Raw genomic sequence first — 113087 nt, 5'->3', positions numbered from 1 at the left:
CGTCGTAGCCCCACTCGCCCGCGAGCCTCGCGACCTCCTCGAAGGGCAGGTCGGCCCACTGGCCGGTGAAGAGGGTGATCGGTCGCGCCATTGCTTCCTCCAGGTGTCGTGGTGTGGTGTGTGTCGTCAGCCTTGGTCTTCGGTGCGCGTCCAGGCGCTGCCGTTTGTCGCGCTCGCCTCGACGGCCGCGAGCACGCGCTGCACGTGCAGCCCGTCGTCGAACGAGGGGCTCGGCTCGGTGCGCGAAGCGATCGCCTCGACGAAGTCGCGCGCCTGGTGCGTGAATCCGTGCTCGTAGCCGATCCCGTGTCCGGCGGGCCACCAGGCCGACATGTAGGGATGCTCGGGCTGAGTGACCTGGATCGTGCGAAAACCCTGCTCGCCCGCGGCATCCGTCGCGTCGTAGAACTCGAGCTCGTTCATGCGCTCGAAGTCGAAGGCGAGGGCGCCGGTCGAGCCGCTGATCTCGATGCGGAAGGCGTTCTTGCGGCCCGTGGCGAATCGCGTCGCCTCGAAGGCCCCGAGCGCACCGTTCGAGAGCCGCGCCGTGAAGAGCGCCGCGTCGTCGACCGTGACGCGTCCACGCTCGGAGCTCGCCGTTCCGCTCAGTCCGATCGACTCTCCGAGCAGCGGACGCTCGGTCACGAACGTCTCCATCGTGCCGCTCACGCTCGCGAGGGTCGCCCCCGTGATGAACTCGACGGCGTCGATCGCGTGGGCGCCGATGTCGCCGAGCGACCCCGACCCGGCCTTGGCCTTGTCGAGCCGCCACGTCATCGGGCCCTCGGGGTCGGACAACCAGTCCTGCAGGTACTGCGCGCGCACCTGGCGGATGTCGCCGAGCCTCCCCGAGGCGACGATGTCGCGCGCGAGCGAGAGGGCGGGTGTGCGGCGGTAGCTGAAGCCCACCATCGAGAAGACGCCTCGAGCGCTCGCCTGCCGGGCGGCGGCGGCCATCTGCTCGGCTTCGCCGACCGAGTTCGCGAGGGGCTTCTCGCACAGCACGTGCTTTCCGGCGGCGAGCGCGGCGAGCGCGATCTCGGCGTGGGTGTCGCCGGGGGTGCAGATGTCGACGATGTCGATGTCGTCGCGCTCGACGACCGAGCGCCACTCGGTCGCGCTCTCGGCCCAACCGAACTTCTCCGCCGCCGCCGCGGCGCGGTCATCGTCTCGCCCGACGAGCACGGCCATCCGCGGGGCGGCCGAGAGGTCGAAGAAGCGCGGGGCGGTGCGCCACGCGTGCGAGTGCGCGGCTCCCATGAAGCCACCGCCGATCATCGCGACGTTGAGGGTCGGGGTGGCGTCGTTCATGTCCGGGTCTCCATCGATCGGCTTTCACGCTGCCGCGACCGCTTATGTTCGCGAGGGCAACATTCTCTTCACTCTGTCACGTTCGACCGCGCGTCGCCACCGATCCGCGGTCGGCTGCGCAGTCGGCTCCGCAGTCGGCCGCGGTCGCGACATCCGGGTCGCTCATTGCGCTCCCGAGATCGCGCGCTAATATGTTTGCATCAGCAACAAATCCACGATGAGAAAGACAGTGCAGTCATGACCCTCACTCCCACACGCGACGACAAGTTCTCGTTCGGCCTCTGGACCGTCGGATACAACGGGGCAGACCCGTTCGGCGGCCCCACCCGCCCCGCCCTCGATGTCGTCGAGGCCGTCACGCGCCTCGCCGAGCTCGGCGCCTACGGCCTGACCTTCCACGACGACGACCTCTTCGCGTTCGGCTCCGACGACGCCGCCCGCCAGACCGAGATCGACCGCCTCAAGGGCGCGCTGTCCGACACGGGACTCATCGTCCCCATGGTCACGACCAACCTGTTCTCGGCACCCGTCTTCAAAGACGGCGGATTCACGTCGAACGACCGCGCGGTGCGTCGCTTCGCCCTCCGCAAGGTGCTGCGCAACATCGACCTCGCCGCCGAGCTCGGCGCCAAGACCTTCGTGATGTGGGGCGGCCGCGAGGGTGCGGAATACGACTCCGCGAAAGACATCCGCCAGGCACTCGAGCGCTACCGCGAAGCGGTCAACCTGCTCGGCGACTACGTCACCGACAAGGGCTACGACATCCGCTTCGCGATCGAGCCCAAGCCCAACGAGCCCCGCGGAGACATCCTCCTCCCGACCCTCGGTCACGCCCTCGCGTTCATCGAGACGCTCGAGCGCCCCGAGCTCGTCGGCGTCAACCCCGAGACCGGTCACGAGCAGATGGCGGGCCTCAACTTCGCGGCCGGAATCGCCCAGGCGCTCTACCAGGGCAAGCTCTACCACATCGATCTCAACGGCCAGCGGGGCATCAAGTACGACCAGGACCTCGTCTTCGGTCACGGTGACCTCCACAACGCCTTCGCGCTCGTCGACCTCCTCGAGAACGGCGGCCCCGACGGCGGCCCTTCGTACGACGGCCCGCGCCACTTCGACTACAAGCCCTCGCGCACCGAAGACATCACGGGCGTGTGGGATTCGGCGTCGGCCAACATGCAGACCTACCTGCTGCTCAAGGAGCGCGCCGCGGCGTTCCGCGCCGACCCCGAGGTGCAGGAGGCGCTCGCCGCAGCCCGCGTGCTCGAGCTCGCGCAGCCGACGCTGTCGAGCGGCGAGAGCTACGACGACCTGATCGCCGACCGCAGCGCCTACGAGGACTTCGACTCCGACGCCTACTTCGGTGGCAAGGGCTTCGGCTTCGTGCGTCTGCAGCAGCTCGCCACCGAGCACCTCCTCGGAGCGCGCTGACCTCTCGCACCACAGGGCCGGTGCCCCGCGCGATCCTCGGGTCGCGCGGGGCACCGGCCTTTTCGCTGCCGCTCGGTCACGGGCTCGACCCCTTGAGGCGATAGGTGTGATTGAATTGCCTGATGATCGACATAAGTCGCGCGCCGGCACTCGGAGCTTCGGCCGTGAGCGACCTGTTCCAGATCCTCCGCGACGGCAGACCGCGCACGCGCACCGAACTCGCCTCGATCACCGGCCTCGCGAGGTCGACCGTGGCCATCCGCATCGACGCCCTCATGCGGCTCGGGCTCGTCGCCCCGACGTCGGATGCGACATCCACGGGGGGACGCCCCTCCTCGCAGTTCACCCTCAACGCCACAGGCAAGACGGTGCTCGCGGTCGACGTCGGCGCGTCCCACGTGCACATCGCCGTGAGCGACCTTCTGGGCTCCCCTATCGCCGAGCACGCGATGACGATCGACATCGCCGAGGGCCCCGAACCCGTGATCGACGCGATCATCTCCTCGAGCCGATCCCTCGTCGACACGGCGGGCAGGTCGATGTCGGATGTGCTCGCCATCGGCATCGGGCTCCCCGGCCCCGTCGAACACAGCAGCGGCCGCCCCATCAATCCCCCGATCATGCCGGGCTGGGATCGCTTCGACGTGCCCGGCCGCATGCGCGCCGCCCTCGGCATCCCCGTGCTCGTCGACAACGACGTCAACATCATGGCTCTCGGCGAGCGCGACCTCGCGTGGCCCGACGCCGACCACCTCATCTTCGTCAAGGTCGCCACGGGCATCGGCTCGGGGGTGATCTCCGACGGGTATCTCCAGCGCGGGGCCCAGGGAATCGCGGGTGACATCGGACACGTGCACGTGCCGAGGGGCTCCGATGTCGCATGCCACTGCGGCAACCGCGGTTGCCTGGAAGCCCTCGCGTCGGGGCCGGCGATCGCCACGGCGCTGCGCGAGCGGGGGCTCGCGGCCTCGAGCAGTCTCGACGTCGTGCAGCTCGTGAAGCGCGGCAACATCGACGCCATCCAAGCGGTGCGTCAGGCGGGGCGCGACATGGGCGAAGTGCTCTCGGCGTGCGTGAGCCTCATCAACCCGTCGGTCATCGTGATCGGGGGTGCGATGGCCGCGGCCGGCGAGCACCTCATCGCGGGGGTGCGCGAGATCGTCTACACGCGCTCGATGCCTCTCGCGACGCAGCACCTGCAGATCGTGCAGTCGAAGGCGGCAGAGAACGCGGCGGTGCTCGGCGCGAGCATCCTCGCCATCCACTTCGCGCTCTCCCCCGAGCGCGTCGAAGCGATGGTCGCGGCTCTCGGAGAGAGGGCGACGGCGGTCTAGCTGCCGCCGCACGTCGCCACCCTCGGCTTCGACCCTCAGTCGCGACGTTCCGCGGGGGTCCACACGCTCTCGGCGAGCGCACTCGCCTCGACGGCCGCGAGCACCTCTTGCACGTGCAGTCCGTCGGCGAACGACGGCGTCGGCTGGGTGGCCGAGACGATGGCCTCGACGAAGTCCTTGACCTGGTGCGAGAAGCCGTGCTCGTAGCCGAGCATGTGGCCGGCGGGCCACCACGCGGAGACGTACGGATGCTCGGGTTCGGTCACGAGGATCTTCGTGAACCCCTGCCGCTCGGGCGGTGCGGTCGCGTCGAAGAATCCGAGGGAGTTGAGGTCTTCGAGGTCGAAGGAGAGCGCGCCCGCGGCTCCCGCGACCTCGACTCGCAAGGCGTTCTTGCGCCCCGTGCTGAAGCGCGTCGCCTCGAACGACCCCACGGCTCCGCTCTCGAACCTCCCGCTGAAGAGGGCGAGGTCGTCGACGGTCACCTCGCCGTATTCGGTCGCGGAGGCCTCGGCCGTGAGCCCGCGAGACGCGGTCCCGAGCGGGCGACGAGACACGAAGGTCTCGAGGGTTCCGCTCACACTCGCGATTCGGTCACCCGTGATGAACTCGGCGAGGTCGACGGCGTGCGCACCGATGTCGCCGAGCGCCCCCGACCCCGCGGAGTCCTTCGCGAGCCTCCACGTCATCGGCGACGACTCGTCGACGAGCCAGTCCTGGAGGTACGACGCGCGCACCTGGCGAACCGTGCCGACCGCCCCCGCGGCCACGAGGTCGCGCGCGAACGCCGCGGCGGGCACTCGGCGGTAGGTGAAACCCACCATCGCGAATATGCCGCGCGCGGCCGCGCGGTGCGCGGCATCCGCCATCGCGCGCGCCTCGTCCACGGTGTTGGCGAGAGGCTTCTCGCACAGCACGTGTTTGCCGGCGTCGAGGGCCGCGATCGCGATCTCGGCGTGCGACGAGCCCGGGGTCACGATGTCGACGACATCGATGTCGTCACGCTCGATCGCGGCCCTCCAGTCGGTCGAACTCCGCGCCCACCCGAGACCCTCTGCTGCTCGCGCCGCCGACTCGCCGTCCCTGCCGACGACGAGCGCCATGTCGCACACGGCGGGGAGGTCGAAGAACCGGGGAGCGGTGCGCCAGCCCTGCGAGTGGGCGGCCCCCATGAATCCGTGTCCGATCATCGCGATGCGGAGGGGGCGTGCAGTCATCGTCGTTTCACTCTCTCGTCGCAGGTGCAGGAGTCGTCGCGGGTGTCGGGGATGGCGCGGGCAGGCGAGGGAGAGGGTGCGTCGCTCCCGTGCGCGACGCACCCTCTCTCACGCGGGTCAGGACTCGAACGCGGTCGGCAGATACTCGTCGACGTTGTCGCCCGTGACGACCGGGGCGTTGAGCACGATGCGGCTCGGAACCTCGATCTCGACGAGATCACTCATCGCCTTGTCTTGCGCGATGAGGCGCGCGAGCCTGATTCCGTCGGCCGCTTGCGTGGACGGGTAGATGACCGTCGCCTGCAGCACGCTGTCGCCCGACTCGATCTCGCGCATGGCGTTGGCCGAACCCGCGCCGCCGACCATGAAGAACTCGTCGCGACCCGCGGCGTCGATCGCCGCGAGCACTCCGATGCCCTGGTCGTCGTCATGGTTCCAGATGGCGTCGATCTCGGGAGCCGCCGAGAGCAGCTGCGATGTCGCCGCTTCTCCCCCCTGCACGGTGAAGTCCGCTGCGACACGGTTGCTGACCTCGAGGCCGCAGTCCCCCAGGGCGTCCTCGAAGCCCTGACTGCGGTCTTGCGTGAGCGGTAGCGAATCGATGCCCGCGATCTCGGCGATGACGGCATCCGAGTCGTCGCCGAGCTCCTCGCAGATGTACGTACCGGCACTCACTCCCATGCCGTAGTTGTCGCCGAGGATCGTCGTGCGCGCGGCGAAGGTGCTCGAGAACTCGCGGTCGACGTTGATGACGGGGATGCCCGCCTCCATGGCCTGGGTCGCGACACCCGTGAGCGCGGCACCGTCCGTCGGCAGCAACACGATCGCGTCGACCCCGTCGTTGATGAACCCCTCGACCTGGCTGATCTGGAGGTTAGCGTCGTTGGTGCCCTCGGCGACCCTCAAGTCGATGTCGTCGTACTTCTCCGCTTCGGCGAGCGCGGCGGAGTTGATGGCACCGAGCCAGCCGTGGTCGGCGGCGGGGCCAGAGAACCCGATGACGACGGTGTCGCCCGACTCCTCGTTGCCCTCGACCGTCGCGTTGTCGGGTTGAGCGTCGTCTCCCGTGGTGTCTCCGGGCGTGCAGCCGGCGACGAGACCGACGACGGCGAGCGATGCGCCGGCGGCGACCAGGAGTCTGCGCCTCATCGTGTGGACAGCGAGCATGTGATTTCTCCCTAGGTAACGTGATCGGACTTTCACGCCAGCGAGGAGAAGAGCACGGTGAGCCGTGCCGAATGGAGCCTCTTTCTTGTCAACGCTGACGAGGCTCACCGTAGCAGAATGACACAGCTTGTGAACAGCTTATGTTTGTCATTCGTCATAAGCCCGGATCACTCGTGGCGCCCGGCAGCGTCAGCATTCCCACGCACACGCGACGCCATCGAGCGCGGATCACATCCGCTCGAGGCCCTGTCGGGCGCGGGTTGCGGTGTGTTATGTTTCCGCCATGATCGAAGGCGACCATGAGAAGTCATTACTCGACGTGCGCGGCATCCGAAAGGCATTCGCCGGAGTTCAGGCTCTCGACGGTGTCGACCTGAGCGTGCGGGCGGGCGAGGTGCACTGCGTTCTCGGCCAGAACGGTGCGGGAAAATCCACCCTCATCAAGACACTCTCGGGGGTGCACCAGCCCGATGCCGGCGAGATCTCGTGGCAGGGTGGCGCGGTCTCTATAACCGACCCCGACGCGGCCCTCGACCTCGGCATCGCGACGATGTACCAGGAGTTGGATGTCGTCGACGGACTCTCCGTCGCCGAGAACATCTTCCTCGGCCACGAGCACTCGACCGCGGGGGTCTTGAGGGTCGGTCACGCCAATCGTCTGGCGAGAGCACTCATGGACCGGCTCGGCCACGGCGGCATCTCGCCGTCGACCGAAGTCGGCACCCTCTCGGCGGCCAACAAGCAGATCGTGAGCATGGCGAGGGCCCTCTCGCGCGACGCGAAACTCATCATCATGGACGAACCGAGCGCCGTGCTCGACTCGGCCGAGGTCGGCAACCTCTTCAGGGTCATCGACGAGCTCACGTCGCAAGGGGTCGCCGTGGTCTACATCTCGCACCGCCTCGAAGAGATCCGACGCATCGGCGACCGCATCACGGTCATCAAAGACGGTCGCAGCATGGCGACGGGCCTGAGCGCGTCGCAGACCCCCACCCCCGACCTCATCAAGCTCATGACCGGGCGAGAGGTCAGCAACGTGTTCCCTGCGGGCACGCCGGTCGCGGCATCCGCCCCCGTGCTTCTCGACGTCGACTCCCTCGCGGTCGACGGTCTGTTCTCGGACGTCAGTTTCCACGTGCGCGCGGGCGAGGTCGTGGGCCTCGCCGGGCTCGTCGGGTCGGGGAGGTCGGAGATCCTCGAGACGATCTACGGCGCGCGCAAAGCCAGCAGCGGCACCGTGACGGTCGACGGATCCGTCGTCTCGGCCGGCTCGGTGCCCCGAGCGGTCGCCGCGGGCATCGGGCTGTCTCCCGAGGAGCGCAAGAGTCAGGGACTCATCCTCGACGAGCCCGTCTACCGCAACGTGACCCTCTCGACGTTCTCACGCTTCGCTCGCGCGGGCATGCTCGACGAGAACGCGGAGCGCGCGGCGGCGCGCGAGAAGCTCGAGGCCCTCGAACTGCGCCCCGCCGACCCCGACCGCCCCGCCCGCACACTCTCCGGCGGAAACCAGCAGAAGATCCTGCTCGCCCGCTGGCTCGTGCACGGAACCAAGGTGCTCCTGCTCGACGAACCGACGCGCGGAGTTGACGTCGGCGCACGCGCGGAGATCTACGCCCTCATCCGCCGCCTCGCCGACGCGGGCACCGCCATCGTCGTGGTCTCGAGCGAGATCGAAGAGGTGCTCGGCCTCGCCGACCGCGTGCTCATCATCGCCGAGGGTGACGTGTTGGCCACGACGGCGACGACAGACATCGACGAGCACGGCGTGCTCGACACCATCATGAGAGGAACCGCAGCGTGAGCGAACAGCGCACGACAGCCACGACCCCGTCCGACCCGACCCCGGCGTCGCCGCGAAGCGAGAACCCGGGCGCAGCCAAGAAACTCCTGTCGGGTTCGGTGGGGCGCAACCTCGGGCTCGTCATCGCCCTCGCGCTCCTCGTGGTCGTCGGAACGGTGACCGCGGGCGACCGCTTCCTCTCCGTCGACAACATGCTCACGGTCGTGCGCTACGCCTCGATCATCGGCGTCATCAGCGTGGGGATGACCTTCGTGATCACGGCGGGCGGAATCGACCTCTCGGTCGGCTCGGTCATGGGACTCGCGAGCGTCGTGACGACCCTCGCGGCCGTGCAGCTCGCGGCGACCCAGTCGACGTGGCTGCTCATGGTCGTCGTCGCCCTCGGTGTCGGGGCCTCGGCGGGGTTCATCAACGGAATCGTGATCGCCTACGGCAAAGTCGTCGCGTTCATCGCGACTCTCGCGATGCTCGTGGGTGCCCGCGGTCTCGCAGAACTCGTCTCCGACCGCCGGACCCTCATCGTGAACAACACCGACTTCCTCGCCTTCACTCGCGGAGACCTCCTCGGCATCCCCGTGCTCATCTGGCTCTTCGCCGTCGTTGCGGCGGGCGGGTGGTTTCTACTGAACCGCACGACCTTCGGTCGCCGCACCGTCGCCATCGGAGGCAACCGCGAGGCGGCTCGCCTCGCGGGCATCAAGGTCGAGCGCCACACCGTGTACCTCTACATGCTCGCCGGGACGACCGCGGGCATCGCCGCCGTCATGATGCTCGGGCGCACGATGTCGGGAACCTCGACGCACGGAACGCTCTACGAGCTCGATGCGATCGCTGCGGTCGTCGTCGGCGGGACGCTGCTCGCGGGAGGTCGCGGCACGATCGTCGGAACCGTGCTCGGGGTGCTGATCTTCTCCATCCTCACCAACATCTTCACCCAGAACAACCTCGACACCTCGGTCCAAGCGATCGCGAGAGGTCTCATCATCGTCGTCGCCGTGCTCCTGCAGCAGCGCTTCGCGAGTCGGAAACCGAAGAGCACCTAGGCGAGGGCGCTGCGGAGGGCGAGCGTGCGACCCGCGGCGCGGATCCACTCGAGGGTGTGATCCATCGCCGCGGGCCCCGATCCGGCGAGCTCGGCGAGCGACACGGCACCGTCGAACCCCGACGCGTCGGCGTCGATGCTCCCCGCGACGAGGAGGATGCGCGCCCCCTCCGCACGGGCGAGCTCGGCGACGACAGAAGGCACCTTGCCGTCGGCGCTCTGGCCGTCGAAGCGCCCCTCCCCCGTAACGACGACGTCGGCCGATCGGATGGCGCCCGCGAGCCCGATCGCGTCGGCGACCGCCCGCGCACCGGGAGTCATCGTCGCCCCCCACGCGATCAAGCCGAACCCCGTGCCGCCCGCGGCGCCCGCCCCCGGAGTCGACGGGTCGGCAAAACCGAGATGGCCCGCGAGCCGAGCGAGGCCCGCGTCGAGGTGCGCGATGTCGCGCGCATCCGCCCCCTTCTGCGGCCCGAACACCGCGGCGGCGCCGTGGACACCGAGGAGAGGGTTGGTCACATCCCCGAGGATGGCCGCGCCCCCGGCTGGCGGGGGCACGAGATCGCGGATGTCGACGCTCGCGAGATCCGCCAGACCGCGACCACCCGGCGCGATCGGCAGCCCGTCGTCTCGCGTCAATCGAGCACCGAGGGCGGAGAGCATCCCCGCACCCCCGTCGGTGCTCGCGCTGCCGCCGATCGCGAGAAGCACGCGATGCGCACCCGAGTCGAGTGCCGCGCGGATGACCTGCCCGAACCCGCGCGTGTGCGCGTCGAGGGGGGCGAGCTCGGGGAGCAGGGTGATGCCGCTCGACTCGGCGAGTTCGACGACCGCGATCGAGCCGGCACCGCCGCCACCCTCGTGTGTGTCTCCGGGGAGTTCGAGCCACCGCGCCTCGAGGGGGCGGCCGGGTGCGGGGTCTACGGGACCGTCGACCGGTCCGTCGACCGTGACCGCGTGCATCCGCCCCCTCGGCACCGCCGCGGCGAGGGTGTCGATGGTGCCCTCACCCCCGTCGGCCATGGGCGCGAGCACGAGGGAGTCGTGCGGCCGCGCCGACCGCCACCCCGACGCGAACGAGCTTGCGGCCTCGGCCGCCGTCGCGGTGCCCTTGAACGAGTCGGGTGCGACGACGACCTCGAGGGCCTTCGCGGTCGACGTCATTCGGTGCGCGAGAAGAGCGCCGCCAACCATCTCGTCTTGGCGAGGTGGTGGAACTCCTGCCCGCCCTCGTGGTCGTTGAAGGGATAGACGTCGATGCTCTTCGCCCCGGCCCAGCGGTTGTAGGCCGCGAAGACCGTCGAGGGCGCGCAGGTCTGGTCCATGAGAGCGACCGAGAAGAGTGTGGGGGCGGTCGCCCGCGAGGCGAGAGCGGCCCCGTCGACATAACTGAGGGTGCGGTAGACGCGTTCCACGTGATCGCGATGGCGCCGCAGATACTGCACGACCTCGTTGTAGGGGTTCGAGTCGGTGAGGGTCACCGCTCGTTCGAAATGGCAGAGGAACGGGACATCCACGAGGGCACCCGCGACGTCGTCACCGAGGGCCGCCGCCGCGATGGCGAGACCGCCACCCTGACTCGTGCCCGCGACGACGACGAGCGACGGGTCGACGAGCGACGACGCCCGAGCGGCGTCGATCGCCCGCACGGCATCGGTGTAGAGCCTGCGGTAGTAGTAGGTGCTCTCGTCGAGGATGCCGCGCGTCATCACCCCGGGGATGCCGCCCAGCCCGGCGTCGGCGGTCGGGTCGGGGGTGTGACCCGTCGTCCACCCCCAGCCCTGACCGCGGGTGTCCATGACGAGGTGGGCATAGCCGGAGAGGGCGAACGACATGCGCTCGTGGGCGAGCCCGCGGCCACCGCTGTATCCGAGGAATTCGACGACGACCGGCAACGGACCGACGGTTCCCGCGGGCACGTGCAACCAGCCCTTGATCCTGTGGCCCCCGAACCCCGAGAAGGTCACGTCGTACGTGTCGACGAGGGTGACGCCGCTCTCGACCCTCTCGAAGACCGCGTCGAGGTCGAAACCGCGAGCCTCAGCGAGGGTGTCGGCCCAGAAGGCGTCGAGGTTCTCCGGCTCCGCGATGACGGGGCGGTAGTCCCGCAGCTCGGCGAGGGGCAGATCGAACAGGGCCACGGTGCTCTCCAGACGACGACGGGCGACGGCCACGCGATGCGGCGTGACAGGCACGCCCACTGTACGCAAAATCCGCGAGGGTGCGCCGGAACCGGCACACCCTCGCGGAAACGACGTACTGGGGAGGGGCTACTTGCGCGAGTTCGCGGCGCGACGCTTGTTGAAGACGTCGAATGCGACCGCGAGCAGGAGCACGAGACCCTTGATGAACTGCTGGTAGTCGGTGTTGACACCGAGGAGCGACATGCCGTTGTTGAGCACACCCATGATGAGACCACCGGTGATGGCGCCGATGACCGTTCCGATTCCGCCGGTGACGGCGGCTCCACCGATGAAGGATGCCGCGATCGCGTCGAGCTCGAAGAGGTTTCCGGCGCCGGGTCCCGCGGAGTTCAGTCGACCCGTGAACACGAGACCGGCGAGAGCGGCGAGGGTGCCCATGTTGACGAAGAGGTAGAAGTCGACCCACTTCGTCTTGATGCCCGAGAGCTGCGCGGCGTGGAGGTTTCCTCCACGGGCGTAGACGTGGCGACCGAAGACGCTGCGGTTCATGACCGTCGTGTAGACGAGGATGAGCACGGCGAGCACGACGAGCACGATCGGCGTTCCGCGCGAACCGGGGGCCACACCCAGGAGGTACGTGATGCCGATGATGAGCGCCGAGATGAAGACGAGCTTGGTGATGAACCACGCGTTGGGCTCGGTCTCGAGTCCCGCCTTGACGCGCGTGAGGCGACCACGGAACTGCTGGACGAGGAAGAACACCAGGGCGAGCGCACCCAGTCCGACCGTGATCCACTCCGCCGGCGACGTCGCGGCCGGGAACAGGCCGGGGAACACGAAGCCTCCGCCGAGCTGACGGTACTCGTTCGGGAACGGCGTGATCTGCCGGTTACCGAGCACGATCTGCGTGAGACCGCGGAAGATGAGCATGCCCGCGAGGGTCACGATGAAGGCGGGGATGCCGACGAAGGCGACCCAGAAGCCCTGCCACGCGCCGACGATCGCGCCGATGAGGAGCGACGCGATGATCGCGATCCACCACTCGAACCCCCACGAGGTGATCATGACGCCAGACATGGCACCGACGAACGCCGCGACCGATCCGACCGAGAGGTCGATGTGGCCCGCGATGATGACCATGACCATGCCGATCGCGAGGATCAGGATGTAGCTGTTCTGAACGATGATGTTCGAGACGTTGCCCGCGGTGAGCAGGGCACCGTTGGTGAGGATCTGGAACAGCACCACGATCGCGATGAGCGCGAGGAAGATTCCGATCTGTCGCAGCCGAGAGGCCAGGAAGTCGATCGAGTCTTTGATGACCGCCATAGTCAGCTTTCCTTTTCTTGAGTCATGAATTGCATGAGGAGTTCGGGGGTGGCGTTCTCGATGGGAACCTCACCGGTGATGTGGCCTTCCGAGAGCGCGTAGATGCGGTCGCAGATGCCGAGGAGTTCGGGCAGCTCGGAGGAGATGACGATGATCGCCTTGCCCGCTGCGGCGAGCTGGTTGATGATCGTGTAGATCTCGTACTTGGCACCGACGTCGATGCCGCGCGTCGGCTCGTCGAGGATGAGAACGTCGGGGTCGGAGAACATCCACTTCGACAGAACGACCTTCTGCTGGTTGCCGCCGGACAGCTTGCCCGTGACCGAGACGACCGAGGGCGCCTTGATGTTCATGCTCTTGCGGTAGTCCTCGGCGATCGTGTATTCGCGGTCGCCGTCGACCCAGCCGTACTTGGCCAACTTGTCGAGAGCTGCGCCCGAGACGTTGCGCTTGATGTCGTCGATGAGGTTGAGACCGTACTTCTTGCGATCCTCGGTCGCGTAGGCGATGCCGTTCTTGATCGCTTCGGAGACCGTGCGCGCCTGCACCTCTTTGCCGTGCATGAAGAGGCGTCCGCTCACTCCCGTGCCGTAGGAGCGCCCGAAGACGCTCATCGCGAGCTCGGTGCGCCCGGCGCCCATGAGTCCCGCGATGCCGACGACCTCGCCGGCGCGCACCGTGAGGTTGGCGCCGTGGATGACGACACGATTGGACTCGGTCGGGTGGTGCACGGTCCAGTCCTCGATGCGCATGACCTCGTCGCCGACACTGGGGGTGCGGTCGGGGTAGCGGTGCTCGAGGTCACGACCGACCATGCCCTTGATGATGCGGTTCTCCGAGATCTCGTCTTTCGCGAGGTCGAGGGTCTCGATCGTGCGACCGTCACGGATGATGGTGACCTTGTCGGCGATCGCCTTGATCTCGTTGAGCTTGTGGCTGATGATGATCGACGTGATGCCCTCGTCTTTGAGGCCGGCGATCAGTCCGAGGAGGTGGGCGGAGTCTTCGTCGTTGAGCGCGGCGGTCGGCTCGTCGAGGATGAGGAGCTTGACCTTCTTCGAGAGCGCTTTCGCGATCTCGACGAGCTGCTGCTTTCCGACACCGATCTCGCTCACGGGGGTGACGGGGTTGTCTTTGAGACCGACGCGCGCGAGCAGCTTGGCCGCCTCGGCATTCGTCTTGGTCCAGTCGATGAACCCGTTCTTGCTCTGCTCGTTGCCGAGGAAGATGTTCTCGGCGATCGAGAGGAACGGGCTCAGTGCGAGCTCCTGGTGGATGATGACGACGCCACTGTCTTCGCTGTCGCGGATGTCCTTGAACTCCACGGTCTTGCCCTCGAAGACGATCTCGCCCTCGTAGCTGCCGTAGGGGTAGACGCCCGAGAGCACCTTCATGAGGGTGGACTTGCCTGCGCCGTTCTCGCCGCAGATCGCGTGCACCTCACCCGCCGCCACCTCGAGGGTGACGTTCTGCAGCGCCTTGACGCCGGGAAACGTCTTGGTGATGTCGCGCATCTCGAGAATGCTCTCGGTCATTCGTTACTCGCTTTGCCTTGTCGGGTCGTTCGGGTGGTGGGGTGACGACGGGGAAGAGGCCCGACGCGCGGTGTGCGCGTCGGGCCTCGACCTCGATTACTCCAGGTCTTCGGCGGTGTAGTAGTCCGCGCCGATGAGAACCTCTTCGTAGTTGTCGACGGTCACGATCTCCGACTCGAGGAGGAAGGACGGAACGACCTTCTCACCGTTGTCGTACGTCTCGGTGTCGTTGACCTCGGGCTCTTCGTCGTTGAGCACGGCGTCGACCATGGCGACGGCCTGCTCACCGAGCAGACGCGTGTCCTTGAAGATCGTCGAGTACTGCTCGCCCGCGATGATGGAGCGGACCGAGCCGACCTCGGCGTCTTGACCCGTGATGATGGGCAGGTCGCTCGCCGAGTATCCACCGCTCGTGAGAGCGGAGATGATGCCGATCGAGAGGCCGTCGTAGGGCGACAGCACGCCGTCGATCTGCTCGTCACCGATGATCGTGAGGATGTTCTCCATGCGCTCCTGCGCGGTCTCGGGCAACCAGCGGAGGATCGCGGCCTGCTCGAAGTTCAACTGGCCACTGGGCACGTTGAGCACCTCGGAGTCGAGGTAGGGCTGGAGGGTGTCGATAGCGCCATCCCAGAAGAAGTTGGCGTTGTTGTCGTCGGGGCTACCGGCGAACAGCTCGACGTTGAAGGGACCCTCTTCACCGGTCTCTTCGCCGTTCTCGTCGAGAACACCGAGACCCGTGAGGAGCGACGTGGCCTGCTGCACGCCGACCTCGTAGTTGTCGAAGGTCGTGTAGTAGTCGACGTTCTCGGTTCCGTTGATGAGACGGTCGTAGGCGATGACCGGGATGCCCTGGTCTGCGGCCTGCTGGAGAACGCTCGTGAGGGTCGTGCCGTCGATCGAGGCGACGATGAGTGCTCCGACGCCGGTCGAGATCATGTTCTCGATCTGAGAGACCTGGGTGGGGATGTCGTCGTTGGCGAACTGGAGGTCGACCGAGTAGCCGAGCTCTTCGAGTGCGGCCTCGACGTTGTCGCCGTCGGCGATCCACCGCTCCGACTGCTGCGTCGGCATGGCGACTCCGACGGTGATGTCTTCGGCGCTTGCGCCCTCGCCACCCCCGCCTCCGGTGCGGTCGCCGCTGCATCCGGCGAGTGTCATGGTGAGAATTCCCGCGGCGGCGATGCCGGTGAGGAGTTGCTTCTTCTTCACTGTGTTCCTTTCGTTGTTTCTCGTGGTCTCAAGAGAGAGGGGACCGATCGACGGCACCGAGTGCGGCCGACCGGAGTGGTGGGGGCGGTGTCAGCGGGCGCTCGGAGTGAGCGCGAGCGCAGAGTGCGCGGCTCGGGCCGGGCGCACGGAGGAGGACCGGAGCGGGAGAGCTCCGCCCGACGCGACGATGTCGCGCGACACGGGGCCGAGGGAATGGGTGTTCATGCTTGACCTCTTCGTCATGCGGTACAGGTGCGGGGTGCTGGTGCGGGTGCGGGTGCTGCGAGCCAATGTGAACGGTCACATGGACGACCTCATGCTAGCCCTAAAACGATCGCGCCTGTCAACTCCGTGATTCACGGTTCGATAACGGGGTTCGCGCATCGGCCCGGCGAGGGGCGGCCGTCGACCCGCGCACGATGAGTCGCGTCGCAGAATCGCTCGGGGGCGGCGCCTGATCCCCCTCGAGCGCGGCGAGGACCGCGGCCATGAGACGCGACCCGAGGTCGGTGAAGTCCTGCCGAACCGTCGTGAGGGCGGGGCGCAGGAATCTCGACTCGGGGATGTCGTCGAACCCGACGATGCTCACATCCCGGGGTATCTGCACCCCCGCGTCCGAGAGCGCCCTGATGAGCCCGACCGTCATCTGGTCGTTGGCACAGAAGATCGCCGAGGGCCTGCCCCCGGCGGCGAGGGCGTCTGTCGCCACGAGCTCCTGCCCGATCGCGAACCCGCTCGCGGGGCTCCAGTCCCCGACGATGGGTGAGCGCGTCGGCAGTGCGCGGGAGACCATCTCGTCGCGCCATCCGCGTTCCCGCTCCGCCGCGTCGACGGACCACCGGGGGCCCGCCACGTGCACGACGCGGTCGTGGCCGAGGTCGAGCAGATGGGCGGTCGCCGCTCTCGCGCCCGAGTACTGGTCGATCGCGACGCTGTGGAAGCCCGACCGATGGCTGCTCTCGGCCGTCACGAGCGGCACCGAGATGTCGAGCCCCGCGATCGCGTCGAAGACGACCTCGTCGGCGACGACGAGAACGAGCGCCTCGACCTCTTGCGCGAGCAGGAAGTCGACGGCGTCGATCATCGACTGCCTGTCGATCGTCGACATCGTCGCGATCGACACGTGGTAGCCGGCGAGGCGGGCACTCTCGTCGAACGCGAGCATGGTGCTGCTCGGTCCGAAGAGAGGCCCGCCCGTCATGATGAGGCCGATCGTGCGGGTCTTGCGTGTCGCGAGTGCGCGCGCCGCCGCGCTCGGGCGATAGCGCAGCTCGCTGATGGCGCGCTCGACGCGCTCGCGCGTGGCCGGCCGCACGTTCACTCCGTCGTTGAGCACGCGAGAGACCGTCTGGTGCGACACCCCCGCGAGCTTCGCGACGTCCGTGATCGTGGCCGCCACGCGCGCTCTAGAGCCCCCGGGCGAGGCGGTAGTACGCCTGGTTCCACTTGAGCTCGCGCGCGAACGAGCGCAGCGTCGTCGACGAGTCGATGACGACGAGTTCGTTGCGCGCGATCTCGGCGAAGTCCTCGAAGACCTCGATGCCCACGGCCGTGCTCATGACGGTGTGGTGCGCGGCCCCCGCGGTCAGCCAGGCTGCCGCGCTCGTCGCGAAGTCGGGCTCGGGCTTCCACAGCGCCCGGGCGACCGGGAGCTTGGGCAGCGGGTGCGGGAGGTCGACGACCTCGACGACGTTCGCGACGAGACGGAACCTGTCGCGCATGTCGGAGAGGGCCACGACGACGGCGGGGCCGGCATCCGTGTCGAAGACGAGGCGAACGGGGTCTTCGCGCCCGCCGATGCCGAGCGGGTGGATCTCGAGGCGGGGCTTCGAGGTGGTGAGCGACGGGCAGACCTCGAGCATGTGGGCGCCGAGGATGAGCTCCTCGCCCGCCGTCATGTCGTAGGTGTAGTCCTCCATGAGCGAGGCGCCACCGGCGAGACCCGAGCCCATGACCTTCGCGGCACGCACGAGCACGGCCGTCTTCCAGTCGCCCTCCGCGCCGAAGCCGTAGCCGTCGGCCATGAGGCGCTGAACGGCGAGCCCGGGAAGCTGGCGGAGCCCACCGAGGTCTTCGAAACTCGTCGTGAACGCGCTGAACCCGCCGGCCTCGAGGAACGAGCGCAGGCCGAGCTCGATGCGTGCGCCGTAGCGCAGCGACTCGTGGCGGTCGCCTCCGGAGCGCAGCTCGGGAACGACGTCGTAGAGCTCCTCGTATTCGGCGACGAGAGCGTCGACATCCGTCTCGCTCGCCGCGTCGACCGTCTCGACGAGATCGTTGACACCCCAGGTGTTGACCTGCACGCCGAACTGCAGTTCGGCCTCGGTCTTGTCGCCCTCGGTCACGGCGACGAAGCGCATGTTGTCGCCGAAGCGCGCGAGCTTGAGCTCGTGGGTCGCGGCCCACCCTGCGGCGGCGCGGCTCCAGGTGCCGACCTGCGCGACCACGGCGGGGTTCGACACGTGACCGACGACGGTCTTGCGGGCGACACCGAGGCGGGTCTGGATGTATCCGAACTCCCGGTCGCCGTGGGCGGCCTGGTTGAGGTTCATGAAGTCCATGTCGATCTCCGACCAGGGGAGTTCGACGTTCGCCTGGGTGTGGAGGTGCAACAGCGGCTTGCGCAGCAGGTCGAGACCCGTGATCCACATCTTGGCTGGGCTGAACGTGTGCATCCACGCGATCACACCGATGACCCGGTCGTCGGCGTTGGCGTCGAGAGCGAGCCTCTTGATCGAGTCGGAGTCCTTGAGCACGGGCTTCCACGTGACCGCGACCGGGATGCCCGTCGCGTTCTGGAGGGCAGTCGCGATCTCCTGCGACTGCTCGGCCACTTGCTTGAGCGTCTCGTCTCCGTAGAGGTTCTGGCTGCCGGTGACGAACCAGACCTCGTAGTCGGAGAGCTCGGGGATGATGCTGCGGGTCATGATGTCGCCTTCTGTCCATAGACGTTCTGATAGCGATCGAAGAGGGAATCGATCTTGTCCTGCGGGATGGGGATGGTGTCGCCGAGCTGCTTGGCGATGTGCACGGTGCGCGCGACATCCTCCGCCATCACGGCGGCCTTGACGGCGTCGCGCGGGTTCGAGCCGATCGTGAACACCCCGTGGTTCTGCATGAGCACGGCCCTCGAGCGGTGGCCCGTGAGGGTCTCGACGATGCCTTCGCCGATCGATTCGTCGCCGATGATCGCGAACGGCCCGACCGGGATCTCGCCGCCGAACTCGTCGGCCTGGCCCGTGATCACACACGGCACGGCTTCACCGCGCGCCGCCCACGCCGTGGCATAGGTCGAGTGCGTGTGCACGACTCCCCCGACCTCGGGCATGTTGCGGTAGACGTAGGCGTGAGCCGCCGTGTCGCTCGAGGGGCTGCGCTCGCTTCCCTCCGAGCCCTCGACGACGGTGCCGTCGAGGTGGCAGAGGATCATGTTCGACGGCGCGAGGTCGTCGTACTCCACACCGCTCGGCTTGATCACGAAGAGGTCGGCGCCGGGCACGCGCCCGGAGATGTTGCCACCCGTCCAGATCACGAGGTTGTAGCGCGTGAGCTGCTCGTGCAGTTTCGAGGCGTCGTCGCGGACCTTCTGGATGGCGATCTGGATGTCTGGGCTGAATGTCATACGTCTGCCTCCCTTTCGGCGGCGTCGCTGACACCGCTCTCGTCTTTCGGGGTGCCGTAGGCATCCCGCTTCATGGCCTTGAGCCTGTGCATGACGTCGTTGCTGCCGCGACCGAAGTAGTCGTGGAGCAGGGCGTACTCGTCGAACAGGAGGTCGTAGGCATCCGCCCTCGCTTCGTCGGGCGTGTAGACGGCCCGGTCGACCTTGCCCATGACCTCGCCAGCCGCACGCACGTCGGGGTAGGCCCCGGCGGCGACGGCCGCGTGGATCGCCGACCCGAGCGCGGGTCCCTGGTCGCTCGCGATGATCGAGATCGGCATGCGCAGGATGTCGCTGTAGGTCTGCATGAGGAAGCTGTTGCGCAGCAGTCCGCCCGCGACGATGAACTCGGTCACGGGGACACCGCTCTCGGCGAAAGCCTCGACGATGACCCTCGTGCCGAAGGCCGTCGCCTCGAAGAGCGCGCGGTAGACCTCTTCGGGGCGCGTCGTGAGCGTCATGCCCACGACGGTGCCGCTCAACTGGTGGTCGACGAGAACGGAGCGGTTGCCGCTGTGCCAGTCGAGTGCGACGAGTCCGTGGCCGCCGACGGGCTGGTCGCGCACGAGTTCGGTGAGGTGCTCGTGGATGCTCAAGCCTGCTTCGGCCGCGGCCGCGGTGTAGCGCTCGGGCACCTGGTTCTTGACGAACCACGCGAAGATGTCGCCGACACCCGACTGGCCCGCCTCGTAGCCGTAGAGCCCGTCGACGATTCCGCCGTCGACCACGCCGCACATTCCGGGGACGTCGCGCAGCTGGTCGGAGTTCATGACGTGGCACGTCGAGGTGCCCATGATCGCGAGCATCTGGCCGGGCTCGACGGCCCCCGCGGCCGGGGCCGTCACGTGAGCGTCGACGTTGCCGACCGCGACGGCGATGCCCTCGGGGAGGCCGGTCCACTCGGCGGCCTGCGCGGAGAGGGTGCCAGCGGCATCCCCGAGACGGCCGATCTCGTGTGCGACCTTGTCGTCGGCGAACCCGGCGAAGTCGGGGTTGAGCGCCGCGAGGAAGTCGCGGCTCGGGTAGGCGCCGTCTTGCAGGATGCCCTTGTAGCCCGCGGTGCACGCGTTGCGCACGTAGGTGCCGGTGAGCTGCCAGACGATCCAGTCGGCCGCTTCGACCCAGTGGTCCATGCGCTCGTAGAGCTCGGGGTCTTCTTCGAGAAGCTGGAGCCCTTTCGCGAACTCCCACTCGCTCGAGATGAGCCCGCCGTAGCGGGGCAGCCACGACTCGTCGCGGTCGGCGGCGAGGGCGTTGATGCGGTCGGCCTGTCCCCCGGCGGCGTGGTGCTTCCACAGTTTGACGTAGGCGTGCGGGCGGTCGGCGAACTCGGGGAGCTCGTTGAGGGGTGTTCCGTCGCTCAGCACGGGCAGCGGGGTGCTCGCGGTGAAGTCGGTGCCGACGCCGATGACTTTCGCGGGGTCGATGCCCGTCGCCCGGATCGCGGCGGGGACCGCGGTCTTGAGCACGTCGACGTAGTCCGACGGCACCTGCAGAGCCCACTCGGGCGGCAACGGTGCGCCCGTCGCCGCGAGGGTCGTGTCCATGACCGCGTGGCTGTACTCGTGGGTGGCCGAACCGAGCTCGGCACCGTCGGATACCCGCACGACGAGCGCGCGGCCCGAGAGCGTGCCGTAGTCGATGCCGATCACGAACTGATCGTCGGGCGAATGGACCGGTGGCGCAGTGCTCACGGGCGACTCCTTCGTCTGGGGATGGGGTTCACTGGTGGGGTTCAGTGGCGCGGCGCTTCGGAATGTGAGCGCTCACATTTGCCCCGAGCCTACCGCCGGGGCGCCCACTTGTCGATGCGGGGCGGAGGTGCGGCCGACGACTCCCGCACCACGAGCTCGGGCAGGATCTGATCGTGGTTGAGCCCAGTCTCCCCCTCGATCTCGCCGACGAGGAGGGCGACGGAGCGCCGACCCAGCTCGGCGAAATCCTGTCGGACCGTCGTGAGGGTCGGCCAGAAGTGCCGCGCCTCGGGGATGTCGTCGAAGCCGACCACGCTCACATCTCCCGGCACGTCGAGCCCCGCATCACGGAACGCGTGCATGAGACCGAGAGCCATCTGATCGTTCGCGGCGAACACGGCCGTGAAGTCACGGAACTGCACGACCTCCTCCCCCACGTGATATCCGAAGTCGGCTGTCCAGTCGCCGAGGATGGGAGGGAAGAGCCGCAAATCGGCACGGTCGATCTCGTCGAGGAAGCCGCGCATCCGCGCTTCGGCCTCGATCCAGTCCTGGGGTCCGGCGAGGTGCAGGATGTCGGCGTGCCCGAGATCGATGAGGTGCCGCGTGACGAGACGTGCGCCCGCGATCTGGTCGACGGAGAGGCTGCGCGGGGCGTCGCGCCCCGTCGAGTCGAGGGTGACGAGCGGGATCGTGAGCTCGAGTGCTTTGAACGCGTCGAACACCCGCACCTGCGGGGCGATGACGACGAGCCCCTCGATGGCTTGCGCCATGAGGTGCTCGAGGCCGCCGGTGATCGAGGCGTAGTCGCTCGTCGCGAGACTCATCGTGCTCACGAGGTATCCGGCCTCACGCGCGGCATCCTCGATGGCGCGCAGGCTCGTGTTCGGGCCGTAGTGCGCGGTCTGTGCGGTGAGCACCCCGAGAGTCCTCGACTTGCTCGTGACGAGGGCCCGCGCGGCCTGATTGGGGCGGTACCCGATCTCACCGATGATCTCGAGAACGCGCTCTTTGGTGCTCGGCTTGATGTTCTCGGAGTTGTTGAGCACTCGAGACACCGTCTGGTACGACACTCCGGCGAGGCGAGCGACGTCCCGGATGTTGGGAGCTCTGCCCTTCGGTGGTTCCATGATGATGTCGAACCCGGCTTCATTGACGATGTGTACGTTCACATTTCGTGAACCGGTCCAGTATGGCGCATCGAGCGTGAGCGCCAGCCGCCGCGTCTGAGCGGGCTCGGTGGCGTTTCTAACACCCGCTCACCGATTCACGCTTCTCCCGACCTCAGTTCCCGCAGGGCCGCGAGAGCCCCGCCGACGAAGGTGTCGCCGAGGCCAATCGTGGTCGGTGAATCGACCGGGATGAGGAAAGCCGGCCTGGCCGAGATGGGGGGTCCCGCGATCGAGGCCAGCTCCTCGACGAATCGGACAGCGTCAGGCTGCCGGGGCCACTGAGCGAGAGTGTCGAGACGGGAACGGTCGACGTGGTCGCCGAAGGCGTAGCGCGCGCTCGCGCTCGCGATCCCGCCGTCGAGGGCCGCGAGCTGCACAGCGGAATCCCCGCCGACAGCCAGTGCCCAGTGCCGGGAATGCACGACGACCGTCGGCGATCCGACATCGGCGTGCAGTCGACGAACGGCCTCGACCACCGCTTTCGGGTCGAGCAGGTCGATCCGATGCCCGAGGTGCACCGCGAGCTCATCCTCGTTGCAGCTCCAGATGTCGACCGTCTGGCCCAGTGCCATCCGGACCCGATCCGAGAAGCCGGACACGTGGAATCCGCTGTGCTCGTACCATGCGATCGCCGAGGGGTTGCGGCGGGCGAGATGTCGAGTGACGTCCGAGAGACGCCTCTCGAGAAGCTCGACGTTTCGCATCGAATTGAATCCCGACACCATGATGACGCGGGCTTTTTCGACGGCGTCTCCCAGCTCTTCACTGATGACCATCAGCTGGTTCGGCAGATCGTTCGAGAGGATCACGCGGTTCGGATGAGGGGTGACGAAGTCGTGAGAGCCGACGCGGACTGTGGCTCCGGCAGGGAACTGCACGATCACGTGAGGGTCGAACGAATCGTGATCGGCACTGGAGATGATCTCGACCGTCGGCGGCATCAGGCGCCGCACCGTGTCGTCGACGCTCACGAGGTGCACCGTGGAGGGCATTCCGATGCGGTCCATAGCTATGGCGGCGCGCACCGGTGTGCCGCCCAAGGTCCGGACACTCGCGAATCGATCGGTGAACGAGCCGAGCGCGTCGGGTTCGTCGACGAAGTACTCGCCGCCGGTCCCCTCGGGCACGTGCGAGAGAACAGCACAGAGAACGTCGCGCTCCGTCTTCAGTGCACGGGGCGCGACCAGATCTGCGGGGGTGAGACAGTACTCGGCGGCGAGCATCGACAGCGTGTCTGCATCCCATCCCACTTCGAGGTCGACCGTGCCGCCGAGTCCGAGAACGACCTCGGCGGCACAGGAGTCGGACCTAGTAGTGGCGTGCACGACCAGCCGCATCGAAGAGGTCGATCTTCTGCGCTGCGGTGACCTTCATCGCCGCGATGGCGGGAGGTTGGATTGTGTTCGGCTCCCGCACGGTCGCATCCGCCAGGATCTCGCGCACCTTTCGGTGGTAGGCCACCTTGATGTCACTCGAGATGTTGATCTTGTTGACACCGAGCTTGACCGCCTGGCCGATCTCGTCGTCCGGGTTGTCTGATCCGCCGTGAAGAACCAGGGGGATCGACACGGCGGCCTTGATCTCCTTGAGCAGATCGAGTCTCAGCTCGGCCTTGAGGTGCGACGGGTAGATCCCGTGGCGGGTCCCGATGGCTATCGCGAGACTGTCGACGCCGGTGAGTTCGACGAAGCGGACCGCCTCCGCGGGCTCGGTGTAGATGATGTCGGCGGTGCCGGCCTCGGCCTCGTCATCGGTCTTGCCGATGGTTCCGAGTTCCCCCTCGACCGACAGTCCGACCGAGTGCGCCGCTTCGACGATCTTCGCTGTCAGTGTGGCGTTGTCGTCGAACGGCAGCATCGAACCGTCGATCATCACCGAGGTGAATCCGTGCTGGATCGCCGTGAGCACTTGCTGATAGGTCGCGCCGTGGTCGAGGTGGATCGTGACCGGGATGCTCGCATTGCGGGCGCGGGCGACGACACCAGGCATCATGTCGACGCCGATGTGGCTGAGCTCATCGGGGTGGATCGCGAGGATCACCGGGGACTTCTTCTCCTCGCTCACGGCGATCACACCGTTGAGCATGGCCCAGTCACTGATGTTGAAGGCGGGGATCGCGAAGCTGTTCTCATTCGCGACGTCGAGCAGGTCTTTTCCCGAAAGCAGCATGGGTGATGGTTCTCCTTTTTCGTAGGTGGTGCGGTGTCGTGCGGGTCAGCTCTTCACCGCACCGGAGGTCAGCCCCCCGATGAAGTGACGCTGAAAGAACAGAAAGAGGATCAGAACCGGGAGCATCCCGAGCAGGCTCATCGACATGAGCTGGGCCCACTCCTGATTGGCCTGGCCGAGGAGGAGCTGGATGCCGATCGGCAGAGTGCGCATCTCTTCTGTGCGCGTGAGGGTGAGGGCGAAGAGGTACTCGTTCCACGCGATCATGAACGTGTACACCCCCACCGACACGATGCCCGGCATGGCGACAGGCACGATCACACGGAACAGTGCCGTGAGGGGCCCCGCTCCGTCGACCTTGACTGCCTCGTCGAGTTCGCGCGGAATGGTGTTGAAGTAGCCCGTCATCATGATCACCGCATAGGGGACGGTGAACACCATGTAGGTGAGGATGAGCCCTGCGTAGCTGTCGTAGAGACGCAGCGCGACGATGAGAGTGAAGTACGGGATGAGCAGAGTGATCGGCGGGACGGCCTGGACACCGATGATGATGATGCTCAGTAGCCCCTTCATCTTGAAGTCGTATCGACTGAAGGCGTATGCGGCGAGGATGGCGACGAGAAGAGTCAGCAGCGTCACCGCGATCGCCACGACGTAGCTGTTCACGAAGAATCTCAACTTCGTGGGGTCGGTGAACACGGCCGTGTACGCATCCAGCGAGAAGTTCTCGGTTATGAGGGTCGGGGGAGACTCGAAAACCTCGGAGTTGGTTTTGAACGAGCTGACCACCATCCAGAAGATCGGGAAGCCCGCGAGCACCGCTGCTCCGAGCAATGCCGCGATCGTGCCGGTTCTCGTCACCCTGAGTCGGGTCGCACGCGTCATCGTCATCGATCTGCCGCCTTCCGCTGCTGGCGCACGTAGAAGATCGCCACGACGAGAGAGAACAACAACACGAGCACGGCGCTGGCTGACGCCTGACTCAGTTCGAAGTCGCCGAAGGCGAGTTTGTAGGTGAACGTACTGAGCATCTCGGTGACGTTCAGCGGTCCGCCCCCGGTCGTCAGCCAGATGAGCGCGAACTGCTGGGTCGTCCAGAGGAGGTCGAGGATCGCCATGCTGACGACGATCGGCATCAGTTGCGGGAGAGTCACCCAGAAGAAGCGCTGCACCGCGTTCGCGCCGTCCACGGTGGCCGCTTCACTGAGTTCTCCGGGGATGCCCTGCAGACCGGCGAGCAAGCTGATCATGAAGAACGGGTAGCCCGCCCAGATGTTCATCACCGTGACGGCGAAGAGGGCGGTCGCCGGGTCACCGAACCATTCCTGACCCTCCTCGAGGATTCCGCCGGTGATGAGGAAGAAGTTGATGACGCCGTTCGGGGCGAGGATGAGTCGCCAGAGCACGGCGATGACGGCCGCCGTGAACAGCCACGGGAGAATCAGGATCGTGCGGAAGACCCCTTTCGAGAATCTGCCGAGCACCGGACTGTTGAGAAGCAGCGCGAAAGCGAGACCGATCACCAGGTGGGCTGCGACGCTCGACCCCGAGAAGATCGCCGTGTTCAGGGTCGCCGGCCAGAAGTTCGGCTCAGCGAGGACGGCGACGTAGTTGTCGAGTCCGACGAACTCAGACCCGGGTCGCGTTATGACATCCGAGAGCACCGAGTTCGCGATCACGATCACGACCGGAACGATCATGAGGACGAGCAGGAGGATCACCGTCGGGGTGATGAACCAGTAGGGGGCGGCGCTTCCGCGCTTGACTCGCGGGCGAGGGCTTGTGGGCGTTGGTGGACGCGCACGAAGCGTACTCGGTGTGATGACTACCATTCGGTGACTCCTTTGTCGGGGTGGTGCACCACAGCCGGAGCCGTGGTGCACCACCCGTGCTGCGATGGATCAGAACTCGCTGAGCCACTCCGTTTGGGAAGTCTCGAGCGCTTCCTCGACACTCTGGTCGCCGGTCAACACTCGCTGGAACTGCTCATCGAACGTCCGCATCAGGGAGTCGGCAGTGGGCAGTCCGACGAATTCGTTCGCCGGGTACCCGCTCTGGTAGATCTCGAAGGCGTCCTCGTATAGCGGGTCGGCGTCCGAGAAGTCGGGGGTCGAGGCGGTGTTGCCCGGGAACGCGTTCGCCAGCGTCGAGAGCTCGGAGTTGACGCTCTCGCTCATGAGGTACGACACGAGCGCCCACGACTCCTCGGGGTTCTCCGACTGCGCTGAGACACCGAGACCCCACGAGGCGTAGGGGATGCCCCGTTCGCCCTCGTAGCCGTCTTCGGCGGGGATGGCGGAGATGCTGAAGTTGAGATCGGGCGATGCCTCCTTGATCGTGTCGATGCGCGACAGCGAGTCGATCATCATTCCCACCCGCCCGTTGATGAACTCGGTCACCTTGTCGGGCTCCTGCAGCGTGAGAGCACCCGGGGTGACATCGTCGGCCTCGTAGAGGTCCTTGACGAAGGTGGTCGCGCTCGTCACCGCCGCGTTCGTGAGGTCTGGCTGCCCCTCGTCGTCGAGCATGCTTCCACCGGACGCCCAGACCCACGACATGAGGTCGTTCTGAATGCCGTTCGGATTCTCGGTCGAGAGCGGGATGACCCATCCCTTGGTCGTGGAATCGATGTCGCTGATCGCGGCGGCGGCGTCCGCGAACTCACTGCGGGTCTGCGGGATCGACGAGACGCCGGCCTCAGCGAGCAGGTCGTCGTTCGTGAACATCGGGTAGATGAAGTTGACGACCGGAATCATGTAGGTGCCACCGTCCACCTGCACCTGACTCGCGAGTTGGCTGTCGTCGTAGTCGGCGTCAGCCATCAGATCGGTCATGTTCGCAAGCGCGCCCTGCTTCTGCAGGTCGTTGACCCAGGCGCCGTCGAGTCCGACGACGTCCGCCATGGTGTTCGACGCCGCGGCGGTGAAGGTCTGGTCCTGCACAGACGCGTATGGACCGCTCAACATCTCGACGGTCACGCCCGGGTTCTCGTCTTCGAACCCGTCGATGAGTTCTTGCAGTGCACCCTCCGGAAGTTCGGGCGCCCACCACTGCGAGAACTCGATGGTGACGTCACCACCGTCCCCGCTCGATGCACCACCTGAACTGCAACCGGTCATGGTCATTCCAGCGATGGATACTGTGGCCCCGATCAACAGGATCCGCCGCCGAGCAACGTTGCTCATGTCTCTCCTCATTGAGATCTTCTCCGCGTTCGCAGTTATTTGCGTTTATCTGCGGTTTCTTTCTGTCACGATAAGGAGAAAACGGCATCTCGTCAATATGTCCGTGCATCTTGTGGCCCGAAATGGCTAATAATCGAAGGGTGACTACAGAAGATTCGGGCAGGCGCCTCCCCGCGGGCAGAAAAGCGGAGCTCGCTTCCTTCGTGGCCGAGTCCGGAGAGGTGACGGTGGCCAGACTCGCGGAGCGATTCGAGGTGTCGGTCGACACCATCCGGCGGGACCTCGACCAACTCGACGCTGACGGCCATGTCATCCGCACGCACGGTGGCGCGGTGAGCCTGTCGGCCGTGCCGCGCCCCGAGTTCGGTCTCGACGTGCGGATCCGGATGCAACCGGCGGCGAAAGAGGCGATCGGCATCATCGGCGCCGGCCTGGTGCGCGACGGAATGGTTCTCATGATCAACGCCGGCAGCACAGCCTTGGCTGTGGCCCGCAATCTCCGAGATCGCCGGGAATTGACGATCGCCACCAACAGCTTGCGATTGCCTGACGAAATCGCCCCCGAGGCCATTCGTGACCTCTATGTGTTCGGCGGGTCAGTGAGGTTCACGGCGCAGGCGACAGTCGGGCCCGTCGGAATCCCCATCGTCGGTTCGCACCTCGGCGACGGCAGCGAGGCCGACATCCAGAGCGATCTCGCGTTGATCGGAGTCGGAGCGGTCTCCGCACACGGGGGTTACTGGACGAGCAACCTGGCCGAAGCTCAAATGCTCCGGGGGATGATGCATCGCGCGGCGAAGGTCGCGATCCTCGCCGATTCGTCGAAGCTCGATCGGCGCTTGTTCGCGCAGATCGCCGAACTCGCGGAGGCCGACTACTTGATCACGGATGTCCCTCCGCCCGCCGAACTGGCGCGAGCGCTCGAGAAAGCCGGCGTCGAGGTTCTGACCCCGCCCTGACCGGCGCTACCGCTCGAGTGCCTGAAGGATGTCGCCGACGAGGTCGTCGACGCCCTCGATGCCGACCGAGAGGCGCACGATGTCGTCGGGCACCTCGAGCGCCGTGCCGCGCACCGACGCGTGGGTCATCTCCGACGGGTAACTGATGAGCGACTCGACCCCGCCGAGCGATTCGGCGAGCAGGAAGACCTCCGTCGATTCGACGAGGCGACGGGCAGCGGATGCCCCGCCCGCGACCTTGAGCGAGAGCATGCCACCGAAGGCACGCATCTGCCGTGCCGCGATCTCGTGTCCGGGGTGGTCGGCGAGTCCCGGGTAGTACACGCGCTCGATCCGGGGATGCCCGACGAGCGCTTCGGCGAGCGCGAGCGCGTTCGTGGAGTGCTTCTCGACGCGCACCGCGAGGGTCTTGATGCCGCGCGTGGTGAGCCACGCATCCATCGGTCCGCCCACGGCGCCCGCGGCGAACTGCACGAACTGCACCTTCTCGGCGAGCTCGTCGTCGTTGGTGACGACGGCGCCGCCGAGCACGTCGGAGTGACCGCCGAGGTATTTGGTGGTCGAGTGCACGACGACGTCGGCACCGAACGCGAGCGGGTTCTGGAGGTAGGGCGAGGCGAACGTGTTGTCGACGACCACGGTCGCACCGACCGCGTGGCCGATGTCGGCGAGCGCCGCGATGTCGCTCACCTTCATGAGCGGGTTGCTCGGGGTCTCGACCCAGAGCACCGTCGTGCCGGGCGTCACGGCAGCGCGCACGGCGTCGAGGTCGGTCATCTCGACGGTCTGCAGTTCGACGCCCCACGGCACGAAGAGCCTGTTGACGAGGCGGTGGGTTCCGCCGTAGACGTCGTTGCCCATGACGATGCGCGATCCCGGCGCGAGGCGCGCGCGGAGGAGTGCGTCTTCACCGGCGAGGCCCGACGAGAACGACAGTCCGTGCTTCGCCCCCTCGAGGTCGGCGAGGAGGGTTTCGAGCGAGGTGCGCGTGGGGTTGCCGCCGCGGGCGTACTCGTAACCGTTGCGGAAACCCCCGATGCCGTCTTGCACGAAGGTGGAGGTCTGGTAGATCGGCGGGATGACGGCGCCCGTGGTGGGGTCGGGGGTCTGGCCGGAGTGGATGGCGCGCGTCGCGAAGTCACGAGCAGCGGAGTCGCGAGAAGCAGAGTCGGAGGTCATGTCGTCTTTCAGCAAGCGTTCGCAGGGGTGGGGAGTGGCCGGCTCACGCCGAGAGGTAGCTCAGCAGATCGTGGCGCGTGAGCACCGCGGCGGGCTTGCCCTCGTCGGTCACGAGCAGGGCGTCGGCCGTGCCGAGGGCGGTGCGGGCGGCCGCGACCGATTCGCCGGCCCCGATGAGGCCGAGGGGCGGCTGAATGAAAGCCCCGACGGCATCCGTCATCTGTGCCTCGCCGCTGAAGACGAGCTCGAGGAGCCCGCGCTCGTCGACGGCACCGACGATCTCGCCCATCACGACGGGCGGTTCGGCGGTGAGCACGGGCAATTGCGAGATGCCGTATTCGGTCATGATCTGGATGGCGTCGCGCACCGTGTCCGACGGGTGCACGTGCACGAGGTCGGGCAGGGCTCCGGTCTTGCCGCCGACGATCGACGCGACGGTCGCCCCGTCTGGCGCCGTCGAGAAGCCGTAGGAGCGCATCCAGGTGTCGTTGAAGATCTTGCCGAGGTAGCCGCGGCCGCCGTCGGGCAGCAGCACGACGACGACGTCGTCGGGCCCGAGCTCGCGAGCGACCTCGAGCGCCGCCGCGACGGCGAGCCCGCACGATCCGCCCACGAGCAGGCCCTCCTCGCGAGCGAGCCTGCGGGTCAACGCGAACGAGGTGGCGTCGGATGCCGCGATCACGCGATCGACGACACTCGGGTCGTAGGCGCTCGGCCAGAAGTCTTCGCCGACCCCTTCGACGAGGTACGGCCGCCCCGTTCCTCCGGAGTACACCGAGCCTTCGGGGTCGGCGCCGATGATCTGCACGGCGCCGTCGGACACCTCTTTGAGGTAGCGCCCGACACCGCTGATCGTTCCGCCCGTGCCGACGCCCGCGACGAAGTGGGTCACTTTGCCCTCGGTGTCCCGCCAGATCTCGGGACCGGTCGTCTCGTAGTGGCTGAGCGGTCCGTTGAGGTTCGAGTACTGGTCGGGCTTGAACGCGCCGGGGATCTCGCGCGCGAGGCGGTCGGAGACCGAGTAGTACGACTCGGGGCTGTCGGGCGCGACCGCGGTCGGCGTCACGACGATCTCGGCGCCGTAGGCCGTGAGCACGTTGCGCTTGTCTTCGCCGACCTTGTCGGGCAGCACGAAGACGCAGCGGTATCCGCGCTGCTGGGCGACGAGCGCGAGCCCCACACCCGTGTTGCCCGAGGTGGGTTCGACGATGGTGCCGCCGGGCTTGAGCAGCCCGTCGCGCTCGGCGGCGTCGATGATGCGCGTCGCGATGCGGTCTTTCGCCGACCCGCCGGGGTTGAGGTACTCCACTTTCGCGAGCACGGTCGCGCTGATGCCCTCGGTCACCTTGGTGAGCTTGACGAGGGGTGTGTTGCCGATCAGGTCGACGACGGATTCGGCGTATTTCACAGGGGACCTCGGTCGGACTCAGGAGCGGGGATGTCGGGTCGGTGACCCGGCTGCCGAGTCTACCGAGCGGCCCCCGAGTGTTACGGGGCGGGCGCGGGCCGGGCGGGGCAGGGCCGCGGTAGTCCGCCGTCATAGCGGATTCATCAGCTCGTCTTGCCCGCTGCATAGACGCCGTTTCTACCTTCGCTGCAACGACCGACCATTGTTCCGCCTCCGCAGTAGCACCCCGAACAGGAGCCCCACCATGACCATTCGAGAACGGATGCGCCAGTCGCGTCGACGAACCCGGGTCATCGCGGCCGCGAGCCTCGCGATCCTCCTCGCAGCGGGGTGCGTCTACTGGTTCGGCGTGGCCGTTCCCGCATCCACGGCCGAAAGTCGCGCGACCCCCGTCACGGCGACCGCGAGCCTCGAGACCCTCGACAGGACCGTCGAGACGTCGGGCACGGTGAGCTCCGCAGTCGACGAGTCGGTGGGGTTCGAGGCATCCGGAACCGTCACCGTGGTCGAGGCGACCGAGGGAAGCGTCGTCGCGAAGGGCGACGTTCTCGCGAGCCTCGACACGCTCACGATGGAGTCGGCGCTGCTCGACGCCCGAGCGAGCCTCGCCGAGGCTCGAGCGACTCTCGCCTCGAGCACGAGTTCGAGCGACGGCGGCACGGCGGCCCTCGCCCGGATCGCCGCCGACGAGGCAGCGGTGAGTGTGGCTGAGGAGTCCGTCTCCGACGCCGAGGACGCGCTCGGGGCCACGACCCTCGTCGCCCCGGTCGCCGGCGTCGTCACCTCGGTCGGGGTCGCGGTGGGCGACTCGATCACGGCGACCGCGTCGGGGTCGACCGACGGTGTCGGCGCGGCCGATTCGGCCGATTCGGTGAGCGGCTCGGCGGCGTCACCGGCCGCGACGTCGACCGCGACGTCGGACACCGCGACATCTTCAGCCGCCTTCACGATCGTCGGAACCGATTCCTGGACCGTCGCGGCGACCATCGGCGAGACCGATGTGCCGCTCGTCGACGCAGACGACCAGGTCGAGCTCACCCTCGCCGACGGAAGCACCTTCTTCGGTACCGTCGCCGAGGTCGGCCTCCTTCCCGCAACCGATTCCGGAGCGGCCGCCTACCCCGTGACGATCGCCGTTACGGGCGACGCCGAGGGGCTCCACGACGGCGTGACCGCCGACGCCTCGATCGTCTACGAGCGTCGCACCGACGTTCTCGCGGTGCCGTCGGCGGCCGTGACCACCGACGGCGACTTCTCGACGGTCACTCTCGTCGACGCTGACGGGGTCGAGAGCGAGGCTCCCGTGACGGTCGGCGACACGGTCGGTGACCTCGTCGAGATCGTCGACGGCCTCGTCGAGGGCGACGAGGTGGTCGTGACCGTCTTCACCCCTGCGGGGAGCGAGCCGGGTGTCGAGTCGGGCGAGCGCGGAACCGGCGACTTCCCCGGGGGCGGCATGACCCCGCCGGACGGCGTCGAGCTTCCGAGCGGCGGGTTCCCCGGCGGGGATCTCCCGACGGGCGGCTTCGGACCGGGAACGGAGGGCTGACGGATGGCGCAGCACACGCAATCGCCCGCCGCCACCGCCCGCGATTCCGGCCGCTCCCTCGCACGCGACGTCGCACGGGAGGCTCGAGACACGGTCATCGAGCTCGCCGGTGCGCGAAAGACATACCGGTCGGGTTCTCTCGAGTTCGAAGCCCTCAAGGGCATCGATCTCGCGATCGCCGAGGGCGAATACGTGGCCATCATGGGCCCGTCAGGGTCGGGGAAGTCCACGATCATGAACGTGCTCGGGTGTCTCGACACCCTCACGACCGGCAGCTACCGCCTCGGTGGGGCAGATGTGAGCGAGCTCGACGAGATCGATCTCGCACAGATCCGCAATCGTCGCATCGGGTTCGTGTTCCAGCAGTTCAACCTGCTCCCCTCTCTCCCCGCGTGGCGCAACGTCGAGTTGCCTCTCCTCTACGGCCGCGTCGCGCGCGACGAGCGTCGCGAGCGCGCGATCGATGCTCTCGAGAGGGTCGGGCTCGCGTCTCGTCTCGAGAACCGACCGGGCGAACTCTCGGGTGGCCAGCAGCAGAGGGTCGCGATCGCGCGCGCCCTCGTCGGGGAGCCGACGATGATCCTCGCCGACGAGCCGACCGGAAACCTCGACTCGGTGTCGACGAACGACGTGCTCGATCTCTTCGACGAGCTGCACGAGCTCGGCCGCACGATCGTTCTCATCACGCACGAACTCGAGGTCGCTCGACGCGCCAGGCGCATCGTCTGGGTGCGCGACGGCGAGATCCTGCGAGACGAGCCCGTCGTCGACACCGCGGTCGCCGGCCGCGGGGCGGTCGACTCGTGAACTGGTGCGAATCCCTCCGCATGAGCTGGGGGGCGATCCGGTCGCACGCGCTGCGGTCGCTGCTCACGGTGCTCGGCATCCTCATCGGGATCGCGGCGGTCATCCTCACGGTCGGGCTCGGCCTCGGAACGCAGAAGGATGTGAGCGAGCAGATCAGTTCGCTCGGAAGCGACCTGCTCATCGTCACGCCGGGCTCGAGCACTGACAGTGCCGGCCTGCGCGGCGGTTTCGGCACGGCGACGACTCTCACGATCGCGGATGCCGAGGCTCTCGATTCGGATGTCAGCACCCCCGACATCACCGGGGTCGCCCCCGAATCGACTTCCCAGCTCTCCCTCGAGTCGGGCGACACCAACTGGAGCACCTCGGTCACGGGCACGACGACGTCGTGGCTCGACGTGCGCGATCGCGACCTCGTCTCGGGGGAGTTCTTCGACGAGGAGCAGTACACCGCGTCCGACGCGGTCGTCGTGATCGGGTCGACGACCGCCGACGAGTTGTTCGGCCGGGTGAACGTCGTCGGTCAGTCCGTCACGATCGACAGCACCGCGTTCGAGATCGTCGGCGTGCTCGCGTCTGCCGGATCCGACTCGTCGACCGACCTCGACGACGTCGCCGTCGTGCCGCACACCACGAACGCGGCCCTGCTCGTCGGGGGCTCGTCGACCACGAGCGTTTCGACCATCTACCTGCAGGCGGCGTCATCCGACCAACTGTCGGCGGCGTACCAGGAGGCCGAAGCGGTTCTTCTCAGCAGGCACGGCATCACCGATGCGGCGAGCGCCGACTTCACGATCAGCAGCCAAGACGCGCTCGTCAGCACGGCGACGGCGGTCTACGAGACGCTCACGATCCTGCTCACGGGCGTCGCGGGGCTCTCTCTCCTCGTCGGCGGCATCGGGGTCATGAACATCATGCTCGTCTCGGTGACCGAGCGCACGCGCGAGATCGGGCTTCGCAAGGCGCTCGGCGCCCCGCCGTGGGCGATCCGCCGCCAGTTCCTCGTCGAGGCCGCGATCCTCGGTCTGTCGGGAGGTCTTCTCGGTGCGGCGCTCGGGATCGCGGCCGCCCTCCTCCTCCCCCCGGTCATCAACAGTTCGATCGTCGTCTCCGGCCCCGCCGTCGCCCTGTCGATCGTCGTCGCTGTCGCGATCGGCCTCGTGTTCGGGGTCTACCCCGCCACGAGGGCGGCGCGGCTCGCGCCGATCGACGCCCTCAGAAGCGAATGACCACCCTCACCCCTTTCACCAGGAGCACACCATGACCCTCAGCCTCACCTCGAATACCCTTCGTCACCGCACGCGACGGCGTTCCGTCGCGATCACGCTCGCGGTCGCAGGCATGCTCGCGCTCTCGTCGTGCGCGGCAGCCGCGACATCCCCCGACGGCGCAGACACCTCGCCCGAGACGCTCCCCGACTCGAGCGACCGGGGAGGCATCTCGGGCGAGATCGCGGCGGCATCCGACGGTGTCCTTCAGGTGCAAGACACCGAGTCGCAGACGGCCGTGGCCTACACCGACGACACCGACATCACGGCGACGACCGACGGGTCGCTCGACGATGTCACCGTCGGGTCGTGCGTGACGGCCCTCCCTGCCGGGGAGCCCGGAGCCGAGAGGTCGGGCGACGACGGAGCGGATGACGGCGACACGGCCGCTGCCGACACCGCCGCGTTCGGCACGATCGCGATCACCGCCGCGACCGACGGCGAGTGCGGCTTCGGCGCGGGTGGGTTCGGCGGCGGGTTCGGTGGCGACGCCCCCGAAGGCCAAGAACCTCCGGAGGGCCAGGAGAGCCCCCCGGGCGCTTCCGGCGTGGGCGGCCCCACGTCGGGGCTCGTCACGGCGACCGAAGCGGGACTCATCACCGTCGAGACGACGGACGCCGACGGCGGAGTCGCCTCGGCGCGCATCGGCGTCGACGACAGCACGGCGTTCACCGTCACCGTGTCGACAGATGCCTCGGCCCTCGTCGTGGGCCAGTGCGTGGCCGCGCAAGGCGAGTCCGACGACTCCGGCGGTCTCGCGGCGGTGAGCATGACGGTGTCGGACCCGACGGAGAACGGATGCTCACTGGGCACCGGTCGCGCCCCGATGGGCGGCACCCCGGGAGACATGCCCGGTGCACCCGGCTTCAGCGAGAACGGCTCGAGCGAGAACGAGGCGGGCGATGAGTGACGCGACCCCCGTCGGTGGCGACGAGACCTCTCCCCCGCCCGCTGCACCTCTCGAACCGCGGTCAGCGAGGCAGCGGGCCACCGCCGGGCGGACGCGTTCCCGCATCGTCGCGATCGCGACCGTGACCGGAGTGCTGCTCGCCGCGGGCGGTGGCGTGGCCCTCGCCCTCGGTTCCGACTCGGCGGGCAACTACCGCACCGCCGACGCCGCCATCGGATCGGTCAGCGAGTCGCTCGCTCTCATGGGAACCGTCGCCTCGGCCGACCTGGCCGATGAGTCGTTCGGCGTCGACGGCACCGTCGCGAGTGTCGACGTCGCGGTCGGAGACACCGTGGCTGCCGGAGACACCCTCGCGACGATCGACCCCGAGGGTCTCGACGCCGCGGTCGCCAGCGCGGAGTCCGCTCTCGCGGCCGCGGAGCAGACCCTCGCCGACGACCTCGCGTCGCAGACCGGAACGGTGTCGAACACCTCGAGCGGCGACACGGGCACGACCGGCCAGGCGAGCTCCAGCACCCCGGCCGACCCGAGCACCCCCGCCAGCCCTGAACCCGAGCAACCGGAGGAGTCAGAGCCTCAGCAACCCGAGGCCTCGGATACGTCTGCCGAACCCTCCGCGGTAGTGACCGAGGCGACCGCCGCCGTCACCGCGGCGCAGGATGCCCTCCTCGCTGCGGTCGACGAGGCCGCAACAGCACTCGCGACGACGGAGCAGACGATCGTCTCGAGCGATTCGACGTGCTCCGCCTTTCTCGACGCGACCCTCGAGCCGGAAGAAGACGCCGGCGACGACACGGGCGACGGGGCCGAAGGGGGTGGGGCCGCAGACGAGGCGCCCGGCGACGACGGCGCCGATGCAGCCCTCATCGCCGCGCAAGGCGCCCTCGCCGAGTGTCAGTCCGCCATCGAACTCGTGCTCGCGGGTCAACACGAGGTCGACGATGCCCAGAACGCGATCCCCGACCTCGCGGCCTCCCTCGACGACGCGGTGACCGCGCTCCTCGCGGCCTACGCCGACGAGGCGATGGGCGCGAGCGGGGGTCTCGATGCAACGTCCGCTAGCGCGACTGCCACCACCACGAACACCACCGCCACCGCGACCCTCGCGACATCCGTCGTCACCCTCGACGACCCCGGCACGGAGTCGAACGACGCCACAACCGGCGGCTCGACGACTGGCGGCTCGACGACGGCCGCATCGGCGGAGACGATCCTCGCCGACCGCGCCGCCGTCGACGCTCTCGAAGCGGAACTGGCCCTCGCGACCGCGGACCTCGCGCTCGCGACCCTCACGAGCCCGATCGCGGGAACGGTCGCCGCGGTTTCCCTCGCCGAGGGGGATTCCGTGAGCGCGGGTTCGACCGACGCGGTCGTCAAGATCCTCGGCGACACCGGATACGTTGTCGAGTCGACCGTCACGCTCGCGAACATCGACCGCCTCGAGGTCGGCCAGACCGCGGATGTCTCGCTCGCGAGTTCCGGAACCGACCTCCCCGGCACGGTCTCTGCGATCGGTCTCTCCGATGTCTCGACGGATGCGAGCACCACGAGCTACGAGGTGACCCTCGCCCTCGAGCCTGCCGACGCGGGCACCCTCCTGAACGGCGCGAGCGCATCCGCCGTCGTCGCGGTCGAGACCGTGGATGACGCCGTGACGGTCCCGACATCCGCGGTGCACACCTCGGGGTCGTCGACCACGGTCGACGTCTTCGACGGCGACGTCGTCGAATCCGTCGAGGTCGAAACGGGGGCCGAGGGCACCGACACCGTCGAGATCGTCGACGGCATCGCCGCGGGCGACACCGTCGTGCTCGCCGACCTCGACGCCCCGATCGAGTCGGGAGAGGCGAGCGACGGCGACGCGGGTTCCTTCTCCGGCCTCGGGGGCACAGGCACAGGAGGCACGGGCGCGGGCCGGGCGGGCACGGGCGGCGGCACTCCCGCGGGGTGACCGCTCAGAACGGCCTCAGCCGAATAGGGCAGTATGGCAACCGAATTCTTTCCGTCTTTCGAACAGGACCTCTCTCCGTGGCTTCTCGCGATAACGATTCAACGCCCGTCCCGCCGTCTGCCCGCAAAGACCTCACCGTCAAGCAGCAACGCGAAGCACGGCGGGCCGAGAAGGTCGCCGCGCTCAAGAAGCAGCAGGCCAAAGAGAAGCGCAACCGCACGATCGGCATCACGGTCGGTGCCGTCGCGGCGGTCGCCGTGCTCGGCCTCGTGATCACCTCCGTCGTCACGAGCGGGCGTCCCGACGAACCGATCGCGGGCGTGCAGACGTTCGACGACCTCACCGCCACCCACGTCGACGGCACGGTCGACTACGCCCAGACCCCTCCGGCCGGCGGTGACCACAACGCCGCGTGGCTCAACTGCGGCATCTACGAGCAGCCGGTTCCGAACGAGAACGCCGTGCACTCCCTCGAGCACGGTGCCGTGTGGGTCACCTACGATGCGGATGCCCTCAGCACCGGCGACATCGAGGCCCTCCGCGAGGCGGTCCCCGAGACCTACTCCGTGCTCTCGCCGTTCGACGGCCTCCCCTCCCCCGTGGTCATCTCGGCGTGGGGTGCGCAACTCGAACTCGACGGTGTCGACGACCCGCGCATGGACGACTTCATCGACGAGTTCTGGCAGTCGCCCGACGCCCCCGAGCCCGGTGCGGCGTGTGTCCAGGGCGTCGACGCGCCCGGTCGGATCGCGTGACCGACCCGACAGCTCCCGTCGCGGTCGACCCCGGACCCGCCGACGACACCCGCCCGGCCGCGTCGTCGGGCCGCGGTCGCCGCGTTCTCGCCGCCGTCATCGCCGGCTCTCTCCTGCTCGCGGGCGGTCTCGCGATCGGTCGCCTGACCGCGGGTGGCGCCGCGACCCCCACGACGACGAGTGCCGAAGCCGGCTTCGCGCGCGACATGCAGACCCACCACCAGCAGGCCGTCGAGATGGCGATGATCATCCGCGAGGAGAGCGACGACCCCGCTGTGCTCTCACTCTCGTACGACATCGCCACCTCGCAAGCGCAGCAGGCGGGGCAGATGTTCGGCTGGTTGGCGTCGTGGGATCTGCCGCAGGCATCCCCCGAACCGTCGATGACCTGGATGACGCGACCCGCCCTCGACGGCGACGCCCACGATCACGGCGCCGACGACGCCGAGCACGTTCCGGGCGAACCGATGCCGGGGCTCGCGACGCGAGACCAGATCGTCGAGCTCTCCGAAGCTGAGGGAGACGAGGCGGACACCCTCTTTCTCGAGCTCATGATCGCGCACCACGAGGGCGGTATCGAGATGGCCAACGCCGTGCTCGATCGCTCGACCAACCCCGTCGTGCTGCCCCTCGCCCGCGGCATCGTGTTCGTGCAGCAGGGCGAGCTCGACTACATGACCGAGCTTCTCGAGCGGAACCCGGGCGACACCGGCGACTGAGCCGACGACTGACCCGACGAGCCCGCCTCCCGCGCCAGCGCGCCCGGCAATCGCAGCTCGACGGTCTCGCTCCTCACCTCAGCCTTCCGACGCGCTCGGCGCGCTCGGCGCGCTCGGCGCGCTCGGCACCTGCTGGCGGTACAACCCCGCGTAGACGCCGCCGAGCCTCACGAGTTCGTCGTGCGTTCCGCGCTCGACGATGCGGCCGCCGTCGACAACGAAGATCACGTCGGCCTCGACGATCGTCGAGAGCCTGTGGGCGATCGCGATCGTCGTGCGCCCCCGCGCCGCAGTGTCGAGAGCCTGCTGCACGATGCGCTCCGAGTTGGAGTCGAGGGCGCTCGTCGCCTCGTCGAGGATGAGCACGGCGGGGTCTTTGAGCAGCACGCGCGCGATCGCGATGCGCTGCTTCTCCCCGCCAGACAGCCGGTAGCCGCGCTCGCCCACGACCGTGTCGTAGCCGTCGGGAAACGACGCGATGGTCGCGTGGATGTTCGCGGCTCGCGTGGCGGCCTCGAGCTCGGCGTCGGTCGCATCCGGCTTCGCGTATCGCAGGTTCTCGCCGATCGACGCGTGGAACAGGTAGGTCTCCTGACTCACGATCCCGATCGTCGACACGAGGGAGTTCTGCGTGAGGTCGCGCACGTCGTCGCCCGCATAGAGGATGCGACCGCCCGACACCTCGTGCAGTCGAGGGATGAGGTAGGAGACCGTCGTCTTGCCCGCGCCCGACGGCCCGACGAAGGCCGCGTACTGTCCGGGCTCGATGTCGAAGCTCAGGCCTTTGAGCGTCGGCGGCGTGTCGTCGCCCGAGTCGGGGTAGGTGAACACGACGTCGTCGAAGACCACACGGCCGAGCTGCGACTCGTCGACGTCGCGCGCACCGGGCCGGTCGACGATCGCGGGCCGCAAGTCGAGGTACTCGAAGATGCGCGCGAAGAGAGCCGACGACGTCTGCAGGTCGAGCGCCACGCGCATGAGGCCGAGAAGCGGCCACATGAGTCTCGCTTGCACCGTCGTGAATGCGACGATCGTGCCGGCCGTGATGGGCACGTCGCCGAGGAGCAGGAACGCCGAGACGAGGTAGACGATCGCCGGGATCACGGCGAGGAAGATCTGCACGAGGGCGAAGAACCACTGGCCGCTCATCTGCAGCCGCACCTGCAGGCCCACCTGGGTGTCGTTCTCGCCGCTGTAGCGCGCGATCTCGGCGCGCTGCTGCGTGAAGCTCTTGGCGAGCAGGATGCCGGAGACCGAGAGCGTCTCCTGGGTGATCGCGGTCATGTCGCTGAGCGACTCTTGCGTCTTCGTCGCGATGCGAGCGCGCACCTGACCGACGCGACGCTGCGCGATCACGAGCACGGGCATGAGCACGACGGCCACGAGCGTGAGCTGCCACGAGAGCACGAGCATCGAGATGAACGCCGCGATCACGGTCACGGTGTTGCCGAGCACGCTCGAGACGGTGTTGGTGAGCACGCCCGCGACACCGCCGACGTCGTTCTGCAGTCGGGACTGGATGACGCCCGTCTTCGTCTTGGTGAAGAACGCGAGCTCCATGCGCTGCAAGTGGCTGAACAGTTTGACCCTGAGCGACCCCATCACGGCGTTGCCGACGGTCGCCGTGAGCCAGGTCTGCCACACACCGAGGGCGGCGCTCGCGATGTAGATCGCGATCATGAGCCCGACGAGTTCGGCGAGCAGCGGCACGTCGGGCCCGCCGGCCGGAAACAGCCCCTCGTCGAAGGCGCGCTGCGTGAGCAGCGGGGGTAGCACCGTGAGTCCCGCACCGACGATCACGAGGGTGATCGTGAGGGCGAGCGCCCGCTTGTGCGGCGCGAAGAGGGTCCCGATGCGGCGCAGCAGGTGTGGGATGCGGGGCGCACTCGCGTTCTCTTCACGCTGCGCCGCGGCATCCCCGCCGCTCACCCGACCCCCGCGGCTACCGCCTCGCATTCCACTCACTCCGTCACCCTATGCGGGCGGCGCCGCACGCTCACCGAGAGCGCGCCCCGCTCGTCGCGTTGCGCGCCCGCCCCCGTCGTGCTGCGCGCCCCACCCACATCCGCCGCCCCCATCGGCACCCGCCGCCCACATTGAGGCAGCGAATGCCAAAACGACCAGCGGATGCGCGCGGCTACCCCCCGAGCGACCACCCGCGCCGCATCCGTCCACGCCGAACCGCCCGCCCGTCGCCTTGCGCGCCCCGCCCGACATCCGCCGCCCTTATCGGCACCCGCCGCCCACATTTGCGCGGCGGGTGCCGAAACAACGAGCGCATGCGCCGGCTACCCGCCGAGCGACCACCCGCGCCGCATCCGTCCACGCCGGACGACCCGCCCGTCGCGTTACGAGCCCCGCCCGACATCCGCCGCCCCTATCCGCACCCGCCGCCCACATTTGCGCGGCGGGTGCCGAAATGACCAGCGGATGCGCGCGGCGACCGCGCGGCGCCGCCCCGCGATCAGCCCTTCGTCGACCCCGCGAGGAGTCCGCGCACGAAGTACCGCTGCAGCGCGAAGAACACGATGAGCGGCACGAGGATCGAGATGAATGCTCCCGCGGTGAGGAGGTTCCAGTCCTGACCCCGGCTTCCCGTGATCTCGGCGAGCAGTTTGGTCATCGGAGCGACCGCGCCGTCGGCGAAGATGAGCGCCACGAGCAAGTCGTTCCACACCCACAGGAACTGGAAGATCGCGAACGACGCGATAGCGGGCATGCTCAGCGGGAGCACGATACGGAAGAAGATCTGTCCGTGGCTCGCGCCGTCGACCCTCGCCGCCTCGATGACCTCGCCCGGGATCTCCGAGACGAAGTTGTGGAGAAGGAAGATCGCGAGGGGGAGCGCGAAGATCGTGTGGGCGATCCACACTTGCGCGTATCCGCCGCTCGCCCCGAGCCCCGCGAAGATCTGGAAGTCGCCGACGCTCAAGCCCCGCGAGAACAGGCTCAGCAACGGGATGAGTGCCATCTGCAGCGGCACGATCTGCAGAGCGAAGACCCCGATGAAGATCCAGTTCTTGCCTTTGAAGTCGATCCACGCGAATGCGTAGGCCGCGAGCGTCGCGATGATGAGCGGAAAGATCGTCGCCGGGATGGTGATCGCGAGCGAGTTGATGAACGCCCCCGCGAGGTTGAGCTGGCTGTTGCCCGCCGCGAGAACCGCCGTGTAGTTGTCGAACGTGAACCCGGGGTTCTGGAAGATCGTCCACCACCCCGTCGAGTTCACGAGACCGGCGGGACGGAACGAGGAGACGAACAGACCGAACGTCGGGAGCGTCCAGAGCAGCGCGATGATGAGCGCGGCGATCGTGGCGCCCCGGCTCGTGAGCCGCTTCTTGGTGCGCCCGCTCGCGGTGGCGGTGTCGGCCTTGACACCGCGCTCGAGCCGACGCTTGGTCTGCGCGTCGACGGGAATGGTGACGGGTGTCGCGGCGCTCATCGGATCTCCCTCTGCAGCTTCAGTTGACGTGCGTTGTAGACGACGATCGGCAGCACGAGCAGGAACAGCACCACGGCGAACGCCGATGCCCTGCCGTATTCGAAGGTCGTGAATTGGGTGTACATCTCGTTGGCGATCACGCTCGTGTCATTGGCACCCGCGGTCATCGTGCGCACGATGTCGAAGACTTTGAGCGAGGCGATCGAGATCGTCGTGAGAACGACCACGAGAGACGATCGGATGCCGGGCACCGTCACGTTGCGGAAGCGCTGCCACGCGTTCGTGCCGTCGAGCTCGGCCGCTTCGAGCTGCTCGACCGGCACGCCCTTGATCGCCGCCGAGAGGATGACCATCGCGAACCCGGTCTGCACCCAGATGAGCACGACGATGAGAAAGAACGTGTTCCACGGAGCTTCGGAGAGGAACGCGATGGGCTGGCCACCGAAGAGCACGACGATCTGGTTGAGCAGACCGATCTGCTCTTGACCCTCCGGCCTCGCGGTGTAGACGAAACGCCAGATGATCGACGCCCCGACGAACGAGATCGCCATGGGCATGAAGACGAGGATCTTGAAGTATTTCTCGCCGCGCGACTTGTCGATGAAGACGGCGTAGGCGAGGCCGAAGATCGTCGACGCGAGCGGCGCGACGAGAACCCACACGATCGTGTTGAGCACGGTGCGGATGCCCGACGGCTGCGTGAAGATCCAGATGAAGTTGTCGAGGCCGACGAAGTTGCCGCGACTCGAGAAGAACGAGTCGATCGTCGTCTTGACGGTGGGGTAGATGAGCCCGATCGCCAGCAGCAGGATGGCGGGGGCGAGGAAGCCGACGAGCTGGAAGAGGTAACCCGACCCCTTCTTCGACCGGTAGTCGAGCCAGAAGAACACGGCTCCGAGTACCGCGGCGACGGCTGCGGCGAGCACGATCGACCCGAGCACGAGAAACAGCACGGCGGGGGCGAGCACGCACACCGCGAGGCGGATGCCCGTGTAGAGCTTCCCGGACCGCGGCGCGATGTCGATGAGGAAGACGAGGAGTGAGATGACCGCGAGGAACGCGATCACCACGACGGGGATCTGGGCGAGTGACGGGAGCCCGGTCACCCACTGGAGGAAATCTGACATGAAAAGCCTTTCGAGCACGACGCTGGACTCTGATGGTGGGGTGGTCGCCCACCTCCGATGGTGGCACCACTCCGGTTCGAGAGTCGGGAGCCGGGGGAACTCGCGTTCCCCCGGCCCCGGATCACTCGTTTAGGCGACTGCTCTCGCTACTCGCCCGAGGGCCACGCGGCGTCGATGGCCGAGAGCACCTCGTCGCTCGACGCACCGTTGATCCAGTCGACCATTCCCGTGAAGAACGCGGCCGAACCGACAGCACCGGGCATGAGGTCCGATGCATCGAATCGGAAGGTCGTCTCGGGGTCCTGCAGGATGCCGATGGCCTCCTGGAGGATGGGGCTCGACGCGCTCTCCGGGTCGAGTCCCGTGTTGGCGCTGATCACTCCGCCGAGCGAGACGCGGCTGTTGGCCCACTCGGGGCTCGACAGGTACTCCTGCACGGCGATGGTGTCTTCGTCGTTCGAGAACGCCGCGACGATCTCGCCGCCACCGGTCACCGCGTTGCTGCCCTCTTCGACGGCCGGGGTGATGAAGGCCCAGATGTCTTCGTCGGGTCCGACGGTCGCGTTGCCGTTGTCGGGGTCCTGGATGAAGCCGTCGAAGAACGACGCCTGGTGGTGGAGAGCGCACTCGCCGGTGCCGAGCACGCGGGCGGCGTCACCGAACGGGGTCGTGTTGATGGAGCGCACGTCGCCGAGGCCCGCGTTCACGTAATCCGGGTTGAGGAGGATCTCGCCGACCGTGTCGAGTGCTTCCTTGATCTGCGGGTCGCTGAACTCGACGTCGTGGCTCACCCAGTCGTCGTAGACATCCGGGCCCGCCTGACGCAGGACCATGTCTTCGACCCAGTCGGTTCCCGGCCATCCGGTCGCGGCGTCGGAACCGAACCCTGCACACCACGGCGGGGCGCCGAGGTCGGACTCCGCTTGCTCGGTGAGCTCGAGGAGTCCGTCGAGGGTCGTCGGCACCTCCCAGCCGTTCTCTTCGAACTGCGAGGGGGAGTACCAGATGAAGCCTTTGATGCTCGCCATGAGCGGCGCTCCGTAGAGGGTGTCGCCCACGGTGCCGTAGCTCGCCCAGTCTTCGGACCAGAACTCGTCGACGTTCGCCGCCACACCTTCGGGCGCGGGCTGAACGAGGTCGCGGCTCGCGAGGTCGCCGAGGAGCCCGGGCTGGGGGAAGATCGCGAGGTCGGGCGGGTTGCCGCCCTGGGTGCGGATGCCGATCTGAGCTTCGAACTCCTGGCTTCCCTCGTACTGGATCTCGATGTCGTTCTCGGCCTCCCAGTCGGCCCACGACTCCTCGAGCAGTTCGGCCTCGGTGTCGATGATGGTGCCGTAGACGGTGACGACACCGTCGGCGTCTCCGAAGTCTCCGGGGCCGGATGACGCGCCACCGCCTTCGCTCGAACAACCGGCGAGCGCGAGCCCTCCGACGACGGCGATGGCCAGTGGGGCTGTGAAACGGCGGTGCAGGGGTGAACGCATTGCTCCTCCTCATTGAGGTTTGTGACCCGTCACGGGTCCGGGTGGTCGATCGGTCGCGGTCCGCCGGCGTCGAGCACTCGACGCTGGAACCGGTTCCACCGCTCAAGCTACGGCACGGCCGATCGGTCGGCAAGCACTCTCGGGGCGTCGGCGCCTAACGTTTGCGTCACGTCGCCCGATCCTTATGGGATCGGTTCCATCCGCTTCGGTCACGGCCTAGGCTGACGGTTCAGGACACGAACCAATGGAGGTCGAGACCCTGTGAGCGCTATCGCCGACGTCGCCAGACTCGCTGGAGTCTCGAAGTCGACGGCATCCCGCGCACTCAGCGGGCGCGGTGCGGTGTCGCCAGAAACCCGTTCGCGCGTCGAGTCGGCGGCTTCGCAAATCGGCTATGTCGTCTCCTCGAACGCCGCGAGCCTCGTCACCGGCCGCACGCGCAACGTCGGTGTCGTCGTGCCCTACGTCAACCGCTGGTTCTTCGGCGACGTTCTCGAAGGCATCGAAGCGGCCCTCATCGGCGCGGGCTACGACCTCACGCTCTACCGCCTCACGAGCGACGACGAGCAGCGTCGACGCATCTTCGACTACTTCCTCGTGCGCAAACGGGTCGATGCCGTCATCGCGATCGGCATCGAGCTCTCGAGCGACGAGGTGCGCATGCTCAGGCTGCTGCGCAAACCGCTCGTGGGCATCGGCGGTGACATCCCCGGCGTCGCGACGCTGAGCATCGACGACGTCGCGGCATCCCGCTTCGTCACCGATCATCTCATCGGGCTCGGGCACTCGCGCATCCTGCACCTGGGCGGGGAGCACATCGAGCAGATGGATGTGCGCGTGCACGAGCAGCGCCTCGCCGGGTTCCGCTCCGCGATGGCCAGTGCCGGGCTCGGACCCCACGCCTCGGTCGCTTTCGTCCCGTTCTCGATCGAGGGCGGGTACCGCGGCGCCCTCACCGCTCTCGCCGACCCCGCAACGCGTCCGACCGCGATCGTCGCGGCGTGCGACGAGATCGCGATCGGCGTCATCGTCGCCGCGCGCGAACTCGGCATCAGCGTGCCGTCGAGACTCTCGGTCGTGGGCATCGACGGGCATCCCCTCGCCGAGATGTTCGCCCTCACGACCCTCGAGCAGAAGCCCGCGGCGCACGGTCTCCTCGCCGTCGAGCACGTGCTCGACCGGCTCGCGGGCGGTGAACCGGGCGACACGGCCCGCAGGGTCATGCCCGCGACCCTCGCGATGCGCGGGTCGACCACGGCGCCGCCGATCGAGACGGGCAGCGGCGCGGGTGTCGCCCCGACAGTGAGGCCCCTGACCGGCGGTCCGTCACCAGAGAGTGCGTCCGCCGGTCAAGCAACCCGATCCGGTGCGGTTCTCTCCGGCTAGCCAGAGGGTAAGGCTGTCTAGACGCGCACTACAGGGGTACACGCAGTCGGGGCCGCGGTACGGAGAACAGGGGTTCGAGGTGGGGGGTGTCCTCATTATGGTGGACTCCTCGCCCGCGACGCAATACTCTGATATTCGCGATCCCCGCCTGCAGATGTCCACTCGAGCTCACCCCCGGAGCGATCGAGGCGGAAGTTCGCGAAAGCCGTATTCCCGACATCCCCCGGTGCCGGGAGCAACCCGATACGGCAGTCAGGCCTGCCGTGCATCGCTCCCCCTACCCCGAACCCGACCCTTTCGAGAGGTCGCCTGAACAGCTCGTGCGCGCGGGCGAAGTCGCCACCGCCGCCGAACTCATCGCGTCGCGGTGGACCTCGGTGTCGACCACGCAGGGCGCGCGGGTGCGCTCGATCATCAGCGAGCTCCCCGAGTCGCTGTGGGCAGACGACCCGCGGATGCTCGCGGCCATGGGGGCGAGCTATCGCTCCGTGGGCTCACCGAGCCGGTCGGCCGCCCTCCCCTGGTTCCGCGCGGCCGAAGCGAAGGCGCGCGAGCGCGGGGCGCCCTCGGTCGACACCGCTGACATCCTCACGCACCACGCGGCGGCGTTGCGTTCCCTCGGCCGGGTGGACGCCGCCGCGCGCACCGCCCAATCCGCCCTCGACATCCTCGAGGGTGACGACGGCGTGCCCCCGCGCCGCATCCGTGCGCACGCCTCGGCGGCCGTGCAGATCGGGCTCGCGCGCGTGCACGAGGGGCGCTGGGCCGACGCCGTCGAGGTCTTGCGGCTCGCCCTCGGTCTCGCCGACACGGCACTCACGCGGTCGGAAGTCGTCGAATGCCTGTCGGGCTTGAGCGTCGCGGCGTTCTTCGCGGGCGACCTCGACGCCGCATCGACCTACGTCGATCGCGCGCGGTCGACGGCGGAGGGCTCCGGACTGCTCGACAGCCAGTTCGGCGCGGGCGCGCTCGCCGTCGAGACTCTCGTCGCCGTCGAGCGCAACGAGTTCGCTGTCGCCCGCGAACTCGCTCCGCGCGCACTCGACGCCGCCTTCGACACCGACTGGAACCCCCTCGCGCACTACGCGTCGGCGTGTCTCGCCGTGATCGGGGGCGGGCACCTCGAGGGGCTCGACCAGGTGCGTCGCACCCTCGAGGCCCTCTCCTCGTGGGCGGGCGCACCCTTCCTCGCCACGCACGCCCGCGTGCTCCGCGGCGAGCTACTCATGAGGCTCGGCGAATTCCGGGCCGCGCTCGCGACCCTCGACACGGTGACCCCGAGCGCCCTCCACGCGGTGTGCCCCGCGCGGTTCGTCGCGGGCATCCGCTACAAAGCGGGGGACTACGAGGGGTGCCTCGCCGCCCTCGCCGCGTGCCTCGACCTCGGCGACGCCCACTCGGCGACGACGGTCGTCGACGTGCACGTGCTCGCCGCCGCCGCACACCTCGACCTCGGCGACACGGTCGCGAGCGACCTCGCGTTCGACCGCGCTCTCCTCTCCGCCGCGGGAACGAGCATCCGCACCGGGTTCCTCCTCGTGTCGACCGCGACCCTCGGTCGACTGCTCTCGCGGGCGGCCGATCGCAATCAGCCCGTGAGGGTCCACGCGGTCCTCGACGCCGTGAGCGCGGATGCCGGCACCACACCTCACGGTGCGCTCGAGCCCCTGAGCGACCGCGAGCTCGATATCGCCGCCCAGTTGCTCCACGACAAGACGGTGAGCCAGATCGCGGGGGCTCTGTTCATCTCGACGAACACCGTCAAGACCCACGTGCGGAGCATCTACCGCAAGCTCGCGGCATCCAATCGCAAGGAGGCCGTGCGGAGAGTGCGCGAACTCGGGCTCGCGAAAGGCACCGACGAGCCTGCACGCGAGGATCCGCCGCGCACCGAGCTCCCGGTCGACGAGGTCACACGCGACCACCCCGCGCTCGAGGTGCGCAAGATCACCCCCGACTAACCCCGGCCCGGCCTTTACGCACTCGGCACGACAGTGCTGTACTGACAGCGAGGGTTCATCCCCGCGAGCGGCCACCAGGCCGACCGGAATCCTCGACAGGATCAGTCACACCGTGCCCACCCGGCAGCACGCGTTTACCCGAGCGCAGCCGCGGCCGAGCACAGCGTCGGCGGCATGCCCCCGCATCCGTCGACGCAACACCTTCCCCCCGACCCGGGGTGGTTTCCGTCGCCGGACCACCTCGTAGAACGACCGAGATGCTCGTCCCTGATCCCGAGCCCTCCCGGTCGAGGCGATACAGGCGCGGGGTGTGACGAGTGGTTACGTCACCCCCCGCGCCACCCCCGGCCCCACACATCCGCACAGCCGCCCGAAGCGTCGCCGGGTGAGGGCCGGCAAGCGCTGCGACACCTAGCCAAAGCAGCGCACGACAAAGCCCCCGACCATGAGGCCGGGGGCTTTGTTGGTGACGCTACTGTGCCCCGTGGGGGCGCAGACTACTTGAGGGTGACGGTCGCGCCGGCAGCCTCGAGCTGAGCCTTGGCCTTCTCGGCCGTCTCCTTGTTGGCGCCCTCGAGAACGGTGCTGGGCGCGCCGTCGACGACTGCCTTGGCCTCGCCGAGTCCGAGGCTCGTGAGCGTGCGGACCTCCTTGATGACCTGGATCTTCTTGTCTCCGGCGGCCTCGAGCACGACGTCGAACGAGTCCTTCTCCTCGACCTCTTCGGCGGGAGCAGCAGCTCCGCCAGCAGCGGCGACGGCGACGGGGGCCGCGGCGGTGACCTCGAAGGTCTCCTCGAACTTCTTGACGAAGTCGCTGAGCTCGATGAGCGTGAGCTCCTTGAATGCGTCGAGCAGTTCGTCAGTGGTGAGCTTTGCCATGGTGTTTTCTCCTTGTGTTCCTGTAATCGATTAACCGCGCGTCTGAACCCTGTCGGGTTGTCAGCTCGCGGACTCCTGCTTCTCGCGCAACGCGTCGACCGTGCGAACGGCTTTCGACAGCGGTGCGTTGAAGAGATATGCCGCGCCGAACAGCGACTGCTTGAAGGCACCGGCGAGCTTGGCCAGCAGCACCTCCCGGCTTTCGAGATCGGCGAGCTTGCCCACCTCTGCTGCGGTGAGGGGGTTACCGTCGAAGTAACCTCCCTTGATCACGAGCAGAGGGTTCGCCTTGGCGAAGTCACGCAGAGCTTTCGCCACGGCGACAGTGTCTCCGTGAACGAAAGCGATTGCGGAGGGACCAGCGAGTTCGTCGTCGAACGACGTGATCCCCGCGTTGTTGGCCGCAATCTTGGTGAGCGTGTTCTTCACCACGGCGTATGTTGCGTGCTCACTGATCGACGTCCGCAGCTGCTTGAGCTGGGCGACGGTGAGTCCGCGATACTCGGTGAGCATGACAGCGTTCGAGCTCTGGAATTTCTCCGTGAGCTCGGCGACTGACGCTTCCTTGTTCGCCATGGCACTCCTTGATGATCGTTGTGCCGGTAGCCCCTGGTTCGCGAATGAAAAAAGCTCCGGCGCAAGCGCACGGAGCGAACCCAGAGAGGGACTACTTCACACACCTGCGCTGGTCTTCACTCTCGTGAACCTTCGACTGGCACCTCATCTCGCGATGGCGTGCCGGTAACCGGCGGTCTTTGGCTTCTGCAAGACTACGGCACGGCACGGCCCCCTGCAAACCCACCCCAAAGTACGCAATTTCCGCGAGGGAATGCCGGATCAGGCATCCCCTCGCGGAAACTGCGTTCACTCGGGGCCGGGGCGGGCATGGTCGCGCCAGCTGTGCTCGGGTTCGTACCCGAGCATCCGCCTGGCCTTGTCGATCGACAGGAGTGTCTCGTGCTCGCCCAGTTCGCGACGCACCTCGACCCCGGGAAACACCGCGTCGACGAGCGACGCGCTCGACCGGCTCATGACCGTGTCGGCGTTCGCGATGACGTAGGCCTCGAATCCGGGGATGCGTGCCTCGAGCGCTCGGACGACCGCCTGGGCGCCGTCCCGCGCGTCGATGTACCCCCAGAGGTTCCAGCGGCGGGATGCGAGGTCGGCGTCGTAGGAGGGGAACGCCGCGTAGTCGCTCACGTGCATGACGTTCGAAAACCGCAGCGCACTGACACTGAGCTCCGGATCCCAGCGCACGAGCTTCTTCGCGAGCTCCTCCTCGAGGTGCTTGACGACGGAGTACATGCTCTCGGGGCGCGTGTCGTACTCCTCGTCGAGAGGGATGTATGGCGGTGGCGTCTCGAAGGGGATGCCGAGCACGGTCTCGCTCGAGGCGTAGACGATCGTGGAGATCCCTGAGCGGCGGGCGGCTTGGAAGACGTTGAAGGTCGCGGCGATGTTGTGATGGAAGGTCGCGGAGTCGGGCATGATCCCGCCCGCGGGCGAGGCGGCGAGGTGCACCACGGCGTCGAGACCGTCGTGTCTGTCGTCGATGCTCGAGAAGGCGTCGACAACCTGGCCGTAGTCGGTGAGGTCGATGCGCGTGAAGCCCGCGCCGCGTTCGCCCGTCGTGTCGAGGGCGATGACGGAGTGGCCGTCGTCGCGCAATCGGGCGGTCACAACGCTTCCGAGCTTTCCGCTCGCTCCGGTCACAGCAATTCTCATGTCACGTCCTTGTTCGAGAGAGTCCAGTCTCACACTTCGGCGGCCGAGCCGGGTGCCGTGGCGGCGACCGGTCGCGCGAGGGGAAGGCGCACGACGAACCTCGTCGCGCCCGGTGCGCTCTCGACGCCGACCTCGCCCTCGTGGCCCGCGACGATCGCCGAGACGATCGCGAGCCCGAGACCCGTGCTGCCGGCCACCCGAGACCGCGAGACATCCCCGCGGGCGAATCGCTCGAAGAGCACGGGCGCGACCTCGGCGGGGATGCCCGGGCCGTCGTCGGTGATCGCGAGGATCGCCTCGCCGTCGCTCTCGGAGAGCTCGAGGGTCACGAGAGTGCCCGGCGGTGTGTGCACTCTCGCATTGGCGAGGATGTTGCCGACGACTTGCCGCAATCGCGAATCGTCGCCGTGCACTTCGACGGGTTCTTCGGGGACGTCGACCTGGAACCGGTGGTCGGGGGCGGCGGCGTGCGCGTCGCTCGCACTGTCGACGACGATGCGCGAGAGGTCGACGGCTCGACGGTCGAGCTCCGTACCCTCGTCGAGTCGAGCGAGCAGCAGCAGGTCTTCGACGAGGCTCGTCATACGTTTCGCCTCGGACTCGACTCGCGCCATCGAGCGCACGACGTCGTCGGGCAGGTCGTGTCCGCTGCGACGCGTGAGTTCGGCGTAGCCCCGGATGGATGCGAGCGGCGTGCGCAGTTCGTGGCTCGCATCGGCGACGAACTGACGCACCTTCCGCTCGCTCGATTCGCGAGCCGTGAGCGCCGACGCGACGTGGCCGAGCAGCCTGTTGAGGGCGGCCCCCACCTTGCCGACTTCGGTGCGCTCGTCGGTGTCGACTTCGGGAACCCGGTCGGCGAGGGTCACTTCGCCACGATCGAGGGGGAGCTCGGAGACGCGCGTCGCCGTCGAGACGACGCGGCCGAGCGGTCGCAGTGCGAGTCGCACGACGAGGGTGCCGACCCCCGCGGTCGCGACGAGGGCGACGGCCGTGACGATCGCGATGATCACGAGCAACTGGTTGGTCGTCGCGTGCACTTCGGCGAGGGGCAGTCCCACGAGGAGCCTGTCGTCGCCGCGGGTCTGCGCGACGACGCGGTAGTCGCCGAGTTCGCCGCCGACCGCGACATCCGTCGGGCGCTCGTCGACCTCGAGGCCGAGCACACGCTTCTGCTGGTCGGCATCGAGCGCCACTGCTCCCTCGGCCGAGAGGTAGGCCGCGGTCGTCACGTCGCCGCCGCTCACGAACACGACGAGGGCACCCTGACGCAACGCGTCGTCGGGTGACGGACGGTATCCGCTCGCCGGATAGCCGGGCGTGTTGGGGCCGGCGATCGAGGTGAAGGCCGCGACGACCTGTTCGTCGAGTCTCGCGGTGAGCGCACGACCGAGGGCCGCGGTACTCACGCTCCCGATGATCACCGCGACGAGTGCGAGCAACGCGACGATGCCCGCGACGAGCCGCACCTGCAGCGACCACGGGCGGCGCCCCCCGGCACTCACGACGCGGGCTTGATCGTGTATCCGAACCCTCGCACCGTGTGGATGAGCGGTTCTCCGACGCTGTCGATCTTCTTGCGCAGGTAGGAGATGTAGAGCTCGACGATGCTCGATTTGCCGCCGAAGTCGTAGCTCCAGACCCGGTCGAGAATCTGAGCCCGGCTGAGGACCCTGCGCGGGTTGCGCATGAGGTAGCGCAGCAGCTCGAACTCGGTCGCGGTGAGCTCGATGCGGGTTCCCGCCCGGTGCACCTCGTAGCTCTCCTCGTCGAGGCTCAGGTCGCCCACGCGCAGCACGGGATCGACGGATGCCTGCAGCACCGTCGAACTGCGCCGGATGAGCCCGCGCAACCGCGCCACGACCTCCTCGAGACTGAACGGTTTGGTCACGTAGTCGTCTCCGCCCGCCGTGAGCCCGACGACCCTGTCGTCGACGGAGTCTTTCGCGGTGAGGAAGAGCACGGGAACGTCGCGCCCGCCAGCGCGCAATCGCTTGAGCACTTCGAGCCCGTCGATTCCGGGCATCATGATGTCGAGCACGACGACGTCGGGTTCGAAGCTGCGGGCGATCGTGAGGGCGGTGTGCCCGTTGTCCGCCGTCTCCACCTCCCACCCCTCGTAGCGCAGCGCCATCTGCAGGAGGTCGCCGAGGGCCGCCTCGTCGTCGACCACGAGGGCGCGCACGGGGCTCCCGTCGGCGTGGGCGATGGTGGGCTGCGACGCGCTCGAAGGATTGGCCATGCTCCGATTCTCGCCAGTTTTCTATGGATCCGCCCTGTGGCGCCGATGAACCAGCCGTGTGCGGCTCGAACGCCGTTCGCCGACCGACGCGCGCGGGCTCGGCTCGCTCGCGCGCGCCCGGGCGGTTTGACGGCGCTATCGACGACAATGGTGTCGTGACCTTCGTGCAGCCCATGCTCTCCCTGTGGGATGAGCCTGAGCCGACCCCGCGCAGGCACCTCGACCGCATCGTCGCCGACTCCACCAACAGGTTCGCGTGGCTCAAAGCGCGCGCGATGGGCGTGACCGCCACAGATGTCGCCCGCCTGTCGAGCACGAAGGCCGCGGATGCCGTCGCCCTCGAGAAGATCGTCGGGTCGCGGTTCGGCGGCAACGCCTACACCGATCACGGTCGGGTTCGCGAGCCCGAGATCGCGCGCTGGGCTCGCGGGGTCTACGGCATGGAACCGAGCACGGCCCTCTTCCACGCCGAGGGCAACCGCACCCACCTCGCGACCCCCGACGGGATCCGGTCGAAGGGAACGGCGCTCGAGCTGTGCGAGATCAAGACCACGATGTCGGTGTGGCGCAGCATCCCGCGGTCCTATCTCCGGCAGGTCTGGTGGCAGCAGTACGTGCTCGGCGCCGAGCGCACGCTCGTGGTGTGGGAGCAGCACGCCGACTTCGTTCCCCTGCACGCCGAACCGCAGTGCCGCTGGGTCGACCGCGACGACAACGAGATCCACGTGCTCATCGGTCTCGCCGACCGTGTGCTCGAGCTCATGAGTCGGGCCTAGACCTTTTTCCTCAGAGAGACACCCTCGAAACACCGTCGACTCATGCGCGGGATTGACTGTCTGCACAGGGGCGGGGAGGCCACAGCCATGACGACGATGCGAGCCATGACGATCGACACCACGGGCGCACCCGACGTGCTCGTCGAGACCGAACTCGAGCGCCCCGTGCGCGTCAACTCCGAGGTTCTCGTGAGGGTCGTCGCTGCGGGGGTCAACCCGATCGACTCGAAGACGCGGTCGGGGCGCGGGGTGTCGAGCGCCATCACCGCGTGGCCCGCCGTGCTCGGCTACGACTTCAGCGGGGTCGTGGTCGAAGCCCCGTACGAGGCTCACCCCCTCCAACCCGGCACCGAGGTGTTCGGCATGACGTCGGTGCCGCGGTCGGGTGGGAGCTACGCCGAGTTCGTGGCCGTGTCGACCCTCAGCGTCGCGCGCAAACCGCGCACGATCTCGCACGTCGAGGCCGCGGGCATCCCGCTCGCGGCACTCACCGCGTGGGGCCTCGTCGTCGACGTGGCGAAAGCCCACGAGGGCCAGCGGATACTCGTGCACGCCGGTGCCGGTGGCGTCGGGCACTTCGCGGTGCAGCTCGCGAGCTACTTCGGCGCGAGGGTGACCGCGACGGGCTCGGCGTCGAGCCTCGACTTTCTGCGCTCGCTCGGTGCCGCCGAGGCGGTCGACTACTCCGCCGTGAGGTTCGAAGATGTCGTCGGCACGATGGACGCCGTCATCGATCTCATCGGCAACGTGCACGACGACACCGGAACCCGCTCGCTCGGCGTGCTTCGACCAGACGGCCTCATCGTCAACGGTCCGACCGGCAGCTGGCCGACGTTCGCCGAGGATGCCGCGGCCGCGGGGGTGCGCGCCACGACATACAAGGTCGCTCCCGATGCCTCGACCCTCAGCGTGATCGCGCGACTCATCGATTCGGGCGACGTGCGCGTGACCGTCGACTCGGTATTCGACCTGTGCGACGCCGCGAAGGCGCACACCGCGATCGACGAGGGCCACACCCGGGGCAAGATCGTGCTGAGGGTCAGCGAGAGCTGACGCGCCCGGCTCTAAGCCGGGGGCGCGTAGCCCGGGATGAGCCTCTCGTCGCGGTAGCGCTGGATGAGCCCGGCGAACGAATCGGCCGTGCGATGGTGAGTCGTGAACCCCGCGAGCCTGCTCTTGGAGATGTCGGTCACGACCTCCATCGTGCGCCCGAGATCCGCGTCGGTGTGCCACCACGAGGCGAGTTTCGTCACGTCACGCTCGACGAGGTCGTGCTCGATCGCGAGTCGCTCCCACGCGGCATCGACCCCCGCCATCTGCTCCTCGAGGGGTTGCGGCGTGGCGTTCGGCCCGACCGGCTCCACACCGAAGTGTGCGGCGAGTGTCGGCCACATGGTGCGCCACCGGAAGATGTCGCCGTTGACGACGTTGAACGCCTCGTTCGCACCGTTCTCGTGCGTCGCGGCCCACACCATCTGGTCGGCGAGGATCGTGGAGTCGGTGACATCGGTGAGGCCGTTCCACTGCGCTTCGCTCCCGGGGAAGACGAACGGCGCGTCGAGGGCGCGGCACAGTGAGGCGTAGACCGAGAGGGTCAGCCCCATGTTCATGAGGTTGCCGACGGCGTGACCGAGCACGGTGTGCGATCGGTGGATCGACCACGTGAAGCCCTGGGTCTTCGCCGCCGCGTAGATCTCGTCTTCTTGCGCGTAGTAGAAGTTGGGCACGTCGAGCCGCGGGGCGTCTTCACGGAACGGGGTGTCGGGCATGTCCCCTTCGCCGTACGACTCGAACGGGCCGAGGTAGTGCTTGAGTCCGGTGACGAGCGCGACGTGCTCGAGCGGAGCCGTTGTGAGCACACCGAGGAGGTTGCGCACCATCGCGCTGTTGACGTCGATGTTCTCCTGCTCGGTCGCGCGCCGCTGCCACGCCGTGAAGAACACGTGTGTCGGCCGCTCGCCCTCGAGGGCTCGCTCGAGGTCGGCGGGCGACTGAAGGTCGGCGGAGATCCATCGCACGCCGTGCCGGGCGACGCCGGGTCGGCGGGAGAGCGCGAGCACGCTCCATCCGTCGGCGAGGAGCTGGTCGGTGAGCGCAGAACCGCTGATGCCGCTCGCCCCCACGACGAGCGCGGTGCGCGACGGCACGGGCGAGGCCGCGGTCGGCTGGGCGGACGGTGTCGGCTGGGCAGGCTGTGCGGGCTGGGCTGCAGTGGAAGAAGTCATCCCTGCCCCGAACCTCGCTCGGTGCCCCGCTATTCCCCGGGGGCCTCGAGAACCCGCGCCCGCACGTAGTCGTCTTCGAGTCGTGCGCCGACGACGAAGTGCTTCGTGCCGACCCTCTCGAACTGGCTCTTCGCGTAGAACGCGTTGGCTCTGCCGTTCTGCTGGTTCACGCCGAGCCACACGACGGCGGCCCCCCGCGACCGCGCGTCGTCGAGTGAGGCGTCCACGAGTCTGCGCGCGAGTCCCGCGCCGTGGAGGTCGGGGCGCACATAGAGCTTGCTGAGCTCGACCGCGGGCCGCGGCACGACCGCGCGCCGCACGTCGGCGTCGGTCGGCTCCCCCTCGACCGTCATCGCCCAGCCGACCGCCCGGGGCCCGTCGATCGCGAGGAGCACGGTTCGCGCGAGGTCGGCGACGTAGTCGCGCATCCGCTCCTCCGAGAGGGTGTCGCGGATGAACGCGGCGATGTCTTCGGGGGTCGACTCGGGCGGGCACGCGAGCGGAAAGGTCGCGGCGGCGAGTTCGTGCAAGACCGCGGCATCCGCCATCGTCGCCTCTCGGATCTCGATCACGGTGCTCCTCTCGGTTTCGCAAAACAGGAGAGGCCCGCCGAAGCGGGCCTCTCCCTTGCTGCTGGTGGTGCTGGTGCTGGTGCTGCTGCTGCTGCTGCTGCTTACAGACCGTTCACATCGAGCGGGATGCCGGGGCCGAACGTGGTCGACACCGTGCCCTTCTGGATGTAGCGACCCTTTGAGCTCGAGGGCTTGGCCCGCGAGATCTCGTCGAGCGCGGCCTTGATGTTCTCTTCGAGCTGGGTCTGGTCGAAACCGGACTTGCCGACGATGAAGTGCACGTTGCTGTGCTTGTCGACGCGGAACTCGATCTTTCCGCCCTTGATCTCCGTCACGGCCTTGGCCGGGTCGGGGGTCACGGTGCCGGTCTTCGGGTTCGGCATGAGGCCGCGGGGTCCGAGGACCTTTCCGAGACGACCGACCTTGCCCATGAGCTCGGGGGTCGAGACGGCGGAGTCGAACGACGTGTAACCGCCGGCGACCTTCTCGATGAGCTCGTCTCCACCGACCTCGTCGGCGCCCGCGGCGAGAGCGGCTTCGGCAGCCGGTCCCGTGGCGAAGACGATGACACGGGCGGTCTTACCGGTTCCGTGGGGCAGGTTGACGGTGCCACGCACCATCTGGTCTGCCTTGCGGGGGTCGACACCGAGCTTGAGCGCGACCTCGACGGTCGAGTTGAACTTCTTGGAGCCAGTCTCGCGCGCGACGGCGACAGCCTCGGAGGGAGTGTAGAAACGACCCTCTTCGAGCTTCTCGGCCGCTTCGCGGTATGCCTTGGATTTCGTAGCCATTATGCGTCCACCGTGATTCCCATGGAGCGAGCGGTGCCCGCGATGATCTTGGATGCGGCCTCGATGTCGTTCGCGTTGAGGTCGCTCATCTTGGTCTCGGCGATCTGGCGCACCTGCTCTTGCGTGAGCTTCGCGACCTTGACGGTGTGGGGGGTTCCCGAACCCTTCGCGACGCCGGCGGCCTTCTTGATGAGCTCTGCGGCGGGCGGGGTCTTGAGCACGAACGTGAACGAGCGGTCCTCGTAGACGGTGATCTCCACGGGGATGACGTTGCCGCGCTGAGCCTCGGTGGCCGCGTTGTACGCCTTGCAGAACTCCATGATGTTGACGCCGTGCTGTCCGAGCGCCGGCCCGATGGGCGGTGCGGGGTTGGCGGCGCCGGCTTGGATCTGAAGCTTGATCAGACCCGTCACCTTCTTCTTCGGTGCCATGTTTCTTCCTTTTCTGTCGTGTTCTCGAGAGAACGCTCCCGTCATCCGGACGGGGACTGTTCGGCGAACAGGGCCCGGATGCGGTGATTGCAGCAGAGAACTGCCGCGAGCAACTTCCCTACTTTACGCCACATTGTGCGCGTTGGCGAGTGGCGATCGCACGAAGGGCCCCGCCGGACGATGCCGACGGGGCCCTCTCGCATGGTGGAACCTAGAGCTTGGTGACCTGGTCGAAGCTGAGCTCGACGGGGGTCTCGCGCTCGAAGAGGGAGACGAGCACGGTGAGCTTGCCGCTCTCGGGCTTGATCTCGCTGATCGAACCGGGAAGGCCCGCGAACGAACCCTCCTTGATGGTGATGGTCTCGCCGACCTCGAAGTCGACCTCTTGCGGAATCGAGCGGGCGGTCGTCTTGCTGCCCTTGGCGCCGGCCTTGACCGGGGCTTCGACGATCTGCACGAGGCTCTTGAGCATCGAGAAGGCCTCCTCGAAACGCAGCGGCGTCGGGTTGTGCGAGTTGCCGACGAACCCGGTCACGCCGGGGGTGTGGCGCACGACAGACCAGCTGTCTTCGTTGAGGTCCATGCGCACGAGCACGTATCCGGGGATGCGCACGCGGTTGACGAGCTTGCGCTGGCCGTTCTTGATCTCGACGACGTCTTCCATCGGCACCTCGACCTGGTAGACGTAGTCCTCCATCGACATCGACACCTTGCGGTTCTCGATGTTCTGCTTCACGCGCTTCTCGAAGCCGGCGTAGGAGTGGATGACGTACCACTTGCCCGGCTTGGCGCGCAGCTCCGAGCGGAACGCGTCGTAGGGGTCGACCTCGACCTCGTCGGCCGCCTCGGCGTCGAGCGCCTCGTCGATGTCTACGGGAGCGTCAGCGTCAGCCTCGTTGTCGGCACCGAGCTCGGGGCCGTCGTAGGGAGCGACCTCGGGCTCCTCCTCGGATTCGACCTCGGCCTCGATGTCTGCTTCGTCGTCGGTCGCGGCGACCGAGGCATCCGCCTCATCGGGGGAGTCGATGTCGAGGGCGTCTTCGACGATCTCGTCGGCTTCGGGGTCGGATGCGACCTCGAGGGCGTCGAGCGCTGCGGTCAGGTCTGCCTCGACGTCGCCGTCGGACTCGACGTGAACGGCCGCGTGCTCGGCGGGCTCCATCGACGAGGTGGCCTCGTCGAGCGTGTTGCCCTCCTGAACCTCTTCCACCTCCGAGGACTGCTCGGCGGCAGTCGAGAGGTCGATATCGTCGCGTTGTGTGTCAGACACTGGATTCCATTTCCGTTTCTTAGATTGCTCCGGCGCTCACCTCGCGGCGAGGGTTCCGGTCACGTTCGGGGCGATCAGCTCACAGCCGAGCCCGGTGACGTACGGCTGCGAGAGCCGGTCGGCGAATTACTCGGGGTCACCGAAGACGTAGCCGACACCGAGGCCGAACACGAAGTCGAGACCCGACACGATCGCCATCATGATGACGACGAAGGCGAGGACCACTCCGGTGTAGCTGAAGAGCTCCTTGCGGGTCGGGGTGACGACCTTCTTGAGCTCGTTGATGACCTGTCGGATGAACAGCGCGATACGGGCGAAGGGACTGCGCCGACCGGCACGGTCTTTCTTCGCGTTTTCGACGATGTCCTCGCTGGGCTCGTCGGTCACGTTTCTCGCCACTGTTCTACCTTCCGATACCGGCCGACGTGCCCGGGGGGCCGTCGGCTCGTGCTGCTTCGCACAGGGACTGTGCGAATCGAGCTGCAGGGCGGACAGGACTCGAACCTGCAACCTGCGGTTTTGGAGACCGCTGCTCTACCAATTGAGCCACCGCCCTTCGCAGAGAAATAACCACGCGTTCTGAGCGATTCGAGCGACGGATGTCGGCCACAAAAGGGCACACAAAAGCATGGCAGATTTCTACTACCGGCCCCAGTGTAGGTCACCGTTCGCGGGGGTGCAAAGCTGAGCGACGCCGCGCTTCACGAGGGGCGGATGCCGCTTCGATACTCTTGCACGGTGACTACTGAGCTTCCGCGCATCTCCCGCCGCATTTCCTCCATCGCCGAGTCCGCGACTCTCAAGGTCGACTCCAAGGCGAAGACCCTGCAGGCCGCGGGGCGTCCTGTGATCAGTTTCGCCGCGGGCGAGCCGGACTTCGCGACCCCCGCGCACATCGTGGAGGCCGCGTCGGCCGCCGTCATCGACCCCAAGAACCACCGCTACACGCCCGCCGCCGGACTCCCCGACCTGCGCTCGGCTATCGTCGAGAAGACCGCTCGCGACAGCGGCTGGGCCGTCGACCCCGGCCAGGTCGTCGTGACCAACGGGGGCAAGCAAGCGGTCTATCAGGCGTTCGCGACGATCGTCGACCCCGGCGACGAGGTCATCGTGCCCGCGCCGTATTGGACCACCTACCCCGAGGCGATCCGGCTCGCGGGCGGCGTGCCCGTCGAGGTCTTCGCGGGGGCCGACCAGGGTTACCTCGTCACGGTCGACCAGCTCGAGGCCGCGCGCACCGAGAACACGAAGGTGCTCTTGTTCGTCTCGCCCTCCAACCCGACGGGCGCGGTCTACTCCCCCGAGCAGACCCGCGCGATCGGCGAGTGGGCGCTCGAGCACGGCGTCTGGGTCGTCGCCGACGAGATCTACCAGAACCTCGTCTACCCCTCGATCGATGCCGAGCCGGGCTCGGAGGCCCCGCGCGCGATCTCGATCGTCGAAGCCGTTCCCGCCCTCGCCGACACGACCATCCTCGTCAACGGCGTCGCGAAGACCTACGCGATGACCGGATGGCGGCTCGGCTGGATGGTCGCTCCCGTCGACGCCGCGAAGGCGGCCGCGAACCTGCAGTCGCACCTCTCGTCCAACGTCTCCAACATCTCGCAGCGCGCCGCGATCGCCGCCCTCACCGGGCCGCACGACGCGGTCGACGAGATGCGTCGGGCCTTCGACCGCCGGCGCCGCACGATCGTGCGCGAACTCAACGCGATCGAGGGCGTCGTGTGCCCGATGCCCGAGGGGGCCTTCTACGTGTACCCGGATGTCTCGGGGCTGCTCGGTCGCGAGTGGGGCGGTGTCACGCCCACGACGTCGCTCGAGCTCGCCGACCTCATCCTCGAGCGCGCGGAGGTCGCCGTCGTTCCCGGTGAGGCGTTCGGCCCGAGCGGATACCTGCGCCTCTCCTACGCACTCGGCGACGACGCCCTCCTCGAGGGTGTGCAGCGGCTGCAGCGCCTCTTCGCCTGATCGCGTCGGCGGCGTCCAGCCAGATTGCACGAGCCACTCACGCGCGGTTGGTGTCAGCATGGAGCCATGACCCCGAGTGACCCTGTCGTGCGCGTGCGAGACCTCCGCAAGACCTACGGCACGTCCACGGCGCTCGACGGCGTGAGTTTCGACATCGAGTCGGGCGAGACCTTCGCTCTCCTCGGCCCCAACGGTGCCGGAAAATCGACGACGATCGAGATCCTCGAGGGATACCGCTCCCGTTCGGGCGGCGAGGTCGAGGTTCTCGGCGTCGACCCCCAGAACGGCGGGGTGGCCTGGAAGGCCGAACTCGGAATCGTGCTGCAGAGCACGGGCGAGAGCGGTGCGGTCACAGTGCGCGAGCAGCTCAGCCACTTCGCCTCGTTCTACCCCCACCCGCGAGACGTCGACGAGGTGCTGCACAGCGTCGGTCTCGAGGAGCACGCGGGTCGACTCATCCGCACCCTCTCGGGCGGTCAACGCCGCAGGGTGGATGTCGCGCTCGGCATCGTCGGTCGCCCCCGGTTGCTCTTCCTCGACGAACCGACGACGGGGTTCGACCCCGAGGCGAGGCGGAGTTTCTGGGAGCTCATCCACTCCCTCAAGCGCGAGGGCACGACGATCCTGCTCACCACCCACTATCTCGACGAGGCGGAGCAGTTGAGCGACCGCGTCGGGATCATCGCGCGCGGCACCCTCATCGACATCGGAACGGTCGACGAGGTGGGTGGGGCGGATGCCCGCATCCCGATCGTCCGATGGCGTGACGGCTCTCGCGTGCACGAGATCCGCACCGCCGAGCCTGCTCTCGAGGTCGCGCGTCTCGTCGCCGAGGCGGGCGGGGTCGAGCCGCGCGGGATCGAGATCATCCGTCCGAGTCTCGAAGACGTCTATCTGCGGCTCGTGGGTGCCGAGTGAGCACCGCGACGGCACCGGGCGCCCGACTCGCTCGGGGCCGCACCGTGCGTCTCGGGCTCAGCCGCGTGTCATACGAGGTGCGCGCGTATTTCCGCCAGGGCGACTCGGTGTTCTTCACCTTTCTCTTTCCGCTCGTGTTCCTCACGATCTTCTCGGTCGCGTTCAGCGAGACCTCGTTCGGCCCCGACGGGTCGGGCGGTGAGATCGGCGCGGCGGAGTTCTATCTGCCCGCGATGCTCGCGGCGGGAGTGCTCTTGAGCGGCCTGCAGAATCTCGCTGTCGACATCGCGGTGGAGAAGAGCGACGGCACCCTCAAGCGCCTCGCGGGTTCGCCGCTCCCCGTCGTGAGCTATTTCATGGGCAAGATCGGGCAGGTGCTCGTGACGGGCCTCGCTCAAGCCGTCCTCCTGCTCGTCGTCGCCGCGACGGTGTTCGGCGTCGAGCTTCCGACCGAGCCGGAGAGGTGGGTCACGTTCGCGTGGGTGTTCCTTCTCGGGGTCAGCACGTGCGCCATTCTCGGCATCGCGCTGAGCAGTTTTCCGCGATCGGGCAAGAGTGCGACGGCCGTCATCATCCCGATCACCCTCGTTCTGCAGTTCATCTCCGGGGTCTACCTGGCGTTCGATCAGTTGCCCGAGTGGTTGCAGAACACGGCGAGCGTGTTTCCACTCAAGTGGCTCGCGCAGGGCATGCGCGCGGTGTTCCTGCCCGACACGCTCGAGGTGCTCGAGCAGGGGGAGAGCTGGAACCTGCCCGGTGTGGCGATCGCGACGGCGCTGTGGCTCGTCATCGGTCTCATCCTCGCGAGGGTGACGTTCCGCTGGATCCGCCGAGACTCCTGAGCAGCGCGGTTCCACGCCCGGGAGCCAATTTGTTGCGGTCGGCACCATATGATGGTGCCGACACTCGACGAAGGAGACGGTATGTCATTGGTCGCAGGAATCGACTCGTCCACCCAGAGCTGCAAGGTCGTGATCCGCGACTCGGAGACCGGCGCTCTCGTGCGCGAGGGGCGCGCGAGCCACCTCGACGGTACCGAGATCGACCCGGGGGTGTGGGTCACGGCGATGTTCGCCGCGATCGCCGACGCCGGCGGGTTCGACGATGTCGCCGCCGTCTCGATCGCCGGCCAGCAGCACGGTCTCGTGTGCCTCGCCGACGACGGCACCGTCGTGCGCGACGCGCTCCTGTGGAACGACACGCGATCGGCCTCCTCCGCCGCCGACCTCGTCGCCGAGCTCGGGGCGTCGACGTGGGCCGAGGCGACGGGCGCGGTCCCCGTCGCGTCGTTCACCGCGACCAAGCTCCGCTGGGTGCGCGACAACGAGCCCGAGACGGTCGCCGCGACGGTCGCGGTCGCCCTCCCCCACGACTACCTCACGTGGCGACTGCTCGGCTACGGCCCCGGTCGCGCCGACCTGAGCGCCCTCACGACGGACCGATCGGATGCGAGCGGCACGTCGTACTGGTCGCCCGCGAGTGACGACTACCGCACCGACCTGCTCGAGCACGCCTTCGGAAAGACCGTGACCCTCCCGCGGGTGCTCGGCCCCGCCGAATCCGCGGGCACCACCGACGGCTCGGTCGAGGGCATCCCCGCGGGGATCGTCGTCGGCGCGGGCGCGGGCGACAACGCGGGTGCGGCCCTCGGGCTCGGCGCCGGTGCGGGCGACGTGGTCGTCTCGATCGGCACGTCGGGCACGGTTTTCGCCGTGACCGACGACCCCGTGTCCGACGCGAGCGGCACCGTCGCGGGTTTCGCCGACGCGACCGGGCGCTTCCTGCCGCTCGTCGCGACGCTCAACGCCGCGCGCGTCATGACGGCGGCCACCCGCATCCTCGGGGTCGACAACGACGAGCTGTCGCGACTCGCGCTCGCCGCCCCCGCCGGGAGCGCGGGCGTCGTGCACTTGCCCTACCTCGAGGGCGAGCGCACCCCGAACCTCCCGGACGCGACAGGGTCGCTCGTGGGCCTCACCCTCGCGAACTCCCTCCCGGAGAACGTCGCGCGCGCGATGATCGAGGGGTTGCTGTGCGGCCTCGCCGACGGGCTCGCCGCGATCACCGACCAGGGCGTCGAGGTCAGGCGCGTGCTGCTCATCGGCGGCGGGGCCAAGAACGCCGCGGTGCGGGCGATCGCCCCCCAGGTCTTCGGAGTGGATGTCACGACACCCCCCGAGAGCGAATACGTCGCCGACGGCGCCGCGCGCGGTGCCGCGTGGGCGCTCACGGGGGTGTATCCCGAGTGGACCGTCGGTGACCCCGACGTCGAGAGCTCGCCCGAGCAACCGATCATCCGCGAGCAGTACGCCGCCGCTCAGCGCGCGGCGGGAATCAGCACCGCGCGCTGAACCGTCGCGCTCGGGCGAGGCGCCCGGGACAGGGCGCACGACAGGGCGGGCCCTCGAACCTCCCGCGAGGATCCGTGTCATGCCGATACGCTGGGAGAAAGCCGAAAGGGGCCGCACATGCCGGAAGGCTCGGTGATCGAGTTCGCCAACGTGACCAAGACCTTCGGGTCGGTCAACGCCGTCAATGACCTCTCGTTCACCGTCGAACCGGGTCGTGTCACCGGGTTCCTCGGGCCGAACGGTGCGGGCAAGACCACGACCCTGCGCATCGCGCTCGGTCTCGTGGCAGCCACGAGCGGCACCGCGACGATCGGCGGAACGCGCTATCGCGAACTCTCCCGCCCGCTCGAGAAGGTCGGTTCCGCCCTCGAGGCCGCGAGTTTCCACCCCGGCCGCAGCGCCCGCAACCACCTCGGTGTCTACGCGACCGCCACGGGCATCCCGCGCGAGCGCGTCGGCATCGTGCTCGAGAAGGTCGGCTTGCTCGACTACGCGGACCGCCGCGTCGGGGGCTACTCCCTCGGCATGCGCCAGCGGCTCGGCCTCGCGTTCGCGCTGCTCGGCGACCCCGGCGTTCTCATCCTCGACGAACCGATCAACGGTCTCGACCCCGAGGGCATCAAATGGATTCGCGGGTTCCTCAGCAGCCTCGCCGCCGAGGGTCGCACCGTGCTCGTGAGCTCGCACTTGCTCTCAGAGGTGCAGCAGAGCGTCGACGAGGTGGTGATCATCGCGAAAGGCACCCTCGTGCATCGCGGAACCCTCGCGAGCCTCGACACGGATGTCGCACCGCAAGTGGTCGTCGACTCGCCCGACCGCGAGGCGCTCGGCGCCGCCCTCACGGCGAACGGCCTCACCTTCGCCCCGGGCCGAACGGGGCTCCTCGTCGCCTCGGCCGATCCCGCCGCGATCGGCCACCTCGCTTTCACGGCCGGTGTCGAACTTAGCGTTCTGCACCGCCAGAAGTCGGGGCTCGAAGATTCGTTCCTGTCACTCGTCGGAGAGGGGGGATCGCTGTGACCTCGTTCGCCCGCGCCATCGCCGCAGAATTCGCCAAGATCTTCAGCACGCGCGGATGGTGGATTCTCGCGATCGTGCTCTTCCTCTACATCGCCGCCCTCGCCGCAGGACTCGGTGCTCTCATCGGGAGCGTCGACGGCGCCTCCGATGCCTTCGGCACCGGAGGTGCGGAGGGCGGAACGGGCCTCGCGCCCCTCATCTACAGCTTCGCCTCGTCGGTCGGCTACGTCTTCCCGGTGCTTCTCGGCGCCCTCGCCGCCACGGGCGAGTTCCGGCACCAGACACTCACCCCCACTTTTCTCACCAATCCGCGACGCGGAGACGTGCTCGCCGCGAAGGTCATCGCGCTCTTCGTCATCGGGCTTCTGCTCGGCGCCGTCGCGCTCGTCGCCTCGGTCGGCATCGGCGGCGGCGTGCTGTCTCTCGCGGGAATCGACACCGCATTCGACGACCCCGACACGTGGGCTCTCATCGCCCGATCCCTCCTCGCGATGGGCCTGTGGGCGGTCATCGGCGTCGGTCTCGGCGCCCTCGTGCCGAGCCAGGTCGCGTCGATCGTCATCGTGCTCGCGTTCACGCAGTTCATCGAACCGGTCCTCAGGCTCGCGGCGTCGTTCGCCGACTGGACGGAGACCGTCGGGCAGTACCTCCCGGGCGCGGCATCCGATGCCCTCGTCGGCTCGAGTTTCTTCACCATCGCGGGCGGTAACGCCGAGTCGCTCGAGTGGTGGCAGGGCGGGCTCGTGCTCGTCGCCTACGCCGCGGTCACGGCCGTCGGCGGCTACTTCGTGAGCTGGAAGCGCGACGTCACCTAGGCACGCGGCCCCGCACCACCAGCGGCCCCGCCACCGCGGGGCAGCCCGGTAGCGCAGCTAGCCAACAGGCCAGCACGCCAGCACGCCAGCAGTCTTCAGTCGAACCCGATGTAGTTCGGCTCGGGTCGAAGCTCGACACCGAACTCGTTGCGCACACGCTCGGCGATGAAGCGCGCGAGTTCGGCGATGTCGCTCGCGGTCGCGCCGCCGCGGTTGGTGATCGCGAGAGTGTGTTTGGTCGACACTCCCGCGCGAGACCCGGGCAGAGCGAACCCCCGACGGATGCCCGCGCGCTCGATGAGCCACGCCGCAGAGAGCTTGACGCGCCCCTCGTCGGCCGGCCACCGCGGAGCGTCGGCGGGCATCGACCGCGCAGCGGACTCGCTCACGATCGGGTTGGTGAAGAACGATCCCGCGCTGTAGGTGTCGCGATCTCCCGCGTCGAGCACCATGCCCTTCGACGCGCGCAGAGCGAGCACCGCCGAGCGGACGTCGCCGATCGGCACTCGCGCTCCGAGGTCGACCCCGAGAGCGGACGCGAGCTGCGGGTAGGCGATGGGGCGCGAGAGGCCGTCGACCGCGACATCCAAGCGGAAGTCGACGGAGACGATCACCCCGCGGCGGCCCTCCTTGAAGATCGATGTGCGATATCCGAACCCGAGCTCGTCTGCCGGGATCCGAGCGAGCTCACCCGTCTCGGCGTCGACGAACTCGACCGACTCGAGGGTGTCGGCGAGTTCGGCGCCGTACGCCCCGATGTTCTGGATGGGCGACGCCCCCGTCGACCCGGGGATTCCCGAGAGCGCTTCGAGACCGGCGAGGCCGAGCTCGACCGTGTGAGCGACGAGGTCGTCCCACGGCTCACCCGCTTCGACCCGGAGGAGAACCGTCTCGCCGGCGTCCTCGCTCCCGGCATCGGCATCGGCGACGCGAGTGATGCCGCGCGTCGACACGACGAGCACGGTGCCGTCGACGCCGTCATCGGAGATGACGACGTTCGACCCGCCCCCGAGCACGACCCAGTCGTCGCGATCGACGGTCAGGTCGCTCGCCGCCGCGAGAAGCTCCTCGCGAGTCGACGCGACCACGAGCTCACGCGCTTCACCTCCGACCTCGAGGGTCGTGCGCGCGCGGAGGACGTTCGCGCTCTCCGTCACGGAAGCGCCCGCACGCGCACCTGGGCTTTGCCGAGAACCGTCGCGTCGGCGGATCTCACCGTGAGATCGATGCGCGCTTCCCCGGTGTCGGCGTCCACGGCTCCGACGGTGGCCACGATCGTGAGCGTCGCCCCCTCGCCGGGATCGACGACGACGGGTCGCGTGAACCGCACCCCGTATTCGCTCACGAACCCCGCGGTACCGAGCCAGTCCACGACGGGCTGCACTGCGATGCCCATCGTGAGCATCCCGTGCGCGAGCACGCCGGGCAAGCCGACCTCGGCCGCGACGTCGTCGCGATAGTGGATGGGGTTGAAATCACCCGACGCCCCCGCGTAGCGAACGAGCGAGTCGCGCGTGAGCTCCACGGTCCGCTCGGCGACGACCTCACCGACCTCGAGGGTCGCGAGGTCGAGTGCGGGGCTCACGAGTCACCCCGCACGACGAGAGTGGATGTCGCGGTGACGACGTGGTCGCCCGCCGCGTCGACGACGGATGATTCGGCGGTGACCATGGCGTTGCCACCGAGAGTCTTGACGCTCGCGACCGTGAGGGTCGCGGTCAGCTTGTCTCCCGCGACGATGGGCCGCGAGTAACGGAAGCGCTGTTCCCCGTGCACGACCATGCTGAAGTCGATTCCCGCATCGGGTTCGGCGAGCAGTTGGGCGAGGGTCGCCTCCTGCACGACGACCGCGAAGGTCGGGGGTGCGACGACATCCGAGAATCCGGCCGCGACCGCGGCGCCCACGTCGTGGTGGAGGGGGTTGGTCGACTGCACGGCACGAGCGAACTCGCGCACTTTCTCACGGCCGACGAGGTAGGGCGGTACGGGATCGAACCGACGGCCCGGGAGGTCTGGGTTGACTGGCACCGACCAAGACTAGCGATTCAGGCGGGGCGCCCCCGCAAACGTCGAAAGCCCGCGCACTGCTGTGCGCGGGCTCCCGGAAGAGTAGTTACGGGCTACCGGTTCCGCTTCGATTCTGTCGAAGTGGCACAGATGCCTGTCGAGCGTGACTGCCTACTGGCAGCTGTCACACTGCAGAAGATCCATGGGGTCGACCGGTACGTCGTAGCCGCCTACGTTGCTGTCGTTGTCCATGTGTGCCTCCTAGTGGTCTGTGAGTGATTCCCCGCGAGATCCGGCCGACGTCTCCGCCGTGCGGTTCCGTTTCGCCGGGAGATGTCGCCATCTCGCCCTCGCGGTCCTTCACTATATAACGGTAATGACAGCTGTGTCATTCCACTACATCTAGTGTTTTGCGAATTTCTCGCCGATTCGAGCGTGCGCCCCGTGTTTGCGGCGCGCACGACCGAGAATCTGCTGTTTTCGACCCGCGTTTAGGGGACTGTCTCGGGCGCGTCGCGTCGACGTACCCTGAAGTCACACGGAAGGGGAGCGAGCGGATGACCGGTGCCGACGACCTCGACCCCACCGCGTCGTTGTGCGACCTGTTCATCATCGCCACCGCCCCCGCGGGCTGGTACGAGGTGTCTCACGGCGTGAGGCGCTGGTTCGACGGTCGCTCGTGGACCGACTACTACGCTCCCGTGCTCCCTGTCGTCGCCGAATCACTTCCGGCGGCCACCCCGGCGGCATCGAACGATTCGGGCGGGTCGAGAGAGCTCACGGGAACATCCGATTCTCCCGTCGATCTGACCAACCACGGCTTCCACCTCATCATGACGGTGATGACCCTCGCCGCGTGGACCCCGGTGTGGCTCGCGGCCGTCGCCGTGACCTCCGTGAGGTCGAGCGCCCGTCGACACGGCGCGCGTCACCACGGCGACCCGGGTCAGCGAGCGCTGTCGATGCGTTCGACGAGGCGATCGAAGTCGCTGTCGGCGAGTTCGATACCGCTGTCACCCAGCCTCTGACGCAGCTCGGCGGCGGCATCGTCGGTGTGGCCGAGCCGCACGTCCTGCGTCACCTGCTCCACGATCCCGTCGAGGCGCTCCTCGTGCGACGCGCTCTCCGAACCGTCTTCGATGGGGTGGTTCTGCTCGTTGATCGTCATGACCCCATGATGACAGGGTCGACTGTCGCCGCCGAGCCGTCTCGCCATTCCGCGCACGCCCACCCGCAGTTCTGGCCACGATGCGTGCGCCTGGCAGCGCGCGGTCAGCCTTCACCCGCACACTGTGCCGAAACGGACGGGACACAGTGCGCGCAGAGAACGGACCGAGGCGGATCATCCCCCGGTGGGTCGAACGCCGCGCCATCGAGGTGGCGGGGTGGATTCTGATCGTCGCCGGTCTCGCCGCCCTCGTGCTGCCGGGGCCGGGGCTCCTGTGCCTCGTGGCCGGCCTCGCGGTGCTGTCCCTCCGCTATAGCTGGGCCGAGAGGCTGCTCCATCCCGTGCGCGCCAAGGCATTCCTCCTCGCGTCGGAGGGGGTGCAATCGTGGCCGCGGATCGCATCGAGCGTCGCGGGTGCACTCGCGCTCGTCGCGGTCGGCATCGTGTGGGGCGTGGGGATCGCGGTGCCGGAGTGGTGGCCGCTCGACGACGGGTGGTGGCTCGCGGGCGGGTGGGGAACAGGCGTCACCCTCATCGCCTCGGGAGCTCTCGCCCTCGGGATGATCGTCTACAGCTATCGGCGCTTTCACGACCACCCCGAACCGGCACCGCGCTAGCCCGAACCCGACAGATTCTGCGGCGATATGCAACCCCCGCGCAGACATCCTCTCGAGAACGTAACGTCGCCACCGCGGATGTCTCGCAGCGCCACCCCTGTTCCCGGTGGGTGCAGCGCCCCGTCTCCGCCCGGGCTACGCCCGCACCCTCAACACAGAAAGCACACCCATGTCTAACGCTGCACACTCCCCCAACCAGACCCCCAACCAGCCGATCGTCGCGACCCGTCGCACGACGGAGACGAAGCCCTCGTTCAAGACCACCGAGTTCTACATCTGGCTCCTCGTCTCCGCGGGAATCCTCATCGCCGCCGCCGTCACCGACAACGGCGACGACGGCCAGGGATTCGGCGCAGACCACGCCTGGATGTACGTCGCCTTCGTCACCGTCGGTTACCTCGTGAGCCGCGGACTCGCGAAATCGGGCTCACGCGCCAACGACGACAGCAGCAAGTAGCACCGAGCGCTCGGCTTACGTCGCGGGCGTCTGCCCTCCGCGTCGCGACGATCGTTCTCCACCCGATGTTGAGCGAGAGCCGCGGTCGCGAGAGCGTCTTCTCGATCCGCCGTCGTTAACGACGAATGGCGCCCCGGAAAAACTGGGGCGCCATTCGTCGTAGCGAGGGCGGGACTCGACTCCCCTACTGAGCCGCCGCCAGACCGCTTCGCGGCCCGCCGGACTGCTCAGCGGGGGCCCACGCGAGAGCGTCTTCTCGATCCGCCGTCGTTAACGACGAATGGCGCCCCGGAAAAACTGGGGCGCCATTCGTCGTAGCGAGGGCGGGACTCGAACCCGCGACACCACGATTATGAGCCGTGTGCTCTAACCACCTGAGCTACCCCGCCGGGCCACCTACCGAAAGGGAGGCGTGAGCCCCCTGTGGGAATCGGACCCACTACCTCTTCCTTACCAAGGAAGTGCTCTACCAATGAGCTAAGGGGGCGTGTAGGCGGCCGCCCGCGTGGGCACGCCGCATCAGCACCGTACGAGACTAGCACCTGCGCGCACACCCCTCGCCTCCCCGTCGACCCGATGGTTTAGCGTTCTTGGATGACATCCGACATCCCCGACCCCTCACGCGCGACACCCGAAGGCGCGAGCGACTGGTGGCGCCACGCGGTCATCTACCAGGTGTACCCGCGCTCGTTCGCCGACGCGACCGGCGACGGCGTGGGCGACCTCCGCGGCATCACCGCGCGGCTGCCCTCCCTCGCCGAGCTCGGCGTCGACGCGGTGTGGCTCTCGCCCTTCTACGTCTCGCCCCAGAACGACGGCGGCTACGACGTCGCCGACTACTGCGACGTCGATCCGGCGTTCGGCACCCTCGACGACTTCGCGGCTCTCGAGAACGTCGCCCACGACCTCGGCCTCAAGGTCATCGTCGACCTCGTGCCGAACCACAGTTCGAGCGAGCACGTGTGGTTCCGCGAGGCGCTCGCCTCCGCGCCCGGGAGCCCTGAGCGCGCACGCTACCTGTTCCGTGACGGCTCCGGCCCCGACGGCGAGCTGCCACCCAACAACTGGCAGTCCGTGTTCGGCGGACCCGCCTGGACTCGTGTCACCGAGCCGGACGGCACGCCCGGCCAGTGGTATCTGCACCTCTTCGACTCGTCGCAGCCCGACTTCGACTGGCGCAATCCGCGGGTGCGCGAGCAGTTCCGCGACATCCTGAGGTTCTGGCTCGACCGGGGCGTCGACGGTTTCCGAGTGGATGTCGCCCACGGCATGATCAAGGTCGAGGGCTTGCCCGACTACACCCCGCCGGCGAACGGCGGAAGCATGGGCGGAGGGGCCGTCGGCCTCGAGCCAGACATCGAGTCCGGTGCAGACGACCCGACCCCGCCGTTCTGGGCACAAGAGGGTGTGCACGAGATCTACCGTGACTGGAGGCTCGTTCTCGACGAATACGACGAGCGCATCCTCGTCGCGGAGGCGTGGGTCGACCCGCCCGCGAAGCTCGCGCGCTGGGTGCGGCCCGACGAGATGCACCAGGCGTTCAACTTCGCCTACCTCGCGACCCCGTGGTCGGGCCCTGAACTGCGTGCCGTGATCGACACGTCGATCGCCGCTTTCGGCGGCGTCGACGCGCCGAGCACGTGGGTGCTCTCGAACCACGATGTCGTGCGCCACGCGAGCCGGCTCGCCCTCACGGCCGAGAACCCCCAGGGCCACGGCATCGGCCCCGACTCACCCGGGCAACCGGTGCGGGAACTCGGTCTCGCCCGCGCGCGCGCCGCGACGGCGCTCATGCTCGCGCTCCCGGGCAGCGCATATCTCTATCAGGGCGAAGAGCTCGGCCTCCCCGAGGTCATCGACCTTCCCGACGCGTCGAGGCTCGACCCGACCTGGTTCCGCACCAACGGCGAGCGATACGGTCGCGACGGATGCCGCGTGCCGATTCCGTGGGAGGCAGACGCCCCCGCCTACGGGTTCAACGCGACAGGGACGAGCTGGCTTCCGCAACCCGACGACTGGGCGCCATACGCCCGTGACTCGCAAGCGGGTGTCGACGGCTCGACCCTCGAGCTCTATCGCGCCGCTCTCGCCGCCCGCAAGGCGCACGATCTCGGCCTCGGTTCGGTCGAGTGGCTCGACGGGTTCGGCGAGCACGTCGTCGCGTTCCGCAATCGCGGGTTGACCGTCGTCGCCAACACGGGAGAGGATGCCGTCGACCTGCCCGCCGGCACCGTCGCGCTCGCGTCGGGCCCGCTCGACAGCCGCTCGCTCCCCGCCGACACGACCGTGTGGCTCACGAGTTGAGCGCGGAGCCCCGTCGCGCACGACGGGGCTCCGCTTAACGCGTGAGGCGCAGGTCCCCTGGGGGCCTGCGCCTCACGCGTGAGTGCGGTGCGATCAGTTCGCGTTGGCCTGCAGCCACGCGAACGGGTCGACGGGGATGCCGTCGAGGTGGATCTCGAGGTGCAGGTGTGCGCCCGTGGATGCACCCGTGCTGCCGACGAGCCCGACGAGCTGTCCGACCTCGACCTCTTGACCGGTCGCGACGGCGATGGATCCGTACTGCATGTGGCCGTAGACGCTCTGCACCTTCTGGCCGTTGATGACGTGGTCGATGACGACGCTGTTGCCGAGTCCACCCGCCGATACCTCGACCTTGCTGACGACACCATCGGCGATGGACTGGATGGGGGCTCCGGCACCGGGAGTGAAGTCGACTCCCTGGTGGTTGGTCGAGCAGAACCCGCAACCGGCGACCTGGCGGGCTCCGAACCCGCTCGTGATCGGCACGGCCGAGCTGAACGGCCACTGCACGGTTCCGCTGGGGTTGTTCGTGAAGTCGAGAACGCGACCGCTGTAGTCGGCTTGGATCTGGCGCACGACCGAGACGACCGAGTAGTTGTCGCGGGTGACGGCGGGCACTGAAGCGGCCGACACTTCGAGCTCTTGAGTCTTCGGCTCGCCCGTGGCCGTGACGACCGACGACTCGGTGGCGGCATCGGGGCGGACGAACGCGTTGGCGGGAACGGTCGTCGAGATGAAGATGAGGCCGATTCCGACCATGGCGCCGTAGGTCGCGAACTGGGAGAGCAGTCGGCGCTTGACCGCGGCCGCTTTCGGCTTGATCGTCGCAATGGATGTCGTCGCGGGAACGGTGGGGCCCGTCGCCGTTGAGCGACGAGTGCGCGGACCGGTCGATGCGCGCGAGGTGCGTGCTCGTGCGGGAGCGGCGTCGTAGAGCTGGCGGCGGGGCGCGCGCCCGGCGGGAGCCGACGCCTGAGCGGCGCGGGCTTCGCGCTCGCGGGCTTCGCGGCGAGTGAGTGGCTGAGCGGCGGAGTTCGTCGAGTCAGGCGTTGCTGCGGAGAAAGAGGGTGCAGTGGCGGTCGGGGCGTTCGCCTCGGAGGGCGACGGTGCGCTCACGCCAGCTGATGACTGGACCCTGCCGCGACGGGCAATTCTCCGCTTAGATTTCTGCACTAACTATCGAACCTCGGGTTGATCGAGCCGGGGGTTTGGGAACACGCGCGCACACCTCGATGGGCGTTTCGTGGTCTCAACTCTCGACCAGCTCGATGAGCGGCTGGTCCGACTGCAAAACGATGGACTGACCGGGGACTGACCCCGATTAGGTAACGAACGGATAAACACTATCGAAGAAGGGCGAGTCGCGCCACCCGCGCTATCACCGGTGAATAGCGCTGAGCGCCTCTTCGAGGTGCAGGGCGAGCTGCGGCGGCGCGGCGAGAAGGAACTCTCCGCCCGCCGTCGCGCCGTCGCGCCCGGTGACCGTCGCCCCGGCTTCCGCGGCGATGAGGGCACCCGCCGCGTGGTCCCACGGCTTCAGCCCCTCCTCGAAATACGCGTTGAGTCGACCCGCGGCGACGGCACACAGGTCGAGAGAGGCGGTTCCCATCCGACGGATGTCTCGCACCCTCTCCACGAGGCCCACGAGGTCCCGCGCTTGCTCGACCCGCCGCGAGGCGGAGTAGGAGAACCCCGTTCCCACGAGGGCGAGCGGGAGTTCGGTCTCCGCCACGGCGAGACGCCGCTCGCCGAGGTACGACCCGGCACCGAGGGCGGCGGAGTACACCTCACCCGCTCGAGGATTCACGACGGCACCGGCGAGCGCGGTCCACGTGAGGGGGTCGGGTTCGCCCTCGACGACGGCGACGCTCACGGCCCAGTGCGGGATGTCGTAGAGGTAGTTGACGGTGCCGTCGATCGGGTCGACGATCCAGGTGAGACCGCTGGTCCCGGTCTCGGCGCCGCTCTCCTCGCCGTAGAAGCCGTCGTCGGGCCGCGCATCCGCGATCATCGAGCGGATGAGCTGCTCCGTCTCCCGGTCGGCGTGCGTCACGACGTCCTCGGGCGACGATTTGCTCGCCGCGACCTCGACGCCCTCGCGCCGCCGCCGGTCGGCGAGATCGGCCGCGGCGAGCGCGATGTCCCGGGCGATCGTGAGCAGGTGGGGTGCGGTCACGGTTTCTCCTCTGATTCGAACGGTGTGGTGATTCGAACGAACGAACGCGGGCGATACGACGAAGGGCCCGGCGGATGCCGGGCCCTCTCGTGTGGCAAGTACAGGATTCGAACCTGTGAAGGCTGAGCCGTCTGATTTACAGTCAGATCCCTTTGGCCGCTTGGGTAACTTGCCGGATGCGCACTCGACCGAATGTGATCACCAACCGAAGGCGCGGATACAGAATACAGTCCGCGGGCGCCGCCGCGAACCACCCGTGCCGCCCCGCCCCAGCCCGTCGTTCTCGGCTGCGCAGCACCCGAGAACCGGCGCCGCGCGCACCGCGCCGGACGCCGGTCGTTAAACTGCGTGCATGGCAGATTCAACTTTCGACATCGTCAGCAAGGTCGACCAGATGGAGGCCGACAACGCCGTCAATCAGGCGCAGAAGGAGATCGCCCAGCGATACGACTTCAAGGGGGTCGGTGCCTCGGTCGAGTGGAGCGGCGAGAAGCTCCTCCTCAAGGCGAGCGCGGAGGAGCGCGTGAAGGCGGTGCTCGAGGTTCTCGAGGCCAAGTTCATCAAGCGCGGCATCAGCCTGCGAAGCCTCGACGCGGGCGAGCCGTACGCGTCGGGCAAGGAGTACCGCATCGAGGTCGGTCTCAAGAACGGCATCTCGTCGGACGACGCCAAGAAAGTCTCGAAGATCATCCGTGACGAGGGCCCCAAGAGCGTCAAGAGCCAGATCCAGGGCGACGAACTCCGGGTGTCGTCGAAGAGCCGGGACGACCTGCAGGCGACGATGGCCCTACTCAAAGGAAAAGACCTCGACGTGGCCCTGCAGTTCGTCAACTTCCGGTAGTCGCAAGAACCCCTGACGTCTCGACGATCCCCGTGATGGATGCCGTGTGGTCCACGACCGTCGTTGCGGTGATCGCCCTCGTGATCGACATCGCGATCCGGGTCTTCGCCCTCATCGTGGTGCCCATCAACCGGCGACCTCAGACGGCGACGGCGTGGCTGCTCGCGATCTTCCTGATCCCCTACGTGGGATTCATCCTCTTCGTACTGCTCGGGAGCGCGAAGCTGCCGAAGGGGCGGCGCGACAAGCAGGTCGAGATCAACAGGTACATCATCGAGACCACCCACGGAATGGATCGGGTCGTTCGCGAGAACCCCTGGCCCGAGTGGCTGCAGCCCGTCGTCGAACTCAATCGCACCCTCGGCGCGATGCCGCTCGTCGGCGGCAACGACGCGACCATCTTCACGGCATACGACGAGTCGCTCGCGGCGATGACCGAGGCCGTCGAGAAATCCACGCGCTACGTGCACGTGGAGTTCTACATCGTCTCGTTCGACTCGACGACGAAGCCGTTCTTCGACGCCCTCGAGGCGGCGGTCGCACGCGGCGTGACGGTGCGCGTGCTGCTCGACCACATCGCGAGTGTGCGGTCGCCCCGCTATCTGCGCACCATCCGCACCTTGCGCCGCATCGGGGTCGACTGGCGGCTCATGCTCCCCGTGCAGCCCTGGCGTGGCCGCTACCAGCGGCCCGACCTGCGCAACCATCGCAAGATCGTGGTCGTCGACGGCGAGATCGCGTTCACCGGGTCGCAGAACCTCGTGGACTCGAGCTACAACAAGCGTGGCAACGTCCGTCGTGGTCTCGTGTGGAAAGACCTCATGGTGCGTTTCGAGGGGCCGATCGTCGCGGGGATCAACGCTCTCTTCGTGACCGACTGGTACAGCGAGACCGACGAGTTGCTCTTGCGCGAGACCCAGCCACCTCTCGAAGACCCGAAGCCGAACGCTCTCGACGCGCAAGTGGTTCCGAGCGGACCGGGGTTCGAGGGCGAGAACAACCTGCGGCTCTTCAACGCGCTCCTCTATAACGCCGGTGAGCGCGTGATCATCACGAGCCCCTACTTCGTTCCCGACGAGTCGATGCTCTACGCCATCACGACGGCGGCTCAGCGCGGACTCGACGTGCAACTGTTCTGCTCGGAGGTCGCCGACCAGCCGCTCGTCTACCACGCGCAGCGCAGCTACTACGAGGAGTTGCTGCGCGCGGGCGTGCGCATCTGGCTCTACGCCGCGCCGACGGTGCTGCACGCGAAGCACTTCACGATCGACGACGAGGTCGCCGTGATCGGCTCGAGCAACATGGACATGCGCTCTTTCAGCCTCAACCTCGAGATCTCGGTCATGATCCGAAGCCACCGCTTCGTCGACGCTCTCCGCGAGATCGAAGAGGACTACCGCTCGACGAGCCGCGAACTCACGCTCGACGAGTGGCTCACCCGCCCGGCCCGCTCGCGCGTGCTGGACAACCTCGCGAGGCTCACCTCAGCGGTGCAGTGAGGATGCGGCTCGCGACACCCCGTCAGCGGCGACGCGACACGAGAGCGATCGACGCACCGAGACCCGCGGCTGCTGCGAGGAGGCCCCGCGCGAGACCGCGGTTCGCGACATACCAGACCTGCGGGCTCGAGGTCCGCGCTCGGTCGTCGAAGATGCCGTGCGCTCCGTGGTCCCCCGGGGTGGGCGCGTAGAGGTTGTCCTCCCACATGGCCTCGGACTTGTCGGGAGCCTGCTGGCCGTCGTAGCCCGTCTTGGCGAGGTACCAGTCCATGAACCCCGCGACGAAACGATTGCCCAGCACGGTCATGACCGTCGGCTCGCCCACCCACGTGCGGCGGCGGGGCTTGAGAGCGACCGCGGCGATGGCTCGCGCACCGACCTCGGGCTGGAAGATCGGCGGCACGGGCTGCGGGTGATGGGGCAGCTCGGTCTTGACCCAGTTGAATTGGATGGTGTTGAGCGCGGGCATGTCGACCGTCGAGATGCGCACGGGGCTCTTCTGGTGGATGAGCTCGGTCGTCACCGACTCGGTGAACCCCTGCACGGCGTGCTTCGCCGCGCAATAGGCCGCTTGCAGAGGGATTCCGCGGTGCGCGAGAGCCGACCCGACCTGGATGACGTGTCCGCTGCCCCGAGGGACCATGCGAGACAGAGCCGCTCTCGTTCCGTTGACGAACCCGAAGTAGTTCACGGCCGTGGCCCGCTCGAAGTCCTCCGGCGACGTCGACAGGAACTCGCCGAACACCCCGACCATCGCGTCGTTGACCCACAGGTCGATCGGGCCGAGTTCGGCCTCGACGCGGCTCGCGGCGCTCTCGACGGCTTCGCGGTCGGCCACATCGGTCGGCACTCCGAGGGCCCGTCGACCCCGTTGCTCGACGTCGCTCACTGCTGCGGCGACACCGTCGGCCCCGCGAGCGAGGACCGCGACATCCCACCCCTGATCGGCGAGCTCGCGCACGATCGCCCGCCCGAGCCCGGCCGACCCTCCGGTGACAACAGCGATTCCTCGAGACATCCGCACTCCTTCAGGTCGTCGCTCGAGCGGTCGAGCGAAGGGCGACGCTACGCGTGCCCCATGTCAGTGGGCTGAGTCGACCTCGAGGGGCGTGCTGCGCGAGATCGCGACCATGTCGTCGCGAGGAACGACCTTGACCCGGGCCCGCCCGTGCGGGCGCCCGAGGGCCTGCTCGTGCTCGTCGAGGTTGTGCCAGCCGGTGAGGTCGGTGTATTCGACCCCGCGCTCGTCGAGGAGTGTGAGGACCGACTCCTCGTCGGGCGACGCGGGAATCCACCAGTTGGCCTGGTCGTTGATGACGTGCTTGATGGTCTCCATGGCGTCGCTCTTCGTGTGCCCGATGAGACCGACGGGGCCGCGCTTGATCCACCCCGTCGCGTAGACACCGTGCACGAGATCGTCGTTGTCGTCAAGAACCTGACCCTCGCGGTTGGGGATGACCCCGCGGCGGTCGTCGAAGGGGATCTCGTCGAGGGGCGAGCCGAAGTAGCCGACCGCGCGGTAGACCGACTGCACGGGGATCTCGCGGATCTCGCCCGTGCCGGTGACACCACCCTCGCCGTCGGGCCGCGTGCGCTCGTAACGGAACGCCGCGACCTTTCCGCCGTCGCCGACGATCTCGACGGGGTTCGCCCAGAAGTGCAGGTGCAGTCGACGCGATGCTCCCGTCTGCTCGCGCCCGCGCCACGAGTTGAGCACCTTGTTGAGCACGAAGATCTGCTTGTTCGTCTCGATCGCGACCTTCGACGCCTCGTCGAGCTCGAAGTCCTCGTCGTGCACGATCATGTCGACGTCGTTCATCTCGCCGAGCTCGCGCAGCTCGAGGGGGGTGAACTTCACTTGCGCGGGCCCGCGGCGACCGAACACGTGCACGTCGGTCACGGGTGACCGAGTGAGACCCGCGTAGACGTTGGAGGGGATCTCGGTGACGAGCAGATCGTCAGCCGGCTTCGCGAGGATGCGCGCGACGTCGAGAGCGACGTTGCCGTTGCCGATGACGGCGACCTCGCGGTGCTCGAGCGGCCAGTCGCGCGGGAAATCGGGGTGGCCGTCGTACCAGCTCACGAAGTCGGCGGCACCGTAGCTCCCGTCGAGGTCTATTCCGGGGATGTCGAGGTCGGCGTCGCGAACGGCGCCCGTCGCGAAGATGACGGCGTTGTAGTGCTGCTTGAGGTCGGAGAGCGTGATGTCGCGACCGTAGAGCACGTTGCCGAACAGGCGGATGCGACCCGTGTCGAGCACGTCGCGAAGTGCCGTGATGATGCCCTTGATGCGCGGGTGATCGGGGGCGACCCCGTAGCGCACGAGGCCGTAGGGCGCGGGGAGGTGCTCGAAGAGATCGATCGACACATCGAAGCGTCGCTCTGCCTTGAGCAGGATGTCTGCGGCGTAGATGCCGGCGGGGCCGGCGCCGACGATGGCCAGTCTGAGCTTGGTCACTGCGGTTCCTTTAGGTGCTTAGTTGCTGCGTTCGACGATCGAGTCGGCGAAACGGGTCAGGGCCTTCTTGACGGGCCCGTCGGGCAGGGGGGCGATCGCTTCGACGGCTTCGCGAGCCCAGCGCTGTGCCTCGGCCACGGTCTGGCGCGTCACATCGTGCTCGCGCAACTCGGCGATCGCGGCCGTGAGGTCGTCGTCGTCGGAGTCGCCGTAGTGGGCGATGTTGACGTCTCGCTCGATGCGGGTGAGCAGCGCGTCGGCGTCGGCATCCGTCTCGGCGAGGCGGCGCAAGTAGAGCAGCGGCAGTGTCGAGACACCGGATCGCAGATCGGTTCCGGGGGTCTTGCCGGTCGCCTCGACGGGCGGCGCGAGGTCGATGACGTCGTCGACGAGCTGGAACGCGATGCCGACCTTCTCCCCGAACACGGTCACGGGCTCGCAGTACTCGTCGGGCGCGTTCGAGAGCAGCACGCCGATCTGGGCCGCAGCGGCGATGAGAGATCCGGTCTTGTCGGCGAGAACGCTCAGGTAGTGCTCGATGGGGTCTTCGTCGTCGGAGGGGCCGATCGTCTCGTGCAGCTGGCCGAGGCACAGCCGCTCGAACGTGTCGGCCTGCAGGCGTATGGCGCGCTCCCCGAGACCGGCCACGAGCTTGCTTGCGCGAGCGAACAGCAGGTCGCCCGTGAGGATCGCGACCGAGTTGCCCCACACCGATTGCGCGCTCGGCACGCCCCGACGCATTTGCGCCTCGTCCATGACGTCGTCGTGGTAGAGCGACGCGAGGTGGGTGATCTCGATAGCCTCGGCCGCCGCGATGACCGCAGAGGTGTTGCCGTCACCGAGCTGGGCGGTGAGCAGCGCGAGAGTGGGGCGCACGCGCTTGCCGCCGGCGTCGAGCAGGTAGCGGCTCGTGACATCCGCGAGGTTGTCGGCGAACGACATCTCGCGCGACAGCCCCTGCTCCACGACCTCGAGGCCCTCCTCGACGGCCGCCGCGAAGCGACGCTCGTCAGACGAGGCGAAGAGCTTGTCGCCGAAACCCAAGGTCGCGCTCAGACTGCGGGTTCTGCGGCCACCGGGACGGCTCGCGTTCACTGTGTGCACCTCTCGAAATCTACGGTCGAAGCCCTCAGGGCTTCGGAGTACCCGGGTCGACGGACTGCGGCATGGCCGGTCGAGCACGGCGACCGCGGGGCAGACCCGACGGCTTGCGCCCCCGGTGCAACGCGACGACCCCCGCCGTGAGGTCGCGGTGGGCGACGCGCGTGAAACCCGCGCCCCTCAGCCACTGGCTCAGGGTGTCCTGGTCTGGCCACTCGCGGATCGACTCGGCGAGGTAGTCGTATGCGGCCGAGTTCGAGCTCGCGAGCTTGACGACGTTGGGCATGACGAACCGCATGTAGATCGAGTAGCCGGCGCGCACGACGGCGCGCTTGGGGGTGCTGAACTCGCAGATCACCAGTCGACCACCCGGCTTGAGAACGCGGAACATCTCGGCGAGAGCCGTCTTCGGCTGGTCGACGTTGCGCAGCCCGAACGAGATCGTCACGACGTCGAAGCTCGCGTCGGCGAACGGGAGAGCCGTGGCATCCGCCTCGACGAACTCGATCTCGGGGTGCCGCGTGCGACCGACCTGGATCATGCCGGGCGAGAAATCGGCGGCCGTCACGATCGCCCCGGTCTTGGCGAGGGCCACCGAACTCGTGCCCGTTCCCGCCGCGAGATCGAGGACGAGTTCACCGCGCTTGGGGGCGACAGCGCGCACCGTCGCCACGCGCCACAGGGCGTCGTTGCCGAGGGAGAGCATCGCGTTGGTGCGGTCGTAACCGCGAGCGACCTGGTCGAACATCGACGAGACCTCGCTCGATTGCTTGCTCATATCCGCCCTGGCCACTCGTCGAGTCTAGTTGCGTCGCGGCGCACGCCCCGCGAGCCGGGCGAACGCTCGGAAACCGCGCACGTGGCGCCGATAAGCTCGACGCGTGCGAAACGTCGACGGCCGCATCACCGCACTCACGGTCGACACCTCCGAGTGCGCCGACCTCGGCCCGCTCATCCCCCTCCTCGACGAGCGGTCCCCGCTGCTCTGGATGCGTCGCGGGCTCGGGCTCGCCGGGATCGGCGAAGCGGTGCGACTCGAGTTCACGGGCCCCGACCGCATCCGCGACGCGGCCGCCGCGTGGAGACGACTCGCCACCGCCGCGACCGTGACCGACGCAGTCGGCCTCCCCGGCACAGGCCTCGTCGCCCTCGGCACCTTCGCGTTCGCCGAGACCTCGGCGCTCACGAGCGTGCTCATCGTGCCCGAGATCATCGTCGGGCGTTCGGCGTCGCGCTCGTGGATCACGCGCGTCACGCGCACCGAGGCCGCGTCGCGCGCGACACCGCCGGCTGCGACACCGCCGGCAGCGACACCGCCGCCCGGGACCGGACGCCCGCCAGCGCGACCGTACGGAGCGGATGTCTCGGTGCCGCTGCATCCGGGCACGATGTCGCGCGAGCACTACCGCGACGCTGTCGCAAGCGCCGTGCGGAGCATCCGCAACCACGAGGTGAGCAAGGTCGTGCTCGCGCGCGACCTCGTCGGCGACCTCACCCCCGGGAGCGATGTGCGCACGATCGTGCGCGACCTCGCGCTCGGCTACCCCGACTGCTGGACGTTCGCGATCGACGGTTTCGTGGGCGCGAGCCCCGAGACCCTCGTGTCGGTGGCCGACGGCACGGTCACCGCGCGGGTTCTCGCGGGCAGTGCGGCGCGCGGCACCGATGCCGTCTCGGACTCCGACTCGGCCGCCGCCCTCGCGACTTCGACGAAAGACCTCGACGAGCACCAGTTCGCGGTGCAGAACGTTCTCGCGTCGCTCCGCCGGCACAGCCCGACGGTCACCGCGAGCGAAGCGCCGTTCACCCTCAAGCTGCCCAACCTGTGGCACCTCGCGAGCGACATCGACGGCATCCTCACCGACGGGTCGACGTCGCTCGACCTCGTCGAGGCACTCCACCCGACCGCAGCCGTCGCGGGAACACCGACGCGCGTCGCCCTCGACCTCATCGACACCCTCGAACCCTTCGACCGCGGGCGCTACGCGGGGCCGGTCGGCTGGATCGGCGCGGACGGCGACGGAGAGTGGGCCGTCGCCCTCCGCTCGGCGCAGATCGCCGCCGACGGAACCGTCACGGCCTACGCGGGAGCCGGGATCGTCGCCGACTCGGTTCCCGAGCGCGAACTCGTCGAGACCCGCCTCAAGTTCCGTCCCATCGTCGACGCGTTCGGCTGAAGCCGGGCGCGGGCGGCCGCGCCATTCGCCCAGCCGCCGCGACATCCGCTGCCCGTTTCGGCATCCGCACGTCAAATGTCGGCGGCGAACGCCGAAATGGGCGGCGGACGGCCCTCCGGGCGCGGTGCGCGATGCGCGACTGATGGCGTGTGGTGCACTGCAGGAGGCAGGCGGATGGCGCGCGGCGGGTTCGCGGTCGCGAGCACGCCCCAGCCCAGATGCTCCGCCTCCCGTCACGACGTCGGCGCCCGATTCGCGGCCGCACCTCCACCGCGGCGACCACGTCCGCCGCCCACATCCGCATTCGCGCGTCAAATGTGGGGGGCGAACGCCGAAACCGGCGGCGGACGACCGTCCGGGTGCGGTGTGCGGTGTGCGGTGTGCGGTGTGCGGTGCATCGTGCACGCGCACCACGCCCGCACCTACGCACCCACCTCAGTGGCGCGGCAGCGGCACCTCGACGAGAACGACGGAACCGGATGCCGCGAGCGCCTCGTCGAGCTCCCCGCGCTTGTCGGCACGGCGGTACTCCCACCCGTAGGCCGCGGCGAGCGCGCGCAGATCGACGGCGTGCGGGGTGTACATCACGCGGTCGAACGCGTCGGGGTCGGAGTCGCCCGCGACCTCAAGCGAGTCGAAAATGGTGCCCCCGCCGTCGTTGCCGACGACGACCTGCAGTCGGGGGCACGGTTCACCCGGCGCGAGAAGAAGGGATCCGACGTCGTGGAGCATCGTCACGTCGCCGACCACGACGCGCGTGACGCCCGTCGAGCCGGCCGCCTCGCTCGCGAGGGCGATGCCGGTCGCGGTCGCGACGGTTCCGTCGATTCCGGCGAGACCGCGGTTGGCGTGCACCGTGATGTTCTTGCCCGAGACGGCGCGGTCGGCGTCGCGGATGAGCCGGGAGGCACCGAAGACGAGTCGATCGTGCGGCCAGGTCGCGTGCCACACCGCGTCGACGAGGGAACGCCGGGTGATCGCCTGGCGGAACACCGCGAGCTGCTCGCGCGCGAGCGAGGGCTCCTTGTCCCCGCTCGGCAGGGGGACGGCGGCGGATGCCGCACCGCTCAAGTGCCCGCCGTCGACAATCGCTCTGCTCGCGTGCACCCACGACCCCGCCCACGACCGCGGTGCCGGCTCACCCGCGTAGCGCACCTCGCGCACGATACGACGAGCTCGGCGGCCGGGGTCGTACGCCTCGCCCGCGTGCCCCCGCACGACGATCACTTCGACGGCGTCGCTCTGCAGCAGGCGGGGCACCTGGCGCGACAGTGTCGGATGCCCGAACACGACCGCTCGCGTGACGGCGCCGCCGAAGTCGGCGTCGTCGAGCAGCTCGCGATAGGCGACGACGAGGTTCGGCCCGAAGCGGGCGCCGCTGCTCACCTCGGCGAGGAGGGGAGCGCCGAGGGCACGGGCCAAGGACTCGGCGTGCGGCCCGGCGCCGTGACCGGCGATCACGACGGTGCCGTCGCGCGGCTCGAGGTCGAGCTCCGGATCGACAGCGGGCCCGGGCTCACCCTCGACGGAACCCGCCGGTCCGGACGCCGCGGCGCGCATCGCCTGATCGAGCACATCGCTGTCGATCGCGCCAGACAGGGGCTCGCGAAACGCGATGTTGAGGTGGACCGGCCCGGGAGTCACCCCCGAGGTGGCGGCCACGGCGCGCGCGGCGAGCTCCGCCGCGCGGGGGCGCTCGGCGGGCGCATCACCCGAGGGGGCGTCGACGTCGGCACTCCACCGGGGGATCGCGCCGAACATCCCGGGCTGCACGGTCGTCTGGTTGCTGCCGATGCCGCGCAGCTCCGGAGGGCGGTCTGCGCTCACGATGAGCAGGGGCACCCCCGAGTGGTGCGCCTCGAGCACCGCGGGGTGCAGGTTCGCCACCGCGGTGCCCGAGGTCGTGATGACGACCGCGGGCACACCCGACTCGACGGCGAGGCCGAGGGCGAGAAACCCCGCCGACCTCTCGTCGATGCGCACGTGCAGTCGCAGTGCTCCGGCGTCAGAGAGTGCGGCGGCCGCGAGCGCGAGGGCCTGCGACCGCGACCCCGGGCTCACGACGACATCGGTGACCCCGTGCGTGGTGAGGCTCGCGAGGAGGGCGAGGGAGAACTCGCTCGACGCGGGCGCCCCGGTCATCCGTCGTTCGGCTTGGGGTCGTCATCGAGGTCGGCGAGCTCTTGCTCGAGACGACGGATGCGCTCCTCTTGTTCCTTCTCGGTGTTGATGCGCCGCAAGAAGTCGGGGTCGTCGTCGGGCGCCGTCGTGCGGGGAACCGCTCGACCCCGACCGCCGCGCTTGCCGCGGTCTTTTCCGAGGGTGAACCACAGGGCTGCACCGATGACCGGGAGGAGGAGGATCACGAGCACCCAGAGGATCTTGGGGAGACCCCTGGTTCGTGACTTGTCGGTCATGATCGTGTCGATTGTCGCGTAAACAGACAGCGCCACGATGATGAGTCCCACGACGATGTAGACCCTAGGCATGCGTCGATTCTAGGCGCGCCGACTGTGTGAAAGCTGCCCGCGCCCCCGGCACACCGCCCGCGCGTGCGCCCGGTGGGCGTTCAGCGCCGCTCGCCTAAACTGGGTGGCGTGAAATCGACGCGCCCCTGGATCCTCTACACCGTGATCAGGCTCGGCATCTTCGCTGTCGTGCTCACCGCACTCCTCCTCATCGGGCTCGAACCGTGGGTGTCGGCTATCGCTGCGGCCGTCGTCGGGCTGTGCGTGACCTACATCTTCTTCTCGCGCCAGCGGGAGCAGGTCGTGACGTCGTTCTACGAGTACCGCACGGCCGGGCCTCGCGACGCCGACGCCGACGTCGAAGACGAGCTCGTGGAGCACGACGAGGATGTCGTCGTCACGAGCGCGACTGCGCCGGACGCCGCCGCGGACCCAGCCTCGAGCCCCGCAGCTGCCACAGACACGTCCGCGTCAGAAGGCGAAGGCCGCTCCGAGTCCGACACCGAAGAGGAGCGCCGTCAGGCTCGTTAGTTTGAGCGCGAGGATGAACTCGGGCGCCGTCTTGGCCGTGAGGGTGATGATCACCGCGGGCACCGCCGCGAGCAGCGCGAAGAACACGTAGAGCGCGAGTGGGAGGAACACCGCGAAGTAGGCGAGGATGCCGAACGGCGCGAGGGTGAGCACGGCGAACGTGATGCGCGACGGCATGTCGCCGAGCAGCACCGCGAGGGTGCGCTTCGACGCGAGCACGTCTTGGCGGGCGTCGCGGATGTTGTTGACCATGAGCACCGCGCACGCGAGGAGTCCGATCGCGACGGCGGCGAGCCAGGCTTCGAACGACACCGTTCCGACCTGCACGAACATCGTGCCCGCGGTCGCGACGAGGCCGAAGAACACGAAGACGAAGACCTCGCCGAGACCGTAGTAGCCGTACGGATGCTTGCCGCCCGTGTAGAAGTACGCCGCGACGATGCACACCGCCCCGACCGCGATGAGCCACGGGTGCCCGCTCAGAACACTCACGAGGATGCCCGCGACCCCGGCGATCGCGAAGAACACCAGCGCGACGGTCAACACGGTGCGCGGCTTCGCGGCACCCGACCCGGTGAGACGCGAGGGCCCCACACGGTGGGCGTCGGTGCCGCGGATCCCGTCGGAGTAGTCGTTGGCGTAGTTGACGCCGATCTGCAGCGCGACGGCGACGACGAGACACAGGAGCGCCCTGACCCAGTGCCAGCCCTCGTCGTTGTCGTAGAGGTAGGCCGCACCCGTGCCGAGCGCGACGGGCGCGATGGCGAGCGGGAGGGTGCGCAACCGCGCCCCCCCGATCCAGTCGCGTGCTGTCGCCTGCGGGATGGGCGGTGCCTTCGGGGGGCGACCCCCCGGCTTCCCGCTGCGGGATTTCGCCGCGGCGGCGGTCTTCTTGGGGTCGATCCGACGCTGGGTCGGCTTGTTTCGCGTGGCCACGCGCCGATCTTACTTGCGCCGATCTCTGCCCCCGCTCCGCGCGCAGACACTCGCCCGCCGCGACCCCACCCCGCGCCGTCGCCGTCGCCGTCGCCGTCGCAGGAGGTTCTGCGTCGCGAGCACCTCTCGCGGGAGGTTCTGCGGGGTCGACCCCGCGCACTCCTGCTATTCGGAGGGTTGCGGAGGCCCGGGAGACGCGTGGACGGCGGCGGCCACCGCGACGAGGTCGGGCTTGCCGCTCGACAGCCGCGGGATGTCTGCGACCACGACGGCGACCGGGCGGGCCGGGCGGCCGAGCGCGTGCTCGACCGCACCACCCACGACCTCGAGGCCTGACGAACCACCGGCCTCGACCCCACCACCGGGCTCCGCCACTCCACCGCGCTCCGCCTCGACGACGAGCACGAACGCGTCTCCCCACTCCTCGCTCGCGATGGGCACCGCGACCGCATCCGCTATTCCGCGGATGCCGCGCGCGACCCTCTCGACGGCGTCGAGCGACACCTTCACCCCGCCAGACACGATCACGCGGTCGAGGCGACCGGTGACGGTGAGGATGTCGCCCTCGAGAGTTCCGGCATCGCCCGTGCGATACCAGCGCGTGCCCCCGTCGACGACGAAGGCCGCGCCGGTGCGGTCGGGGTCGTCGAGGTAGCCCTCCGCGAGCGTCGGCCCGGCGACGCGCACCTCGCCGTCGACGATGCGGAGGTCGGTCGCGCCGATGGGCTCCCCGTCGTAGACGCACCCTCCCGAGGTCTCGCTCGCGCCGTAGGTGCGCGTCACGGCGAGGCCGAGCGCGGCGGCGTCGTCGAGCAACGCGGGAGGGGTGGACTGTCCGCCGACGAGGATGCGATCGAGACGACGGAGGGTCTCTGCGAGCCGGCCCGAACCGTCGGCGCGCGCCGCGTCGACGAGGCGCGCGAGCTGCACGGGAACGAGCGAGGTGAACAGACGCTCGGCCCCACCGAGGGCGACAGCGCGATCGACGGCGTCGACGAACGTGTCGGCGTCGAACGGTCCCGACGTGACGATCGGATCGAACCCGGCCGTGATCGAGCGCACGAGCACGTTGAGCCCCGCGATGTAGTGCACGGGCACCGCGAGAATCCAGCGACCGGCACCGCCGAGTGCGGCCTCCGAGGCGGCCGCGCTCGCGAGCAGGGCGTCAGCCGTGAGGGCGACTCGCTTGGGTGCACCGCTCGACCCGCTCGTCTCGACGACGAGGGCGATGCGCTGGTGCACGGCCTCGGGAAGAGCGACGACGGATGCCGCACTCGAACCGCTCGCCGCCGCCCCACCCCGAGGCGTCCGCACGAACACCGCGGGCCCGTCGGCCGTGAGGGCGCGGCGGAGCGCCTCGAGAACTTCGAGCGGTCGGGAGGCGTCGAAGCGCGCGAGCTCGCGGGTCACCGGCGCGTCTCGTCGAGAGGGTCGAGCGTCAGAACTGCCACGGGTACGGCGCCCAGTCGGGCTCGCGCTTCTCGAGGAACGCGTCGCGACCCTCGACGGCTTCGTCGGTGCCGTAGGCGAGTCGCGTGGCCTCCCCCGCGAACACCTGCTGGCCCACGAGCCCGTCGTCGACCGCGTTGAACGCGAACTTGAGCATGCGGATGGCCGTGGGCGACTTCGTCATGATCTCTCTCGCCCAGTCGTAGGCCGCGGCCTCGAGCTCGGCGTGCGGCACGACCGCGTTGACGGCTCCCGCCTCGAGGGCGCGCTGGGCGCTGTACTCCCGAGCGAGGAAGAAGACCTCGCGCGCGAACTTCTGCCCGACCTGGCGCGCGAAGTACGCGCTGCCGTAGCCGGCGTCGAACGAACCGACGTCGGCATCCGTCTGCTTGAAGCGCGCGTGTTCGTCGCTCGCGATCGTGAGGTCGCACACGACGTGCAGCGAGTGCCCGCCGCCGGCAGCCCAGCCGGGAACGACCGCGATGACGACTTTGGGCATGAACCGGATGAGCCGCTGCACCTCGAGGATGTGAAGTCTGCCGGTCGAGCTCGAGCCGTCGGCGTACTGGTAGCCGTCGCGCCCGCGGATGCGCTGATCGCCGCCCGAACAGAACGCCCAGCCGCCGTCTTTGGGGCTCGGCCCGTTGCCCGTGAGGAGCACGACACCGATGCGCGGGTTCTGGCGCGCGTGCTCGAGCGCGCGATAGAGCTCGTCGACCGTCTGCGGGCGGAACGCGTTGCGCACCTCGGGCCTGTTGAAGGCGACGCGCGCGACCCGGCCGGCGACGTCGTGGTGGTAGGTGATGTCGGTGAGGGAGTCGAACCCGTCGACGGGTCTCCAGACATCCGCGTCGAAGATCTCGGAAACCGTGCTCATGTGCCCAGTGTATGAGGGGCGACGGGAGCCCAGGATGCGCGCGTGCGGCGTCAGTCCGAGAGCGCGCCGAGCACGGCGACCGAGACGAGCGGGTTCGCCGCGAGACTCGCGATCGCCCCCGTGACCCCGAGGGCGCGGCCGCGGCCGGTGATCGCCGCGACGACGCCCGCGACGAACGACGCCGCGGTCACGGCGATGAGGATGATCGCGAGGATCGTTCCGGCGAGGTATCCACCCGACGAGGCGATCGAGATCGCGACGGCCTGGCCGACGAACGCGAGCACAGCGGTTGCGAGCGACGCGAACCCGAGCCACCCACGCCAGGCGGGGCGAGGAGGCGAGGCGATGGGGGTCGGCGTGGTCGGCGGCGCGGTCGCGGGCGCATCACCAACCGGCACACCTCCGACCGGCTCCTCGGAGCGGGGCGAAGGCACAGACTCGGTCGCAGCCACGCTCGCGAGTTTATCGCGCGAGTCACCGCGAACACGGGCGCGTCGCCCCACCGAGCGGCAGACTGGGGTCATGCTCCCCTCCCTGAGCGACATCGTCGCCACCGCGCGCGTCGTCGACCTGCCGCTGCGCCAGCGCTTTCGCGGGCTGACCTTCCGCGAGGCTCTCGTCTTCGAGGGGCCGCGCGGGTGGACCGAGTTCTCACCGTTCGTCGAGTACGACGACGTCGAGGCCGCGTCGTGGCTCTCCGCCGCGATCGACTTCGCGTGGGCAGCCGACCCCGCGCTCACGCGATCGACCGTGCGGGTCAACGCGACGGTGCCCGCGGTGGCCCCCGAGGCGGTGGCCGGCGTGCTCGACACGTTCGCGGGGTGCCGCACGGCCAAGGTCAAGGTCGCCGAACGGGGGCAGACCCTCGCCGACGATGTCGCCCGCGTCCGCGCCGTGCGCGACCACCTCGGCGTCGAGGGTCGCATCCGCATCGACGCGAACGGTCTGTGGAACGTCGACGAGGCCGAGCACGCCATCCACGCCCTCGCGGGGTTCGACCTCGAGTACGTCGAGCAACCGTGTGCGACGGTCGACGAGCTCGGCGAGATCCGGGAACGCGTGCGCTACATGGGCATCCCCATCGCGGCCGACGAGAGCGTGCGCAAGGCGAGCGACCCGTTGGAGGTCGCGCGACTGGGTGCCGCAGACATCCTCATCGTCAAGGCGCAACCTCTCGGCGGCGTGCGAGCGGCCCTCGCGATCGCGGCGAACACCGGGCTCCCCGTCGTCGTCTCGAGCGCACTCGACACGTCGATCGGTCTCTCGATGGGTGCCCACCTGGCTGCCGCCCTGCCCGAACTCGATTTCGACTGCGGGCTCGGCACGGCCTCCCTCCTCGCCGCGGATGTCACGAGCGAGCCTCTCCTCGCGGTCGACGGGCACATCGAGGTGAGGCGGGTCGAACCCGACGCCGCACTCCTCGACGAGTTCTCCGCCGACGCCGAGCGCACCGCGTGGTGGCTCGACCGAGTGGAGAGGTGCCACGCTCAGCTCGAGATCATGATGAGCCACGCGTGAGCGCAGGCGTGAGGCCTACTGCGGTGTGAGCCCGCTGTAGGAGTGCAGGCCCTCGAAGAAGAGGTTGACGATCGTGAAGTTGAAGATCACGGCACCGAAGCCGATGATCGCGAGCCACGCCGAACGCGAACCGCGCCAACCGCGAGTCGCGCGCGCGTGGATGTATCCCGCGAAGATCGTCCAGATGATGAAAGTCCAGACCTCCTTGGTGTCCCATCCCCAGTAGCGACCCCAGGCCCGTTCTGCCCAGATCGCTCCCGCGATGAGGGTGAAGGTCCAGAACACGAAGCCCACGACGTTGACGCGGTAGGCGAGGTTCTCGAGCGTCGCGGCACCGGGGAGTGTGCGCAGGAGGCGGAGTCCCGCACCCGCCGCGGCGGCACGGCGCGCTTGAAGCAGCTGAGCGATCGAGAGACCGGCTCCGAGCGCGAAGAACGAGGTGCCGAGCACGGCGACGAACACGTGGATGACGAGCCACGCCGACTGCAGGGCCGGGGGCAGAGGCTTGACGTCGACGTAGAAGTTGACGGCCCCGATACCCATCGCGATGACGACGAAGCCGGTGATGTACGCCCCGAGAAAACGCAGGTTCTGCCACAGCTGGATGCCGATGAAGACACCCACGATGATGGCTGTCGCGGTGAGGGAGAACTCGAACATGTTCGACCACGGCACGTAGCCCTGGGCGATGCCGCGCATGACCGTCGCAGCGACGTGGATGAGCCAGCCGAGGATCGTGAGGGCGAACGCGATGCGTTCGAATCGGTACGACACCGCCGATCGGGGCGCATCGACCTCGACCCGATCGAGAACCGCGGTGCCGCCGCGAGCGGCACTCGCCGACCCCGCCTCGGCCTCGACCGCCACGGGCGCTTGCGCCTTCGCCGACCGCTTCGCGAAGTCGAGCGTGAACATGATGAAGGCGATCGTGTAGACGCCCATCGCCGAATAGACGGCGACGAGGGAGAGGGAGACGAGCTGATCGGTCACGCGGTCAGTTTATGCCCGGTTTGCTGGGGCTCACCTGCTGGCCGTGACGCTCGGCGATGTCGTGCACGGCACGCTCGAGGCCCGGGTCGTCGCCGCGAGCGAGGCCAGCGTATTCGAGGGTGACCCCACCGTCGTCGCGCTCCATCGCCTTGACCCACACGCGGCGGCGAGGGATGAAGAGCGAGGTGAGCAGACCTGCGACCACGAGGATCGCGAACACGAGCACGAAGCCCTGGCTCGGGTCGCGATGGATGTCGAGGCTCGCGAACCGCGGAACCGAGTCGCTCAAGTCGCCGGCGGCGGCATCCGGGGCGGCGTTCTCGAACGTCACCGAGCCGAGGTCGTCGGGGAGGTCGACGGTCTCACCGGGCCGGAGCTGAATGGACTCGGTGTCGGCGTTGCGCCCCGCGACCTCGGTGAGGTTGTCGGTGTTGAGCTCGTAGACCGATCGCGGCACCCCCGCGTCGAGCCCGAGGTCTCCCGTGAACACCTGCAGGCTGATCACGGGGTTGAGCAGGTCGGGGTAGTTCGAGGTGAGGGCGCCCGTGTCGAGGGTGGTCTGCGTGGGGTAGAGGAACCCGATCATGCCGAGCTGTTCGGGCACGGCATCGGGAACCTTGATGACCCCGAGCGAGGTGAGGTTGGAGTCTTGCGGGAGGAACGGCACCGCGTCGCTGAACGCGACCTCGCCGTCGCCGTCGCGCACGGTGATGATGGGGGCGTAGCCGTTGCCGAGGAGGAAGATGTCGTTTCCGCCGATGCGCAGAGGGTCGTTGACCTTGATCTCGGCTGGCACCTCGGTCTCGGTTCCGTCGTCGGAGGGCAGGTGCGCCGTGACACTCGCGGTGTAGTCGATGGGCATGCCGTAGGCGCCGAGGTCCTCTTGCTCGTAGACCGCGTCGAACTCGTCGAGGGTGAGCCGGTAGGGCTCGAGCACGCCGTCGTCGAAGAACCGACCGGGCAGGAACGACTCGTACGACAGCAGCACGTTGGCGAACGAGTCGCCCTCGACGATGACCTTCTGACCGCTGTATCCGAACCCGCCCCCGATGCCGACGGAGATGAGCACTCCCACGAGAGCGCTGTGGAACACGAGGTTGCCCGTCTCGCGCATGTAGCCGCGCTCGGCACTCGCCGAGAGCTGCCCGCGCCCGTTGTCGAACAGGCGCACGCGGTATCCGCTGCGCTTGAGGATGCCGCGAGCCGACTCGACGGCCTCGGCCGCGGTCGTCTCGCCCGCCGCGACCTCTGAGGTCGTGAAACCCTCGAGCCGTTCGAGTCGCGCGGGAGTGCGCGGCGGCGGCGTGCGGAGAGCCTTGAGGTGGTGGAGCGTGCGGGGGATGACACACCCGATGAGCGAGATGAAGAGGAGGAGGTAGATGGCCGAGAACCACGCCGAGCTGTAGACGTCGAACGCCTGAAAGCTGTCGAGCACGGGGGCGAGGTCGGGGTTGTCGCGAAAGTACTGCAGCACGCCGTTGGGGTTCGACGACCGCTGCGGCACGAGCGACCCCGGCACGGCCGCGATGGCGAGGAGCAGGAGGAGGAAGAGCGCCGTGCGCATGCTCGTGAGCTGGCGCCAGAAGAAGCGCACGTATCCCGCGAAACCGAGCTGCGGTTGCGTGATGCCGTCACCCTTGCCACTCGCGGGGGGCGGGGTCGGGGAGTCGTAGTGATCAGATGGCCGGCTCAAACCCGAGGATCACCCCCGTGAGGTTCGACATGATCCACTGCCAGACGCCCGAGACCATGAGAATGCCGAGGAGGATGAGCATCGATCCCCCGACGATGTTGACCGTGCGGATGTTGCGCTTGAGCCAGGCGACCGAGCCCGTGACCCATCCGAACCCGAGCGCGACGAGCAGGAACGGGATGCCGAGGCCGAGACTGTAGGCGATGCCGAGCAGAACGCCGCGACCGGCCGACCCGCTCGTGAGACTGAGGTTGAGGATCACGGCCAAGGTCGGGCCGATGCACGGCGCCCACCCGAGACCGAACACGATGCCGAGCAGGGGCGCCCCGCCGAGCCCTGTCGCGACCGTGAACGAGGGCTTGATCGTGCGCTGCAGGAAGGTGAACTGCCCGATGAAGACGAGGCCCATGACGATCACGATGACGCCCGCGATGCGCGTGATGAGGTCGACCCACTGCAGAAGGAGCAGCCCCGCGATCGAGAACGCGAGATTGAATCCGACGAAGACGACACTGAAGCCGAGCACGAAGAGTGCGACGCCGAGCAGGAGACGCCTCCGGCTGCCGCGCTCGTCCGACCCCGCGAAGCCCCCGACGTACCCGAGATACCCGGGCACGAGGGGCAGAACGCACGGTGACGCGAACGACACGAGGCCCGCGAGCAGGGCGATGGGAAGTGCAAGGAGGAGGGTGCCGCCACCGACGATCTCGCCGATCGAGTCGATCACGCAGCATCCTCGGCGAGCACGTCGCGGATGATCGTGTCGAGGATCGACCGCTCCTGGAGCTGGCCGAGGATGCGAGCGGCGATGCGCCTCTCGCTGTCGAGAACGAACGTCGTCGGCACGGCTTGCGGCGAGATGTCGCCCGCGAAGGCGAGCCGCACGGTGCCGTCGGAGGCGTCGAGGAGCGAGGGGTAGGTGATGTCGTAGTTGCGGGCGAAGGCGAGAGACCGCTCGGCGCCGTCGTAGATGTTGACGCCGACGAACGAGGCGCCCTCGCCGTCGTACTGCTGCGAGAGGGCTTCGAGATCGGGCGCCTCGGCACGGCACGGCGCGCACGCGGCGTACCAGAAGTTGACGACGACGACGTCGCCGTCGAGGTCGCTCACGGCGAGCTCCTCGCCCGTGTCGGTCGTGCCCGCGAAGTCGATGGGCTCACCGCGGTCGTCCGGCGCGACCTCGAGGATGCCGTCGCCCGCGATATAGCCCGAGTTGCCCCCGTCGAGGTAGTCCTCGGCGAGGGGATCGCTCGAGCACCCCGCGAGGATCGCCGCACCCACGAGGGCGAGCGCGATCGCCGCGTGACGACGCGGCCGCATCGCCACTACACCGCTCCCGTGTCGATGGCGCCGTCGAGCAGGTCTGCCGCGGGCTCCGCGTAGGCGACCTCGCGGTAGCGCGGGGCGCCGTCGACGGGCGACTCGACCCTCTCGAGGGTCGTGACGCTCGAGAGGGAGCACCGGCGCTGGCGCGGGTCGTGCCAGAGGTGCACCCCGGCCACCGCCCGCTGAACCATGACGATGGGCATCTGGTGGCTCACCATGACGACGTCGCCTGAGGGGGCCGCGCGCCAGGCCGAGTCGATCGCCGCGATCATCCGACTCGCGACGCTCGTGAAGGGCTCACCCCAGCTCGGACGGAACGGGTTGACGACCCACGGCCACGATCGGGGCTTCGTGAGGATGGCGGGGCCGAACTCGAACTTCTCGCCCTCGAACTTGTTGTGCGGCTCGATGAGACGATGGTCGGTCGTGACGCCGATGCCGAACGCGTCGACCCACGGTGCCGCAGACTCCTGGGCCCGGTGCAGGGGGCTCGCGTAGAGCGCCGTGACGGGCCGACCGGCGAGATGCGCGGCCGCGGCCGCGGCCATGCGCGTGCCCCGTTCCGACAGGTGATAGCCCGGAAGACGGCCATAGAGCACACCCTCGGGGTTGTGCACTTCGCCGTGCCGGACGAGGTGGATGAAGGAGGCTGCCACGGCCCCCAGTCTACGGTCGACCCCCCTGCCGGTTTGCCGAGAGCCGGGTGCGCGAGGGCGGAGCGCTAAACTCGTGCCCCGTGACTACACGCACCCTGATCAGAGACCTTGCCGCTGCCGACGACGGACCCATCTCGGTGTCCGGATGGGTCGAAACCGTGCGTGATCAGAAGAAGGTGCAGTTCGTCGTTCTGCGCGACGAGTCGGGCGCGGTGCAACTCGTCAACCCGCGCACCGACGACAACACCGAGCTGTGCGACGTCATCTCGGGTCTCAGCCAGGGCACGTTCCTCACGGCCGCGGGCGAGCTCAAGCACGACGAGCGCGTGAAGCTCGGCGGCGTCGAGATCAAGCTCGCGCCGACCGACTCCCTCACGATCGCCGCTCACGCGATCGCCGAGACGCCCATCGCCGACGACTCGGGAATAGACAAGCGCATGGACTGGCGCTTCCTCGACTTGCGCGTGCCCCGCAACTCCCTCATCTTCAAGGTGCAGACGACGTTCGAGCACGCGATGCGCACGTGGTGGATCGACAACGACTTCGTCGAGCTGCACACCCCCAAGCTCATGGCGAGCGCGAGCGAGTCGAAAGCGGAGCTCTTCGAGGTCGGCTACTTCGAGACCAAGGCCTACCTCGCGCAGAGCCCCCAGTTCTTCAAGCAGATGGCGCAATCGGCCGGACTCGGCCGCATCTTCGAGATCGGCCCGGCGTTCCGTGCCGACCCGAGCTTCACGAGCCGCCACGCGACCGAGTTCACGAGCGTCGACGCCGAGATCAGTTGGATCGACAGCCACGAAGACGTCATGCGCATGCACGAGTCGCTTCTCGTCGCGGGTCTCACCGCGATCAAGGAGAAGCACGGCGACGCGATACTCGAGCAGTTCGGTATCGACGTCGTCGTGCCGAGCACGCCGTTCCCCCGCATCCCGCTCGCCGAGGCGAAGCGCATCGTCGCCGAGCGCGGCTACGAGGTGCCGCGCGCCGACGACGACATGGACCCGGAGGGCGAGCGCCAGATCTCGGCCTACGTGAAGGAGGAGTTCGGGCACGAGTTCGTCTTCCTGACCGACTACGCCTCGAGCATCCGGCCGTTCTACCACATGCGTCACGCGGATGACGCGGGGCTCACGAACAGCTACGACCTCATCTTCAACGGCGTCGAGATCTCGACCGGGGCGCAGCGCGAGCACCGCATCGAGGTTCTCGAGCAACAGGCCCGCGACAAGGGGATGGACCCGGAGGAGCTCGACTTCTACCTGGACTTCTTCCGCTACGGCGTTCCGCCGCACGGGGGGTTCGGCATGGGCCTCTCGCGCGTGCTCATGCTGCTGCTCGGCCTGCCCAACCTGCGCGAGGCCACCTATCTGTTCCGCGGACCGACGCGGCTCCTGCCCTAGACGGCACAGCACGCAGCACACACGACAGCAGCGCCCGGGCTCGGCCCGGGCGCTGCTGTCGTCGATGCGGCTGATCAGGCCGGCGGCTCGTCCTTGCCCGACTCCTCGAGGTCGTCGGCTTCTTCCTTGGTCGCGTGGATCGCACCCTCGGCGTGCTCAGGCGGACCGTAGACCGTGTAGAGCACGAGCGGGTTCGGCCCCGTGTTGACGAAGTTGTGGTGCAGGCCCGCGGGCACGACGACGAGGTCGCCCGCCTGGATCTTGCGCGTGTTGCCCGAGACGGTCGATTCGCCGACGCCGCTCACGATCGTGAGGATCTGGTCGGTGTCGGGGTGCGTCTCGGCACCGATCTCGCCGTCGACGGGGATGGTCATGATGACGAGCTGGGTGTACTCGCCCGTCCACAGCACGCGTCGGAAATCGGCGCTCTTCTCTGCTTCGGTGGCGATGGCGAAATGGACGATTCCGGTCATTGATGTCTCCTCGGATGGTCGTGCGGTCCCCTGGACCGTACACCGGGGGCCGCGCCGGTCGCGCCCCCCTTGCGGCTGGTACCGTGACGACCATGAACACGGATGCCGCCTCCCTCGCCCGCTCCGCCGCCGTCGATGCCGGCGAAGACCTCCTCGCGAGACTCCGCACCCACATCGACGAGGTCGCGGGCGGCTCCGACGCCGGAGAGGTCTCGGAGGAGACCGACAGCGCACTCTGGGAGGCCGTCGCGGCCTACGGCGATGCGCTCGACGTTCTCTACGGCGACGACGATGACGACGACGAGCCCGACGACGACGAGCCCGACGACCTGACCTTCACCGTGCGCACGCGCTACGACTACACGGTCGTCGACGAGAAGGCGTTCCTCGCGGCGGGCACCGGTCTCGGCGGCGCCGTGCACACGCTCCTCGAGCGGGCGGGGGGCAAGCCGATCCCCGCCCTCGAGGTCGCGTCGCTCGAGACCGGGAGCGGCCTCATCACGGTGCACCTCAATCGTGAGCCGCTCACATCCGACGACTTCTCCGATGCCGACGAGTCGACCGACCTGCTGCTCGTCGACCCCGACGAGTCGCTGCAGTTCGTGCTCGACGAGCCCGTCTACGGCTCGCGCGCCGAGGCTGAAGCCGCAGCCCGCAGGCACTCGGGAGACTGACGCGCCGGGCGGCGCACTCAGCAGCGCATCGGCACCCGGACGATCAGACGAGGATGTCGATCGCCGACCGCTCCGACACGCGCGGCTTGACGATCTCGACGACCCGCTGGTGCTCGGGGTGCGGTCCGTAGACGCGCAGCGCGGCCTCGTCGGCGAAGTCGATGACGAGCGCGAGGTCCCAGTTGCCGTCGATGTCGACGGCGTTCGTCGACACGGTGAGGCTTGAGATCTCGGGGATGAGCGATACGAGGCCGTTGAGCTCCGACGAGATGACCGAGGCGTCTTCGGCCCGCTGGGCGGGATCGGTGGCGGCGAGCTTCCAGCAGATGATGTGGCGGATCATTCAGGCCTCCAAGAGGGCGGTCGTCAAGCGGGCGGAATCGACCCGCCAGTAGGTGTGCACGCGGTCGTCGATGAGGATCACGGGCACCTGGTCACTGTAGGCCGCGGTGAGGTCTGCGTCGCCGTCGATCGACTTCTCGACGACGCGGATGTCGCGGTCGGGGTCGCGCTCCGCCACACCGTCGACGACGAGCGTGACGATCTCGCGCGCCGTGTCGCACAGGTGGCACCCCGGTCGCGTGAGCAGGGTGAGGGTGACGGAAGACACGCCACCAGCCTAAGCACCGCGTCGCACCGCGTCGCACCGGTCGTCCAGTCGTCCCGTCGTCCGGTCGTCCATGGACCGCTCGGCTCGGTCTGCTTAGACTTGGCCGCCATGCCCGACGACGATGCACGCCTCGACACCGCCCCCGACGGCCCCGGGGATGCGCCCGTCGTCGCCTTCTTCGACGTCGACAACACTCTCCTCCGCGGCGCGAGCGTCTACCACCTCGGGCGCGGAGCGCGCCGCCGCGGCGTTCTCACTCTGCGCGACATCATCCGGTTCGCGTGGCACCAGGCCCGCTTCACGGCCGTGGGAGAGAACGGGCGCCACATGATCGGGGCGCGGGCGCGGGCACTCCAACTCATCGAGGGCCACACGGAGGACGTGCTCGAGTCGATCGCCGACGAGGTCTACGACGACTTCATCGCTCCGAGGCTGTGGCCCGAAACCGTCGAACTGACTCGGGAGCACTTGCGCAAGGGCCACGAGGTATGGCTCATCACCGCAACGCCCGTCGAGGTCGCCGACGTCATCGCGAAGCGACTCGGACTGACGGGGGCGATCGGAACGAGACTCGAGAGCGTCGACGGCGTCTACACGGGCCAGCTCGAGGGACCGCTCATGCACGGTCCGCACAAAGCGGTCGCTGCTGAAGCGCAAGCACTCGAGTTCGGCGCCGACCTCGAGGCCTGCTGGGCGTACTCCGACTCCATCAACGACGTTCCGCTTCTCGCCCTCGTCGGCAACCGCGTGGTCGTGAACCCCGACGCTCGGCTCGCCAAGCACGCGAGGGCGAACGGCTGGTCGTCGCTCGAGCTCAAGCCCGCGAGCATCCGTGCCTTCCGCCGCAAGGTGCGGCGTGAGGCGCGCGAGGTCAAGCGAGGCGGTTAGACCGCCGGCGGCACGACAAAAAGCGCCGCCCCTCGGGGCCGGCGCTTCTGTCGTGCGAAGTAGGGTCTACTTCTTGTTGCGACGCTGGTGGCGCGTCTTGCGCAGCAGCTTGCGGTGCTTCTTCTTCGCCATCCGCTTGCGACGCTTCTTGATTACGGAACCCATAGTTACCTCACTGATTCTTGAACGGGTGACCGGGTCCGTTCAGAACCTCGGAAAATTGCCTCGGAGCAGTCTACTCCCTCGACCCGGGGCGTGTGTGCCGGGTCGCATCAGGGGGTGGCAGCGCCGTCTCAGCCGGCTTCCGTGTCGGCGACGTGCGACTGGATGGCGGCGACGACCGCAGACTCGGGCACGCGGAACGAGCGTCCGAAACGGATGGCGGGGAGCTCCCCCGAGTGCACGAGACGGTAGACCGTCATCTTCGAGACGCGCATCATGTCGGCTACCTCGGCGACCGTGAGAAATCGCACTCCCGAGAGATCGTCCGACATCGCTTCCGCCTTCGTGAGGGCCCGCTGTGACTGTTGTGGCGGGAGTGCTGAATCGTAACGTTAGGGGCTCGAGTGACCCGCGCGCAATAGCGGTGCACCATGCGGGCCGCCGCGGGGTGCGAGACCGCGGAGCCCGTCGCTACTTGTAGGTGCTCTGGCCGAGCGCCTTGCGGATCGGCCGGATGACGCGGGCCTGCACTTCGGCGCTCGCATCCTCGAACGCGTGCCGGGCCTGGAACGAGGCGTCGGCCATCTTGCGACCGATCGACGCACCCTTCTCGTTGGTGTGCTGGAGCGACTCGGCGGCTCGACGGAGCGGCGCGGGGACTCCGGCGCCCGACCACGCCGCGAAGACCGCGGCTCCGCCGTCACCGTTCGCATCGAATGCGGAGCTCAGAAACGGCACGAGCCAGTCTTCGACCTGAGCGAGCGGTGCCGAGTCGACGCTGTAGTAGCGGTGCTGCCCCTCCTCGCGCACGCGAACGAGGTGGTTGTCGCGCAACACCCTCAGGTGCTTCGACACCGTCGGCTGGCTCAGACCGAGCTTCTCGACGAGCTCGCCCACACTCAGTTCACCGCTGCCGGACTCGGCGGCGAGGTGACGATCGAGCAGAGCACCGAGCAGATCGCGGCGGGTCTGGTCAGCGATCACGTCGAAGATGTCGGCCATGACCATAGATTACCGGGCAGCTCGCGGGTAGTACCATGACAACGCTCCGCGAGGAAAGGGCAGGTGTGGCCAGCAAACCCGCTCGGCGATTCGAAGCACACGGCGAGCGCCGGAGCTTTCTGAGCCGCATTCGCGACGTCACCGACTTCTTGGTCGCGTCGAGCCCCGCGCGATTCGCGATCCTCATCTTCACGGCCCTGATCCTCGGGCTCACAGTCATTCTGGCGTTGCCCATCGCCTCGCGCGACGGCAACGGCGTGCCGTTCGTCGACGCCCTCTTCACCGCCGTGTCTGCCATCTGCGTGACAGGGCTCACCACGGTCAACATGGCGACCCAGTGGTCCACCTTCGGAAACGTGGCCATTCTCATCGGGTTGCAGGTCGGAGGCGTCGGCGTGCTGACCCTCGCGAGCATCCTCGGCCTCGCCGTGTCCCGACGGCTCGGCCTCCGGCAGAAACTCATGGCCGCGAGTGACACGAACCCCTCCCGCATCCACGTCGGCCCGGTCGCCGAATCGCAGGCCATCCGCCTCGGTGACATCGGCAGTCTGCTCGCGACCGTCGCAATCAGCGTTGCCATCATCGAACTCACCCTCACCGCGATCATCGTTCCGCGACTGCTCGTGGCGGGGTTCGACCCGTGGGCCGCCACCTGGCAGGGGTTCTACTTCGCGGCATCCGCCTTCACCAACACCGGATTCGTTCCGACGATCGAGGGGCTCTCGCAGTTCGAGACCGACCCGTGGATGCTCTCGGCGATCGCGGTCGGGGTTTTCCTCGGAAGCCTCGGATTTCCGGTCATCTTCGCGCTCGCACGGTTCTGGAAGCGGCGAACCCGCCTCTCCGTGCACGTGAAACTCACCCTCGTGACGACCCTCATCCTCTTCGTCCTCGGCACCCTCGCCATCCTCGTTCTCGAGTGGGGCAACCCGCGCACCCTGGGGGGTCAAGACGACATCGTGAGGCCGATGACCGCGGCGTTCCTCTCCATCATGACGCGATCAGGGGGCTTCTCGACGATCGACATCAGCGAGATGAGCGGGTCGACCCTCCTCGCGATGGACATGCTCATGTTCGTGGGAGGCGGTTCCGCTTCCACGGCGGGAGGCATCAAGGTCACGACACTCGCGGTGCTCTTTCTCGCCGCTCTCGCCGAGGCGAAGGGCGACAACGACATGCAGGCCTTCGACCGCCGCATCCCGACCGATGTCTTGCGGCTCGCCATCAGCATCACGCTGTGGGGTGCGACCATCGTCGCGGCCTCATCCATCGCCATCCTGCGCGTCACCGAGGCGCCCCTCGGGCTCGTTCTCTTCGATGTCATCTCGGCGTTCGCGACATGCGGGCTCAGCACCGGGCTCACCGAATCGCTGCCCGACTCGGGCAAGTACATTCTCGCGGCGACGATGTGGGCGGGGCGGGTTGGTACAGTGACGCTGGCCGCGGCACTCGCCGCCAGTCAACGCCGTCAGCTGTTCAGGAGAGCAGAAGAGAGGCCGATCGTTGGTTGATCGCATTCCCCACAACGCTCCCGTGCTCGTCATCGGCCTCGGGCGCTTCGGCGCAGCCGCGGCGGGACAGCTCGATCGCCTCGATCGCGAGGTGCTCGCCGTCGACGAGCACGCCGGGCTCGTGCAGAAGTGGTCGGAGCGCGTCACCCACGCGGTGCAAGCGGATGCGCGCAGCATCGACGCCCTGCGCCAGATCGGCGCTCAGGACTTCTCGGTCGCCGTCGTCGCAGTCGGATCGTCGATCGAGGCGAGTGTGCTCATCACCGCCAACCTCGTCGACCTCAAGGTCCCCCAGATCTGGGCGAAAGCCATCAGCCAGTCGCACGGCAAGATCCTCGCGCGCATCGGCGCCAACCACGTGATCTACCCCGAGGCGGAGGCCGGCACTCGCGTCGCGCACCTCGTGTCGGGTCGCATGCTGGACTTCATCGAGTTCGACGACGCGTTCGCGCTCGTGAAGATGTATCCGCCGAAACCCATCCGTGGCATCACGCTCGCCGAGTCGGGCGTGCGCCGCAAGTACGGCATCACCGTCGTCGGTGTCAAAGCACCGGGCAAGGATTTCACCTACGCGACGCCCGAGACCGTGATCTCCAACCACGACCTCATCATCGTGAGCGGCAACTCCCTCGACATCGAGAAGTTCGCGGCGATCTCGACCTAGCGCAAAGGTCGAGGGTGGCGGGCACTTCCCCGCGCTCTACCCCTTCGAGAGCTCGACAGCGCGCGCGAGCGCCGCGGCAGTCGCGCGGTCGAACACGTCGGCGAGGTCAGCCGTCTCGAGCACGGCGATCGCGCGCTCGGTCGTTCCGTTCGGGCTTGTCACGCGACGCCGCAGTTCGTCGGCGGGCTCCCCCGACCGCGCGAGCAGTTCCGACGCGCCCCGGAAGGTTCCGACGACCATCGTGTCGGCCTGCTCCCTCGTGAATCCGAGACCGACCGCGGCCCTCGTGAGCTGCTCGACGAGAAAGAAGACGTAGGCGGGCCCCGACCCCGAGATCGTGCTGAGCGCGTCGATCTGCGTCTCGGGAACGGGAACGACGCTCCCGACGGTCTCGAACAGTCGCGTGACGACGGCGATGTCGTCGTCGCTCGATCGAGTGCCCCCGCTCAGACCCGTGACACCGAGGCCGATCGTCGACGGGGTGTTGGGCATCGCCCGGAGAACGGACCCCGTGACGATCGCCTCCATCGTCTCGATCGCCACGCCCGCCGCGACGCTCACGACGACGGCGTCGGGTTCGAGGTGGGGGGCGATCTCCGAGAGCAGCTCGGCGACCATGTGCGGTTTGACGCCGACGATCACGATGCGCGCCCCGCGCACGGCCCGGATGTTCGCGTCGGCGACCGTCTCCGTCGCGAGGCTCTCGACACCCGGAGCACGCACCGCGGCGGCTTTCGCCTCGGTGCGGTTGGTCACGCGGATGCCGCCGCTCACCGTCACGCTCGGTGCGAGCATCCCCGCGAGGATGGCGCCGCCCATCGACCCGGCCCCGAGGATGGCGGTGGTCGGCAGGGTCGTGGAGGGGCTCGTCATCATTCCCCCATCCTGCCCGCCCGCCCGGCGCGCGCGGCCTCCGGCGCCCCGAGCACGCGGTCATAAGATGAACCGCATGAGCGCATCGGGTGGAAACAAGGCGATCATCGCGGCACTGCTCGCGAACCTCGGCATCGCGGTGACGAAGTTCGTGGCGTGGGCGTTCTCGGGGTCGAGCTCGATGCTCGCCGAGGGCGTGCACTCCCTCGCCGACTCGGGCAATCAGGTGCTGCTCTTGCGTGGCGGTGTGCGAGCCAAGCGACTCGCGACGCCCGAGCACCCGTTCGGTTTCGGCCGGGAGCGCTACGTCTACGCCTTCGTGGTGTCGATCATCCTTTTCAGCGTCGGCGGCATGTTCTCGATCTACGAGGGCATCGAGAAGATCGGCAACCCGCACCCGCTCGAGAACGCGTGGATTCCGATCGTCGTCTTGGCCGTCGCGATGGTGCTCGAGTCGTTCTCACTGCGCACCGCGGTGCGCGAGTCGAACCGCGTGCGGGGCACGCAGAGTTGGACGCAGTTCATCCGCCGCTCGAAGGCGCCGGAGCTGCCCGTCGTTCTGCTCGAAGACGTCGCGGCGCTCTTCGGCCTCGTCTTCGCCCTCGCGGGGGTCGGGCTCACGATCGTCACGGGCAACGGTGTCTTCGACGGTCTCGGCACGCTCGCGATCGGCGTGCTGCTCATCGTCGTGGCGATCGCGCTCGGCATCGAGACCAAGAGTCTCCTCGTGGGGGAGGGCGCGACCCCCGAAGACGTGAAGATGATCCGCGACGCGATCCAGTCGTCCGACGACGTCGAGTCCGTCATCCACATGAAAACCCTCTACCTCGGTCCCGAGGAGATGCTCGTCGCCGTGAAGGTCGCGTTCGCGGGCAAGGAGAGACTGTCGGATGTCGCGGCCGCCATCAATACGGTCGAAGCGCGCATCCGCGAGGCGGTTCCCGTCGCGCGAGTGATCTACATCGAGCCGGATATCTACGTTCCGCCACGCGGTGCCTACCCCCCGACCGACGCGATCGTCATCAAGGCGGCAGACTGAGGCGTCATGACCACCTCTCTTCGCGACGGCAAAGCCGCACTCGTCGTCCACCACTCCCCGAACGTCGATCTCGGCAGTCTCGACGAGCCCCTTCTCGAGCGCGGCTGGACGATCGAGACCGTGGACGCGCGGGAGCTCACGGCGAGCGCGGTCGGAGCCGCCGACCTCGTGGTCGTCTTGGGCGGCACGATGGGCGCGTACGAGGTCGACGAGCATCCGTTCTTGGCCGGCGAACTCGAGGCGCTCCGTGATCGGCTGCAGTCGGAGAAGCCCACGTTCGGCATCTGCCTGGGCGCACAGCTCATGGCCGAGGCGCTCGGGTCGCGCGCGAGCAAAGGCAAGGCGACCGTCATCGGGTTCCGCGACGTTCAGCTGACCGACGCCGGTCGAGACTCCCCGCTGCGACACTTCGACGGCGTTCCCGTGATGCAGTGGCACGGTGACAGCTTCCGCCTCCCCGCCGGGGCGACGCGCCTCGCGAGCTCGGCCGACTACAGCAACGAGGGCTACCGCATGGGGGACTTCGCTCTCGCGGTGCAGTTCCACCCCGAGGTCACGGACGCCATGCTCGAGCACTGGATCGCCTCGAGTGGAGCCGAACTCGCTGCCGAAGAGATCGACCCCGCAGACATCCGCGAGCAGCGCGTGAGGCTCGGCGCCCAGATGACGGATGCCGGTCGGACGATGTTCGGCGAATGGCTCGACCGCCTCTGACCTCCGTGAGCCCGCGTCGGGGCCGTGGGGCGGCGGGGCGCGGGGCGCTGCCGCCGGTCAGCGCCTCGCGGCGAAGAACTCCCTGAGCACGGTGCCGCACTCCGCCTCGAGCACGCCCGCGACGACTTCGGCCCGGTGGTGCAGTCGCCGGTCGCGCAGCACATCGTAGACGCTCCCGGCCGCTCCGGCCTTGTCGTCCCACGCCCCGAACACGACTCGGGGAACCCGGGCGGCGAGGATGGCGCCGGCGCACATGACGCACGGCTCGAGGGTCACGACGAGCGTCGTGCCGGGCAACTGCCAGTCGCCGGTCGCCGCGGCAGCCTCGCGGAGCGCGAGGATCTCGGCGTGCGCCGTCGGATCTCGGCGCAGCTCCTTCTCGTTGCGCCCCCGGCCGAGGATCGTGCCGTCGGCCGCGTAGACGAGGGCCGAGACGGGAACGTCGCCCGTCTCGACGGCGAGACGCGCATCGGCGAGGGCGGCGCGCATCCACTCGTCGTATTCGGCCACCGTGCGCCCTCCGGTCTCGTCGGGTGGGGCACACGACATGCGAGCGCCCCCGATAGATTGACCCTATGCGAGTACACGTAGCCGACCACCCGCTCATCACCCACAAGCTCACGGTGCTCCGCGACAAGTCGACGTCGTCGCCCGTGTTCCGCGCCCTCACCGAGGAGCTCGTGACGCTCCTCGCCTACGAGGCCACTCGCAGCGTGCGCGTCGAGACCGTGACCGTGGAGACACCGGTCGCCACGACCGAGGGTCTCGCGATCAGCCAGCCCCGCCCGCTCGTCGTGCCCATCCTGCGTGCCGGTCTCGGCATGCTCGAGGGCATGGTCAAGCTCGTTCCGACGGCCGAGGTCGGCTTCCTCGGCATGGTGCGCAACGAGGAGACACTCCAGCCCGACATCTATGCGGAGCGCTTGCCCGACGACCTCTCCAACCGCCAGTGCTTCGTGCTCGACCCCATGCTCGCGACGGGCGGGTCACTCATCGCCGCGATCGAGTACCTCTTCGATCGCGGTGCCGTCGACGTCACGGCGATCTGCATCCTCGGCGCACCCGAGGGTCTCGCCGCGGTGGAGAAAGCCACCGAGGGGCGCGAGGTCACGATCGTGCTCGGCTCACTCGACGAGAAACTCAACGAGGTCGGATACATCGTGCCGGGGCTCGGAGACGCGGGAGACCGCCTCTACGGCACCGTCTGACCCGCACGCTGGCAGATCGCGGTTCGCGCTTGACACGCGAACCGCACGTAACGGAAGCTTGACGCTATGACTGACATCGCGCACGCCCTGACCTCCTGCGAGGTATCGGGAGCGGCCGGCATGATGATGCCGACCAGCGTCGCCGCGTGTTGTCGAATGTGTGCCTAACGGCCGAATCCTTGCCGAGACCTCCGCGCTAACGCGGACCGGTCTCCCCGGATCGTCTCCTTCATAACGGAGCCGACCCGTTCGCTTCACCCCGCATCTCCCGAAGGATCACACCCTCACCATTAGAGGCCCTTCACTCTTCCAAGGACCCCGCACACTCATGTCTCTCGCTACTGTCGACTCCGTACGCCCACTCACCTCCGCCTCCGAGCCCGCCGTCGCGCACGCTCCGGCGGCCCCGACCACTCGCCACTTGCGCGCTGTTCCGGCCGGAACCGAACCTCGCGGTTTCGTTCTCTACGTCGGCATCGACGACGCCAAGGCGGCGGCGGCTGGCACCGACCTCGGTTCCATCGTCGAGCAGCTCAAGCTGCTCACCGCCCAGCTCGCACCGGCCGCCCAGACCCACGCCGCCGTCGCTCTCGCACCGGCCGGCGCCGGGGGCCGCGACGTCGACGTCGTGCGGCTCGCCCTGCAAGACCCCTCGGCGCTCGCGAAACACCGCCAGGCGGTCGAGCCCGAACCCGAGGAGACCCGCGACGGTGTCGTCATCGACATCTCGCGCAAGCGACTCGTGCTCAACGAGACCGTCGCGCCCGTCACCTACAAGGAGTTCGAGCTCCTGCAGTACCTCGTGTTGCGCGAGGGTCGCACGATCGACCGTGCCGAGCTCATCACCGCCCTGTGGTCGGATGCCGACGACGAAGCACCCAACGAGCGCACGATCGACGTGCACGTGCGCCGCTTGCGGTCGAAGCTCGGCGCCTACGAAGACATCGTGCGCACCGTGCGGGGTGTCGGTTACCGCTTCGACAGGCACGCCGACGTCTCCATCCGCTACGCGTCGACCCCGAGCCCGGACTTCTTCTAGGGCACCGCGGGTTCCGCGCGCCGTCCGTCGCGCTCTCGGTCGCCGCGGCCGCCTCGCACCCTGTCGAACGGCACCCGCCGATGGTGTTTCATGGACGGCATGACGGATGTTCGCGAGGAGTGGGTGACCCTCGGTCACGTGACCCTCGTCGAACGGCTCTTCCGCACCGCGAACGCGGGGTTCGGCTTCACGATCTACGCGGCGCTCGCGACCTTCTCGATCGTGCCGCAGATCGCGACGTCGGTGTTCGGCGACTCGACGATGGGGCTGCTCGCGACGGGCGTCTATGCGGTCGTCGCGCTCATCCTCGTGGCCGGCGCCTACCTGCGCGCGGGTCCTCCCGCGATCAACCCGTCTGGGCGACTCCTGCGGGTCGGGCTCCAGGTGCTCGACTACTCCGAGGTGCGGGAGGCGGTGAGAGTGCGGGGGCTCTCGCGCTCGGGGGAGGACGTCTCGCTGCTCTTCGGCGCGAGCCCGCGACCGCGTGCCCTCGTGAGGCTGCGTTCGACTCGGCGTCGCGTGCTCGACGAGCCGTCGCGACTGTTGCTCGCCGACCTCTTTCGCGAGTCGTCGGTCGCGATACCGAACACGCGAAGCGACCCGACCGACCCGTCGGGTGAGCACGCCGGGCGCCACTACCCCGACCACCTCGACAAGTTCGGCGCGATAGATCTGGTGCTCAACGCGGGGCGCGGGGCCTCGTGATTGCAGCACAAAGAGTCGAGTTGCGCCGCAGGTGAGTGTCTAGACTCGCTTTCATGCCGCACATACGGATTCGTGATGCCGCAGTCTTTCTCGGCGTGAGCGACGACACCGTCAGACGGTGGGTCGACGGCGGCCTCCTGACAAGCAGGCGCGACGAGTCGGGGCGCACCGTCGTCGACGGGCTCGAACTCGCGCGCCTCGCGCGCTCGAACGCCGCAATCCCCGCCGACCCGACCGACGTCGCCCGCTCGGCGCGCAACAGGTTCGTCGGAATCGTGACCGAGATCATCCTGGACACCGTCATGGCGCAGGTCGAGATCCAGTGCGGCCCCCACCGCGTCGTCTCGCTCATGAGCAGCGAGGCCGTGCGCGAACTGGGCCTCGAACTCGGTTCGGTCGCGGTGGCCGTCGTGAAGGCGACGACCGTCATGGTCGAGGCGCCGCGCGGCGAGACGCCGTGACGCGGATGACACGCGGCACGCGCGGGGGCATCGGTGTCGCGTGTGCCGCCGGTGCGGCACTTCTCCTCGCAGGATGCTCGTCGGCGGTGTCCGGCGATAGCGCATCGGACGACACCACTGAGCCGTCGGGGTCGATCACCGTGTTCGCGGCGGCGTCGCTCACCGCGAGTTTCACGGAGCTCGCCGACAGGTTCGAGAGCGAGCATCCGGGAACGAGCGTGCAGTTGTCGTTCGCGGGGTCGTCGGCTCTCGTGACGCAGGTCATCGAGGGCGCCCCCGCCGACGTGTTCGCGTCGGCAGACGAGCGGACCATGGAGAGCCTCATCGAGGAGGACCTCGCGATAGGGACTCCCGTCGTGTTCGCGACCAACGAGCTCACGATCGCGGTGCAGCCGGGCAACCCCGCCTCGATCGGCTCGCTCGCCGACCTCGACGACGCCGAACTCGACATCGTCGTGTGCGCACCCGCGGTTCCGTGCGGGGCGGCGACCGAACGAGTCGAGAACGTGTCGGGGGTCGAGTTGCGCCCGGTGAGCGAAGAGTCGTCCGTCACCGACGTGCTCGGCAAGGTGACATCGGGGCAAGCCGATGCCGGAGTCGTCTACGTCACGGATGTGCGGGGCGCAGACGGTGCGGCCGACGCGGTGTCGTTCGCCGAATCAGCCGATGCCATCACGAGTTACCCGATCGCCGCCGTCGCCGGCTCGCAGAACGTGGTGCTCGCGCGCGATTTCGTGACGTTCGTCGCGAGCGACGCCGGGCAGTCCGTTCTGCGTGACGCTGGCTTCGGGGCGGCACCGTGAGCCGAGAATCACGGGGGCGGGCGCGGTTCGGCGCCGTGCCGCTCTGGGTCGGGGCGATCGCCGCGCTCGGCGCACTCTTCGTCGTGCTGCCGCTCGTCGCGATGACGGTGCGGGTGAACTGGGCGGGGTTCGGGGCGCTCGTGACCTCGGAGTCGTCGCTCGCAGCGCTCGGGTTGAGTCTGCGGACATCCATCACCGCCACCGGACTGTGCGTGGTCGTCGGGGTTCCGCTCGCGCTCGTGCTCGCGCGCTCGACCTTTCCCGGGCAGAGGGTCGTGCGAGCGCTCGTGCTGCTGCCGCTCGTGCTGCCGCCGGTGGTCGGCGGCATCGCGCTGCTCGCGACCTTCGGCAGGCAGGGGCTGCTCGGGTCGACGTTCGAGGTGCTCGGCATCGACATCGCGTTCTCGACCACGGCGGTCGTGATCGCTCAGGCCTTCGTGGCCCTGCCGTTTCTCGTGCTGAGCCTCGAGGGCGCGCTGCGCACGGTCGGCACGCGATTCGAGGCCATCGGGGCCACCCTCGGGGCGCGCCCCACAACGGTGATGCGTCGCATCACCCTGCCGCTCGTGGCTCCCGCGCTCGTGTCGGGCGCCGTGCTGTCGTTCGCGCGAGCGCTCGGAGAATTCGGTGCGACACTCACCTTCGCGGGAAGCCTGCAGGGCACCACGCGAACCCTCCCCCTCGAGATCTACCTGCAGCGGGAGACCTCGCCCGACGCCGCCGTCGCCCTCTCGTTCGTGCTCATCGCCGTCGCCCTCGTGATCGTCGGGGTCACCCACGGGGCGGGCGGCACGCGAGCGCTGCGTGGGAGCGTGCTTCGGTGACGCTCTCGTTCGACGCTCGACTCGACTCCCGAGGCTTCGACGTGGCCGTGGAGGTCGCCGAGGGCGAGACTCTTGCCGTCGTCGGGCCCAACGGGGCAGGCAAGTCGACCCTGCTCGACCTCGTCGCCGGGCTGATCTCCCCGAGCGACGGTCGCATCAGCCTCGACGGGTCGACCCTCGTCGATTCCGGTGGCAGAGTCGAGGGCGGCGACCGCGCAGCTCGAGTCGACCTCCCGTCGCACCGGCGCGGAGTCTCGGTGCTGCGGCAGGACGCCCTGCTGTTCCCGCACCTGAGCGTGCTCGAGAACGTCGCGTTCGGTCCGCGCAGTGCCGGTCTCGGTGCACGACGCTCCCGGGAGATCGCTCGCGAGTGGCTCGGTGAGGTCGACGGGCTGGCGCTTGCCGACCGGGCGCCCGCTTCACTCTCGGGCGGGCAGGCTCAGCGCGTCGCGGTGGCGCGGGCGCTCGCATCCGATCCCCGCCTGCTTCTCCTCGACGAGCCCCTCGCCTCTCTCGACGTCGCGGCCGCGCCGGAGATCAGGCGGATGCTGCGCGCCGAGCTCGAGGACCGCACAGCCCTCATCGTGACGCACGACATCCTCGACGCCCTCCTGCTCGCCGACCGCGTGATCATCCTCGACGGAGGATCGATCGTGGAGGAGGGACCCACGCGGAACGTGTTCGAGCGCCCGCGGACGCGGTTCTCCGCGGACCTCGCCGGACTCGACCTGCTGCTCGGCACCGCGACACCGCGGGGCCTGCGGCTCGACGACGGCACGCTCATCCGCGGCGAGGGCGCCGACCTGCTCGACGACGGTGCGGCCGCCGCAGCGGCCATCCGCTCGACGGCGGTGACGGTCACCGTCGGCGCCCCCGCGAGCGACGCCGGGGCATCGGGGAACGACGCCGGGTCGTCGGTGACGTCGAGCATCATCGACCTCGAACCGCGCGGCGGCCTCGTGCGCGTGAGGTCGGCGCTGCTCTCCGCCGACGTCGCGCCCTCCGTGATCGTCGACCTCGGCCTCGCGGCGGGCATGACGGCGACCTTCTCGATCGCCCCCGAGGCGGTTCGGATCTACGGGGTGTGACGGTGAGCGCGCGCTCGACGCTCACGGCGGCACGCCGCTCCCCGGGGAGTGGCGGGCGCGGGGCGCATAATGGCTCTCCCCGGGCGGAGCGCGTAGCCGCAGACATCCGCCCCCGTCGCACAGGAGAGACATGGCTGCCAGCCGCAAACCGATCGACGCCATTCGCGGATCTCTGGGCCAGCTCGCGGGGCAGCTCAACGTTCCGGGCTCGGAGCGGGTCGAGGAACTCGTGACCGGGCGACCGCGGTCGACACGGCCGCTCGCCGAGGTTCAGGCCGAACTCGCCGCGCTCGTCGGTCTCGAGACCGTGAAGGAGCAGGTGCAGACGCTCGTCGCGTTCTTGCAGGTGCAAGCGAGCCGCAAAGCGCACGGGCTTCCCGAGGTGGCCACATCTCAGCACCTCGTCTTTCTCGGCAACCCCGGCACCGGAAAGACCACGGTCGCGAGGCTCCTCGCGGAGATGTATCGCGCGGTCGGGCTGCTGCAGCGCGGGCACCTCGTCGAGGTGGACCGCTCCGCCCTCGTCGGGCAATTCGTGGGGGCGACCGCGATCAAGACGGATCGGGTCATCCGTCGCGCGCTCGACGGAGTGCTCTTCATCGACGAGGCATACGCGCTCTCGCCCGAGGACGGCCGGATGGACTTCGGCCCCGAGGCGATCGAGGTTCTCCTCAAGCGCATGGAAGACCACCGCCACCGACTCGTCGTGATCGTGGCCGGCTACCCCCGGCTCATGGAGTCGTTCTTGCTCTCGAACCCCGGTCTGCGCTCGCGGTTCGCGCGCGAGATCACCTTTCCCGACTATTCGGTCGGCGAGCTCGAAGCGATCTTCAGCACGACCCTGCGCCAGCATGAATACGCGCTCGAGCCGGGCGCCGACCAGGTGCTGCGGCGCATCCTCGCCGGACTCCACGCCGGTGAGGACTCCGGAAACGCACGATTCGCTCGCACGCTCTTCGAGCAGGCGATCAATCGTCAGGCCCTCCGACTGTCGCTCGACGGGGAGCGCGGCCTCGACGATCTCGACCGCGACGCGGTGGTGACGCTGACGGCGGGCGACCTCGGCGGCGCAGCGGAGGCACTCGGAGAGACCCCGACATCCGACGGTGGTCCCTCGCGCTGGTGGCGCTGGTTGAACTGAGCCGAACGGATGTTTTCGGGGCGCTGATACGGGGTCTGGTTCAGGCTTTCCGACTGGCGTGATCGAGGCGTCGAATGTCGGTGGTCGGGTGTTGTCTTGGAGCATGAAGTTCGAGGAACTGACTGGTCAGCTGGAGGTTTCGCTATCCGGCGACAGTCACCTGCTGCACGTCGAGCTCGACCCTGCCATGGCCGAGATCGAGCGCGGCGACGCGCTCCTGGATGACCTTCAACTCGTGCAACGCGACGAAGCGAGGCTCGCCGCG

At 68.4% G+C, this 113087-nt stretch carries 112 protein-coding genes and 4 tRNA genes (1 of these 116 running past the window's edge); 46 read left to right on the top strand and 70 right to left on the bottom strand.

The features are described from left to right. Together ACLHG5_RS13740 and ACLHG5_RS13735 are read right to left on the bottom strand one after the other, a co-directional pair. Positions 1-91: the 5' end (the start) of a sugar phosphate isomerase/epimerase family protein gene (locus ACLHG5_RS13740; protein ID WP_411316359.1), read on the bottom strand. 914 nt of this gene lie to the left of the window's left edge; 91 of the gene's 1005 nt are visible here — the first part of the coding sequence; the start codon lies at positions 89-91; its stop codon lies off the left edge, out of view. A gap of 35 nt (positions 92-126) precedes the next feature. After that, positions 127-1311 carry a Gfo/Idh/MocA family protein gene (locus ACLHG5_RS13735; protein WP_411316360.1) on the bottom strand — a complete coding sequence of 395 codons (1185 nt, stop codon included), beginning with the start codon at positions 1309-1311 and terminating at the stop codon, positions 127-129. A 237-nt stretch (positions 1312-1548) separates the two neighbouring features. On the opposite strand from ACLHG5_RS13735, the gene xylA reads away from it, so the two are divergent. Together xylA and ACLHG5_RS13725 are read left to right on the top strand one after the other, a co-directional pair. After that, positions 1549-2739, top strand: coding sequence for a xylose isomerase (gene xylA, locus ACLHG5_RS13730; protein WP_411316361.1), 1191 nt, complete (start codon positions 1549-1551; stop codon positions 2737-2739). A 122-nt stretch (positions 2740-2861) separates the two neighbouring features. Beyond that, positions 2862-4073, top strand: a complete 1212-nt coding sequence (locus ACLHG5_RS13725) for an ROK family protein (protein WP_411319146.1) — start codon at positions 2862-2864, stop codon at positions 4071-4073. A 35-nt stretch (positions 4074-4108) separates the two neighbouring features. On the opposite strand, the gene ACLHG5_RS13720 is transcribed toward ACLHG5_RS13725, so the two are convergent. Together ACLHG5_RS13720 and ACLHG5_RS13715 are read right to left on the bottom strand one after the other, a co-directional pair. After that, entirely contained in the window at positions 4109-5290 is a 1182-nt protein-coding gene (locus ACLHG5_RS13720; RefSeq protein ID WP_411319145.1) for a Gfo/Idh/MocA family protein, read from the bottom strand. A 117-nt stretch (positions 5291-5407) separates the two neighbouring features. Further along, entirely contained in the window at positions 5408-6457 is a 1050-nt protein-coding gene (locus ACLHG5_RS13715) for a substrate-binding domain-containing protein (RefSeq protein WP_411316365.1), read from the bottom strand. Between the two features lie 283 nt (positions 6458-6740). On the opposite strand from ACLHG5_RS13715, the gene ACLHG5_RS13710 reads away from it, so the two are divergent. Beyond that, the gene (locus ACLHG5_RS13710; protein ID WP_411319144.1) at positions 6741-8261 is read left to right on the top strand and encodes a sugar ABC transporter ATP-binding protein; all 1521 of its coding nucleotides are present in this window, start codon (positions 6741-6743) and stop codon (positions 8259-8261) included. Continuing rightward, positions 8258-9304, top strand: a complete 1047-nt coding sequence (locus ACLHG5_RS13705; protein ID WP_411316368.1) for an ABC transporter permease — start codon at positions 8258-8260, stop codon at positions 9302-9304. The genes ACLHG5_RS13710 and ACLHG5_RS13705 overlap by 4 nt, the downstream gene beginning before the upstream one ends. Here ACLHG5_RS13705 and ACLHG5_RS13700 read toward each other — a convergent pair. From ACLHG5_RS13700 to ACLHG5_RS13625, 16 genes are all read right to left on the bottom strand, one after another. Beyond that, a complete protein-coding gene (locus ACLHG5_RS13700) occupies positions 9301-10467 on the bottom strand; it encodes a glycerate kinase (protein ID WP_411319143.1) in 1167 nt (388 codons plus the stop codon). The genes ACLHG5_RS13705 and ACLHG5_RS13700 overlap by 4 nt on opposite strands. Further along, positions 10464-11444 carry an acetylxylan esterase gene (locus tag ACLHG5_RS13695; RefSeq protein WP_411319142.1) on the bottom strand — a complete coding sequence of 327 codons (981 nt, stop codon included), beginning with the start codon at positions 11442-11444 and terminating at the stop codon, positions 10464-10466. The genes ACLHG5_RS13700 and ACLHG5_RS13695 overlap by 4 nt, the downstream gene beginning before the upstream one ends. A 129-nt stretch (positions 11445-11573) precedes the next feature. After that, positions 11574-12776 (bottom strand): multiple monosaccharide ABC transporter permease, encoded by a 1203-nt coding sequence (gene mmsB / locus ACLHG5_RS13690; RefSeq protein ID WP_411316371.1) that lies wholly within the window; start codon positions 12774-12776, stop codon positions 11574-11576. A gap of 2 nt (positions 12777-12778) precedes the next feature. After that, positions 12779-14311: a multiple monosaccharide ABC transporter ATP-binding protein gene (mmsA, locus tag ACLHG5_RS13685; RefSeq protein WP_411316372.1), complete on the bottom strand. Its 1533-nt coding sequence runs from the start codon at positions 14309-14311 to the stop codon at positions 12779-12781. A 96-nt stretch (positions 14312-14407) separates the two neighbouring features. Beyond that, positions 14408-15523 carry a multiple monosaccharide ABC transporter substrate-binding protein gene (gene chvE, locus ACLHG5_RS13680; RefSeq protein WP_411316373.1) on the bottom strand — a complete coding sequence of 372 codons (1116 nt, stop codon included), beginning with the start codon at positions 15521-15523 and terminating at the stop codon, positions 14408-14410. A 90-nt stretch (positions 15524-15613) separates the two neighbouring features. Continuing rightward, on the bottom strand, positions 15614-15748 hold the full coding sequence (locus ACLHG5_RS13675) for a hypothetical protein (protein ID WP_411316374.1): 135 nt from the start codon (positions 15746-15748) through the stop codon (positions 15614-15616). A 118-nt stretch (positions 15749-15866) separates the two neighbouring features. Then, positions 15867-16922, bottom strand: coding sequence for a LacI family DNA-binding transcriptional regulator (locus ACLHG5_RS13670; RefSeq protein ID WP_411316375.1), 1056 nt, complete (start codon positions 16920-16922; stop codon positions 15867-15869). Between the two features lie 7 nt (positions 16923-16929). Further along, complete coding sequence (gene araA / locus ACLHG5_RS13665; RefSeq protein ID WP_411319141.1) at positions 16930-18450, bottom strand: L-arabinose isomerase; 1521 nt, start codon at positions 18448-18450, stop codon at positions 16930-16932. Continuing rightward, positions 18447-19145, bottom strand: a complete 699-nt coding sequence (locus ACLHG5_RS13660) for an L-ribulose-5-phosphate 4-epimerase (protein WP_411319140.1) — start codon at positions 19143-19145, stop codon at positions 18447-18449. The genes araA and ACLHG5_RS13660 overlap by 4 nt, the downstream gene beginning before the upstream one ends. Continuing rightward, positions 19142-20878, bottom strand: a complete 1737-nt coding sequence (gene araB / locus ACLHG5_RS13655) for a ribulokinase (RefSeq protein ID WP_411316378.1) — start codon at positions 20876-20878, stop codon at positions 19142-19144. The genes ACLHG5_RS13660 and araB overlap by 4 nt, the downstream gene beginning before the upstream one ends. An 89-nt stretch (positions 20879-20967) precedes the next feature. Continuing rightward, a complete protein-coding gene (locus ACLHG5_RS13650) occupies positions 20968-22008 on the bottom strand; it encodes a LacI family DNA-binding transcriptional regulator (RefSeq protein WP_411317265.1) in 1041 nt (346 codons plus the stop codon). 137 nt (positions 22009-22145) lie between these two features. Then, positions 22146-23387: an ADP-dependent glucokinase/phosphofructokinase gene (locus ACLHG5_RS13645; protein ID WP_411319139.1), complete on the bottom strand. Its 1242-nt coding sequence runs from the start codon at positions 23385-23387 to the stop codon at positions 22146-22148. After that, positions 23359-24219 (bottom strand): ketose-bisphosphate aldolase, encoded by an 861-nt coding sequence (locus ACLHG5_RS13640; RefSeq protein ID WP_411319138.1) that lies wholly within the window; start codon positions 24217-24219, stop codon positions 23359-23361. The genes ACLHG5_RS13645 and ACLHG5_RS13640 overlap by 29 nt, the downstream gene beginning before the upstream one ends. 45 nt (positions 24220-24264) lie before the next feature. Next, the gene (locus tag ACLHG5_RS13635) at positions 24265-25110 is read right to left on the bottom strand and encodes a carbohydrate ABC transporter permease (protein ID WP_411319137.1); all 846 of its coding nucleotides are present in this window, start codon (positions 25108-25110) and stop codon (positions 24265-24267) included. Then, positions 25107-26051, bottom strand: coding sequence for a carbohydrate ABC transporter permease (locus ACLHG5_RS13630; RefSeq protein ID WP_411316383.1), 945 nt, complete (start codon positions 26049-26051; stop codon positions 25107-25109). The genes ACLHG5_RS13635 and ACLHG5_RS13630 overlap by 4 nt, the downstream gene beginning before the upstream one ends. Before the next feature lie 69 nt (positions 26052-26120). After that, complete coding sequence (locus ACLHG5_RS13625) at positions 26121-27344, bottom strand: ABC transporter substrate-binding protein (protein ID WP_411319136.1); 1224 nt, start codon at positions 27342-27344, stop codon at positions 26121-26123. A gap of 200 nt (positions 27345-27544) precedes the next feature. Between ACLHG5_RS13625 and ACLHG5_RS13620 the strand changes: the two genes are divergently transcribed. After that, positions 27545-28363 carry a DeoR/GlpR family DNA-binding transcription regulator gene (locus tag ACLHG5_RS13620; protein WP_411319135.1) on the top strand — a complete coding sequence of 273 codons (819 nt, stop codon included), beginning with the start codon at positions 27545-27547 and terminating at the stop codon, positions 28361-28363. 6 nt (positions 28364-28369) lie between these two features. Here ACLHG5_RS13620 and ACLHG5_RS13615 read toward each other — a convergent pair whose 3' ends face one another. Continuing rightward, a complete protein-coding gene (locus tag ACLHG5_RS13615; RefSeq protein WP_411319134.1) occupies positions 28370-29542 on the bottom strand; it encodes a cystathionine gamma-synthase in 1173 nt (390 codons plus the stop codon). Positions 29543-29585: 43 nt separating this feature from the next. Continuing rightward, entirely contained in the window at positions 29586-30950 is a 1365-nt protein-coding gene (locus tag ACLHG5_RS13610) for a cystathionine beta-synthase (protein ID WP_411319133.1), read from the bottom strand. Positions 30951-31194: 244 nt separating this feature from the next. Here ACLHG5_RS13610 and ACLHG5_RS13605 point away from each other — a divergent pair, with 244 nt between their 5' ends. The 7 genes from ACLHG5_RS13605 to ACLHG5_RS13575 all read left to right on the top strand — a co-directional run bounded on the left by ACLHG5_RS13605 (position 31195) and on the right by ACLHG5_RS13575 (position 38909). Continuing rightward, positions 31195-32499 (top strand): efflux RND transporter periplasmic adaptor subunit, encoded by a 1305-nt coding sequence (locus tag ACLHG5_RS13605; protein ID WP_411319132.1) that lies wholly within the window; start codon positions 31195-31197, stop codon positions 32497-32499. 3 nt (positions 32500-32502) lie between these two features. Next, entirely contained in the window at positions 32503-33306 is an 804-nt protein-coding gene (locus ACLHG5_RS13600; protein ID WP_411319131.1) for an ABC transporter ATP-binding protein, read from the top strand. A 20-nt stretch (positions 33307-33326) separates the two neighbouring features. Then, the gene (locus tag ACLHG5_RS13595) at positions 33327-34535 is read left to right on the top strand and encodes an ABC transporter permease (protein ID WP_411319130.1); all 1209 of its coding nucleotides are present in this window, start codon (positions 33327-33329) and stop codon (positions 34533-34535) included. Positions 34536-34566: 31 nt separating this feature from the next. After that, on the top strand, positions 34567-35484 hold the full coding sequence (locus tag ACLHG5_RS13590) for a hypothetical protein (RefSeq protein WP_411319129.1): 918 nt from the start codon (positions 34567-34569) through the stop codon (positions 35482-35484). Continuing rightward, positions 35477-37435: an HlyD family efflux transporter periplasmic adaptor subunit gene (locus ACLHG5_RS13585; RefSeq protein ID WP_411319128.1), complete on the top strand. Its 1959-nt coding sequence runs from the start codon at positions 35477-35479 to the stop codon at positions 37433-37435. The genes ACLHG5_RS13590 and ACLHG5_RS13585 overlap by 8 nt, the downstream gene beginning before the upstream one ends. Positions 37436-37512: 77 nt before the next feature. After that, positions 37513-38190, top strand: a complete 678-nt coding sequence (locus ACLHG5_RS13580; RefSeq protein ID WP_411319127.1) for a DUF3105 domain-containing protein — start codon at positions 37513-37515, stop codon at positions 38188-38190. Continuing rightward, on the top strand, positions 38187-38909 hold the full coding sequence (locus ACLHG5_RS13575) for a DUF305 domain-containing protein (protein WP_411319126.1): 723 nt from the start codon (positions 38187-38189) through the stop codon (positions 38907-38909). The genes ACLHG5_RS13580 and ACLHG5_RS13575 overlap by 4 nt, the downstream gene beginning before the upstream one ends. 78 nt (positions 38910-38987) lie before the next feature. Here ACLHG5_RS13575 and ACLHG5_RS13570 read toward each other — a convergent pair whose 3' ends face one another. From ACLHG5_RS13570 to ACLHG5_RS13555, 4 genes are all read right to left on the bottom strand, one after another. Then, positions 38988-40865 (bottom strand): ABC transporter ATP-binding protein, encoded by a 1878-nt coding sequence (locus tag ACLHG5_RS13570; RefSeq protein WP_411319161.1) that lies wholly within the window; start codon positions 40863-40865, stop codon positions 38988-38990. Positions 40866-41373: 508 nt separating this feature from the next. Further along, positions 41374-42351, bottom strand: coding sequence for a carbohydrate ABC transporter permease (locus tag ACLHG5_RS13565; protein WP_411316390.1), 978 nt, complete (start codon positions 42349-42351; stop codon positions 41374-41376). After that, positions 42348-43478: a carbohydrate ABC transporter permease gene (locus tag ACLHG5_RS13560; protein ID WP_411316391.1), complete on the bottom strand. Its 1131-nt coding sequence runs from the start codon at positions 43476-43478 to the stop codon at positions 42348-42350. Before ACLHG5_RS13560 ends, ACLHG5_RS13565 begins: the two co-directional genes overlap by 4 nt. A gap of 146 nt (positions 43479-43624) precedes the next feature. Next, entirely contained in the window at positions 43625-44962 is a 1338-nt protein-coding gene (locus ACLHG5_RS13555) for an ABC transporter substrate-binding protein (RefSeq protein ID WP_411316392.1), read from the bottom strand. Between the two features lie 261 nt (positions 44963-45223). Here ACLHG5_RS13555 and ACLHG5_RS13550 point away from each other — a divergent pair, with 261 nt between their 5' ends. Both ACLHG5_RS13550 and ACLHG5_RS13545 read left to right on the top strand, forming a co-directional pair. Next, positions 45224-46348, top strand: a complete 1125-nt coding sequence (locus tag ACLHG5_RS13550) for a LacI family DNA-binding transcriptional regulator (RefSeq protein ID WP_411319125.1) — start codon at positions 45224-45226, stop codon at positions 46346-46348. 263 nt (positions 46349-46611) lie between these two features. Next, positions 46612-48309: a LuxR C-terminal-related transcriptional regulator gene (locus tag ACLHG5_RS13545; protein WP_411316394.1), complete on the top strand. Its 1698-nt coding sequence runs from the start codon at positions 46612-46614 to the stop codon at positions 48307-48309. 497 nt (positions 48310-48806) lie between these two features. Here ACLHG5_RS13545 and rplL read toward each other — a convergent pair whose 3' ends face one another. The 5 genes from rplL to ACLHG5_RS13520 form a co-directional block, all read right to left on the bottom strand. After that, positions 48807-49190 (bottom strand): 50S ribosomal protein L7/L12, encoded by a 384-nt coding sequence (gene rplL, locus ACLHG5_RS13540; RefSeq protein ID WP_411316395.1) that lies wholly within the window; start codon positions 49188-49190, stop codon positions 48807-48809. Positions 49191-49250: 60 nt separating this feature from the next. Then, positions 49251-49766, bottom strand: a complete 516-nt coding sequence (rplJ, locus tag ACLHG5_RS13535; protein WP_411316396.1) for a 50S ribosomal protein L10 — start codon at positions 49764-49766, stop codon at positions 49251-49253. Between the two features lie 288 nt (positions 49767-50054). Beyond that, positions 50055-50915 carry an NAD-dependent epimerase/dehydratase family protein gene (locus tag ACLHG5_RS13530; protein WP_411319124.1) on the bottom strand — a complete coding sequence of 287 codons (861 nt, stop codon included), beginning with the start codon at positions 50913-50915 and terminating at the stop codon, positions 50055-50057. Positions 50916-50944: 29 nt separating this feature from the next. Next, complete coding sequence (locus ACLHG5_RS13525; protein WP_411319123.1) at positions 50945-52420, bottom strand: sensor histidine kinase; 1476 nt, start codon at positions 52418-52420, stop codon at positions 50945-50947. Beyond that, a complete protein-coding gene (locus ACLHG5_RS13520) occupies positions 52417-53157 on the bottom strand; it encodes a response regulator transcription factor (protein ID WP_411316399.1) in 741 nt (246 codons plus the stop codon). Before ACLHG5_RS13520 ends, ACLHG5_RS13525 begins: the two co-directional genes overlap by 4 nt. 155 nt (positions 53158-53312) lie before the next feature. Between ACLHG5_RS13520 and ACLHG5_RS13515 the strand changes: the two genes are divergently transcribed. Both ACLHG5_RS13515 and ACLHG5_RS13510 read left to right on the top strand, forming a co-directional pair. Continuing rightward, positions 53313-53933 (top strand): YqaJ viral recombinase family protein, encoded by a 621-nt coding sequence (locus ACLHG5_RS13515; protein WP_411319122.1) that lies wholly within the window; start codon positions 53313-53315, stop codon positions 53931-53933. 96 nt (positions 53934-54029) lie between these two features. Next, positions 54030-54986 (top strand): NADP-dependent oxidoreductase, encoded by a 957-nt coding sequence (locus ACLHG5_RS13510; protein ID WP_411319160.1) that lies wholly within the window; start codon positions 54030-54032, stop codon positions 54984-54986. 11 nt (positions 54987-54997) lie between these two features. On the opposite strand, the gene ACLHG5_RS13505 is transcribed toward ACLHG5_RS13510, so the two are convergent. From ACLHG5_RS13505 to ACLHG5_RS13475, 7 genes are all read right to left on the bottom strand, one after another. After that, the gene (locus ACLHG5_RS13505; RefSeq protein ID WP_411316401.1) at positions 54998-56158 is read right to left on the bottom strand and encodes an SDR family oxidoreductase; all 1161 of its coding nucleotides are present in this window, start codon (positions 56156-56158) and stop codon (positions 54998-55000) included. A gap of 29 nt (positions 56159-56187) precedes the next feature. After that, positions 56188-56730: a GNAT family N-acetyltransferase gene (locus tag ACLHG5_RS13500; RefSeq protein WP_411316402.1), complete on the bottom strand. Its 543-nt coding sequence runs from the start codon at positions 56728-56730 to the stop codon at positions 56188-56190. A 101-nt stretch (positions 56731-56831) separates the two neighbouring features. Continuing rightward, positions 56832-57521 (bottom strand): 50S ribosomal protein L1, encoded by a 690-nt coding sequence (gene rplA, locus ACLHG5_RS13495; RefSeq protein WP_411316403.1) that lies wholly within the window; start codon positions 57519-57521, stop codon positions 56832-56834. Next, entirely contained in the window at positions 57521-57952 is a 432-nt protein-coding gene (gene rplK, locus ACLHG5_RS13490) for a 50S ribosomal protein L11 (RefSeq protein WP_411316404.1), read from the bottom strand. Before rplK ends, rplA begins: the two co-directional genes overlap by 1 nt. 211 nt (positions 57953-58163) lie before the next feature. After that, positions 58164-59222 carry a transcription termination/antitermination protein NusG gene (nusG, locus tag ACLHG5_RS13485; RefSeq protein ID WP_411319121.1) on the bottom strand — a complete coding sequence of 353 codons (1059 nt, stop codon included), beginning with the start codon at positions 59220-59222 and terminating at the stop codon, positions 58164-58166. Positions 59223-59348: 126 nt separating this feature from the next. Beyond that, positions 59349-59621 carry a preprotein translocase subunit SecE gene (gene secE / locus ACLHG5_RS13480; protein ID WP_411316406.1) on the bottom strand — a complete coding sequence of 91 codons (273 nt, stop codon included), beginning with the start codon at positions 59619-59621 and terminating at the stop codon, positions 59349-59351. Between the two features lie 84 nt (positions 59622-59705). Continuing rightward, a tRNA-Trp gene (locus ACLHG5_RS13475) sits at positions 59706-59778 on the bottom strand. 182 nt (positions 59779-59960) lie between these two features. Here ACLHG5_RS13475 and ACLHG5_RS13470 point away from each other — a divergent pair. The 6 genes from ACLHG5_RS13470 to ACLHG5_RS13445 all read left to right on the top strand — a co-directional run bounded on the left by ACLHG5_RS13470 (position 59961) and on the right by ACLHG5_RS13445 (position 66294). After that, on the top strand, positions 59961-61190 hold the full coding sequence (locus ACLHG5_RS13470; RefSeq protein ID WP_411319120.1) for a pyridoxal phosphate-dependent aminotransferase: 1230 nt from the start codon (positions 59961-59963) through the stop codon (positions 61188-61190). Positions 61191-61256: 66 nt separating this feature from the next. Then, positions 61257-62108: an ABC transporter ATP-binding protein gene (locus ACLHG5_RS13465; RefSeq protein WP_411319119.1), complete on the top strand. Its 852-nt coding sequence runs from the start codon at positions 61257-61259 to the stop codon at positions 62106-62108. Beyond that, complete coding sequence (locus ACLHG5_RS13460; RefSeq protein WP_411316410.1) at positions 62105-62950, top strand: ABC transporter permease; 846 nt, start codon at positions 62105-62107, stop codon at positions 62948-62950. Before ACLHG5_RS13465 ends, ACLHG5_RS13460 begins: the two co-directional genes overlap by 4 nt. An 81-nt stretch (positions 62951-63031) precedes the next feature. Continuing rightward, positions 63032-64459 (top strand): xylulokinase, encoded by a 1428-nt coding sequence (xylB, locus tag ACLHG5_RS13455; protein ID WP_411319118.1) that lies wholly within the window; start codon positions 63032-63034, stop codon positions 64457-64459. 117 nt (positions 64460-64576) lie between these two features. Then, on the top strand, positions 64577-65479 hold the full coding sequence (locus ACLHG5_RS13450; RefSeq protein WP_411316412.1) for an ABC transporter ATP-binding protein: 903 nt from the start codon (positions 64577-64579) through the stop codon (positions 65477-65479). Next, a complete protein-coding gene (locus tag ACLHG5_RS13445) occupies positions 65476-66294 on the top strand; it encodes an ABC transporter permease (protein WP_411319117.1) in 819 nt (272 codons plus the stop codon). The genes ACLHG5_RS13450 and ACLHG5_RS13445 overlap by 4 nt, the downstream gene beginning before the upstream one ends. Positions 66295-66389: 95 nt before the next feature. Here ACLHG5_RS13445 and ACLHG5_RS13440 read toward each other — a convergent pair whose 3' ends face one another. From ACLHG5_RS13440 to ACLHG5_RS13430, 3 genes are read right to left on the bottom strand one after another with little or no spacing between them, the layout of a single operon-like run. Further along, positions 66390-67451 carry a UDP-N-acetylmuramate dehydrogenase gene (locus tag ACLHG5_RS13440; RefSeq protein ID WP_411319116.1) on the bottom strand — a complete coding sequence of 354 codons (1062 nt, stop codon included), beginning with the start codon at positions 67449-67451 and terminating at the stop codon, positions 66390-66392. Then, complete coding sequence (locus ACLHG5_RS13435; RefSeq protein WP_411316416.1) at positions 67448-67879, bottom strand: MaoC/PaaZ C-terminal domain-containing protein; 432 nt, start codon at positions 67877-67879, stop codon at positions 67448-67450. Before ACLHG5_RS13435 ends, ACLHG5_RS13440 begins: the two co-directional genes overlap by 4 nt. Further along, a complete protein-coding gene (locus ACLHG5_RS13430) occupies positions 67876-68322 on the bottom strand; it encodes a MaoC family dehydratase N-terminal domain-containing protein (RefSeq protein WP_411319115.1) in 447 nt (148 codons plus the stop codon). The genes ACLHG5_RS13435 and ACLHG5_RS13430 overlap by 4 nt, the downstream gene beginning before the upstream one ends. A 536-nt stretch (positions 68323-68858) precedes the next feature. Between ACLHG5_RS13430 and ACLHG5_RS13425 the strand changes: the two genes are divergently transcribed. Then, positions 68859-69329 carry a DUF2510 domain-containing protein gene (locus ACLHG5_RS13425; RefSeq protein ID WP_411319114.1) on the top strand — a complete coding sequence of 157 codons (471 nt, stop codon included), beginning with the start codon at positions 68859-68861 and terminating at the stop codon, positions 69327-69329. On the opposite strand, the gene ACLHG5_RS13420 is transcribed toward ACLHG5_RS13425, so the two are convergent. Next, positions 69248-69469 (bottom strand): hypothetical protein, encoded by a 222-nt coding sequence (locus ACLHG5_RS13420; RefSeq protein ID WP_411316419.1) that lies wholly within the window; start codon positions 69467-69469, stop codon positions 69248-69250. The two genes, ACLHG5_RS13425 and ACLHG5_RS13420, sit on opposite strands and share 82 nt — an antisense overlap. A 146-nt stretch (positions 69470-69615) precedes the next feature. Here ACLHG5_RS13420 and ACLHG5_RS13415 point away from each other — a divergent pair, with 146 nt between their 5' ends. Then, positions 69616-70086: a PGPGW domain-containing protein gene (locus tag ACLHG5_RS13415; RefSeq protein ID WP_411319113.1), complete on the top strand. Its 471-nt coding sequence runs from the start codon at positions 69616-69618 to the stop codon at positions 70084-70086. Positions 70087-70255: 169 nt separating this feature from the next. Beyond that, a complete protein-coding gene (locus ACLHG5_RS13410) occupies positions 70256-70543 on the top strand; it encodes a hypothetical protein (RefSeq protein ID WP_411316421.1) in 288 nt (95 codons plus the stop codon). 315 nt (positions 70544-70858) lie between these two features. Here ACLHG5_RS13410 and ACLHG5_RS13405 read toward each other — a convergent pair. Then, positions 70859-70932, bottom strand: a tRNA-Met gene (locus tag ACLHG5_RS13405). Positions 70933-70958: 26 nt separating this feature from the next. Further along, positions 70959-71030, bottom strand: a tRNA-Thr gene (locus ACLHG5_RS13400). Positions 71031-71137: 107 nt separating this feature from the next. Between ACLHG5_RS13400 and ACLHG5_RS13395 the strand changes: the two genes are divergently transcribed. After that, a complete protein-coding gene (locus ACLHG5_RS13395) occupies positions 71138-72847 on the top strand; it encodes a glycoside hydrolase family 13 protein (RefSeq protein WP_411319112.1) in 1710 nt (569 codons plus the stop codon). 93 nt (positions 72848-72940) lie between these two features. Here the strand turns inward: ACLHG5_RS13395 and ACLHG5_RS13390 are convergent, their stop codons facing one another. The 3 genes from ACLHG5_RS13390 to ACLHG5_RS13380 form a co-directional block, all read right to left on the bottom strand. Continuing rightward, positions 72941-73963 carry a M23 family metallopeptidase gene (locus tag ACLHG5_RS13390; RefSeq protein WP_411316423.1) on the bottom strand — a complete coding sequence of 341 codons (1023 nt, stop codon included), beginning with the start codon at positions 73961-73963 and terminating at the stop codon, positions 72941-72943. Between the two features lie 262 nt (positions 73964-74225). Beyond that, on the bottom strand, positions 74226-75023 hold the full coding sequence (locus ACLHG5_RS13385; protein ID WP_411316424.1) for an inositol monophosphatase family protein: 798 nt from the start codon (positions 75021-75023) through the stop codon (positions 74226-74228). A 92-nt stretch (positions 75024-75115) separates the two neighbouring features. After that, positions 75116-75197 (bottom strand) — tRNA-Tyr (locus tag ACLHG5_RS13380). 178 nt (positions 75198-75375) lie between these two features. On the opposite strand from ACLHG5_RS13380, the gene ACLHG5_RS13375 reads away from it, so the two are divergent. Next, entirely contained in the window at positions 75376-75864 is a 489-nt protein-coding gene (locus ACLHG5_RS13375; RefSeq protein ID WP_411316425.1) for a YajQ family cyclic di-GMP-binding protein, read from the top strand. A gap of 35 nt (positions 75865-75899) precedes the next feature. Then, on the top strand, positions 75900-77363 hold the full coding sequence (gene cls, locus ACLHG5_RS13370; RefSeq protein ID WP_411319111.1) for a cardiolipin synthase: 1464 nt from the start codon (positions 75900-75902) through the stop codon (positions 77361-77363). A 22-nt stretch (positions 77364-77385) separates the two neighbouring features. Here the strand turns inward: cls and ACLHG5_RS13365 are convergent, their stop codons facing one another. The 4 genes from ACLHG5_RS13365 to ubiE form a co-directional block, all read right to left on the bottom strand. After that, complete coding sequence (locus ACLHG5_RS13365; RefSeq protein WP_411316427.1) at positions 77386-78381, bottom strand: SDR family oxidoreductase; 996 nt, start codon at positions 78379-78381, stop codon at positions 77386-77388. Positions 78382-78444: 63 nt separating this feature from the next. Next, positions 78445-79821, bottom strand: coding sequence for an FAD-dependent oxidoreductase (locus ACLHG5_RS13360; RefSeq protein WP_411316428.1), 1377 nt, complete (start codon positions 79819-79821; stop codon positions 78445-78447). Between the two features lie 18 nt (positions 79822-79839). After that, complete coding sequence (locus ACLHG5_RS13355) at positions 79840-80916, bottom strand: polyprenyl synthetase family protein (protein WP_411316429.1); 1077 nt, start codon at positions 80914-80916, stop codon at positions 79840-79842. A gap of 34 nt (positions 80917-80950) precedes the next feature. Then, positions 80951-81715, bottom strand: coding sequence for a bifunctional demethylmenaquinone methyltransferase/2-methoxy-6-polyprenyl-1,4-benzoquinol methylase UbiE (ubiE, locus tag ACLHG5_RS13350; RefSeq protein ID WP_411316430.1), 765 nt, complete (start codon positions 81713-81715; stop codon positions 80951-80953). An 88-nt stretch (positions 81716-81803) separates the two neighbouring features. Here ubiE and ACLHG5_RS13345 point away from each other — a divergent pair, with 88 nt between their 5' ends. Beyond that, positions 81804-83099 carry an isochorismate synthase MenF gene (locus ACLHG5_RS13345; protein ID WP_411319110.1) on the top strand — a complete coding sequence of 432 codons (1296 nt, stop codon included), beginning with the start codon at positions 81804-81806 and terminating at the stop codon, positions 83097-83099. 435 nt (positions 83100-83534) lie between these two features. Here the strand turns inward: ACLHG5_RS13345 and menD are convergent, their stop codons facing one another. Both menD and ACLHG5_RS13335 read right to left on the bottom strand, forming a co-directional pair. Further along, positions 83535-85241, bottom strand: a complete 1707-nt coding sequence (gene menD / locus ACLHG5_RS13340; RefSeq protein WP_411319109.1) for a 2-succinyl-5-enolpyruvyl-6-hydroxy-3-cyclohexene-1-carboxylic-acid synthase — start codon at positions 85239-85241, stop codon at positions 83535-83537. Further along, positions 85238-85588: a PLDc N-terminal domain-containing protein gene (locus ACLHG5_RS13335; RefSeq protein ID WP_411316433.1), complete on the bottom strand. Its 351-nt coding sequence runs from the start codon at positions 85586-85588 to the stop codon at positions 85238-85240. Before ACLHG5_RS13335 ends, menD begins: the two co-directional genes overlap by 4 nt. Positions 85589-85696: 108 nt before the next feature. Between ACLHG5_RS13335 and ACLHG5_RS13330 the strand changes: the two genes are divergently transcribed. Beyond that, positions 85697-86098 carry a DUF4229 domain-containing protein gene (locus ACLHG5_RS13330; RefSeq protein ID WP_411316434.1) on the top strand — a complete coding sequence of 134 codons (402 nt, stop codon included), beginning with the start codon at positions 85697-85699 and terminating at the stop codon, positions 86096-86098. On the opposite strand, the gene ACLHG5_RS13325 is transcribed toward ACLHG5_RS13330, so the two are convergent. From ACLHG5_RS13325 to ACLHG5_RS13310, 4 genes are all read right to left on the bottom strand, one after another. Next, complete coding sequence (locus ACLHG5_RS13325; RefSeq protein ID WP_411316435.1) at positions 86039-87034, bottom strand: 1,4-dihydroxy-2-naphthoate polyprenyltransferase; 996 nt, start codon at positions 87032-87034, stop codon at positions 86039-86041. The two genes, ACLHG5_RS13330 and ACLHG5_RS13325, sit on opposite strands and share 60 nt — an antisense overlap. A 165-nt stretch (positions 87035-87199) precedes the next feature. Beyond that, complete coding sequence (locus tag ACLHG5_RS13320) at positions 87200-88444, bottom strand: AMP-binding protein (protein WP_411319108.1); 1245 nt, start codon at positions 88442-88444, stop codon at positions 87200-87202. A gap of 28 nt (positions 88445-88472) precedes the next feature. Then, positions 88473-89360 (bottom strand): 1,4-dihydroxy-2-naphthoyl-CoA synthase, encoded by an 888-nt coding sequence (locus tag ACLHG5_RS13315; RefSeq protein WP_411319107.1) that lies wholly within the window; start codon positions 89358-89360, stop codon positions 88473-88475. Positions 89361-89410: 50 nt separating this feature from the next. Then, positions 89411-89812 carry a hypothetical protein gene (locus ACLHG5_RS13310; protein ID WP_411319106.1) on the bottom strand — a complete coding sequence of 134 codons (402 nt, stop codon included), beginning with the start codon at positions 89810-89812 and terminating at the stop codon, positions 89411-89413. Between the two features lie 70 nt (positions 89813-89882). Between ACLHG5_RS13310 and ACLHG5_RS13305 the strand changes: the two genes are divergently transcribed. Then, entirely contained in the window at positions 89883-90878 is a 996-nt protein-coding gene (locus tag ACLHG5_RS13305) for an o-succinylbenzoate synthase (protein ID WP_411319105.1), read from the top strand. 15 nt (positions 90879-90893) lie between these two features. On the opposite strand, the gene ccsB is transcribed toward ACLHG5_RS13305, so the two are convergent. The 5 genes from ccsB to ACLHG5_RS13280 are packed head-to-tail and all read right to left on the bottom strand — an operon-like array spanning position 90894 to position 95543. After that, entirely contained in the window at positions 90894-91868 is a 975-nt protein-coding gene (gene ccsB / locus ACLHG5_RS13300; RefSeq protein WP_411316441.1) for a c-type cytochrome biogenesis protein CcsB, read from the bottom strand. Between the two features lie 4 nt (positions 91869-91872). Further along, positions 91873-93561, bottom strand: a complete 1689-nt coding sequence (locus tag ACLHG5_RS13295) for a cytochrome c biogenesis protein ResB (protein ID WP_411319104.1) — start codon at positions 93559-93561, stop codon at positions 91873-91875. Continuing rightward, positions 93545-94285: a cytochrome c biogenesis CcdA family protein gene (locus ACLHG5_RS13290; protein ID WP_411317268.1), complete on the bottom strand. Its 741-nt coding sequence runs from the start codon at positions 94283-94285 to the stop codon at positions 93545-93547. Before ACLHG5_RS13290 ends, ACLHG5_RS13295 begins: the two co-directional genes overlap by 17 nt. After that, on the bottom strand, positions 94285-94881 hold the full coding sequence (locus ACLHG5_RS13285; RefSeq protein WP_411317269.1) for a TlpA family protein disulfide reductase: 597 nt from the start codon (positions 94879-94881) through the stop codon (positions 94285-94287). Before ACLHG5_RS13285 ends, ACLHG5_RS13290 begins: the two co-directional genes overlap by 1 nt. Before the next feature lie 5 nt (positions 94882-94886). Continuing rightward, positions 94887-95543 carry a histidine phosphatase family protein gene (locus ACLHG5_RS13280; protein WP_411316443.1) on the bottom strand — a complete coding sequence of 219 codons (657 nt, stop codon included), beginning with the start codon at positions 95541-95543 and terminating at the stop codon, positions 94887-94889. 80 nt (positions 95544-95623) lie between these two features. Between ACLHG5_RS13280 and aspS the strand changes: the two genes are divergently transcribed. Then, on the top strand, positions 95624-96943 hold the full coding sequence (aspS, locus tag ACLHG5_RS13275) for an aspartate--tRNA(Asn) ligase (RefSeq protein ID WP_411319103.1): 1320 nt from the start codon (positions 95624-95626) through the stop codon (positions 96941-96943). 74 nt (positions 96944-97017) lie between these two features. On the opposite strand, the gene ACLHG5_RS13270 is transcribed toward aspS, so the two are convergent. Then, complete coding sequence (locus ACLHG5_RS13270; protein WP_411316445.1) at positions 97018-97416, bottom strand: cupin domain-containing protein; 399 nt, start codon at positions 97414-97416, stop codon at positions 97018-97020. Between the two features lie 83 nt (positions 97417-97499). On the opposite strand from ACLHG5_RS13270, the gene ACLHG5_RS13265 reads away from it, so the two are divergent. Further along, positions 97500-98090, top strand: coding sequence for a hypothetical protein (locus ACLHG5_RS13265; RefSeq protein ID WP_411319102.1), 591 nt, complete (start codon positions 97500-97502; stop codon positions 98088-98090). Positions 98091-98133: 43 nt separating this feature from the next. Here ACLHG5_RS13265 and ACLHG5_RS13260 read toward each other — a convergent pair whose 3' ends face one another. Beyond that, entirely contained in the window at positions 98134-98433 is a 300-nt protein-coding gene (locus tag ACLHG5_RS13260; RefSeq protein ID WP_411319101.1) for a Dabb family protein, read from the bottom strand. Next, positions 98434-98700 carry a glutaredoxin family protein gene (locus tag ACLHG5_RS13255; protein ID WP_411316448.1) on the bottom strand — a complete coding sequence of 89 codons (267 nt, stop codon included), beginning with the start codon at positions 98698-98700 and terminating at the stop codon, positions 98434-98436. A 108-nt stretch (positions 98701-98808) separates the two neighbouring features. On the opposite strand from ACLHG5_RS13255, the gene ACLHG5_RS13250 reads away from it, so the two are divergent. Beyond that, entirely contained in the window at positions 98809-99588 is a 780-nt protein-coding gene (locus ACLHG5_RS13250) for an HAD family hydrolase (RefSeq protein WP_411319100.1), read from the top strand. A gap of 66 nt (positions 99589-99654) precedes the next feature. On the opposite strand, the gene ACLHG5_RS13245 is transcribed toward ACLHG5_RS13250, so the two are convergent. The 3 genes from ACLHG5_RS13245 to ACLHG5_RS13235 all read right to left on the bottom strand — a co-directional run bounded on the left by ACLHG5_RS13245 (position 99655) and on the right by ACLHG5_RS13235 (position 100752). Next, positions 99655-99753 (bottom strand): 30S ribosomal protein bS22, encoded by a 99-nt coding sequence (locus ACLHG5_RS13245; protein ID WP_003792170.1) that lies wholly within the window; start codon positions 99751-99753, stop codon positions 99655-99657. A gap of 128 nt (positions 99754-99881) precedes the next feature. Beyond that, positions 99882-100082 carry a helix-turn-helix domain-containing protein gene (locus ACLHG5_RS13240; RefSeq protein ID WP_411316450.1) on the bottom strand — a complete coding sequence of 67 codons (201 nt, stop codon included), beginning with the start codon at positions 100080-100082 and terminating at the stop codon, positions 99882-99884. A gap of 139 nt (positions 100083-100221) precedes the next feature. Then, a complete protein-coding gene (locus ACLHG5_RS13235) occupies positions 100222-100752 on the bottom strand; it encodes an ArsR/SmtB family transcription factor (RefSeq protein WP_411316451.1) in 531 nt (176 codons plus the stop codon). Positions 100753-100901: 149 nt separating this feature from the next. Here ACLHG5_RS13235 and ACLHG5_RS13230 point away from each other — a divergent pair, with 149 nt between their 5' ends. Then, a complete protein-coding gene (locus ACLHG5_RS13230; RefSeq protein ID WP_411319159.1) occupies positions 100902-102263 on the top strand; it encodes a TrkH family potassium uptake protein in 1362 nt (453 codons plus the stop codon). Beyond that, complete coding sequence (locus tag ACLHG5_RS13225) at positions 102256-102927, top strand: potassium channel family protein (protein ID WP_411316452.1); 672 nt, start codon at positions 102256-102258, stop codon at positions 102925-102927. The genes ACLHG5_RS13230 and ACLHG5_RS13225 overlap by 8 nt, the downstream gene beginning before the upstream one ends. Positions 102928-102963: 36 nt before the next feature. Here the strand turns inward: ACLHG5_RS13225 and proC are convergent, their stop codons facing one another. After that, positions 102964-103800, bottom strand: a complete 837-nt coding sequence (gene proC, locus ACLHG5_RS13220) for a pyrroline-5-carboxylate reductase (RefSeq protein WP_411319158.1) — start codon at positions 103798-103800, stop codon at positions 102964-102966. Between the two features lie 76 nt (positions 103801-103876). On the opposite strand from proC, the gene ACLHG5_RS13215 reads away from it, so the two are divergent. After that, on the top strand, positions 103877-104839 hold the full coding sequence (locus ACLHG5_RS13215) for a cation diffusion facilitator family transporter (RefSeq protein ID WP_411316454.1): 963 nt from the start codon (positions 103877-103879) through the stop codon (positions 104837-104839). 6 nt (positions 104840-104845) lie between these two features. Next, the gene (locus ACLHG5_RS13210) at positions 104846-105553 is read left to right on the top strand and encodes a glutamine amidotransferase-related protein (protein ID WP_411319099.1); all 708 of its coding nucleotides are present in this window, start codon (positions 104846-104848) and stop codon (positions 105551-105553) included. A 57-nt stretch (positions 105554-105610) separates the two neighbouring features. Here ACLHG5_RS13210 and tadA read toward each other — a convergent pair whose 3' ends face one another. After that, positions 105611-106102, bottom strand: coding sequence for a tRNA adenosine(34) deaminase TadA (gene tadA / locus ACLHG5_RS13205; RefSeq protein ID WP_411316456.1), 492 nt, complete (start codon positions 106100-106102; stop codon positions 105611-105613). A gap of 26 nt (positions 106103-106128) precedes the next feature. Here tadA and upp point away from each other — a divergent pair, with 26 nt between their 5' ends. The 8 genes from upp to ACLHG5_RS13165 all read left to right on the top strand — a co-directional run bounded on the left by upp (position 106129) and on the right by ACLHG5_RS13165 (position 112822). Next, entirely contained in the window at positions 106129-106761 is a 633-nt protein-coding gene (gene upp, locus ACLHG5_RS13200; protein ID WP_411316457.1) for a uracil phosphoribosyltransferase, read from the top strand. Positions 106762-107089: 328 nt separating this feature from the next. Further along, the gene (locus tag ACLHG5_RS13195; RefSeq protein WP_411319098.1) at positions 107090-107800 is read left to right on the top strand and encodes a winged helix-turn-helix domain-containing protein; all 711 of its coding nucleotides are present in this window, start codon (positions 107090-107092) and stop codon (positions 107798-107800) included. 99 nt (positions 107801-107899) lie between these two features. Beyond that, positions 107900-108505, top strand: coding sequence for a hypothetical protein (locus tag ACLHG5_RS13190; RefSeq protein WP_411316460.1), 606 nt, complete (start codon positions 107900-107902; stop codon positions 108503-108505). Positions 108506-108558: 53 nt separating this feature from the next. Further along, positions 108559-108966 carry a TOBE domain-containing protein gene (locus ACLHG5_RS13185; RefSeq protein ID WP_411316461.1) on the top strand — a complete coding sequence of 136 codons (408 nt, stop codon included), beginning with the start codon at positions 108559-108561 and terminating at the stop codon, positions 108964-108966. A 5-nt stretch (positions 108967-108971) separates the two neighbouring features. After that, positions 108972-109769 carry a molybdate ABC transporter substrate-binding protein gene (gene modA, locus ACLHG5_RS13180; RefSeq protein WP_411319097.1) on the top strand — a complete coding sequence of 266 codons (798 nt, stop codon included), beginning with the start codon at positions 108972-108974 and terminating at the stop codon, positions 109767-109769. Next, entirely contained in the window at positions 109766-110593 is an 828-nt protein-coding gene (locus tag ACLHG5_RS13175) for an ABC transporter permease (protein WP_411319096.1), read from the top strand. The genes modA and ACLHG5_RS13175 overlap by 4 nt, the downstream gene beginning before the upstream one ends. Then, a complete protein-coding gene (locus ACLHG5_RS13170) occupies positions 110590-111681 on the top strand; it encodes a sulfate/molybdate ABC transporter ATP-binding protein (protein ID WP_411316464.1) in 1092 nt (363 codons plus the stop codon). Before ACLHG5_RS13175 ends, ACLHG5_RS13170 begins: the two co-directional genes overlap by 4 nt. Positions 111682-111811: 130 nt before the next feature. Then, positions 111812-112822, top strand: coding sequence for an AAA family ATPase (locus ACLHG5_RS13165; RefSeq protein WP_411319095.1), 1011 nt, complete (start codon positions 111812-111814; stop codon positions 112820-112822). Positions 112823-113087: the final 265 nt, after the last annotated feature.

The sequence above is a fragment of the Marisediminicola sp. LYQ85 genome (assembly GCF_046600695.1).
Taxonomy (GTDB): Bacteria; Actinomycetota; Actinomycetes; order Actinomycetales; family Microbacteriaceae; genus Marisediminicola.
The sequence above is the reverse complement of the archived record's forward strand: the minus strand, read 5'-3'. Positions and strand labels throughout refer to the sequence as shown.

What these genes read in the sequence shown, in the direction of transcription:
- tadA (WP_411316456.1), bottom strand. Translation starts at nt 106,102, where the DNA reads ATGTCGTGTGCCCCACCCGACGAGACCGGAGGGCGCACGGTGGCCGAA.
- ACLHG5_RS13395 (WP_411319112.1), top strand. Translation starts at nt 71,138, where the DNA reads ATGACATCCGACATCCCCGACCCCTCACGCGCGACACCCGAAGGCGCG.
- upp (WP_411316457.1), top strand. Translation starts at nt 106,129, where the DNA reads ATGCGAGTACACGTAGCCGACCACCCGCTCATCACCCACAAGCTCACG.
- rplJ (WP_411316396.1), bottom strand. Translation starts at nt 49,766, where the DNA reads ATGGCGAACAAGGAAGCGTCAGTCGCCGAGCTCACGGAGAAATTCCAG.
- ACLHG5_RS13335 (WP_411316433.1), bottom strand. Translation starts at nt 85,588, where the DNA reads ATGCCTAGGGTCTACATCGTCGTGGGACTCATCATCGTGGCGCTGTCT.
- ACLHG5_RS13565 (WP_411316390.1), bottom strand. Translation starts at nt 42,351, where the DNA reads ATGAGCGCCGCGACACCCGTCACCATTCCCGTCGACGCGCAGACCAAG.
- ACLHG5_RS13425 (WP_411319114.1), top strand. Translation starts at nt 68,859, where the DNA reads ATGACCGGTGCCGACGACCTCGACCCCACCGCGTCGTTGTGCGACCTG.
- ACLHG5_RS13235 (WP_411316451.1), bottom strand. Translation starts at nt 100,752, where the DNA reads ATGGCCGACATCTTCGACGTGATCGCTGACCAGACCCGCCGCGATCTG.
- modA (WP_411319097.1), top strand. Translation starts at nt 108,972, where the DNA reads ATGACACGCGGCACGCGCGGGGGCATCGGTGTCGCGTGTGCCGCCGGT.
- ACLHG5_RS13245 (WP_003792170.1), bottom strand. Translation starts at nt 99,753, where the DNA reads ATGGGTTCCGTAATCAAGAAGCGTCGCAAGCGGATGGCGAAGAAGAAG.
- ACLHG5_RS13250 (WP_411319100.1), top strand. Translation starts at nt 98,809, where the DNA reads ATGCCCGACGACGATGCACGCCTCGACACCGCCCCCGACGGCCCCGGG.
- ACLHG5_RS13285 (WP_411317269.1), bottom strand. Translation starts at nt 94,881, where the DNA reads ATGCGGCCGCGTCGTCACGCGGCGATCGCGCTCGCCCTCGTGGGTGCG.
- proC (WP_411319158.1), bottom strand. Translation starts at nt 103,800, where the DNA reads ATGACGAGCCCCTCCACGACCCTGCCGACCACCGCCATCCTCGGGGCC.
- ACLHG5_RS13520 (WP_411316399.1), bottom strand. Translation starts at nt 53,157, where the DNA reads ATGGCCAATCCTTCGAGCGCGTCGCAGCCCACCATCGCCCACGCCGAC.
- ACLHG5_RS13270 (WP_411316445.1), bottom strand. Translation starts at nt 97,416, where the DNA reads ATGACCGGAATCGTCCATTTCGCCATCGCCACCGAAGCAGAGAAGAGC.
- ACLHG5_RS13725 (WP_411319146.1), top strand. Translation starts at nt 2,862, where the DNA reads ATGATCGACATAAGTCGCGCGCCGGCACTCGGAGCTTCGGCCGTGAGC.
- ACLHG5_RS13700 (WP_411319143.1), bottom strand. Translation starts at nt 10,467, where the DNA reads ATGACGTCGACCGCGAAGGCCCTCGAGGTCGTCGTCGCACCCGACTCG.
- menD (WP_411319109.1), bottom strand. Translation starts at nt 85,241, where the DNA reads ATGACCGGGGCGCCCGCGTCGAGCGAGTTCTCCCTCGCCCTCCTCGCG.
- rplA (WP_411316403.1), bottom strand. Translation starts at nt 57,521, where the DNA reads ATGGCTACGAAATCCAAGGCATACCGCGAAGCGGCCGAGAAGCTCGAA.
- ACLHG5_RS13210 (WP_411319099.1), top strand. Translation starts at nt 104,846, where the DNA reads ATGACCACCTCTCTTCGCGACGGCAAAGCCGCACTCGTCGTCCACCAC.
- ACLHG5_RS13555 (WP_411316392.1), bottom strand. Translation starts at nt 44,962, where the DNA reads ATGCGTTCACCCCTGCACCGCCGTTTCACAGCCCCACTGGCCATCGCC.
- ACLHG5_RS13660 (WP_411319140.1), bottom strand. Translation starts at nt 19,145, where the DNA reads ATGACATTCAGCCCAGACATCCAGATCGCCATCCAGAAGGTCCGCGAC.
- ACLHG5_RS13240 (WP_411316450.1), bottom strand. Translation starts at nt 100,082, where the DNA reads ATGTCGGACGATCTCTCGGGAGTGCGATTTCTCACGGTCGCCGAGGTA.
- ACLHG5_RS13605 (WP_411319132.1), top strand. Translation starts at nt 31,195, where the DNA reads ATGACCATTCGAGAACGGATGCGCCAGTCGCGTCGACGAACCCGGGTC.
- ACLHG5_RS13365 (WP_411316427.1), bottom strand. Translation starts at nt 78,381, where the DNA reads ATGTCTCGAGGAATCGCTGTTGTCACCGGAGGGTCGGCCGGGCTCGGG.
- ACLHG5_RS13720 (WP_411319145.1), bottom strand. Translation starts at nt 5,290, where the DNA reads ATGACTGCACGCCCCCTCCGCATCGCGATGATCGGACACGGATTCATG.
- rplL (WP_411316395.1), bottom strand. Translation starts at nt 49,190, where the DNA reads ATGGCAAAGCTCACCACTGACGAACTGCTCGACGCATTCAAGGAGCTC.
- ACLHG5_RS13375 (WP_411316425.1), top strand. Translation starts at nt 75,376, where the DNA reads ATGGCAGATTCAACTTTCGACATCGTCAGCAAGGTCGACCAGATGGAG.
- ACLHG5_RS13450 (WP_411316412.1), top strand. Translation starts at nt 64,577, where the DNA reads ATGCCGGAAGGCTCGGTGATCGAGTTCGCCAACGTGACCAAGACCTTC.
- mmsA (WP_411316372.1), bottom strand. Translation starts at nt 14,311, where the DNA reads ATGACCGAGAGCATTCTCGAGATGCGCGACATCACCAAGACGTTTCCC.
- ACLHG5_RS13640 (WP_411319138.1), bottom strand. Translation starts at nt 24,219, where the DNA reads ATGCTGCTTTCGGGAAAAGACCTGCTCGACGTCGCGAATGAGAACAGC.
- ACLHG5_RS13190 (WP_411316460.1), top strand. Translation starts at nt 107,900, where the DNA reads ATGACGGATGTTCGCGAGGAGTGGGTGACCCTCGGTCACGTGACCCTC.
- ACLHG5_RS13615 (WP_411319134.1), bottom strand. Translation starts at nt 29,542, where the DNA reads ATGACCTCCGACTCTGCTTCTCGCGACTCCGCTGCTCGTGACTTCGCG.
- xylB (WP_411319118.1), top strand. Translation starts at nt 63,032, where the DNA reads ATGTCATTGGTCGCAGGAATCGACTCGTCCACCCAGAGCTGCAAGGTC.
- ACLHG5_RS13260 (WP_411319101.1), bottom strand. Translation starts at nt 98,433, where the DNA reads ATGATCCGCCACATCATCTGCTGGAAGCTCGCCGCCACCGATCCCGCC.
- mmsB (WP_411316371.1), bottom strand. Translation starts at nt 12,776, where the DNA reads ATGGCGGTCATCAAAGACTCGATCGACTTCCTGGCCTCTCGGCTGCGA.
- ACLHG5_RS13715 (WP_411316365.1), bottom strand. Translation starts at nt 6,457, where the DNA reads ATGCTCGCTGTCCACACGATGAGGCGCAGACTCCTGGTCGCCGCCGGC.
- ACLHG5_RS13585 (WP_411319128.1), top strand. Translation starts at nt 35,477, where the DNA reads ATGAGTGACGCGACCCCCGTCGGTGGCGACGAGACCTCTCCCCCGCCC.
- ACLHG5_RS13635 (WP_411319137.1), bottom strand. Translation starts at nt 25,110, where the DNA reads ATGACGATGACGCGTGCGACCCGACTCAGGGTGACGAGAACCGGCACG.
- ACLHG5_RS13650 (WP_411317265.1), bottom strand. Translation starts at nt 22,008, where the DNA reads ATGGAACCACCGAAGGGCAGAGCTCCCAACATCCGGGACGTCGCTCGC.
- ACLHG5_RS13420 (WP_411316419.1), bottom strand. Translation starts at nt 69,469, where the DNA reads ATGACGATCAACGAGCAGAACCACCCCATCGAAGACGGTTCGGAGAGC.
- cls (WP_411319111.1), top strand. Translation starts at nt 75,900, where the DNA reads ATGGATGCCGTGTGGTCCACGACCGTCGTTGCGGTGATCGCCCTCGTG.
- ACLHG5_RS13595 (WP_411319130.1), top strand. Translation starts at nt 33,327, where the DNA reads ATGAGCTGGGGGGCGATCCGGTCGCACGCGCTGCGGTCGCTGCTCACG.
- ACLHG5_RS13215 (WP_411316454.1), top strand. Translation starts at nt 103,877, where the DNA reads ATGAGCGCATCGGGTGGAAACAAGGCGATCATCGCGGCACTGCTCGCG.
- ACLHG5_RS13510 (WP_411319160.1), top strand. Translation starts at nt 54,030, where the DNA reads ATGCGAGCCATGACGATCGACACCACGGGCGCACCCGACGTGCTCGTC.
- xylA (WP_411316361.1), top strand. Translation starts at nt 1,549, where the DNA reads ATGACCCTCACTCCCACACGCGACGACAAGTTCTCGTTCGGCCTCTGG.
- ACLHG5_RS13645 (WP_411319139.1), bottom strand. Translation starts at nt 23,387, where the DNA reads ATGCGGCTGGTCGTGCACGCCACTACTAGGTCCGACTCCTGTGCCGCC.
- ACLHG5_RS13530 (WP_411319124.1), bottom strand. Translation starts at nt 50,915, where the DNA reads ATGAGAATTGCTGTGACCGGAGCGAGCGGAAAGCTCGGAAGCGTTGTG.
- ACLHG5_RS13600 (WP_411319131.1), top strand. Translation starts at nt 32,503, where the DNA reads ATGGCGCAGCACACGCAATCGCCCGCCGCCACCGCCCGCGATTCCGGC.
- ACLHG5_RS13675 (WP_411316374.1), bottom strand. Translation starts at nt 15,748, where the DNA reads ATGAACACCCATTCCCTCGGCCCCGTGTCGCGCGACATCGTCGCGTCG.
- ACLHG5_RS13315 (WP_411319107.1), bottom strand. Translation starts at nt 89,360, where the DNA reads ATGAGCACGGTTTCCGAGATCTTCGACGCGGATGTCTGGAGACCCGTC.
- ACLHG5_RS13165 (WP_411319095.1), top strand. Translation starts at nt 111,812, where the DNA reads ATGGCTGCCAGCCGCAAACCGATCGACGCCATTCGCGGATCTCTGGGC.
- ACLHG5_RS13735 (WP_411316360.1), bottom strand. Translation starts at nt 1,311, where the DNA reads ATGAACGACGCCACCCCGACCCTCAACGTCGCGATGATCGGCGGTGGC.
- ACLHG5_RS13630 (WP_411316383.1), bottom strand. Translation starts at nt 26,051, where the DNA reads ATGGTAGTCATCACACCGAGTACGCTTCGTGCGCGTCCACCAACGCCC.
- ACLHG5_RS13560 (WP_411316391.1), bottom strand. Translation starts at nt 43,478, where the DNA reads ATGTCAGATTTCCTCCAGTGGGTGACCGGGCTCCCGTCACTCGCCCAG.
- ACLHG5_RS13505 (WP_411316401.1), bottom strand. Translation starts at nt 56,158, where the DNA reads ATGACTTCTTCCACTGCAGCCCAGCCCGCACAGCCTGCCCAGCCGACA.
- ACLHG5_RS13465 (WP_411319119.1), top strand. Translation starts at nt 61,257, where the DNA reads ATGACCCCGAGTGACCCTGTCGTGCGCGTGCGAGACCTCCGCAAGACC.
- ACLHG5_RS13710 (WP_411319144.1), top strand. Translation starts at nt 6,741, where the DNA reads ATGATCGAAGGCGACCATGAGAAGTCATTACTCGACGTGCGCGGCATC.
- ACLHG5_RS13305 (WP_411319105.1), top strand. Translation starts at nt 89,883, where the DNA reads ATGCTCCCCTCCCTGAGCGACATCGTCGCCACCGCGCGCGTCGTCGAC.
- araA (WP_411319141.1), bottom strand. Translation starts at nt 18,450, where the DNA reads ATGACCCGCAGCATCATCCCCGAGCTCTCCGACTACGAGGTCTGGTTC.
- ACLHG5_RS13410 (WP_411316421.1), top strand. Translation starts at nt 70,256, where the DNA reads ATGTCTAACGCTGCACACTCCCCCAACCAGACCCCCAACCAGCCGATC.
- ACLHG5_RS13570 (WP_411319161.1), bottom strand. Translation starts at nt 40,865, where the DNA reads ATGCGAGGCGGTAGCCGCGGGGGTCGGGTGAGCGGCGGGGATGCCGCG.
- rplK (WP_411316404.1), bottom strand. Translation starts at nt 57,952, where the DNA reads ATGGCACCGAAGAAGAAGGTGACGGGTCTGATCAAGCTTCAGATCCAA.
- ACLHG5_RS13590 (WP_411319129.1), top strand. Translation starts at nt 34,567, where the DNA reads ATGACCCTCAGCCTCACCTCGAATACCCTTCGTCACCGCACGCGACGG.
- ACLHG5_RS13195 (WP_411319098.1), top strand. Translation starts at nt 107,090, where the DNA reads ATGTCTCTCGCTACTGTCGACTCCGTACGCCCACTCACCTCCGCCTCC.
- ACLHG5_RS13625 (WP_411319136.1), bottom strand. Translation starts at nt 27,344, where the DNA reads ATGACCATGACCGGTTGCAGTTCAGGTGGTGCATCGAGCGGGGACGGT.
- ACLHG5_RS13185 (WP_411316461.1), top strand. Translation starts at nt 108,559, where the DNA reads ATGCCGCACATACGGATTCGTGATGCCGCAGTCTTTCTCGGCGTGAGC.